Here is a 111210-nt window from a genome sequence, read left to right as displayed (position 1 = left end):
ATGTAGGGCTCGTTCCGGAAATTCGGCGCCAGCACCAGGATGCGGTCGTCCGGCCGTAGCGACGGCGCGGACAGCCGTTCGCCGCCCCCGGAGGTCCGCAAACGCAGCCGTTCGATCCTGGCGCCGAGTCGGCGCAGCGGTGTGCGGCTCTGCCCGTCGGCATTGTCAGGGAGCGCCATCTCGCGCAGGAAGTCGGTGCGGTGCGCCTCGAAGCGGTAGTCCGGTCCGAGGAAGGAGAGGTCGATCTCGACCACCCGATGCAGCTTCGGATGCCAGGCGATGCCGCGCACCGCCTGCGGCCCGTGCATCGCCACCAGATGGCCGACGACGCGCAGCACGACCCGTTGGATACCGGTCACCGTCGCGTGCTTGCGCGCATGCGCCAGGATCGTCGTCATGTCGCAGAAGATGCGGGACAAGGCCCCTCCCCCGGTCGGCTACTCAGCCCGATCCGCCGCGGACAGCGGCATCACCCCGCCACCGCCACGGCGGGTCGCGCTTCCGCCTCGGCCTGCTCGTCCTCCGCCGTCTGCATCGTCCACAGCCGGGCATAGAGGCCGCCGCGCTTCAGCAGCTCGGCATGGCTGCCGGTCTCGACGACCTGGCCGTGGTCCATGACGTAGATCAGGTCGGCGCCGCGCACGGTCGACAGGCGGTGCGCGATCATCAGCGTGGTGCGGCCGACCATCAGCCGGGTCAGCGCATCCTGCACCTGGCGCTCGCTCTCGGTGTCGAGCGCCGAGGTCGCTTCGTCGAGCAGCAGGATCGGCGCGTTCTTCAGCATGGCGCGGGCGATCGACAGGCGCTGCCGCTGGCCGCCGGAGAGACGCACCCCGTGCTCGCCGATCTGGGTGTCGTAGCCCTGCGGCAAAGCGGAGATGAAGTCGTGCGCCGCCGCCCCGCGGGCGGCCGCCTCGATCTCCTCCTGGCTCGCCCCCGGCCGGGCATAGGCGATGTTATCGCGCACCGTGGCGTCGAACAGCGTGGTCTCCTGGCTGACCAGGCCGATCTGCTCGCGCAGCGAATGCTGGGTGACCTCGCGGATGTCGTGGCCGTCGATCCGAACCGCGCCCTCGGTCGGGTCGTAGAAACGCGGGATCAGGTTCAGCAGCGTCGACTTGCCCGCGCCGGACGGGCCGACCAGCGCCACCGTCTTGCCGGCGGGGATGTCGATCGAGATGCCGCGCAGCGCCGGGATGGCCGGGCCGTAGGAGAAGTGCACGTCATCGAGCCGGATCGCGCCGGTCACCCGGTCCAGCACCGCGGCGCCGGGCCGGTCGGTGATGGTGGGCTGCTTGTCGATCATGGCGAAGATGCCCTCCGCCGCGGTCATTCCCTGTTGGACCGAGCCCCAGGTGTTCACGATCCGCTTCAGCGGATCGTAGGTCGAGATCAGCGCGAAGATGAAGGCGGTGAACTCGCCGGTGGTGCGGTTGCCGCTGATCACCTGCGACCCGCCATAGAAGATCACCCCGGAGATCGCGATGCCCGACAGCACCTCCATGAACGGGGTGTTGTAGGATTTGATCCGCGTCATCCGCTGCGACAGCCTGGAGATCGCCTGGACGAAGGTCTCGGTCGCCTTGATTGTGCGCTGCTCGGCGTTGTAGGCCTTGACGTGGCGGATGCCCTGGAACACCTGGGTCAGGTAGCTGGTCAGCTCGCCCATGCCGAATTGCGACTTGCGGGTCACCTTGCGCAGGTCGCGGCCGACCTTGATCACCGGCAGCGCCGAGAGCGGGAAGGTGATCGAGGCGACCGCCGCCAGCCGCCAGTCCATGTAGAACATCGCCACCAGCAGGCCGATCAGGGTGGTGGCGTCGCGCCCGATCGACGCGGCGCTGGTGGAGACCGCGCCCATCACCGCCTGGACGTTGTAGATGAACTGGCTGACCAGATGGCCGGAGGCGGTGGCGTGGAAGCTGGCGAGATCGTCCCAGATCTTCCGGCTGAACATGCGCATCTGCAGTTCGGCGACGATGCGCCGGCCGATGCTGTTCATCACCACGGTGAAGCCGTATGTCGACGCCCCGCGCACGAAGAAGATGAGGACGACGGCCACCGAGATCGGCACCAGGAGATCGGCGTTCTTCGCGGTGAAGATGCCGTCGAGCGTGTGCTGCAGGGTAAAGGGGATCGCCGAGGTCGCGACCGCGGTCGCGCCGAGGCACAGGAAGGCCATCACGAAACGCCCTAGATGGCCCCTCATGTGCTCGCGCAGCATCCGCTTCGCGATCTGCCAGTCCGTCAGTTGGCCTGCGGCCCGTGGCCGATCGGCCAGTAGTCTCTTGCTCATGGGGTGCTCATATAGCGCCGTCCGGCCGATCCGCCAAATGACAGTCGCGTCAGGCACGAATGCAAACAGGGCGCCCCGGCCTGCCGCAGGCCGGTTGGACCGGCTGCGACGGGCGGGCGCCCTGTTCCGAATTCGGCGGCGGCCGGTCCTGCGACGGGTGGCCGCGCCCAGATGAGAGACCGCTCAGCGGCGATAGGTGCCGCGGGCGATGGCGTCGAAATCGGCCGGGCCGATGCCCAGCTCGTCCATCTCGCGCCGGTCGAGCTTCAGCAACTCGTCGAAAACCCGGTTGTACTCGCGGCGCTCGGCGATGCGATGCGCGACGGCGGCACGGAGGCGGGCGAAGACGCCGGCACGGCGGGCGGGGGCGGGAGCGAAGTCCAAAACATCGATATGCATACTTACCTCATCTGCCGGCGAGACCGGCCCTCTGTGTTCTCTTGGCGCACTCCTAATGTAGGACGTTCGCGCCACACCAGGACCAGACTTTTTGCAGCGCAGCAATGGTAAGCATGCATGACATGAAGTTGCCATGATCGGCCCCCGAGCTGCCTTCCGACGGCCCGCTATATAATGCAGAAACACGATGTGAAACTCAGAGATCCACAAACCGCATGGCGCAGTTGGTTGACCCGCCTGGTGCGGCGCGATATCTAAAGGCGAACGGACCGGCCCACCGCAGACGGGCCCGCGGCGATTTGATGGGAAGCAGCTTGCGCCCGCGTCACCAACCGCTAAAGCGCCACGATGCAGGTCGTGGTTCCCTCGATTGACGAGGTGAGGACGCGACGATGACCAGGACGGCCCTTTACAGCCCTTTTGCGCACCGGCCCATGGCCGCGGCGCCGATGCGCTGTCGCCGCGCCTGATCCGGGCCCGCGGCCGCCCTGCCCCGCCGGCCGGCCCTGTTCCGCCCCGCACCGACCCACTGATCCGGCATCGCCCATGATCCGCCTCGACTCCATCTCCAAGACCTTCACCCGCGCCGGCCAGGCCCAGGTCGCGGCGCTGGCCGACGTCTCGCTGACCATCGAGCGCGGCGAGATCTTCGGCGTGATCGGGCCCAGCGGGGCCGGCAAGTCGACCCTGATCCGCCTGATCAACCTGCTGGAACGGCCGACCAGCGGCACCATCACGGTCGACGGCACCGAGCTGACGGCCCTGCCGGAGGCGGCACTGCGGGCCGAGCGGCGGAAGATCGGCATGATCTTCCAGCATTTCGCCCTGCTCTCCTCCCGCACCGTCTTCGCCAATGTGGCGCTGCCGCTGGAGTTGGCCGGGCTCGACCGCCGCAGCATCACCGCCCGCGTCGACCGGCTGCTGGAGTTGGTCGGGCTGAGCGACAAGCGCGACCGCTATCCGGCCGAGCTGTCGGGCGGGCAGAAGCAGCGCGTCGGCATCGCCCGCGCGCTGGCCAGCGAGCCGACCGTGCTGCTGTGCGACGAGGCGACCTCCGCCCTCGACCCCGAGACCACGGCCTCGATCCTGCAACTGCTGGCGAAGATCAACCGCGAGCTGGGCCTGACCATCGTGCTGATCACCCATGAGATGGCGGTGATCAAGGCGATCTGCCACCGCGTCGCGGTGCTGGAGCAGGGCCGCGTGATCGAGGAGGCCCGGGTGTTCGACCTGTTCACCCGGCCGCAGACCGCGACCGCCCGCGCCTTCGTCGCCAGCGTCACCGGCGCCGAGCTGCCGGAGGCCCTGGCGGCCAGGCTGTCCGAGGCGCCGCTGGCCGGCGGCGAGACCGTGCTGCGGCTGGTCTTTGCAGGCTCCCAGGCCGGCACCACTGCGCTGGGCCAGTTGGCCCGACGCCTGGGCATCGACGCGGCGCTGCTGCACGGCCGAGTCGACAGCGTGCAGGGCGCCCCCTTCGGCACCTTGATCGTGGCGATCCCTGGCGGGCCGGAGACGGCGCGGCCGGCGATCGATTTCCTCTCCTCCCTCAAGCTTTCCGTCGAGGTTCTGGGCCATGTCCCCGCAACTCTTCGCGCTGCTGGCTGACGCCGCCTGGGCGACGCTGTACATGGTCGCGGTCGCGGCCGCGATCGGCACGCTGCTGGGCGGCCCGATCGGGATCTGGCTGGCGACCAGCGGCAAGGGCGAGCTGTTTGCGGCGCCGGCCGTCAACCGCATCGTCGGGCTGGTGGTCAACGCCACCCGGTCGACCCCCTTCATCATCCTGGTGGTGGCGATCATCCCGTTCACCCGGCTGGTCGCCGGCACCTCGATCGGCACCACCGCGGCGATCGTGCCGCTGACCATCGCCTGCGTGCCCTTTATCGCCCGGATCATCGAGGCGGCGGTGCGCGAGGTCGACCAGAGCCTGGTCGAGGCCGCCAAGGCGATGGGCGCGACGCCGCTGCAGATCGTGCGCAAGGTGCTGGTGCCCGAGGCGATGCCGGCGATCGTGCTGGGCCTGACCCTGACCGTGGTCAGCCTGATCGGCTATTCCGCCATGGTCGGCGCGGTCGGCGGCGGCGGCCTGGGCGACCTCGGCATCCGCTACGGCTACCAGCGCTTCATGCCGGAGATGATGGCCGCGGTGGTGATCGTGCTGATCCTGTTCGTGCAGGCGGTGCAGATGGCCGGCGACCGGCTGGCCCGCCGCGTCAACAAGCGGCAGCGCGCCGGAACCTGACAGAGGCCGCCGGGCCGTGCCCGGCGGTTCGGCCTAAGGGCCGGCCCGCAGTCGCGGGCTGGGCTTTTTGACATGAGGGGAAGACAATGAGCCTGAAGACGATTCTGGCCGCGGCGGCGTTCGCCCTGGCCGCCGCCTCCAATGCCGGGGCGGCCTTGGCTGAGACCGTGAAGATCGGCGTCACGCCGGGGCCGCATGCCGAGATCCTGGAGCAGGTGAAGCCGATCGCGCATGCGAAGGGCCTGGACATCGAGATCGTCGAGTTCTCGGACTATGTCGTGCCCAACGCGGCGCTCGATTCCGGCGAGCTCGACGCCAATTCGTTCCAGCACGAGCCGTATCTCGTGAACGAGATCGATAAGCGCGGCTACAAGATCAGCAAGGTGGCCAGCACCGTCACCTTCCCGATCGGCATCTACTCGAAGAAGATCAAGGCGATCGGCGAGCTGCGCGACGGCGCCGTGGTCGGCATCCCGAACGACCCGACCAATGGCGGCCGCGTCCTGCTGCTGCTGCAATCCGCCGGGCTGATCACGCTGGCCGACTGCGTCGGGCTGAAGCCGAGCGTGGCCGACATCACCGGCAACCCGAAGCAGCTGGAGATCATCGAGCTGGACGCGGCGCAGCTGCCGCGGTCGCTGGACGACACCGACATCTCGGCGATCAACACCAACTACGCGGTCGAGGCCGGGCTGGACCCGGCCAAGGACGCGATCCTGCGCGAGGCGGCGGACGGCCCCTATGTCAACATCATCGCGGTGCAGACCGCGCGCAAGGACGAGCCCTGGGTCAAGACCCTGGTCGAGAGCTACCACACCGACGCGGTGAAGCAGTTCCTGGCCGACCGGTTCAAGGGTGCCGTGATCGCCGGCTGGTAAGCGCGCGGATCAGTCCTCGCCCGGGCCGCTGTCGAGGGAGTGGCGGCCGCCGCCGGTGCCGGCGATGAACAGCAGCCCGCCGAGCACGGCGAGGTTGCTCATGAAGATCGCGAAATCGAGCTCGAACCGGTTCGGGGCTGAGTCCCAGAACGGGTGGAAGATCACCGTGGCGACGATGGTGAAGCCGGCCAGGGCCAGGGCCGCCAGCCGGGTGTGCCAGCCGAGCAGCAGGAAGGCGCCGGCGACGATCTGCAGCGCCGCGGCGGCGCCGAGCAGCAGTTCGGGCTCCGGCAGGCCGCGGGCCTGCACCATCGCGACCATCGACGCCCAGTCCGGGATCTTGGAGATGCCGGCGGCGAAGAAGACGAGTGCCAGGCAGAGCCGACCCGCGAGCTGGATGAGGTCGAGCCCTGAATTCTGCTCGGTGTTGTGTACGACCATGGTGGAGGACATGAAACGGTTCGCTGTGCTGTCTCTATGGCAGCAGGTTAACCAAATCATTGTGGCCGCGCCGTGTCCGCCATCACAGCTGCCGCTGGCCGGACGACCGCCGCGCCAGCCGGCTTTCGCGGGCCAGATCGGTCAGCAGGCGGATCAAGGTGCCCTGCCGCCGCGTGCCGGTCTTGTCGAAGACCGAGCGGAGCTGGCTGCGCAGCGTCTCGCGGCTGAGCTGCAGCTGCCCCGCGATCTCGGACAGCGAGAAGCCGTCATGCAGGGCCACGGCCAGCCGCGCCTCCGCCCGGCTGAGGCCGAACAGCCCCGGCAGCACCCGGCCGAGATCGTCCCGGCTGGCCCCGATCGGGCTCAGGAACAGCGCCGCCACGGCCTGCGGCGTGGCGACGGCGGTCGGGCGCCGGTCCGGCAGGCGGCAGCCGCTGGCGATCAGCGGCGCCCCGGCGGTGCCGGACAAGAGTTTCACCGCATCGCCGCCGGGCCTCGGGTCCAGTGTGGCCGCGATCAGCCCGCGCAGCGCCGCCGCTTCGGCCGGATCGGCGGAATCGAGCCGGTTGCCGCGCAGCTGCAGCCGGCCGCTCTCGAACAGCCGGTCGGCCATGGCGTTGACATGCACCACCCGGCCGCTGGCGGCGAGCAGCACCACCGCCCGGTCGAACCGGTCGAGCACATCCTCGGCGAGCCGGGCCCGGCCGGCCAGCCCGTCCAGCCGCTGGGCCAGCGCCAGCGCACGGCGGATATGCGGCACCAGCAGGTCGAAGCGGTGCGCCTCCTCCAGCGTGAACGGTCCGGCCCGGCGCGGCCGGCGCACGCTCATCCCGGCGACGCCGTCGAAGTCCGGATCGATGGCGCCCATGGCCCAGCGGCAGCCGTTCTCGTCCAGGAAGGCGCCGAAATCCTGGCGGTCGAACCAGGCGGCGTCGACCACCTGATGGCAGCGATGGACGGTCGGCGGCAGGCGCCGCCAGGCCGGCAGGCGCGGATCCTCCAGCGCATAGTCGCGCAGGTAGCGGGCATGGGCGGCCGGGTCGTAGCCGACGGCGGCGGTGAAGAAGGGGGCCGCGGCCGTGGCTTCCAGCACCAGGACCTGCGCCACCTCGCCGCCGGTCCAGCGGCAGATGTCGGTGAGCACGGGCCGCCAGGCGTCGGGATCAGTCCCGGCGTCGTAGATCCGGCCGATCAGATCGCTCAGCCGATCGAGTTCCGCCATTCCGGGCTCCGGCAAGGACGAGTAGGGGGCAGCGAAGCGCAGATCGCGCGCGCCGGCAAGGTGGTATGATGACCCCTCCGCCCGTCAGCCGGCGGCGACGATCTCTTCGATCAGCCGGCTGACCCCGGCCGCCGCCTCGATCGGCAGCATGTGGCCCTGGCCGGGGAACAGGTGCACCGCCACCGCCGGCGGCAGCCCCTGGGCCTGACGCGCCGGCAGGACGGAGTCGTCCGTGCCCCACAGCACCTGGACCGGCACGGCCAGCTCCGCCAGCCGGTCGCGCAGCACCAGGCGCTGGCGGCCCGGGGCGAAACACTGGTCGGCCAGGCGGCGCAGCGTCGCGCGCACGCCCGGGCCGGACAGGGCCGTCAGCACCAGCTCGCCGAGCTCAGCCGTGATCAGCCCGGGATCGGCGTAGAGCGGCCGCAGCACCGTCGCCAGCGTCTCCGGATCACCGGCGCCGAGCAGCCGGTCGATGAAGCCGGTGTCGACCTCCTCGCCCAGGCCGCTGGACGCGACCAGGGTCAGCGAGGCGGCGTGGCTGGGGCGGGACAGGGCCGCCTGCATCACCACCGCCCCGCCCAGCGAATGGCCGACCAGATGGGCGCGGCCGATGCCGACGGCGTCGAGGAAGGCCAGCAGGGCATCGGCCAGGCCGGGCACGCCGCCCGAACCAAGATCCTGGGACGAGCCGCCATGGCCGGGCAGGTCCAGCGCATAGGTCGGATGCCGGGCCGAGAGCTGCACCTGGCAGGCGGCCCAGGTCAGCAGCTCGCCGGCGAAGCCGTGCACCATGACGATCGGGTCGATCGGAATGCCGCCGCCGGCGCCCATGCGGCGATAGCGGAGGATCCGGCCATCGGCCAGCGTCGCCAGCTGGGTGTAGGCGCCGCCGGCCGTGGCCGGGTGGGATGGGAGGTTCATTCCTCGATGCCGGCGAGGCGGAACTGGAGCTTGTGCACGGCATTGGCCTGCAGCTCGCCATAGCCGGCGACCAGGGCGGCGCGGTACAGCTCCGCGGTCAGGGCGGTGCCGGGCATCGGCACGCCGCTGGCGCGGCCGAGATCCAGCATCAGCCCGATGTCCTTGGCCATGTTCTTGAGGTGGAAGGCCGGCGTGAAGTCGTTGGCCAGGGTCTTGCGGGCGGTGCCGCGGATGACGCCGGAGGAGCCGCCGAACCGGTCCAGCACCTCGATCACGCCCTCGGCCGCCAGCCCGTTCTTGCAGGCCAGGGCCAGGCCCTCGCCGAGCGCCGCCATCTGCGCCGCCGACAGCAGGTTGCCGATCAGCTTCATCACCGCGCCGGCGCCGCTGGGGCCGAGATGGTGCACCCCGCCCGACACCGCCTCCAGGATCGGCCGCACCGCCTGCAGCACCGCGGCGTCGCCGCCGACGATGAAGCCGATGCTGCCGTCCCAGGCCTGGTCCTTGCTGCCATAGACCGGGGCGTCGAGATAGCCATGGCCGGCCTGCGCGGCCGCTTCCGCCAGGCTGCGCGACACCGCGGGGTCGGTGGTGGTGCTGTCGACGACCACCGCGCCCCTGGCGGCATGGGCGAAGGCGCCGTCGGGGCCGAGCAGCACACCGCGCTGGGCGTCCGGCCCGGTGACGCAGAGCATGATTCGGTCGCGGCCGGCGGCCGCCTCCGCCACCGAGGCGGCGCGGACATAGAAGGGATGGGCGGCGATCTCCTCCGGCAGTTCCACGGCGCTGCGGTTCCAGGCATGCACGCGGTGGCCCGCCTGCAGCAGGTTGCGCACCATGCCCCGGCCCATCAGGCCGAGGCCGAGATAGGCGATGTCGGCCATGTATCCTCCCGTCGCGACTCGGCGGGCCGCTCCGGCCGCGCCTGCCTGCATCCTACAAAGGGCCGCACCGGATGCCAGCCCGTGAGTGCGGGGGAGCGGAAGGTGCCGAGGGCGGGCTCGTGCAGCGAGGCCGGGTGAGGATGGATCCCGGCCTCGACAAAGGGCCCTCACCCGGAGGCGCAAGCGCCTCCGACCTCTCCCGCAGAGCGGGAGAGGCAAAGCAATCCGTATCTCGTGGGTTGGGTTCGCGGCAAGCGAACCCAACAGGATCGGGGGCCGCGATGGCGGCGGGATGTTGGGTTCGCCCAAGGCGAACCCAACCTACGGAGCTATCCCGTGTCCGGCGGCTTCGGCTTGCGGCGGTCGACACCGGCCGGGCGAGGCTCGGGCGCATCCTCAGGGTCGTCCTCACCGTCCTCCGACGGCAGGAAGCCCAGCTCCTCCATGGCCTCGTCGGCCATCTCGAGCCAGCGCTCCACATTCGGCGGATAGCCCCAGCGCCGGCACAAGGCCGCCACCGCGACCTCGGCCCGGCTGGCCTCGACCAGCTCCGCCACCTCCGGCCGCTCCACCCGCTCGCACACCTCGGTGGCGCGGCGCTCGACCTCCTCCTGATCCCCGGACGCTTCGTAGGCCGCCGCCAGCATCGCCAGCTTCACCCGCAGCGCGTGCGAGTCCTCCTGGGCCGCCTCACGCTTCGCCGTGGCCTTGCGCCGATCGTCGCGATGATTGGCGAACTTGTCCTCCAAGAGCAGGGTGAGCCGCAGCGACTTCGCGATCACGTCGATCCGCTTGCAATAGTCGACGCCGGGCTGCGGTGCCTCCACCGCCTCGGTGCGGGTCGCCTCCATGATCTCCATCTGGATCTCGGCCGCCCGGGCGAGCATGCGCAGATGCCGCGCCGTCCGCTCCTCAGCGGGAGCGGACGGGGCCTCCGAAATCGAATCGGTCTGCGCCTTGTCCATAGAACGTAGCATGAACGAGATCGCGAATTAACACAATTGAACAATGTGTTAACTAACTCCGCCCCCGATGCCGGCTCTTCGCGGGGGCGCGCGGTGATGCAGCCGGACGCGCGCTTTGGATGATGCGGCAACCGGTTCCGGACAGCGCACCGCCGCTCACTTGCCCATCAGGAACTTGTCGCGGAGCTTGTCGCGAATCTCGTTGCGGGTCGTGATCGAAATCGCGTCCATCTCATAGAGTCGGTTCGCGCGTTCGAGCGCGGCATCGAGATCATCCAGCTGACCGAGCGCTTCGACATAAGGGCCGGCAATGGCTTGGATCAGGTCGTTCCGAGTGGTGATTTCGATCAGCTTCTTGTCATAGAACTCGGCGTAGAAGATCAGGCATCCCTGCAGCGTCTCCAGATCGCCGCCGGCCGTGCAGAGACCGGAAAGGGCTCGGGTCGGCGGTTTGCGGAGATCGTTCCGATCCGAGATGTCGATCAGCTTCTCGTCGTAAAGGCCGTTGATGGAGGACAGCGTGTCTCGTGCGCAGTCGATGCTTCCGGGCGGGGTCGCCTCCGCGGCCGCGAGGATTCTCCTGACCGCCGCCTTCCGCACGTCGTTTCGATCCACAATCGAGAGCAGGTCGCGCTTGTAGCCCTCGTTGGCCTTCTCGAGATTCGACCGTTCCCCGGCGATCGCTGCCGGAACCGCGCAGTCTCTCCCTGCAATGTCCTGACGCTTCCCGAGCGCAGCTTCAGCCCCGCCCGGCGCGGTATAGCTTTTCGCCACGACAAGGCCCGCTGCCCGCAGGTCCACCCGGCGCGCACTGCCATCCGCCGGCAGGGAGGAGGTGTAGCGGATCGCGTATTGGCCGGACAGCTGACTGCCGATGCTGTCATAGACGTCAGCCAGCTGGCTGGCCTCAGGGGCCGGCAGATAGCGCCCGCCCGTGTCGCCGGCGATCTGTTTCAGAACCGCCTCGTCCATCTCGGTCCCCAGCCCGATGACGAAGACCGGGACATTGATCTCGGCGGCACGTTCGAGCGCCTGCCGCACCGTCGCCTTGCTGAGCGGCTTGCCCGTACCGTCGTCGTCCACCCCATCGGACAGCAGCACCACCGCCTTGCGGCCCTTGCGTTCCGCCACCAGGTCGAGCGAGGTCAACAAGCCATCGAAAAGCGCCGTGTCGCCGCGGGCGGCGAGCCCGCCGATCGCCTCGACGACATTTTCCTTATCGATCGTCATCGGAGTCAGCGTGGCGATCTCCCGCTGGAAGCTGACCAGCTGCACGGCGTCGTTCTTGCCAAGCCGGCCGACGAAATCGGCGGCGGCGGTCCTGGTTGCATCCATGCGCTTGGACATCGAGCCCGAGACATCCACCGTCACCACGACCGAGAGCGGCGGCAATTGCGCCTCGACCGTCAGCGGACTCTGCTCCACCTCGTCCTCGCTGACCTTGAAGTCCCCCGCGCCGAGCCCGGTGACCGGCTCGCCGTCTTTCAGAATGGTCGCGAAGATGGCGACGTCCGGATAGTTCTCGGTGTTGATCTCGTTCAGGGTCAATTCGACCCCTGAGGCGCCCTGCCGGGTCTCGACCCGGGGAGGCTCGGGGGCGTTCTGGGCGACGACCGGACCCACCATCGATGCGCAAATAGCAGCGGCGAAATAAATGATTGTCTTGAAGGGTCTAGTCATTCCGCGAAAGACTCCAGCTTCCTTTGTGGGATCTGGCAGGATGAGCTGACTGTGTGGGGTATCGTACAGTCAAGAACGGGGCAGACAGCAGGCGGCCTTCGTTTAAGAATGCTCGAGGTCGTCACGTGTTCCCTTGAAACCGAACCGTATGTTCGAGGCGTCACGGCATAAGATCCGCTTCGGATCTCGATCGAGCCGTTCATCGCGGCCGTCGCCAATGACCGACACGGGTCGAATCCGGCCCGATGCGGCCTCGGCCAAGAGGCGGGAAGCGGAGGCCGGCGCCCGGCCTGATCCGGGCAGAGCCCGGCTGCCATAACGGTGACGCCATCATCAAGAATCAAAGTATCCTCGATGACATGTCCGACGATCAGCGGAGGGGACGCCATGGCCGACAAGACGTCCGCCACGTCAACGAAGACCGCACAGCAGGCGGTCGCCAAACCATCAGCCCGCGAAGGCCTCGGCGAAGGCACCGTTAGGCGTGGAGAGTTTGGCCCATGCCGGCTATTTGATCGAAGTGGATGCGATCGCTGTGATCGAAGACGTGGTGGTGCCGTAGGTGCGTCCTGCAGGACGTGCCGCCGAGCGCGCTTTACGCAATTCTAGCAGTTCTTGCTACCAATAGTAGGAGACCTGATCAATGACGCTCGAATGCATCAATCCGGATGATCTGCCGGTTCCGGAAATGTACAGCCAGGTCGTCGTCGCGACGGGAAGCAAGTTGGTATTCGTCTCGGGCCAGCAGCCCGAAGACAGACACGGCAAGCTCGTCGGCCATGGTGATTTTGCGGCTCAAGCGCGCCTGGCGTTCGGCAATCTCAGCCGTGCGCTTGCTGCTGCCGGCGCCCGGCCCGAGCAAGTCTGCAAGATCACAATCTACGTCGTCGATTACAACCGCGACGAACACGTCCCGATCATCGAACAGGCCCAGATAGCGCTGTTCGGAGATCACAAACCAGCAAACGTAGTGGCCGGGATAGCGACGATGTCCCCAGGCTACCTGATAGAGGTCGATGCGATCGCGGTCATCGACCACACCACCGAGAGCGACACAAGGACGCGGTAGATAGAGCGCTTACGCCGCTTCGGCTATTGGGGTTCGTCGGCTCCTCGTCCTTCTACGACAGGATGTAGGAGCCTCTGGGCTCAACCGGAACTATCGGCTCTATCGCGCGATTGCTCTATGCCTTAGGCCACCTCGGCGTGCGAATGTGTGCAGAAGCTTGGTAAGCCGGGGAACTTGCGGGAATCTGCACGAAGCATCAAGACACTGAAAACAATAGCATTTATGGAAAGCGTGCAGACGGAGCCTTCCCTTGCAGGCAGCTGAGGTTTCGCGTGCGGTGGCCGCGGCCATGTCGATCGCCTCAGCGCTTGGCCTGACGGTCGACGACGCGGTCGTTCTGCAGAATTCGAACAAGCTCGCCGTGCGCCTGCTGCCTTGTGACGTCCTTGCCCGGGTGGCGCCTCTGGCGCAGCAGGTGGCGCAGTTCGAAATCGAGCTTGCCCAATGGCTCGCCGAGACCGAGAGCCCGGTGGCTGCGCTCGAGCCTCGCGCGGCGCCGCGCGCCTATGAGCGTGACGGCTTCGTGGTGACGCTGTGGACCTACTACGCGCCTGTGACGGCTCGTGGGGTCGCGCCGGCCGACTACGCGAAGGCGCTCGAGCGGCTGCATGCCGGCATGCGCAAGCTCGATGTCGCCACGCCGCACTTCACGGATCGGGTCGCGGAAGCTCAGCAACTCGTGGCGAGCCGCGACCAAACTCCGGCGCTCGCCGACGCGGACCGTGAGCTTCTCGGCAGCACGCTAAGGAGCCTAAGACGAACGATCGCCGACCGCAGCGCCGCGGAGCAGTTGCTGCACGGCGAGCCGCACCCGGGCAACGTGCTCAGCACGAAGAACGGGCCGCTGTTCATCGACCTCGAGACGTGTTGCCGCGGGCCAGTCGAATTCGACCTCGCCCATGTGCCCGAAGAGGTCGTCGAGCACTATTCGGACGCCGATCAAGAACTGCTCGGCGAGTGCCGGGCCCTCGTTCTTGCGATGGTCGCGGCGTGGCGGTGGGATGCAGGCGACCAGTTCCCGAACGGGCGACGAGTAGGCCGCGAACTCCTCAGGACCATATGCAAGGGTCCGCCGTGGCCAACGCTCGAAGTCGTGATGCGGCGACTAGCTGGTTCGTAGGCTAACAGGCATCACCAGTCCTGGGACTCTGGAGCGAAGTCAGCCGCGTTGCCCTTTTGAAGCGTGGCTCCTTCGTCCGCTCGCCGCCCTTTGGAGACGGTCGGGCGTGTGGAGGTCCACGGCCTCGCCCCGACGCTTACCCCACGGAAGCGCGCGACGATGGTCAAGCCACCCCGGGGCGACCTGCGGCCCTATTGGCGTGGCCTTCACGAAAATCTGAAGCGTGATGCGAAAGACCGGGAAAAGCCCAAACAAGGCACTAGCCAGTTTGCAGACTGCTGTCGCAGGCAGAAGCTATTGCATGGCCGCCGCATGTTTTTCGAGGCCCGGAGAGAAGATTTGACCAACAAGCCAACCAACAAATTGCTGTATGACGCCATCAAGGATCGGGGCACGGCCTATCTGATGGTCTTTCGCGAACTCAAGGCCCGCTATGGCGAAGATGAAGCCAAGGACGTGATGCGAAGCGCAAGTCGCGCCCACGGTCTTCATATCGGCAAATCGCTCGCGGGCTGCGCCCCGCGGGACTTCGAATGCATGGCAAGAGGCTTCGCGAAATCACCGGATGACGGGTCGGTGTTCTGCCCGGACATCCGGCGGCTCGACAGCACAGGCCTCGAAGTGAAGATGATGGCCTGCCCGATCAAGGACGCATGGGTCGAGGCCGGATGCAGCGATGAGGAAATCGTCACCTTGCTTCACTGCGCCTCCGCGCTTGACGAGGCGACCCTGGAAGCTGCGGGCTTCGACTTCGAGATCGATCTCTGGTCCCCCGGACAGGAGGGCTGCTGCCTGACCCGGATTACGGAGAAGACCGAACACGGAAAGCGGAGGCCGGCGGCACGGCCTGATCCGGCCGGAGCCCGGCTGCCATAACGGTGACGCCGTCATCAAGAATCAAAGTATCCTCGATGACGTGTCCGACGATCAGCGGAGGGGACGCCATGGCCGACAACACGTCCGCCAAATCAACCAAGACCGCGAAGCAGGCGGTCGCCAATCCATCAGCCCGCAAGCCCGCGAAGACCGCGGCGAAGGCACCGTCCAAGGCCGCCGCAGCCAAGAGCAAGGAGCCGGCCGCGCCCCTCCTGTCCGGCGGCAATCCCCAGATCGCGAAGGGCTATGGCGACGCCCCGGTGCAGGCCTATATCGCCGCCATGCCGGGCTGGAAAAGCGATCTCGGGCGCCGCCTGGATGCGCTGATCGAGCGCGCCGTCCCCGGCGTGCGCAAGGCGGTCAAGTGGAACTCGCCGCTGTACGGGATGGAGGACCAGACCTGGTTCCTCGGCATCCATTGCTTCACGAAATACATCAAGGTGGCGTTCTTCCGCGGCGCGTCGCTGCGCCCTCTCCCGCCCGGCGGGTCGAAGCAGAAGGACGTGCGCTACCTCGACATCCGCGAGGACGAGCCGCTCGACGAAGCCCAGTTCGCGGCCTGGGTGAAGCAGGCCAGCGAATTGCCCGGCGAGAAGATGTGAACCACGGGACGACACTGATGAAGGCGGCAGGCATGACGAAGGACGGCAATGGCGGCGACTCTCCCTCCCGGCTGATCGACGCGAGAATCGAGGAGCTGGGCGACTGGCGGGGCGCGACGCTGGCCCGGGTCCGGGCCCTGATCAAGCAGGCCGATCCCGAGGTGGTCGAGGAGTGGAAGTGGCGCGGGGTTCCGGTGTGGTCGCATGGCGGCATCATCTGCACCGGCGAGACCTACAAGGCCGTCGTCAAGCTGACCTTCGCCAAGGGCGCCGCGCTGGCGGACCCGGCCGGCCTGTTCAACTCCAGCCTCGACGGCAACACCCGGCGCGCCATCGATATCCGCGAGGGCGAGGAGATCGATGAAGCGGCGCTGCAGGCGCTGATCCGCGCCGCGGTGGCCTTGAATGTCGCCGCCCGCGCTGTCCGATCCCAGAAGAAGCCGAAGAGCGCCTGAGGACGAGACAGATCACCGCGCCCGGTATTTTAGAATTATTGAGTCATTTCGCGAAACCCGGGCAGCGGAGTCATGATCGACTCCAGCCTCGATCCGGGGGTGTGCCGTGAAGCCTGCCTGCCTGGTGGTCCTGTTCGCCTGCCTGCTGATGCCCGCGGCCGCGTCGCGGGCCGAGGGCCCCCCGAGCTTCGCGAGATGCGAAGCCGGCCAGGTGTTCGCGGACTGCACCGTCGCCAAATGCGACTCGAACTACAATTGCAGCTGCTTCGTGACGACGCGGCGACCGACGGGGGTGAGCATTCCACCGGGATGCATTCCGCCCCAGCCGCTGGTCGGTCCGCCGCAGATGGTGCAGTCGCGGTACTCGCCGGTCGCCGCCACCGGCCTGTGCGGCAACCCGGCCACGACATGGGCCCAGTGCCTGGGCGTCACCTGCATGATCCAGGCGGATGGCAGCGCCCTGTGCCCGTGCACCGAGGCCAAAGGCGCGCCCTATGTGATCGTCACCGACGACCCGGTCTACCGGGGCCAGTGCACCGACGGCAAAATCTATTCGTCGGCGACCTTCACTGGCGATGTCGAGCAGATCTCCAAGGCCCTCGACTTCCCGAAGCCCAAGGTGCTGTGGCGGCACTGACCGCCGCCCCCTCCTCCCCCTCGCCTGCGAGAGGGGAAGGAGGGACGCGCGCCGCTACTTCCGCGCCTCGATGGTCAGGGCGCCGAAGCCGCCGCGGGCGTTGTATTGCGGGCGGTACATGTCCTCGACATAGGGCGCCGGCAGGGCGAAGCGGCCCGGGGTCACGGCGCGGGCGAGATAGGCCACCGTGAAGTACCGGGTGTCGCCGGTCAGGTCGATCGCCGCGATATAGCGGTCGTCGCGCATCTCGACATGCTGCGTGTCCGACAGCGTGTCGGCGATGTCGCCGAGCTTCGCGCCGTTGCCGACTGACGGGTTCTCGATCTCCAGCCCCGCCGGCAGCAGGTCGACCACCAGCGCCTGGTGGTCGAGATCGTCAGTGGCGCGGCCGCGCAGCAGCACGGTGACGAGGTCGCCCTGCTTCACCGCCGTCTTGGCCGGGTCGATGAGCCTTCCGTCACGGTCGAGATAGGTGCGGGTGATCTCGAAGCCGTCGCCGCCCGCCGGCAGCGGCGCCGCCGGCACGCCGCGCACCGTCAGCACCTGGCGCATCGGCCCGCTGCCGGTGTTCTTCACCGCGATGCCGGCGGCCAAAGCCGCGGCTTCGGGGTCGAGCCGGTAGATCGTGCCCGGATCGGCCACCGCCTTGCCGGCGACGTCGAGCGACAGCGGCGTGGCGCCGTCCAGCGCCGCGTCGGCCGCGATCAGCAGCCAGGTCATGTCCTGGGTGCTCCAGTACCGGTCCCGGGCGAACAGGTCGGCGGCGACGTCGACCTGCTGCAGCACCTCGTCCTGCGGCTGCTTGGCCTCGTGCAGCAGCGCCGCGGTGGCGGCGTGATCGCGCAGCGGCGAGCCGTAATCGCCATAGAAGTTCGACGGACGCTCGGTCGAGGTCGCCGCGGCGAAGGCCTTGGCGGTGCGCGCCGTGTCGCCGAACTGGGCGGCGGCCGCGGCGATCTGCGCCTGGGACACCGGGGTCTGGTACTTCGGCAGGCAGTTGTCGACGTAGTAGCGCATGGTGCCGACATCGCCGCCGCCGGCCCGGGCCACGACATAGAGCGCATAGGCGCTGGCCGGGGTGCATTCGGTGCGTGCCTCGTACCAGTCGAGGTAGTTCGACAGGTACTTGACGCCGCGCTGATAGGCGCGCTCCGGGATGCGATAGCCGCCCTCGGCCCGCGCCCGGGTCAGGAAGTCGAGCGCATAGGCGGAGAGCCAGGGGTTGGCCTCGCCGAAGGGCGACCACATGCCGAAGCCGCCGGCCGGCTGCTGCGCCGTCATGATCCGGTCGATCGCGCCCTGCACCTTGCGGCGCACGTCGTCCGGCCGGAAGCCGCTGTCGACCTTCTCCGCCACCTTGGCGACGTAGAGCAGCGGCAGCGCCCGGCTGGTGGTCTGCTCGACGCAGCCATAGGGATAGTCGTCCAGCGCCTTCAACAGGCCCGGGATGTCGAAGGTCGGGCGGGTGGAGAAGCTGGCGAAGACCTGGACGGTGTCGGGCAGGAAGCCCTTCACCAGGTCGGCGTTCAGCACCACCGACTGGTTGGGCTGGACGAGGGTGGCGATGCGGTCGGTGGTCAGCGCCTGGGCCGGGCGGACCGACAGGTCCCAGTCGCGGTCGCGCTGGAAGCCGTCGGGGCCGGTGACGCTGATCCTGATCTTGCCGACGCCGGTGGCGGTGGCGGTCAGCGGGATCGCGCGACGTGCCTCGGCCCCCGCCGCGACGGTCTGGGTGAACTGGGCCGAGGCGGCCGCGATCGAGAGCGGGCCTTCGACCGCGACGCGCACGCCATAGTCGCCGGCCGGGCCGGACAGGTTGCGCAGCGAGAAGGCCAACTGGGCCTGGTCGCCCGGCGCCAGGAAGCGCGGCACGCCGATCTCGGCGATCACCGGGTCGCGCACCTTCATCGCGGTGGAGGCGGCGCCGAGCGCGGTCGGCGTCCAGGCCACCGCCATCAGCCGCAACTCGCCGTCGAAATCCGGCAGGTCGAGCGGAACCGTAACGCGGCCGTCGGCGCCGACCGGCAGGATGCCGCTGTACAGCGCGACGGTGCGGGTGGAGCGCTTCGGCAGGCCGGACATCTGCTGGGCCGCGGCGTCGCCGCCGGTGCGGACCTGGCCGCGGCGGCCGTCGCTGATGATCAGCCTGCCATAGGCGTCGCGCATCTCGACGCCGAGGGCGCGGCGGCCGAAATAATGGTCGGTCGGGTCCGGCGACTGGAAGTCGGTGAGCAGCAGGATGCCCTCGTCGACCGCGGCCAGCGTGACCCAGGCGCTCTGCCCCTGCGGCACGCCGGTGACGGTCAGCGGCAGGTCGAGCCGCTGGTTCGGCCGGATCTCGGCCGGGGCGTCGATCGAGACGCCCAGCACCCGCTCGGTGACGTCGATGCCGAACCAGGCGACGCCGACGGCGCGGCCGGGACCGTGGCGGCGTTCCCCGCCCTCGCCCGAGGGGCGGAAGGCGGTGGCCAGGACATAGGCGCCGGCGCCCCAGTCGGACGAGACCGGGATCTCGACCGTGGCGCCGTCGGCCGGGACCGCGACGTCGCGCGTCTCCAGCACCCGGTCATTGGCGATGAACAGCAGCACGTCGCCGGCGAAGGGCGGCTCGATCCGCACCCGGGCGGTGTCGCCGGCCTTGTAGCTGGCGCGGTCGAGGGCGACGGTCAACTTGTCCGGGGTCGGGTTCGGGTCGTCCGACACCCACCAGCCGGCGTAGAACCGGGCCGAGGTGGCGCCGCCGCCCTCGGGGTCGTAGACGTCGAGCCGGAAATTGCCCCAGCCGACCGCCTGGCGGATCGCCGCCGGCGCGTTCGGGGCGACGTCGGCCGTGCCGTCCGCCACCTTGCGGTCGCGGGTGACGACCTTGTAGTCCCAATGCCCGTCGGTCGAATACCACTGGTAGTCGTGGATCTCCTCCACCAGGTCCCAGCGCAGGCCGCGGAGCGCGGCCGGGCGGCCGCCGGCGTCGAGGCCGATGACCTCGAAGCGGGCGTCGGAGCCTTCCGCCAGGGAGCCCGAGAACAGCGGCTTGACGCCGATCCACGGGTGCTCCTGGCGCACCGGCAGGGTCATGGTCTCATTGGCGGTGCGGCCGCTGGAATCGAACACCGCGGTGCGGATCTCGGCCTCGAGCGGCACGGTGGTGTCGGGCAGGCCGTCGAGCAGGATGTCGACCCGGCTCTGGCCCGCGGCGTCGGTCGCGGGCGTGGTGATCGGGCGGGTGCGCGGCGAGAAGGCGTCCTGCAAAAGGCCGAACTTGTAGTCGGAGTAGTCCGGGAAGGGCGTCGCCGCCTGCTGCAGGGTCAGGCTGGCCTCGGTGGCGAGGTCGGCGGCCGGGGCGCCGTACAGGAACTGGGCGTCGATGGCGACGACGGCGGGCTTGGCGACGCGCAGGTCCTTGGCCTCGGTCTTCAGGTCGACGCGGATCCGCGCCGGCACGAAATCCTCGACCTGGAACGGGGTGCTGCCGATCGCCTGGCCCTTCGGGTCGACATAGGCCTCGGCGGTCCAGGTGCCGGTATAGGCGCTGTCGGCCAGCGGCACGTCGATGCTGTAGGAGCCGCCGCCCTGGTCCGACGCCTGCTCGACCCGGGCCTCGACCCCGTCCGGCCGGCTGATCTTGACCGTCAGCGGCACGCCGTCGATGGCGGCCGCGCGCTCGTTGCGCAGCAGCGTGGTCAGATGCACCGTCTCGCCCGGGCGGTAGACGCCGCGCTCCGGGTAGAGGAAGGCGTCGAGCGGCCCCGGCTCGGCCCGGCCGCTGACGCCGCGGTCGGACAGGTCGAAGGCCGGGCCGGTGAGCTCGAGGAAGGTGAAGTCGCCGGAGCCGTAGGCATAGACCGCGGCCGGCCGGTTGCCGCCCTGCCCGGCCATCACCCCGGCCGGGAAGGTGGCGAGGCCGCCGGCGTCGGTCTGCGCCTCGCCCAGCACCGCATTGTTGCGGGCCAGCAGCGCCAGCTTGACGCCAGCTTGAGCCTTGGCCGAGGACAGCGCGCGCGCCGCCACGGTCAGCCCCTGCTGGCCGGAGAAGGTGGCGAGGCCGAGATCGGTGACCACGATCCACTGCGTGCCCGGGGTCTGGTAGCTGTCCTCGTCGGCCCCGGCGTCCACCGCCGCGAGCAGGTAGACGCCCGGCTTCGGCTGCGGCAGCAGCGTGTCCATCGGCACGCCGGTGATCGCCGCCTTGTTGGTCTCGCCCTCGACCGGCATGGTGCCGGACCACACCTCCTCGCCGGCATCCTGGGCCAGGCTGTCGACGTCGTAGCTTTCCAGCATCTGGCCGATGCGGCCCTGCGCCACCTGGTCGACCAGGTTGCGGTCGTTGATGCGCAGCAGGCGCAGCTTGACCTCGGAGATGTTGACCGTGGTCAGCGGCACGGTGCCCTCGCCGCCCTTGGGCAGGACATAGGCGCTGCCGCGGAACACCACGCTGGCCGGGCGGTCGTCGACCGTCAGGTCGAAGCTGTCATCGGCGGTGAGCGCGTCGCCGTCGACCGACTTGATGCCGGCCAGCAGCGTGACGGTGTAGGTCTGGCCGAACGACACGCCTTCGAGGCAGATCTGCTTGTCCGACGGGATCACCTCGACCGGCACCGCCGGCTCGATCCTGACGTAGTCGGAATAGCGGACGGTGCGGCCGTCGACGATCGAATCGGAGAAGTCGGCGCAGAGCTGCGGCGCGTCGCGATCGTTCTGGGCGTAGGTCGAGGTGACGCGGAAGCCGTACTGGTCGCGCAGGGTGTTGGCGTATTCGGTGTTGTCGTCGCTTGGCGCCAGCTGCGCGCCCTCGGCCGCGACCTTGATCGCCTCGCGGCCCTTGTCCTGCTGCTCCAGCCCCCGGGCCAGCTGGATCAGGGCGGCGCCGCGCAGCTTGTCGGTGCCGGCGTTGCTGTAGGCGGCAAAGGCGGCGTTCAGGCCATCCTGCGAATAGGGCGAGGTCTGCTGCAGCGCCTGGGCCAGGCCGAACCAGGCACCGGCGTCGGCGGGGCGCTGGCCGAGGATCAGCTGGTAGGCCGTGACCGCGTCGCCCCAGCGCTCGCCCTTGGCCGCGTCGGCCGCGCGGGACTGCAGGGCCTTCAGGTCGGCCCGCTGGTCCGCGGGGACGGCGCTGGCCTGCTGCTCCAGCTTCCTGGCATAGGCGGCGGCGCCGGCAGCGAAGCCCGGCGCCTGGTAGGCGGCGGCGGTCGGGGGGAGGGCCAAGGTCGCGGTCAGGAGCGCCACCGCCGCGGCAAAGGTGGCGAAACGCAGCTTCAAGGCCATGAGATCCCCCCATCACGGCGCCCCGGATCGCCGGGGCCCCTGCGACAAACTATACGCCAGATCGCGTCGAAACCATGACGCAGCTTCGACGGCGGAACGGCCCTCCCCCTGCCGCGGCGACGCGACTATGATCGCGCGTCCTTCACGGAGCCTGCCCATGATTCGACCCCTGGCGATCGTCCTGCCGCTGCTGCTGTCCCCCGCCCTGGCCGCCGCCGCATTGGCCGCCGATGCGCTGACCGGCGCGCAGATCCAGGCCCAGATCGTCGGCAACACGGTCGAGGGGACGGCCGGCGACGTCGAATACACCGAGTTCTACGCCGCCGACGGCACCATCCACGGGCTGGGCGACGACGGCCCCTATGCCGGGCAGTGGTCGATCGAGAACGACCACATGTGCTTCGACCTGGGCGAGACCAAGGAATGCGACCGGGTCCAGCTGGACGGTAGCAAGGTCCAGCTGTTCGCCGATGACGGGGCGCTGGTCGCGGTGGGGGAGCTCAAGCCGGGGAATCCGGGGAACTTGTAAGCTCCTACTCCCCCTTCAACTGCCGCTCGCGGTAGTAGATGAACAGGCCGGAGGCGATGATCACCAGGTTGCCGATGATGATCTGCGATGTCGGCACGTCGCCCCAGATCGCCCAGCCGAGCGCCGCGGCGATGACGATGGTGGAGTACTGGTAGGGCGCCACCACCGCGGCCGGAGCCAGCGACAGCGCCTTGTTCATGCATAGATGCGCGCCCATCGCCACCACGCCGAGGCCGAGCAGCAGCGCCCAGTCGAAGCCGGTCGGCGGCACCCAGGCGAAGGGCACGGTGGCGGCGCCGGCCAGGCCGGTGCCGAGGATCTGGTAGGTGATCAGGCCGAGCCCGCCGGTGTGGCGGACGCGGCGGGTGACGATCAGGATCAGGCTGAACAGGGTGGCGCCGGCCAGCGCGATCAGGGCCGAGGAGGACAGCGCCGCCCCGGTCGGGCGCAGCACGATCAGCACGCCGACGAAGCCGATCAGCACCGCCGCCCAGCGCCGCGGCCCGACCTTTTCGCCGAGCAGCGGCACCGACAGCGCGGTCACGATCAGCGGCGCGGCCATGTAGAAGGTCATGACGTCGGCCAGCGGCAGGCCGCGCACGGCGAGGTAGAAGATCGCGACCTCGGCCGCCATCAGGCTGACCCGCAGCAGGTTCATCCAGGGCTGGTCGGGCGTCAGCAGGCCGCGGAAGCCGCGGATCACCCAGGGCAGCAGCAGGATGAAGGCGCCGATGCTGCGGATCAGCAGCACCTGGCCGACGGTGTAGTCGGCGACCAGCCACTTGCCCAGCGCGTCGTTGAAGGTGAACAGCGACATGCCGAGGAAGAATAGCAGGATGCCGGAGCCATGCCCGCCCTCCGCCCCGTCCAGCTTCTGGGCGCCGATCGCCGCCATTCCCGCGTTTCCCCCATTCCGTTCGTCCCTGTCTGCCCGAGGAATTTGTCGGACAGAAGCAGAAAGGCCACGGGCCGGGCATGCAAGGGCGTGGGGCTCTGGCTGAGAGGCCGGCGTCAGGCGACCTGCCCGAGTCCTTCCTTGGCCTCGTCGATCCAGCTCTTGTTGATGGCGCGGTAGCTGCGGGTCGACTTGCCGGCGCGGGTCAGGATCTCGCGCCACAGGGTCTCGGCCGCGGCATGGTCGCCGCGCTCGGCCTCGGCCCGGGCCAGCCAGGCGCGGACCTCCTCGCCGGCGAAGATCGGCAGCAGCTGGCGCAGCAGCACGATGCCGTCGTCGGTGCGGCCCATCATGCAGAGGGCGCGGGCATGCACCAGGCGGCGCTTGGAATCCGTGGCCTCGGGGTTGGTCTCGGCCACCTCGTCCAGCACGTCGACCGCGTCCTGCGGCCGGCCGAGCATCAGAAGGGCCTCGGCCCGCAGCCGGCCGAAGGTGGGATCGTCGGCATGCAGCCCGACCATCGCTTCCTCCAGCAGCGGCAGGGCTTCCGCCGGGCGGCCGAGATGCAGCAGCTCCTCCGCCAGCGGCACCTTGTTGGCCGTGCTCGGCTGGTCCTCATGCACCTGGCGCAGGGCGCGCAGCCGCCGCTCCGGATCGACCGACGCGACCAGCTGCTTGCGGACGTCGCGCACCGGCCGCAGGTTCAGCCATTCCGGCAGCAGCTCGACCAGGATATAGGCGGCGATGCCCAGCCCCGGCGCGAACAGCAGGATGTAGAACCAGTAATTGGCCCGCCCGCTGCGCACCGCATGCACCAGGCAGCCGAGCTGGCAGGCATAGATGAGAATGCCGAGATACGGCATGACCGTCCCCCCTCGAACCCCGGAGCAGTTATCCGAAATTCGGGGGAATCGTCAACGCAGCGGAGCGGGACCCGGTTCTGCCTCAGGCCTTGCGCTCGACCACGAAATGGGCGACGGCGCGCAGCGCCTCGGCCCGGTCGCCGAACACGTCGAGATGGCGGCAGGCCTGGTCGACCAGCATGCGCGCCTGCGACTCCGCCCGCTCGAGGCCGAGGATCGAGACGAAGGTCGCCTTGCCCGCCGCCTGGTCCTTGCCCGGGGTCTTGCCGATCTCCTCGGCCCGGCCGCGGACGTCGAGCAGGTCGTCGGCGATCTGGAAGGCCAGGCCCATATCATGGGCATAGGCCTGCAGCGCGCCGCGCCGCGAATCCTCGACCTTGCCGAGGATCGCCCCGGCCTCGCAGGAGAACTCGAACAAGGCGCCGGTCTTCAGCCGCTGCAGCCGGGTGATGGCGCCGATCTCGGTCAGCGGCGTCTGCTCGGCCTGCATGTCGAGCGCCTGGCCGCCGACCATGCCGGAGGCGCCGGCCGCCCGGGCGAGGGCGGCGACGAGGGCGATGCGGACCTTCGGGTCGGCATGGGTCTCGCTGTCGGCCAGCACCTCGAAGGCCTGGGTCAGCAGCGCGTCGCCGGCCAGGATCGCGGTGGCCTCGTCATAGGCCTTGTGCGTGGTCGGCTTGCCGCGGCGCAGGTCGTCATTGTCCATCGCCGGCAGGTCGTCATGGACCAGCGAGTAGCAATGGATCATCTCGACCGCCGCGCCGACGCGGAGCGCGCAGCTCTCGGCGACGCCGAACAGCCGCGCGGACGACACCACCAGGAACGGGCGCAGCCGCTTGCCGCCGCCCAGCGAGGCGTAGCGGATGGCCTCGGCCAGCGGCGGTTCGCCCGCCTGGGGCTTGGGCAGCAGGCGGTCCAGGACGCGCTCGAGCTGCACGCCCGCCTCGGCCATGGCTTTGCTCAGATCAATCGACAAGACACGGCCTCAATCGAAAGTCGCGGGTTTGGCGGTGACGGTGCCGTCGGCGGCGCGCGAGATCATCTCGACCCGCGCCTGCGCCTCGCGCAGCTTCGCCTCGCAATGGGCACGAAGCAAGGCGCCACGTTCATAGGCCGATATGTTGTCGTCGAGCTTGCCCTGCCCCGCCTCGAGCTGGCGCACGATGGTCTCCAGCTCGGCGAGGGCGTCCTCGAAGCTCAGGCCCGCGATGTCGGCAGGGATGGGTCGATCGGCCATGGGCTGTCCGTTCTCATTCGGGCGGCGACAATAGGCGCGGCGGCGGCAAGAGGCAACGCTCAGCCGTTGCCGGCGAGCACCCGGCCCGCGAGGTAGAGCGAGCCGCAGATCAGCACCCGGCCGGGCGGGTCGCCGGGCCGGGCCGCGGCGGCCACCGCGGCTTCGAAGCCGTCGGCCGCGGCCACGTCGGTCAGGCCGACGGCGCGGGCGTGGTCGGCCACGGCCTCGGCCGGCAGGCTGGCGTCCTCGCCCGGGATCCGCACGGTGCGGATGGGGCGGACGAAGGGGGCCAACGGCCGCAGGAACTCCTGCGGCTGCTTGCTCTCCAGCATGCCGCAGACCAGGTGCAGCGGCCGCGGGTCGAGCCCGCCGAGCCAATGCCCCAGCACCTCGCCGGCGCTGTCGTTGTGGCCGCCGTCGAGCCACAGCTCCCAGCCCGGCGGCAGCAGGGCCGGCAGCGGGCCGCGGCTCAGCCGCTGCAGCCGCGCCGGCCATTCGACCGAGGCCAGGCCGCTTCGCACCGCCTCCTCCGGGATGTCGAAGCCGGTGAGAAGGTCGCGCAGCCGGATCGCGGTGGCGGCGTTGGCAAACTGGTGGTCGCCAGGCAGCGCCGGGCGGGGATAATTCCGCTCGCCCTGAGGCGTGCGCAGGACGAAGCCGTCTGCGGCGGGGGTCACCGACCAGTCGCGGCCGGCGAGATGCAGCGGCGCCCCGGCCGATTCGATGTCGCGGGTCAGGACAGACACGGCCGCACGGCTCTGCTGCGGCGCCACCACCATCGGCACGCCGGGCTTGGCGATGGCCGCCTTCTCCGCCGCGATCGCCTCGATCGTGTCGCCGAGGAACTGCATGTGGTCCATGGAGATGCGGGTGACCGCGGTGGCGGCCGGGCGCGGCACCACATTGGTGCTGTCGTAGCGGCCGCCGAGGCCGACCTCGAGCAGCACGGCGTCGGCCGGGACCTCGGCGAAGGCCAGGAAGGCGGCAGCGGTCGTCGCCTCGAAGAAGGTCACCGGCTGGCCGGCATTGGCGGTCTCGACCCGCTCCAGCAGATCGACCAGGGCCGCGCTGTCGATCAGCGATCCGGCCAGGCGGATGCGCTCGTGGAACCGCACCAGATGCGGCGAGGTGTAGACATGGACGCGGTAGCCCGCCTGCTCCAGGAAGGCGCGCAGGAAGGCGGTGGTCGACCCCTTGCCGTTGGTGCCGCCGACATGCACCACCGGCGGCAGGCGCAGATGCGGATCGCCCAGCGCGGCCAGGAGGCGCTCGGTGCGGCCGAGCGACAGGTCGATCCGCTTCGGATGCAGATGGGTCAGCCGGTCGAGCGCGGCCTCGACTGCACCCACGCCGGCGTCAGGCACGATAGGCGGGCTCGCCCTCGATCACGGCCGCCGCGGCGATGTCGGCCGGGTCGACCACGATGTCGTCCGCCGGTGTCTGGGTGCCGCCGGCCAGATGGCCGAGGGTGCGGATCAGCGTCTCGCGCAGCTCCTTGCGCACCACCACCACATCGACCATGCCGTGGTCGAGCAGGTATTCGGCGCGCTGGAAGCCCTCCGGCAGGGTCTCGCGGATGGTCTCCTCGATCACCCGGGCGCCGGCGAAGCCGATCTGCGCGCCGCGCTCGGCGATGTGCACGTCGCCGAGCATGGCGAAGGAGGCGGTGACGCCGCCCGTGGTCGGGTCGGTCAGCACCACGATGTAGGGCAGGCCGGCGTCCTTGACCTGCTCGACCGCGATGACCGAGCGCGGCATCTGCATCAGCGACAGGATGCCTTCCTGCATGCGGGCGCCGCCCGAGGCCGGCACCACGACCAACGGCGCGTGCTGCATCACCGCCAGCTTGGCGGCGGCGACCAGCCCCTCGCCCACCGCGGTGCCCATTGTCCCAGCAAGGAAATCGAAGTCAAAAACGGCGACCACGGTGTCGCGGCCGCCCATCTTGCCATGGGCGACGACCAGAGCATCGTGACGGCCGGTTTTGGCCTGAAAGTCCTTCAGCCGGTCGGTGTAGCGTTTGGTGTCGCGGAACCTGAGCGGATCGACCACCGGCTTCGGCAGCTCGATGGTCTCGTACTTGCCGTCGTCGAACAGCATGGCGAGACGCTTGGCCGGGGCCAGCCGCATATGATGGCCGCAATGCTGGCAGACGTAGAGATTCGCCTCCAGATCGCGATGGAACAGCATCGCCTCGCAGTTCCCGCACTTCGTCCACAGGTTGTCCGGCGTCTCCGGCCGGGACGAGGAGACGAGGGCCCGGATCTTCGGGCGGATGTAGTTGGTCAGCCAGTTCATGCCGCGGTTTTCCGCCTTTCGGCCGGGCGCGTCAAGATGAGGGAGCGACGCAGACGCCGTCGGCATAGGCGCTTTCGTTACAACCGCGTTGCAACAGAACACGTCCTGATCTATCGTGGAGCAAGGCGGCCAGGGACGATCACAGCGATGCGCAGCACTGTCCGGAAAATGGGAAACTCTTCGGGGGTGATCATTCCCAAGCCCCTGCTGACGGAGATCGGGGCCAAGGCCGGCGATGATGTGGAACTGCTGGTCGAAGAAGGCCGCCTGATCATCGTGCCGAGCCGCGAGACCCCGCGGGCCGGCTGGGCGGAGGATGCCAAGCGAATCGCCGAGGCCGGCGACGACGCACTTGTCTGGCCCGAATTCGGCAATGCCGACGACGACCGGCTGGAATGGTGAAGCGCGGCGAGGTCTGGCTGATCGCGCTCGACCCCACCATCGGCAGCGAGATCCAGAAGACGCGGCCCTGCCTGATCATTTCACCGCCGGAGCTGCATGACCATCTGCGGACGGTGATCGCGGCGCCGATGACGACCGGAAGCCGGCCGGCCGGCTTCCGCGTGCCGGTCAGCTTCCAGGGCAAGACCGGCCTGGTGCTCCTCGATCAGATCAGGACGCTGGACAAGCAGCGGCTGGTGAAACGGCTCGGCGCTGTATCGGCTCCCACCCTCGCCCAGACCCTGACGACGCTGCGCAAGCTGTTCGAGCCATAGGCCCGCGCTCACCGCGCCCCGCGGACGCCTTCGGCCAGGCGGCGGACCAGGGCCAGGGGCGATTCGACCGTGGCGACGGTCGGGCGGCCGTCGGCGTGCAGCGAGTGGCGGATCTCCTCAACGATGGCGGAGCCGACCACCGCGGCGTCGGCGATACGGGCGATCGCGGCCGCCGCCTCCGGCGTGCGGATGCCGAAGCCCACGGCCACCGGCAGGTCGGTGTGGCGCCGCAGCCGGTCGACCGCCGGCTGCACCGCCGCCGCATTCGCCGCGGCCGCGCCGGTGATGCCGGTGACCGAGACGTAGTAGATGAAGCCCGAGGTGTTCCGCAGCACCACCGGCAGCCGGGCGTCGTCGGTGGTCGGCGTCGCCAGGCGAATGAAGTCGATCCCCGCCGCCAGCGCCGGCAGGCACAGCTCGGCATCCTCCTCCGGCGGCAGGTCGACCACGATCAGCCCGTCCACCCCGGCGGCCTTGGCGTCGGCCAGGAAGCGTTCGACGCCATAGGAGTAGATCGGGTTGTAGTAGCCCATCAGCACGACCGGCGTGGTCTGATCGCCGGCGCGGAAGCGGCGGACCAGGTCGAGCGTCTTCGGCAGCGTCATGCCGGCGGCGAGCGCCCGCAGGCCGGCCGCCTGGATCGCCGGCCCGTCGGCCATCGGGTCGGTGAAGGGCATGCCGATCTCGATCAGGTCGGCGCCGGCCTTGGGCAGGCCTTCGAGGATCTTGAAGCTGGTCTCGGCATCCGGGTCGCCGGCGGTGACGAAGGTGACCAGGGCCGCCCGGTTGTGTGCCTTCAGCTCGGCGAAGCGCGCGGTGATGCGGGTCATCAGATCGTCACTCCGAGCGCGTCGGCCACCGTGAAGATGTCCTTGTCGCCACGGCCGCTGAGGCACATGACGAGCAGGTTGTCCTGGGGCAGGTCCGGCGCGATGCGCATCACATGCGCCAGCGCATGCGCCGATTCGAGCGCCGGGATGATGCCTTCGAGCCTGGCGCAGAGCTGGAAGGCCTCGAGCGCCTCCTTGTCGGTGATCGAGGAATAGATCACCCGGCCGACATCGTGCAGCCAGGCATGCTCCGGCCCGATGCCGGGATAGTCGAGGCCGGCGGAGATCGAATGCGCCTCCTCGATCTGGCCGTCCGCGGTCTGCAGCAGGTAGGTGCGGTTGCCGTGCAGCACGCCCGGGCGGCCGCCGGTCAGCGACGCCGCGTGCTTGCCACTGTCGAGGCCGTGGCCCGCCGCCTCGACGCCGTGGATGGCGATCTCCGGCATGTCGAGGAAGGGGTGGAACAGGCCGATGGCGTTGGATCCGCCGCCGACCGCCGCCACCAGCGTGTCCGGCATGCGGCCCTCGGCCTGCATGATCTGGTCGCGCGTCTCGTTGCCGATCACCGACTGGAAGTCGCGCACCAGCAGCGGATAGGGGTGCGGGCCGGCGACCGTGCCGATGATGTAGAAGGTGTCCTCGACATTGGTGACCCAGTCGCGCAGGGCCTCGTTCATCGCGTCCTTCAGCGTCCGGCTGCCGGAGACGACGGGCACCACCTCGGCGCCCAGCAGCTTCATCCGGAACACGTTCGGCTTCTGCCGCTCGATGTCGACCTCGCCCATGTAGATGGTGCAGGGCAGGCCGAACAGGGCGCAGACCGTGGCGGTGGCGACGCCGTGCTGGCCGGCGCCGGTCTCGGCGATGATCCGGGTCTTGCCCATGCGCCGGGCCAGCAGGATCTGGCCCATGCAGTTGTTGATCTTGTGCGCGCCGGTGTGGTTCAGCTCCTCGCGCTTGAAGTACACGCGCGCGCCGCCGAGATGCTCGGTGATCCGCTCGGCGAAGTAGAGCGGGCTGGGCCGGCCGACATAGTGCGTCAGGTAGTAGCGCAGCTCGCTGTTGAACTGCGTGTCCTTGCGGGCCGCGGCGTAAGCCTTCTCGACCTCCAGGACCAGCGGCATCAGCGTCTCGGCGACGAAGCGGCCGCCATAGAGGCCGAAGCGGCCGTTTTCGTCCGGGCCCGTGCGGAAGCTGTTCGGACGGGGCTGGAAGGGTGCGGTCTCGGTCAAGCGGGGCGGCTCCCGGCGCGGATCGTGGCGAAATCTGGGCGAAGAGCCGTGACCTTACCGGCGACCGCGGCGCGCGCCAAACATTTGTGGCGAATGCCCGGCGCGCGCGCATTCCAGACCCGCACGGAGTGCAGGGCGGGCGGTCAGGCCTTGGTGTCGCCCAGGGCGCGGACGGCGGCAAGGAAGCGCTGCACCCGCTGGGGCGTCTTGTGGCCCGGGCGCTCCTCGATGCTGGAGGAGACGTCGACCGTGGTGGCGCCGGTGCGGGCGACGGCCTCGGCGACATTGGCCTCGGTCAGGCCGCCGGCCAGCATCCAGGGCTTCGACCAGGTCCGGCCGGACAGGATCGACCAGTCGAAGGCCAGGCCGTTGCCGCCCGGCAGCGAGGCGACGCCCTTCGGCGGCTTGGCGTCGAACAGCAGCCGGTCGGCCACCGCCTCATAGGCCGGGATCGCGGCGAGGTCCTCGGCGGTCGCGATCTTGATCGCCTTCATCACCGGCATGGCCCAGCGGCCGCGAATCTCGGCCACCCGCGCCGGCGTCTCGGACCCGTGCAGCTGGATCATGTCGAGCGGCACCCGGCCGAGCACGGCCTCGAGCTCATCCTCGGTCGGGTCGACGAACAGGCCGACGCTGCGCAGCCCGGTCGGCACCATGCGCGCCAGCTCGGCGCCCAGATCCGGCGCCACCGAGCGCGGGCTGGGCGGGTAGAAGTTCAAGCCGACCCAGCGGGCCCCGTGCTTCGCCGCGGCCTCGAGCACCTCGGGGGTGCGGATGCCGCAGATCTTGGCGTCGATGATGCTCATGGCACTGGAGTGTGGGGCGCCGCAGCCTCCGCATCAAGCGCCAGGCCGAGCTGGCCGGCGATGTCGCGGGCCGCGGCGGCGGGGTCGGGCGCGGCGGTGATCGGCCGGCCGATGACGAGATGGGTGGCGCCGGCCTCCATCGCCTCCTTCGGCGTCATCACCCGCTTCTGGTCGCCGGCCTCCGACCCGGCCGGACGGATGCCGGGCACCATCAGCACCGCGGCCGGCTTCAGCACCCGGCGCAGCCGCGCGATCTCCTGCGGGGCGCAGATCACGCCGTCGAGGCCGCTCGATTCGGCCAGACGAGCCAAGCGCTCGACCTGGGCCGAGACCTCCATCCCCTGCCCCACCGCTTCGAGATCGGCGACGTCGAGGCTGGTCAGCACGGTGACGCCGAGCAGCTTCGGCCGGGGGATGCCCAGCTTGTCCGCCTCCTTCTCCGCGGCCTCGGCCGCCGCCTGCATCATCGCCCGGCCGCCGGAGGCGTGGAGGGTGATGTAGGCCGGCGACAGCGGCACCACCGAGCGGATGGCGCCGGCCACGGTGTTGGGGATGTCGTGCAGCTTGATGTCGAGGAACAGCGGCACGCCGGCGGGCCGGGCCGCCCGCACCCCCTCCGGCCCAGCCGCCATGAAGAATTCGAGGCCGAGCTTGATGCCGCCGACCGCGCCCACGACCAGGCCGGTCAGCCGTTTCGCCTCGTCCAGCGTCGGCGCGTCGATGGCGACGTAGACAGGGTTCGTGGTCATGCTCGCACTCCCTCCGCCGGCAGGTGGCCGGCCGCCCAGGATGTCAGCTCGTCGGCGGCGCGCCGGCCGAGCACGCCGTCGGCCACCGCCCGGCCGATCAGCGCCCCGAACTTGAAGCCGTGGCCCGAGCAGGGGCTGACCAGCCAGGCCCGGCCGCGCCGCTCCAGCACGAAGCGGCTGTCCGCGGTGAAGATATAGCGGCAGGGGCGGGCTTCGAGAATGCGATACTCGTCAAGGCCGCGCAGCACTGGGCGGTAGCGTTCGAGGAAGGCCTCCGCCTCCCCCGCCGCGGCGGCGGGATCGGCCTCGGGGTCGGCCAGGCGCTTCCAGGCGCCGACGCCGATCTTCAGCCGGGTGCCTCCGACCGGCGGGATCGCCCAGTGGTCGTCCGGGAAGCCGCAATCGATGATGCCCGGCGCCGCGGCCCAGGCGGCGGCGTGCTCCGCCGGCGGGTCGAGATAGACCACCAGCTGGCGGTAGGGGGTGAGCCGCCCGGCCAGGTCCGGGAACAACCCGCCGACCCAGGCGCCGGCCGTGACCACCACCGAATCGGCGCTCAGAATCTCAGTCGAGGCCAGGGTGACGGTGCCGGCCTCCGGATCGACCGCCCGGACCGGCGCCTCGGGCCGCAGCGTCACGCCGGCGGCGCGGCACAGTTCGACCAGGGTGGCGACGATGCGGTCGGCAAACAGCACGCCGCCCTCGGGCATGAACAGGCCCCAGCGGATGCCGTCCGGGATCAGGAAGGGGAAGCGGCGCGCCAGCTCCTCCGGCGGCAGCAGCTCATAGGCGGCGCCGAGCGCGTCGAGCGGGGCGCGGCAGCCATCGGCCCAGTCGCCCGCGGCCCGGCTGAAGGCGATCGAGCCGCAATTCTCGTAGTGGCGCACGCCGGCGGCGGCCCAGACCTCGTCCCAGGCGGCATAGGCGTCCAGCGCCATGCGGGTGTAGCCGGGCGAGCCGGGATAGAGGGCGCGGATCAGCCGGTGGCTGTCCCAGGAGGCGGCCGAGGGGTTCGGGATCGGTCCCCGCTCCAGCAGCGTGACCACCTCTCCGGCCCGGGCCAGGTGCCAGGCGGCGGCGAGCCCCATCACCCCGGCGCCGACGACGATGCTGGTCATGTGCGAAGTCCTTCACGCCCCACGCTGTCATGCCCGGGCTCGACCCGGGCATCCAGGGACTGTCGACACCCTCTGGATTGCCGGGTCAAGCCCGGCAATGACAAGGGAGGAGGAGGGCCGACTACGCCCCCTGCCCTTCCAGGGTCGCGACCGCCAGGCGGGCGGCGGCGAGGTCCTCGAGCGCGGTGCCGACCGATTTGAACAGGGTGATCTCGTCCGGCGAGCCACGCCCCGGCGCGGTGCCGCGGGTCAGGTCGTGCAGGTCGGCCAGGATCGCATCCGCGCCGATCACACCAGCCTGGATCGGCTGCAGCAGGTCGCCGGCCTCGGCCAGGGCCCCGGCGCGGGTGTCGACGAAGATCCGGGCCCGGCGCACCGCCTCGTCGTCGCTCTCGCGCATCGCCGGCAGATAGGCGCCGGCAAGGTCGAGATGGGCGCCCGGCTGCAGCCAGGCGCCGCGCACGATCGGCTGGCGCGACTGGGTGGCACAGGAGACCAGGTCGGCGTCGCGCACCGCGGCCTCGAGGTCGGTGACGGCACGGACCGGCAGGCCCTCGGCCGCCAGCGTCGCCGCGAGTTCCGCCGCCTGCTCCGGCCGGCGGGCCCAGATCGCGATATCGGTCAGCGGCCGCACCGCGGCATGGGCGCGGATGAAATGCGGCGCCAGCGCGCCGGCGCCGACCATCACCATGCGCGACGCGTCCGGCCGGGCCAGGTAGTCGGCGGCCAGGGCCGAGGCCGCGGCGGTGCGGCGGTTGGTCAGGGTCGGCCCGTCCATGATCGCCCGCGGCACGCCGGTGGCGCCGTCGAGCAGCAGGTAGGAGCCGACGATGAAGGGCAGGTCCCTGGCCGGGTTGCCCGGCATCAGCGACACCAGCTTGATGCCGATCGCCTGCTCCCGCTCCCAGGCCGGCATGATCAGAAGGGTGGCGTCGCCGGCCGCGGTCGGCATGGTGTGGTGGTGGCGCAGCGGCGCCTCGACCTCGCGGCGGAAGGCCTGGCGCAGCGCCTCGATCAGGGCGCGCGTGTCGATCGCCCGGTCGAGGGCGGCGGCATCGATGGCGAGCATGGTGATGTCAGCGCTGACCAGCGGCAGGCAGGGCCGGGCGGGCCGGCTCGCCGTTGCGGTTGGCGGTGGCCGGGACGCCGGGGCGCTGCCGCGCCTTCAGCCCTTCCAGATCCTTCTGGGTCGCGGCCAGCCGGGTCTCCAGCCGGCGCATGCGCAGGCCGGTGGCGAAGCGGCCGAACCAGAGGACGAGGCCGCCGATCACGACGCCGAACAGCAGCGGCAGCAGCGCCACCAGAAAGACCGGCGCGTCGATCCGGAACGGCAGCGGCCAGAGGCCGAGCGTCACCGCCTCGCGGTTGCTGATCGCGAAGGACAGCAGCAGCAGGGCGAAGGGGATGGTGACGATCCAGGCGATGTACCGCACGGGCTATCCCTCGTGGTGGGCCGGACCCGGAGTCCCGGGCCCGTCAGTCATCGGTGTTCAGCCGCTCGCGCAGCTGCTTGCCGGTCTTGAAGAACGGCACCAGCTTCTCCGACACGTCGACCGCCACGCCGGTGCGCGGGTTGCGCCCGGTCCGCGCGTCGCGGCGCTTGACCGAGAAAGCGCCGAAGCCGCGGAGCTCGACCCTTTGGCCCTCCGCCAGAGCCGCCGTGATCCGGTCGAAGATGGTGGTGACGATGCGCTCGACGTCGCGTTGGTAGAGGTGCGGATTGCGCTCGGCAAGCCGCATGATCAGCTCGGACTTCGTCATGTCTCCCGAATCCCTGTCCGCCGCCTTTTTGTCGACACGGGTGCCCGCATCGCCTCGCTTGAGTTGACGGCAGCCAGGATGGTGCCAGCACGGCCGCGCGAAATCAAGGGAAGTGCTTCTGGACAAAGGGATTTCCGGCCCGGGCGGTCATTCCGCCGGGCGCATCTCCGGGGCCGTGCCGTGGCGGCCGCGGACCACCAGCAGAGTCGCGGCCAGGCCGCACAGCGCGGCGAAGGACACCCACAGCCCCGGCATCGCCGAATTGCCGGTGGCTTCGATCAGCCAGGTGCAGACCGCCGGGGTGAAGCCGCCGAAGGTCGCGGTGGCCAGGCTGTAGGCCAGCGAGAAGCCGCTGGTGCGCACATCCTCCGGCATCATCTCGGTCAGGAACGGGATCATGGCGCCGTTGTAGCTGCCGTAGAGGAAGGACAGCCACAGCTCGACCTCCAGCAGCCGGCCGAAGGACGGGGCGTCGACCAGCCACAGCATCGCCGGATAGGCGGTGACCAGCATCAGCACGGTGCAGGCGACCAGAATGGGCGTGCGGCCGATGCGGTCGGACAGGGCGCCCGAGAGCGGCAGCCAGATCAGGTTGGTGATGCCGACGCAGAGCGTCACCGTCAGGCTGTCGATGCCGGCCAGGTGCAGCGCCCGGCTGCCGAAGGTCGGGGTGTAGGCGGTGATCAGGTAGAAGCTGACCGTGGTCATCGTCACCAGCATCATGCCGAGCAGGACGATCGCCCAGTTGTCGGCCAGCGAGCGCAGGATCTGCGCCACGGTCGGGCGGCGGTGCGCCCGGGCCTGGAAGGCCTCGGTCTCCTGCAGCGAGCGGCGCAGCAGGAAGATCAGCGGCACGATCAGGCAGCCGACCAGGAGCGGCACCCGCCAGCCCCACAGGGCGACCGAGTCCGGCGGCAGCAGAGTGCTGAGCAGCACGCCGAGGAGGGCGGCGACGATCACCGCCACCTGCTGGCTGCCGGACTGCCAGGCGGTGTAGAAGCCCTTGTTCCCCGGCGTCGCGATCTCGGCCAGATAGACCGAGACGCCGCCGAGCTCGACCCCGGCCGAGAAGCCCTGCAGCAGCCGGCCGAGCAGGACCAGGATCGGCGCCAGAATTCCCAGGGTCTCGTAGCCCGGCAGCAGGCCGATGGTCAGGGTGCCGACCGCCATCATCCCGAGCGTCAGCAGCAGGCCGGCGCGCCGTCCGTGCCGGTCGATATAGGCGCCGAGCACCAGGGCGCCGAGCGGCCGCATCAGGAACCCCGCCCCGAAGGTGCCGAGCGACAGCATCAGCGAGGCGAACTCGCTGTCGGTCGGGAAGAACACCTTGGCGATGTAGGCGGCGTAATAGCCGTAGACCATGAAGTCGTACATCTCCAGGAAGTTGCCGCTGGAGACGCGGAGGACGGCCATCGCCTTCGATCGGGAGGTCGCGGCTGCGCTCATGAGGGGGGTCCTTTCAGAATCGGAACCGGCGCTTTCTCTCCCCCCGCCCCGTCCCTCGGCCACCGCGGCCGGCTTGTCAATGGCTAGATCGCGACACCGGGAATGCCAAAAGAAAAGGCCCGCCTCCTTGCGGAGGCGGGCCCGGCCGAGGCCGTGAAGCCTTGGCTTACTTCTCTTCGGTCGTGTTCTCGCGGGCCCGGCGCAGGGCGGCGCCGAGGATGTCGCCGAGCGAGGCGCCCGAGTCGGACGAGCCGTACTCCGCCATCGCCGCCTTCTCCTCCTCGGCCTCCTTGGCCTTGATGGAGAGCGAGACCTTGCGGGCGGCGCGGTCGACCTGCATCACCTTGGCGTCGACCTTGTCGCCGACGGAGAAGCGGTCCGGCCGCTGCTCCGACCGGTCGCGCGACAGGTCGGACTTGCGGATGAAGCCGATCAGGCCGTCACCGACCGAGACCTCGACACCGCCGTCGTTCACTTCCGTGACCGTGCCGGTGACGACCTCACCCTTGCGCAGGCCGCCGGTGCTGGCCGCCTTCTCGAAGGTGTCCTCGGTGAGCTGCTTCATGCCGAGGCTGATGCGCTCCTTCTCGACGTCGACGTCGAGGACCTTGACCTTGACCTGGTCGCTCTTCTTGAACTCCTGGATCGCCTCTTCGCCCGGACGGTCCCAGGCGATGTCGGAGAGATGAACCATGCCGTCGATCTCGCCCGGCAGGCCGACGAACAGACCGAATTCGGTGATGTTCTTGACCTCGCCCTCGAGCTCGGTGCCGGCCGGGTACTTCTCGGCGAACACCTCCCACGGGTTCGGCAGGCACTGCTTCAGCCCGAGGCTGATGCGGCGCTTCACCGGATCGACGTCGAGCACCATCACCTCGACCTCCTGGGAGGTGGAGACGATCTTGCCCGGATGGACGTTCTTCTTGGTCCAGCTCATCTCCGAGACATGGACCAGGCCTTCGATGCCCGGCTCCAGCTCGACGAAGGCGCCGTAGTCGGTGATGTTGGTCACGCGGCCGCGGAAGCGGGCACCCGCCGGGTACTTGGCGACCACGCCCTCCCACGGATCGGCCTCGAGCTGCTTCATGCCGAGGCTGATGCGCTGGGTCTCCGGGTTGAAGCGGACGACCTGGACCTTGACGGCCTGGCCGATCTGCAGCGCCTCGGACGGGTGGTTGATGCGGCGCCACGCGATGTCGGTGACGTGCAGCAAGCCGTCGACGCCGCCGAGATCGACGAAGGCGCCGTAGTCGGTGATGTTCTTGACCACGCCCTCGAGGACTTGGCCTTCCTTGAGGTTCGCGACCAGCTCGGAGCGGGCCTCGGCGCGGCTCTCCTCGAGCACGGCGCGACGCGACACCACGATGTTGCCGCGCGAGCGGTCCATCTTGAGGATCTGGAACGGCTGCGGCGTGCCCATCAGCGGGCTGATGTCGCGCACCGGCCGGATGTCGACCTGGCTGCCCGGCAGGAAGGCGACGGCGCCGTTCAGGTCGACGGTGAAGCCGCCCTTGACCTTGCCGAAGATGATGCCGGTGACGCGCAGCTGGTCGGTGAACGACTTCTCGAGCGCGGTCCAGGCCTCTTCACGCTTGGCCTTCTCGCGGGACAGCACGGCCTCGCCGTTCTTGTCCTCCATGCGCTCGATGAACACCTCGACGGTGTCCCCCGGGACGAGCTCGACCTGCTGGCCCGGAACGGCGAATTCCTTGAGCGCCACGCGCCCCTCGGACTTCAGCCCAACATCGATCAGCACCATGTCGTTGTCGACCGAGATCACCCGGCCCTTGACGACGGTACCCTCGAAGCTCTCGGACTGGCCGAGCGACTCCTCGAGAAGGGCAGCAAAGCTTTCCCTCTCGGTCGATTTGACGGCGGCGGAACTGGTAGCCATGAAAACTCCCGTTAGAGACAAACCGGTCGTCGCGCCGGCGGGTCGTCCCGCCTGGGAGAGCGCGATGGCCGGGCCGGGCCCGATGCCCGCATCTCCAGCATGTGATCGACGACGGCCCGAGGGTCAGACAGCGTCGCGCGGGGGGCCGATCCGCCGGGACACATACGCCAGCGCCTGATCGAACACCTGGTCCGCCGTCAGCTGGCTTGTATCCAACAGAAAAGCGTCGCTCGCCGGGACCAAGGGGGCCACGGCGCGGCGACGATCGCGCTCGTCTCTCTGTCTCAGGTCGTCGAGGACCTCGCCGTATATAGACTGGTGGCCGCGGTCCCGCAACTCCTTCCACCGGCGCGCGGCGCGGGTCTCCAGCGTGGCGGTGACGAAGATCTTGGCCGGGGCGTCCGGGCAGATCACGGTGCCGATGTCGCGGCCGTCCAGCACCGCCCCCGGCGGACGCGCGGCGAAGCGGCGCTGGAAGTCGAGCAGGGCGGTGCGCACGCCGGGGATGGCGGACACCCGGCTGGCCGCCTGGGCCGCGGCGTCGCCGCGCAGATCCGGGTCGCCGAGCCCCGCGGGATCGAGCGCCAGCACCGCGGCGAGGCCGGCGATCGGGTCGTCCGGATTGCCGCCGGCGCGCAGCACGGCGACGGCGACGGCGCGGTACAGGAGGCCGGTGTCGAGATGGTCGAAGCCGTAGGCCGCGGCCAGGCGGCGGGCCAGCGTGCCCTTGCCCGAAGCGGCGGTGCCGTCGATGGCGATGACGGTCATGCCGCCGGGCCCAGGGCGCCGGACGGGCGCGAGATCACGAGATGCAAGGCGACCATCCCCATCACCGGCCCCGGGTTGCGTCCCGGGGCGAGAACTGCCGAACCCGCGGGCTGATAGCATGGCAGCGACGGCGGTGGAACGGCGAGCGGCAGATCGATGACGTTTTGTTTTTGACAGCCGGCATTCTGCGTGGCAGATGGCGCCCTCTATCCCGACATGACCCGAGGAGGGCCAGCGTGGCGAAGCCTGAATGGGGCGCCAAGCGCATCTGCCACAATTGCGGGGCCCGCTACTACGATCTGCAGCGTGACCCGATCATCTGCCCGAAATGCGGCACCGAGTACGACCCGGAGGCCTTCCTGAAGTCGCGCCGGTCGCGCTCCATCATCGTCGATGAGCCGGTCGAGAAGGTGCGTGCCGTCAAGAAGGACGACAGCGACGCGCTGGACGAGGCCGAGACCGAGGAGGAGGCCGGCGAGGACGAGGAGGCGGCCGAGGAGGTCGAGGTGATCGACGAGGGCGACCTCGACGAGACCTTGGTCGAGGAGGACGAGGACGTCGCCGCCAAGGAGAAGGCGCCGGCCGACGAGTTTGAAACCGAGGAAGAACTCGTCGAGGACGCGGACGTTCTGATCGAGGATGCCGACGACCTCGGCGAGGAAGATGTCGACGTCGAAATCGAGGATGACGGCGAGGAGCGGAACCGCTGATCGCGGGGCCTGAAAGAATCCCGTAAAAAACCTCTTGCATAGGCGGGGCGGATGAATAAGATCCGCCCCCGCCGACGCCCCCCGGAAAACACGCCGGACGGTGCGTCGCCCAGAGTTTCGGGGCCATAGCTCAGCTGGGAGAGCGCTACAATGGCATTGTAGAGGTCAGCGGTTCGATCCCGCTTGGCTCCACCAAACAGATCAAGGGCTTAGCTGGAAACGGCTAGGCCCTTCTTCTTTTCCGGGTCACCAGACGGTCCCCGCCACGGCCGCGCCGGCCTCAGGGCATGACCAGGGCGCCGCCGATGGATCGCGCGCCAGGGCGGCCTCGGCCTCGCGCCACCTGAAGACGCCGCCATTGCCCGCGCCGGTGATGGCGACGCGGACCTCGGCCGGGGCGTGGCGGGCGACGAAGCTCGCCGCCATGGCATAGCGCGACGCCGGATTGCGGAACTTGGCATAGCCGGCGCCCGCCGGGATCGCGAAGACGATGCGGGTGACGATCTCGCCTTCCTCCAGCGCGGTGGTGTAGAGGCCGCGGAAGAAGTCGTCGGCCGGGACCATCCGCCGGTCGGTGTGGACAATGCCCTTGTCGCCCGCCCGCGGCCGGGCCGCGTTGTTGCTCTTCGTATTAATGTATGACAGTATGGCTGACAATGAAAAGCAAGCATCGAAGGCGGGCTTGCGGGGCGGCGCATTTCAGGGTCGATGGGGCCGTCCGCAACCGTGCCGAGGCCCCGGGCGGCATGAAGCCGGAGACGCCGGCGCGCGAGATCGAAGACAAGAACAGCTGACGGCGGATCCAAGTCGTCGGGACGATCGCCGCCGCTTTCGCCGATCCATCATGGCCGGAGGACCGATGCCCAAGATCGGACAGTCGCAGCTGCGATTCGAGGACGATGCGCTGATCCGGGGAAACGGTCGCTACACCGCCGATCTCCGCGTGCCGGGGGAAGTGGTGGCGGTGATTCTGCGGTCTGCCGTGGGCGCCGGCGAGATCCAGACCCTCGACCCGTCCCCGGCGGCGGGCCTTCCCGGCGTGCTCGCCGTGCTGACCGGGCAGGACATGGCGGCGGACGGCATCGGCAGCTTCGAGCCGCGCCTCCGCTTCCCCGGGCCGGACGGCACGCCGATGCGCATCCCGCGCTTCCCGCCGATGACGACGGGATCGCTGCGCTATCTCGGGGAACCGGTCGCGTTGATCCTTGCCGAGACCCGGGCCCAGGCCGAGGACGCCGCCGAGGCGATCGTCCTCGACATCGACGAACGGCCGACCGTGGTCGACTGTCTCGCCGCGATCGGCCCATCCGCACCCCTGGTCTGGGACGAATATCCCGACAATCGGTCCTTCGTGTTCGAACAGGGCGACGGCGCGGCGGTGCAGCATGCCCTGGCGACGGCGGCGCATGTGGTGCGGCAGCGGCTGCGCATCTCCCGCGTGACCGCGGCGGCGCTGGAACCGCGCAGCGCCCTGGCGTCGTTCGATCCGGCGACGGGGCAGTACCGGCTGGAGATCGGGACGCAATCACCGCACCGCATCGCGGCCGAGCTGGCCCCCGTCCTGGGCGTGCCGACGGCGTCGGTGCGGGTGGTCGCCCGCGATTGCGGCGGCTCCTTCGGCATGAAGAACGTCGCTTATCCGGAATATGCGATCGCCCTGTGGGCGGCGCGGCGGATCGGCCGGCCGGTGCGCTGGACGGCGACCCGGCTCGAATCCTTCCAGGCCGATGCGCATGCCCGCGACCAATGGGTGGATGCGGCGCTGGCGCTGGCCGAGGACGGCACCTTTCTCGCTCTCGAGGTGGATGCGGTCGCCAATCTCGGTGCCTATGTCGGCCCGACGGCGCCGCATTCGCCGACGGCAAATCTCGGCGGCCTGGCCGGCGTCTATCGCACCCCGCACATCCATGTGCGGGTCACGGGGGCGATGACCAACACGCAGCAGACCGCCGCCTATCGCGGCGCCGGCCGGCCCGAGGCGACCTATGTCATCGAACGGATGATCGATATCGCCGCTGCCGAGATCGGCATCGACCGGATCGAGCTGCGCCGGCGCAACCTGATCGATCCCGGCCAGATGCCGTTCAAGACCGGGCTGGTCTTCACCTATGATTCGGGCAACTTTCCCGCCATCCTCGATCGGGCGCTCGCCCTCTCCGACTGGGCCGGCTTCGCGGTCCGCCGGGAGGCGTCGCGGAGGCGCGGCCGGCTGCGCGGGATCGGCATCGCCAACCCGATCGAGATCGCCGGAGGGCCAACGGCGAAGCCGCATCCGGAGTTCGCGCGGCTGGTCGTCGATCCGGACGGGTCCGTCTGCCTCTATGCCGGCTCATCCGACACCGGCCAGGGGCATGGCACGGCGTTTCGCCAGATTCTCGGCGATGCGCTCGGGATCGTCCCGTCGAAGGTCTCCATCGTCACCGGGGACACCGGCCTGGTGCCGCAGGGGACCGGCAGCTTCGGCTCACGGACTCTCTCCGCAGCCGGCACCGCGATTTCGCGCTCGATCGATGCCGTCGTGGAGAAGCTGAAGGACCACGCCGCGGATCTGCTGGAGACCGCCGCCGCCGACGTCGTCTTTTCGCACGGCGCCTATGTCGTCGCGGGCACCGATCGGCGCCTGGCCTTCACCGATGCCTTGGCGGGCCTGTCCGCACCGGTCATGGCGGAGACGTTCAGCAGCGCGGATGGCGCGACCTTCCCCAACGGATGCCATATCTGCGAGGTCGAGGTGGATCCCGAGACCGGGGCGGTCGAGATGCTCGGCTATCTCGTCGTCGACGATGTCGGCCGGGTGATCAACCCGCTTCTGGTGAAGGGGCAGATCAGCGGCGGCATCGCCCAGGGCTTCGGCCAGGCCCTGATGGAACAGGCGGTCTACGACGAGGCCGGGCAACTGCTGTCCGCGACATTCATGGACTACGCGATGCCGCGCGCCTGCGACGCGCCGTCTTTCGTAATCGAGAGCTTCCCGGTGCCGACCGCCGCCAATCCGCTCGGCGTCAAAGGGGCCGGGGAAGCCGGTACGGTCGGAGCGCTCTCCGCCGTCATCAGCGCGGTCTGCGACGCCCTCGGCGCCTTCGGCATCAGCCATCTCGACATGCCGGCGACGCCGCACCGGGTCTGGCAGGCGATCCAGGACGCCACGAGCCGGCAAGGTTGAGGGCCGCGCCATGATGGCGACGGGCAGCTTGTGCCGTCCGTCGGATTATATCACGGTATGACGAACTGATCCGGAATGTCACCGGCAACGCGGGAGAGCCTGTGGGAACGACGATGGACAACGCGGCGGGCAAGAAGCTGGGCCCGGTGCAGCACGAGGCCGCGCCGCTGCGGAACAAGATCATCATGTCGCTGCGGCGGGCGGTCGAGACCGGCGTCCTGGAGCCTGGAACCCGGCTCGTCGAGAAGGATCTGTGCCAGCAGCTCAATGTCAGCCGCACGTCGCTGCGCGAGGCGCTCCGCCAGCTCCAGGCCGAAGGCCTGCTCACCGACTTTCCCAATCGAGGCCTCGCGGTGGTGCAGATCTCGGCCGAGGATGCGGAGAACATCTACCGCATCCGGGGCGTGCTCGAGGCGATGATCGTCGAGCAGTTCGTCGAGAATGCGCCGGACCGGGAGGTGGAGGAGCTGCGCCGGCACAGCGAGGTGCTGAAGGACGCCTATCGTTCGGGCGTCGCCGAGGAGATCGTCGCGACCAAGCGCGATTTCTACGACAGGATCTGTTCCGGGGCCCGCAACCCGATCGCCTTCGACCTGATCAACAAGCTCACTTTGCTGACGTCGCCGCTGCGACGACGGTCGGTGGTGCGCCCCGAACGACAGAGCCAGAGCATCGCCGAGATCGAGGCGATCGTCGACGCGATATCCCGGCGGGATGCGGCGGCGGCGCGTGCCGCAGCCCAGACCCATGTGGCCAATTCCGCCCAGTCGGCCCTGCACACCGCGGCGCCCGCGGCCGACGGCGACCGGCGACCGGCGGCGCGCAAGGTCCGGACCACAGGGGCGGCATAGGCGCGGATTTCCCGTCCTCGGCCACGAGGCTCGCCCGATCGGCAACGACGCCGACGGCGAAATCCCACAGCGATGGATCGGCGGGCAGGTCATGACGGCCTCCGGGATCTGGCAGCCGCGAAGGCCGGCCGGATCTCAGCCGGACGGTTGCACCGCCCTGATCTTTGTCATACGGTACTATCAACATTCGGTAACACGAACCGCGGACGACATCAACGAACCGCGCCGCCGCCCAACGGGGCGGACAGGGGATGCTTCATGGGAGGTCGACGAATGTCCAAGTCATTTCATTGGGTTCAGGCGGCCGCTGTCACAGCATTGCTGTTGACGGCGCAATCGGTGTCGAGCATCGCGCGGGCCGACGAAGTCGAGGATTTCTACAAGGGCAAGGTGGTCACGATTCTGATCGGCCATCCGCCCGGTGGATCCTTCGATCTCTACGCGCAGTTGGCGGCCCAGTATTTCAGCAAGCACATCCCCGGCCAGCCGACCGTGGTTGTCCAGGGCATGCCGGGCGGCGGCGGGTCGCTAGCGGCGGCCTATTTCGCCAACAAGGCCCCGCATGACGGAACGATGCTGGCCCTGCTGCCGGAATCGCTCGCCCATACCCAGCTACTGGAACCCAAAAGCAGCCGGTGGGACGTGTCTAAGATGCGCTACATCGGCTCGATCGCCGATGTCACCTCGGTCATGATGGTGCGGAACGGCGCCCCCGGGCAGACCGTGGAGCAGTTCCACGACGTTCAATCGAATGTCAGCTGCAGCGGCCGCACCACGTCGAGCTCCCAGGCCGCGGCCATGCTCAAATACTTCACCGGGGTGAAGTTCAACATGGTCTGCGGATACGACAGTGCGACGGCGAGCATCCTCGCGGTGTTCCGCGGCGAGGCCGATATCACCACCACGGTCTGGACCAACTGGACGGTCAACTACCGCCAGCAGATGGACGCCGGCGAAATCCGTCCCGTCGTCCAGTTCGGAACCAAGCGGCTGACCGACCTGCCGGACACGCCGACCGCGATCGAGCTGGTCCAGGATCCCAAGGCGAAGGAAGCGCTGGAGTTCTTCGCGGCGGGTGGCGACATCGGTCGCGCCCTCCTGGTACCGCCGAAGACGCCCGACGATCGGTTTCAGGCGCTGGCGAAATCCTTCGACGAACTGATGACCGATCCGGACTTCCTGAAGGACGCCAAGACGCGGTCGATCCCGATCGCCCCGACCAACGCGGCCGGTGTGCAGCAGAGCGTCGACCGGATCTTCTCAACGCCCCCCGAGGTGATCGCGCTCCTCAAGGAGGCGATGGAGAAGGGGTTCGAGAACTAGGCAGCCGGGGGCGCCGTCCGTCGGCCGCCGCCCACCCCTTTTTACCCCCTTTGTGCACTGAAAGGCGCAGGACCCCCGATGCAGGAACACAGTGCGCGGAAGCGGTTCGTCCCGATCGAGCCGAGCGAGCCGAAATACGGCAGCGACCTCGTGGCTGCCGCCCTCCGGGAACAGGGCTTCCCTTACATCTGCCTCAACCCGGGGGCGAGCTATCGGCATCTGCACGACAGCCTCGTCAACTTCCTGGGCAATGAGCGGCCGAAGATCATCCTCTGCATGCATGAGGAGCATGCGATCGGCATCGCCCAGGGCTGGGCGAAGGTGATGGACCGGCCGCTGGCCGCGGCGGTGCACAGCAATGTCGGCCTGATGCATGCATCCATGGGCATCTTCGACGCCTGGTGCGACCGGACGCCCGTGGTGGTGATCGGGGCGACGGGGCCGCTCGACGCGACCCGGCGGCGGCCCTGGATCGAATGGATCCACTGTACCATCGACCAGGGTGGGCTGGTCCGCAACTTCACCAAATGGGATGACGAGCCCGGATCGCCGGAGGCCGCGGTCGAATCGATCCGCCGCGCCACCATGCTGGCCTCCGCCCGCCCGTCCGGCCCGGTCTACGTCAATCTCGACGTCACGCTGCAGGAGATGGAACTCGAGGCCGTGCCCAAGCTGCACGACATCTCCCGCTTCCGGGCGCCGGCCGATCCGGAGCCGCCGCGCGCGGAGCTGGAGCGGGCGGTCGACATCCTGGCCAAGGCCAGGCGGCCCTTCATCCTGTCCGGCCGGACCTCGCGCAGCGAGGCCGGGTGGCGCGAGCGCATCCGCCTCGCCGAGCTCACCGGCGCCAGGGTGATCACCCATGTGAAGCTGCCCTGCAGCTTTCCGACGACCCATCCGCTCTTCATCGGCGAGACCGGGTGGAAACTGTCGGCCCCGGTCCTCGCCCAGCTCAAGGACAGCGACGCGGTGCTCAGCCTCGACTGGCTCGACCTGGCCGGGACGCTCAACCAGGCGTTCCCGCCGGGATCGGCGAGCCCGCCGGTGATCAGCGCCTCCAACGACTTCAACAACCATCGCGGCTGGAACATGGACTACCAGGCGCTGCCGGCGGTCGAGGTCAATCTGCCGACCGTGCCGGAGACCGCGACCGCGCGCCTGGTCGAGGCGCTGACGCCGCTGAAGGGCGGGACGGTCCCCGCCTATGTCCAGCGCCGGCTGACGGTCGACCCGCCGGCCGCGACCGGGCCGATCAGCCTGATGGACCTCGCTCGCGCCTTCAACGTGGCGACCCGTGATCAGAAGGTCGGCATCGCATCGCGTCCGCTCGGCTGGCCGAACAACGCCAACGAGCTGGAGCACCCGCATGACTATTTCGGCCACAATGGCGGGGGCGGCGTCGGCGCGGGGCCCGGCATCGGCATCGGCATCGCCCTGGCGCTGCGCGATCTGAAGTCGGACCGGGTCCCGGTCGCGATCCTGGGCGACGGCGATTTCACCATGGGCGTCAACGCCCTTTGGTCGGCGGCGCATGAGCGGATCCCGCTCCTGTTCCTGATCGCCAACAACCATTCCTATTTCAACGACGAACATCATCAAGGCCAGGTCGCCCGCTCCCGCGGCCGGCCGGTCGAGAATGCCTGGGTCGGTCAGCGCATGGAGGATCCGGTGCCCGATCTCCTGATGCTGGCGAAGGCGCAGGGGATCGACGGGGAGGGGCCGGTCGACGACCTCGCCGATCTGCCGGGCGCGCTCGCCCGCGGCCTCGCCGCCGTACGGGCCGGGCAACCCTGGGTCATCGATGTCCGGGTGCCGCCGGAATACTGCCGCGATCCGCTGATCGAACTGGCGTAGACCGGAGTATCGCGCCGCTGCCCGCGTGACCCGGTCAGGTCACGCGGGCAGCGGCGACTCAGCGCGCGAAGCCCGGGTCGAGCGATTCGGCGAGCCGGAGATACGACCGCCACTCGACGTCGCTGTACGACCGTTTCTGTTTCTTCTGCACGATCTGCCGGCGCGTAAGATCGAGGACCTCCTGCGGGATCGGCCGGATCTCGGCTCCCGTCGCCATCAGCCGCTCCTGCAGCTCGCAGGCCGCGATCAGGCGACGCATATACATGAAGGCCTCCTGGACGGAGCTTCCGACGCTGAGCAGGCCGTGATTCCGCATGATCAGGAGGTGCTTGTCGCCGAGGTCGCGCAGGATGCGCGGCACCTCGTCCTCCTCCTGCGCGAAGCCCTCGAACTCATGATAGCCGACCTCGCCGTGAATGTGGCAGCCGGTCTGGTCGACGATGACCAGGCCGCCCATGGTGCAGGCGATCACCACCCCGGCCGCCGCATGCACATGGATGGTGGAATTCAGGTCCGGCCGCGCCTTCAGGATGCCGCTGTGGAAGTTGAAGCCGGCGGGGGCGAGCTCGGCCTCCGCGTGGCTGAGGATCCTGCCGCCGAGATCGACGGTGACGATGGCGGACGCAGTGATCTCGTTCCAGCCGAGCCCGTAGGGATTCATCAGCATCCAGTCCGGCCTGCCGGGCACGCGGGCGCTGATGTGGTTGGAGATCACGCGGTTCCAGTCGAGGTGGTAGCCGAGCCGGAAGGCGGCCGCCAGAGTGACGCGGAGCGCCCATTCATCGTCATCCGGCCGATGCAGCAACAGGCCGCGATCCGTGGGCGGCTGCACGAGGGTCATGGCGGTCTCCCTTGGCTGGTCGGCAAGCCGTCATAGTGTCATACAATCATACCGATACTTCGCCCGCGCCGCGACTCGAAACGGCCCCGATCCAACGGGCGTCTGCTCGGTCCGGGGCGGTCGCGACCACCCTCAGAGGATGCCGGAGACGGCGTCCCGGAGCGCCGGGACCGCATCGCCGAGGACGGATTCCGGCCATGGCACGTTCAGGACCTGGTCGAACAGGATGAACATGCCGATCCACAGGATGCCCGTGACGGCGATTGCGGTCGGCCAGCGCACCCGTCCGTCCACAACCATGAACAGCAGCATGAACAGGAGCAGGCTTGGCAGGAGGCCGATCAGGATGATGCCGGCGAAGGTCGCGACGAGCCAGAGCGCCATGCAGCCGATGCGGCGATAGACATAGCCTTCGGGCAGGCCGTCCAGGGCGTCGGCCTCGCTCCGCCGCCGGATCGGACCGACTGGTTCTCCGGAGCGCTTCTTCATGTATGTCGCGAGCACCATGAAGGCGATCACGACGAGGCCGGCCGAAGCGACCGTCCGCGGCATCAGCTTCGCCGCGAATGTCCAGTCGGACGAGGTCAGGAAGGCGGCGGCGAAGACGAGGCCCCAGACCATCCAGATCGTCGGCGCCGCGATGCGATCGACCAGGCTCGCGGGGACGATCTGTCCGGCCCCTCTCTCCATCGCTGCCGGCACCGCCGCTGCCGGCGCGGTCGCTGCCGGTTCCGCCCTGCGGGTCCGGCGGCGGCGCAGGAATTGGACCGCGCGGAAGGCGAGGAGCACGACCGGGATCAGGAAGATGACGATGACGCCGGGGCGTTCGAGCCAGGAGAAGCCATAGCGGCTCGTCGAGATGAAGAGATATTGCTCGACCAGGCGGCCCAGCACGACGCCGAGCAGGATCGGCGCGCGGGCCCAGCCGAACCGCTTCATCGTCCAGCCGATGACGGCGAAGACCAGGAGGACGACGATGTCGCCGATGTCCCGGGTCGCCTGGTACGCGCCGATGAAGACGATCGAGAGGACGGTCGGCGTCAGGATGGCCGCCGGAATCAGCGCCATCTTGGCGAGCTGTGAGACGAAGGCGAAGCAGATCAGCACGCCGACGACGTTGCCGATCATCAGGCTCCAGACGATCGTATAGGTGACGTCGAGCTGTTCGGTGAGCAGCTTCGGGCCCGGCTGGATGCCGTGCATGATGAAGGCGCCGAGCAGGATCGCCATGGTCGCGCTGCCCGGAATGCCGAAGGCGATGGTCGGAATCAGGGCCCCGCCCTCGCGCGAGTTGTTCGCGGCCTCGGACGCGATGACGCCGCGGACGTCGCCGGTGCCGAAACTCTCGGTGCCGCCCTTCACCGCCCGGGCGGCGGAGCCGTAGGCAATCCAGTCGATCGCGGCACCGCCGAGGCCGGGCACCGAGCCGAGCACCACGCCGAGCCATGAGCTGTTGAGGACGATCCGCCAATTCCGGAGCGCGTCGCCGACGCCGCGGAACTGGTCGCGGACGAGGTTCGGGCTGCGATGTCGCGCGATCGTCTTCTTCGAGGCGGCGACGTCGATCAGTTCCGGAATGGCGAAGAGGCCGAGGACCAGCGCTTCGAGCGGAATGCCTTCCCACAGATAGAGGTTGTCGAAGGTCCATCGCATTTCGCCGGTCTGGCCCTCGTTGCCGACGGAGGCGAGCAGGACGCCGAAGCACGCGGCGACCAGCCCCTTCAGGATGGCGCCTTGACTCACTGCGGCGACGAGCAGGAGCCCGAGCACGCAGAGCGCGAGCAGCTCCGGCGTGCCGAAGGCCAGCATGAAGGGCCGGAGGATCGGGATGGCGACGCCGAGGAGCACGGCGCCGAACAGGCCGCCGAGGAGGGAGGCGGTGTAGGAGGCGCCGAGCGCCCTGCCCGCCTCGCCTCGCCGCGCCATCGGATAGCCGTCCATCACGGTCGCCGCCGAACCGGCCGCCCCGGGAACGCCGAGGAGGATGGACGGGATCGTGTCCGCGGTCGGCGTGACCGACCACATGCCGATCAGGAACGCCAGGGCCGTGTATGGGTCCATGGCATAGGTGAAGGGCAGCAGCAGCGCCATGCCCACCAGCCCGCCGATGCCGGGAATGACGCCGATGAACAGACCCAGCACCACGCCGACCATGATGATGAGAAAACGATGGAGGTCGAAGACGACACTCAGTGCCGCAATGGCCTGATCAAGAAGATGCATGCTCCCTCCAAGGGACCTGCCCCAGGCCGCCCAACACAAATGACATCAACATTTCGGGTTGTCTCAGAATGCGTCGCGCTCCGGCACGGCATAGTGGCGCCAGCCGGGGATGTCGGCGACCCCGCAAAAGGGTTCGCCGAAGGGGCGGTCGATGTCGATCAGTTCCCGATGGTCGCGCAACACCCGCAGGAGCTCGCGAAAATCCCGATATGGCATTCGTCCTCCCAGCCCGGGGAGCGGCGCGCACGACAACGGGACGGACCGGCTTGGCGGCCGGCGAAGCCGGCACGCCAAGCGCGCTGCCCACAATCGTTCATCGCTCGTCCCAAGAAGCGGTTCCACAGCCGCGCTTGGCGCCTGGGTCCGCGTATTATGATCATTCTGTACGACAATGTTGATCCAGGGGGATCGAGGTGGCAAATTCAAAACGCGAAAGGGATTATCATGTCGGTGAATTTGGCGAAGATCGAGCTGAAGCTCCTGGTGGTGTTCGACGCTCTCATCGCTGAGCGGAACGTGACCAGGGCGGCGCACCGTCTCGGCATGTCCCAACCGGCTTTCAGCAATGCCTTGAACCGGCTGCGCAGCCTTTTGAACAATCAGCTCTTCGTGCGCACCGGCAACGGCATGATCCCGACGCGCAAAGCCGAGGACCTCGCCGAGGCGGTACAGGGCGCCCTCCGGCAATTGGAAGTGGCGCTGGAGCCGACGACGTTCGAAGCGCCGGAGGTCGAGTGGACGTTCGATCTCGCCGTTTCCGATTATGCGTCCGTGGTGCTGTTGCCATCGCTGATCGCCCATGTCGCCGAGGCGGCCCCCGGCGTGAAGCTGCGCATCACGTCGAAGCCCAACGGCGAAGTGCTGGGATTGCTCGATGCCAATGAGGCCGATGTCGCGATCGGCATCATCCCGGACCTGCCGGGCCGCTTCGGCCGCGCCGATCTGTTCGGCGATCGCTACGTCTGCATGATGCGGCAGGATCATCCGCTGGCCGGACGGCCACTCGACCTTGCGGGATTCACGGCCGCCGAGCATCTCGCGATCAAGCCCGGAACGGATGAGGTCAGCCGCGCCGATCGGCTGCTGGAGCGGAACGGGGTGCGCCGGCGGACGATCACGACCGTGCATCAATTCCTCGCCGCCCCGGCGATCGTCGCCCGGTCGGACATGATCGTGCTGGTGTTCGAGCGGATGATCGGCGCGTTCGATGCGAAGAATTTCTACTTCTGTCGGGTCCCCGTTGCCGATATGGGGGTGCGGATCAGCGCGGTGTGGAACCAGGCGCAGTCCGGGCGAGCCGCGCACAAATGGTTGCGGCGGCAGATCGCAGCTGTCGGCCAGTCGTTGGCGAACAGCGACCGGTCGGGTGCCGTGACCGAGACGCCGTCGGCGCCGGGAGCCTCGGGGCGGATCGACGAGGCGGCGGCAATCGGAGTGTCAACGCGGCGCTCGTCCTCGTCGATCACCAGATCGGCCTGATGACGGGTGTGCGGGACTATTCGACGGGAGAGCTGAAGCACAACGTCGTCGCTCTGGCGAAGGCGGCCAAGGCGCTCCATCTTCCGATCGAGTCACGACCACGGCGCGCGACAGCTTATGGGGGCCGACCTTCCCCGAGCTAGCGGCGCAGCGCGGGGAGTGTCTTCGATGCCTCTGTATACGGTGACGACGCAGGCCGGCGCCCTCGGCGCCGAGGCCAAGGCCGGTCTCGCGGCCGAGCTGACGCGATTTCATTCGGACTATGCCGGCGTTCCGGAGGACTGGATCAAGATCGTCTTCCTGGAATACCCGCCCGGGAACGGCCTCAGCGCCGGAAAGCCGTCCGCGACGGTGGCGCTGACCCTCCTGATCCGGACCGGCCGGTCGCCGGAGTACAAGCGCGGGCTGATCGCGCAGCTCTGGCAGCTGCTGCAGTCCGCGACGGGAGCGCCCGATGACCGGATCGTCATCGGTGTCCAAGAGGTATCGCCGAGCCAGGCCATGGAGATGGGGCAGATCATGCCGGAGGTCACGGGTTAGCCGGATGGGCCCGCGCCACCGGGCACCCGCGAGGCCTTAATGACAACGCGCTGCGGCGCTGGCAGTCTTACGCGAGCGATGATCCTCCGGCTCCCCACCGCATCATGACACGCGCCGATGCCTTTGCGCGGTCGCCCATCGTGCCGGGCGCTCCGTCCCCCGGACCGGTCCGATGTTGAGCGTCGGCGACATCTTCGGCGTGGTCGCCGACCCGTTCGTCCAGACCGGCGTGCTGGCCGTCATCGGCGCCGTGGTGACCCGCTTCCTGCTGCGCCACCATCCGACCCGCCGGCTCGTCGGCCAGCTCGCCTTCTTCGCGGCGCTCACCGCGCTGCTCCTCTACCACGGCATCGTGCCGTACCAGCCCGGGCCGCCGACCGCATCCACCCTTCAGCGCGTCTTCGTCGGCCTGGCCAAGGTGGTCTGGTGGACCAATGCGGCCTGGTCCCTGATCAGCATCGTCCGCGTCTTCCTGATCTTCGAGCGGCAGCCGCGGGAGGGGCGGCTGCTGCAGGACCTGGTCGTCGGCATCATCTATGTCAGCGCGATCCTCTCGGTCATCGCCTATGTCTTCAACGCCCCGGTCGGAACGCTGATCGCCACCTCGGGCGTCTTCGCCATCATCCTCGGCCTGGCGATGCAGAGCACCCTGAGCGACGTGTTCTCCGGCATCGCGCTCAACCTCAGCCGGCCCTACGGCATCGGCGACTGGCTGGTGCTCGGCAACGGCATCGAGGGCCGGGTGGTGGAGACCAACTGGCGGGCGACCCACCTCCTCAGCGGCGCCAACGACCTCGTCATCCTTCCCAACAGCGACCTGGCGAAGGCGCGGCTGACCAATCTGAGCAGCCCCGAGCGGAGCCACGGCGTGACGCTGCAGGTCCGGTTTCGGCCGACCACGGTGCCGGCCGCGATGGTGGAGGTGATGCGCTCGGCGCTGCTGAGCAGCAACGCGATCCTGTTCATGCCCGAGCCGTCCGTGCTGGTGACGTCGCTGGACGCGAATGCGGTCACGCTCGAGCTGTCCTTCCGGGTGGCGGACATGGCGGCGACCGGCAAGGCGAAGAGCGAGCTCTTCGACCTGATCTACCGCCACGCCAAGGCGGTAGGCCTCGTCCTCTCCCCGTCACCGGACGCCGGCGGCACCGGGCCCGCCCCGGTGAAGGCGGAGGACGCGCCCATCCAACACCGCAGCACGCCGGTGCGCCTGCTCGACGCCATTGCGTTGTTCGACTCCCTGACCGAGGACGAGAAGGAAGCCCTCGCCGCGACCATGACCCGCCGCACCTTCCGCGGCGGCGAGACGGTGGTCGCACAGGACGCGGTGCTGACGTCGCTGATGATCGTCCGCACCGGTGTCGCCACGGTGACCCGGCAGGAGCAAGGCAGCAGGACGGAGCTGCGGCGGCTGGCGCCGGGCGACTTCTTCGGCGAAGGCGGCCTGCTGACGGGCGACGGCGAGCCTGGCACCATCCAGGCCCTGACGCTCGTCGTCGTCTACGAGATCACGCAGGAGGGCCTCGCGCCCCTGATGCGGGACCGCCCTGCGATCGCCGAGGAGCTGGGCGCCCTCCTGGCACGGCGGACCGCCACCGAGCGGTATCGCCTCGAGCAAGGTCTTGGACACGCCGCTCTTGCGTCGGCGCCCAGCCTGGTGGCGCGGATACGCCACCTGTTCGAGCTCTGAACGCCGGATCAGGTGACGGCGCGGCCGGGGTGCCGCCCCGGCTGGTTGCTCCCGTCGCCGGTCAGACTATCTCTGACATTGCGAGAGATCGGACGACCGAGGAGAGGAGGCGGGACATGCGCCCGGCGACCCGGCAACGACTTCGTCTGTCCGGCGGCACGGAGTTGTCCTTCATCACGGCAGGTGACGCGTCCAGGCCCGCCGTGCTGCTCCTGCACGGATTTCCGAACTCCGCGCGAGGCTTTCGGGAGGTCGTGCCCGAGCTGTCGCAGGCCGCCTATGTGATCGCGCCCGACCTGCCCGGCTTCGGCGAGTCCGACGTCCTGCCGGAGGTCTCGTTTCCGGCCTTCGGTCGGGCGATCACGGAGCTGCTGGACCGGCTCGCGGTCGGGCCGCGCCATGTCTACCTGCATGATTACGGCGCCCCGGTGGGCTTCCACATCGCCATGCAGGCGCCGGACCAAGTTCTGGGGCTGATCATCCAGAACGCCAACGCCCATCGATCGGGGTTCGGGCCGCAATGGGCCGGGACCTTGGCCTACTGGTCGCAGCCGAGCCCGGAAAACGAGGCGGCGGCGACCGCGCATCTGACATTCGAGGGCACACGCGACCAGTATGTCGCCGATGTCCCGCCGGACGTGGCCGCGCGGATTCCGGCCGAACGCTGGGAGGAGGACTGGCGGGTGATGTGCCTGCCGGGCCGGATGGACACACAGCGAGCGCTCGTCGCCGACTACCCCCACTATGCCGCCCGGTTCGACGCCATCGCCGAGTATCTCGCGCACTGGCAGCCGCCTTCCCTGATGCTCTGGGGACGGCACGATGCATTCTTCGATCTTGCCGAGACCCTGTCATGGATGCGGGCCCTGCCGAGGATGGAAGCCCACCTTTTCGACGCCGGCCACCTCCTGCTCGAGACGCATGCGGCCGCGGCCGCGCCGCTCATGCTCGACTTCATCAGGCGTCAACGGCGATAGCCGGCACGCGGCGGCCATTGCCGGCCTGATCGGCCCGAAGCTGTGATTCTGGCCAACGCGCAGAACAGACGTGGCACCTACCGTTCGGTGCGCCCGTTTCGCGATACTCCCGACCCGGTTTCGGAACGGACGATCTCACAGCCAGCCGCTTTCAGGTGCCCGACTTGGATGTCGAGATCCTGGTCTGTCGTGCTGACGCGGGCATATCCGATACGGGCCAAGGGTAAAATCCGTCACATTGGGGTGGCTTTGTCCCTACATCGTCACATTGCTGGCGAATCCACCCTTTTGTGACATGTCTCAAATGTCAATTCCGAGCATCACTCTGGGGTGTACCCAAACGTGACATGGCTGCAGAACTGTCGGAAAAGTCCCATTCAATGGCTAGACTTTGCGTCTGTCATTTGCGACGAGAATTACCGAGCAATTTCAGCTTGCCGCGTCCGGACCGGAAAGTCAGGAAATTTTCGACATCGGACACGCTAAGGGCGACCGGCACCACTATTCCAGAATGACGACGGCTTCCACCTCGAAGAGCATGGGGTCAATTGCAAGCTTTGGAACGGGAATCAGAGTCTGCGCCGGCAGTGCCTCGCCGAACATTTCCTTGACGTTCTTGGTCAACACCCCAAGCTTGGACATATCGTGATCGACCACGAAGACCGTGAGCTTGGCGACCTGATCCGGCCTGGCACCGAGCGCATCGAGGGCGGTGCGCAGATTCGCGTAGGCCTGCTTAACCTGGACAGCGAAGTCGGGCGACAAGGCTCCCGTGCCGTCTTGGCCGCCCTGTCCGGAGATGTAGGCAACCCGGGCTCCCGGGGGCACGATCACGGCCGTGCTGTAGCCATTCGGCGACGGGTCGTAGAGGTTTTTTGGATTGACGATGGTCAGCTTGAGATCAGTCTCATTCGCTGTCGTCGCAGTGGAAACTCCCATGGTCATGATGATTAATCCTCCGATAAGCAGGTGCTTGATTGCGCGTGGCATGATTTTCTCTTGGCTCTGAGGATTGATTTTCTTTTGGCTTCTGAGGACTGCGAGCAACGTACCCTCTCGGCCGGCAGGATTGAACTTTAACCCATCGCCTATATGATTGACTCGTACGGCGTACGATTTATCACATCGTACGCCGTACGAGTCAATCGTTCAGGATCGACATTCGTCGCATTGCCGGCCTAGATCGACGTTCTGATCTGCGAGGAAGATGGATGGCAGCCAAACGCAGCGGCGCCCGGAGCAAACGGTCTCAACGGATAACTGTGTCACTCCAGTCCGTGCAGGAGCCGTGCAGTGAACCGCCTCTCTCTCTGCAACGTATCGTGGCGACCGCGGTAGAGCTGCTGGACGCCCAGGGAGTCGACGGATTGACGATGCGTCGGCTGGCCGATCGCCTCGGCTCGGGCGCGATGAGCCTATATTGGCACGTCGACAACAAAGAGGAGGTCTTTGATCTGGCGCTCGACTCGGTGCTCGAATATCGCGGACCGCCGCAAATCGTTGAGTCTCAAGACTGGCGCGGGGAAGTGGTTCATATGCTCGAAGACTGGCGCGCCAGCATGCTGCGCCATCCGTGGTCGGCATCACTGCTGCCGCGCCGGGCGCTCGGCCCGAACATCCTCAGTCGCCTGGAACTGCTGAGCAAGACCTTGTCCAGAGCCGGTGTAGCGGACGCAGATCTGAACGTCGCGATATGGTCGCTCTGGAACTATGTGATGGGCGCCACCATCACCCGGGCGAGCTTCGACCTTTCGGACGACGACAGGGCCGCCGCGCAGCAGCGCCTTACACGTCTCAGCGAACGCTACCCGGCAATCGAACGCTCTCGTCTGCTGTTGGATAACGACTGGGACGGCGCTTTCAGGAAAGGCCTCGACTTCCTGCTCGATGGCCTCGCTCCAAGATATTGAACATTCCTTTCATCGCCCGCCGAAGGGAGAAGGCCATGAGCAGAATGCGTTGATCGGCTCACCAGAGCGCACTCCAAGTCAACCCATCAAAAAACCTCCCCGCAATGGCGGCGAGCTGTACGACTGGAGCAATCGTATCCGTCTAGCTCTTCGGCCCCGACACCAAGTTGCTCAGCCAGATACAAGATGCCATCGGCAGGAATTGGGCCAGGATCGGCGCTCACGCCGGTCCGGCCTGCTGTCGGCGTCCAGGAAAGAATTTGCGGCCGAGCGGAACGGAGGCGGCCGGCCGTCCATTCGCAGACTCAGCGATTCTGCTTCAGGAGGCCGATATGGGTCGCGGCATTCTTCTCTGGCTTCTCGGGGTCCCGATCCCGGTGATCATCCTCATCCTGCTGCTGTTCCGCTGACGGAGGACGACATGGTCGGCACCTATTCCGAGTATTCTGAAACGCGCGCCATCGTCCCGGCGGCGGAGACCGCGGCGTCCGGTGTGTCCTGGGGCGCCATCTTCGCCGGCGCGGCCGTCGCCGCCACGGTCACCCTGGCGCTGATGGTCCTGGGCACGGGCTTCGGCCTGTCCATCGTCTCGCCGTGGCCCGGCTCGGGCGCCGGCGCCACGACCTTCGCGGTCACCACCGCGATCGGACTGGTCGTCATCCAGTGGGTGGCCTCCGCCCTCGGCGGCTATGTCACCGGGCGGCTGCGGACGCGCTGGACCAGCCTGCACACCGACGAGGTCGCCTTCCGTGACACCGCCCACGGCTTTCTCGCCTGGTGCGTCTCCACCCTGCTCGTGGTCCTGATCCTGGGTGTCGTGACCTACGGCGCGGCGTCGACCGGCGTCCAGGCCACGGCGACGGTCGCGTCCGGGGCGGCGCAGGGCGCGACGGCGGCAGCCCCGGCAGCGGCGCCCGCCGACCCGACCGGCTACGCCATCGACCTGCTGTTCCGGCCCGCGCCGAACGCCCAGGCACCGGCGGCCGGCAACACCGATCCGCGGCAGGAGGTGGCGCGCATCCTGGCCAACGCTGCCGCGGCCGGCAGCCTGCCCGCGGCCGATAAGAGCTATCTGGCCCAGCTCGTGGCGCAGCGCACCGGCCTCGGCCAGGCCGACGCGGAGAAGCGGGTTGATGAGATGACGGCGCAGGTCGACGCCGCCATCGTCAAGGCGCGCGAGGCGGCGGACGCCGCCCGCAAGGCCGGGCTGTCGACCGCCTTCGCCGCCTTCCTGGCGCTGCTGATCGGCGCCTTCATCGCCGCGGTCAGCGCATCGCTCGGCGGCCATCTGCGCGACGATCGCATCTGAGGACACCAACCGCCTCGGCCCCGGCCGAGGCGGTTCCCGGACCCGGCATCGCGGACGACCATGCCTCAGGGCCTCTTCCGCTACATCTGGCGGGTCAGCGCGCGGGATCAGATCCTGCTGTCGCTGCTTGCCGTCATGGTCTTCCTGCTCGACCTCGCCCCGCTGGAGCTGCAGCGGCGGATCGTCAATGGCGCGCTGGAGAAGCATGCCCTCGAGCAGCTGGTCCTCCTGTCCCTGCTGTATGTCGGCGTCGTGCTGGCCCAGGGCGGGCTCAAGCTCCTCCTGAATGTCTACCGGGGATCGGTGACCGAGGCCGCCAACCGGCGGCTGCGGCTGCAGTTGAGCCCATCCGGCCCCGATGGCAGGACTGGCGAGCCGGACGCCCGCAAGGAAGGCATCGACATCTCGATCATCGTATCGGAGGTCGAAGCCGTGGGCGGCTTCATCGGCGCCAGCGTCTCGGAGGCGGTGCTGAACGGCGGGCTGCTGATCGCCGTGTTCGGGTACATGGTGGTGCTGCAGCCCTGGATGGCCGCCGTCGCCGCCGTGCTGTTCCTGCCGCAGTTCCTGTTCATCCCGTTCCTGCAACGGGCGATCAACCAGCGCACCGAGCAGCGGATCAAGGTTCTGCGGGGCCTCAGCGTCGAGATCGTCGACGAGGCCGCCGAGCGGCGAGGCCCGCGGCAGACCGGCCGCTATCGGCGGCAGGTCGGCGACATCTATCGCCTCAACATGCAGATCTACCGGCGGAAGTTCAGCATGAACTTCCTGATGAACCTGCTGCACCAGCTCGGGGTCATCGGCATCCTGTTCGTCGGGGGATGGTTCGTCGTCCGCGGCGAGACCGAGGTCGGGACGGTCGTCGCGTTCATTTCGGGACTGAACCGGGTCAACGACCCATGGGGCGACCTGGTCAACTACTTCCGCGACATGACCAACGCCCGGGTCAAGTATCGCCTGATCTCTGCCGCCCTCGGCGATCGCGCGATCGCCACCGACGCCACGGCATAGCCGATGCCCCGTCATCTCGATCTCCGCTCCGGCCAGCCGGTATGGGCGTCCCGCGGCATGCCGCGGATCCCCTCCTCGCCGCTCGACGGCGACCGCTCGGCGGATGTCGCCATCGTCGGCGGCGGCGTGTCCGGCGCCCTGGTCGCGGACGCGCTGCTGCAGGCGGGGCTGACGGTCATCGCCATCGACCGCCGCGAGTTCGGGCGCGGCTCCTCGGCGGCCAGCACCGCCCTCCTGGCCACCGAGATCGACCGGCCGCTGACCCGGCTTGCCGACGAGGTCGGATGGGCCCGGGCGGCGCGGGCGTATTGGCGGTCCGCCCTGGCCGTGGCCGAGCTCCGCAACCGGGTCCGCGACCTCGGCCTGCGTGCGAACCTCCAGGCGCGGCCCTCGATCTATCTTCCCGGCAACCTGCTCGGCCTCGAGGCGCTGCGGCGGGAATGCGAAGCGCGGCAGCGGATCGGCCTGCGCTGCCGCTTCATCGAGGGAGACGAGCTCGAGAGCCTGGCCGCGCTGCAGGGCCGGGGCGCCATTCTCACCGCCGGCAGTGCGGAGGCCGATCCCCTGCGGCTCGTGGGCGGCCTGTGGCGCTCCGCTCTTGCCCGTGGCGCGGCGCTGCATGCGCCGGCGGAGGCCAGGGAGGTCAGGCAGACCCGCCGGGGCGTCACCATCACCATGGCCGACGGGATCCGCATCAGGGCCGGCCACGCGGTGTTCGCCACCGGCTACGAGCTGCTGCCCTTCGTTCCCGATGACGGCAGCGAGATCCACTCCACCTGGGCGATCGCCACGGCGCCGCAGGCGGCCCCGCCTTGGCCGAGCAGAGCCCTGGTCTGGGAGGCCAGCGAGCCCTATTTCTACGCCCGGACCACGCCGGACGGCCGGGTGATCGCCGGCGGTGGGGACGGCCCTTTCGCCGATGACGACCAGCGCGATGCCGAGATTCCGAAGAAGAGCCGGGCCATCGCGCGGCGGATCGGCGCGATGTGGCCGGCGCTCGATCCGGCACCCGAGTATCGCTGGGCCGGCAGCTTCGGCCAGAGCCGCACGGGCCTGCCGACGATCGGCCGGATCCCGGGGCTGGATCGATGCCATGCCGTGCTCGGCTATGGCGGGAACGGCTTCACCTTCAGCGCCATCGCCGCACAGATCATCTCGCGCGCGATCATCGGCCTGCCGGATCCGGACGAGGCGCTGTTCGCGTTCCGCCGCTAGCCGGCGCTTCCTGTTCTGCGCCGCGGCGACGGGCTGCGACCGCCGGATGATCCAGGGTGCTGACATGCTTCGCATCGGCGCCGCCGGGGGCGCCCCAGCCGGTCACGGCGGGGCCGAAGAACTCGGCGTTGGCGGCGCGGAACCCCTCCTCCACCGCCGGCAGCTCGTCATCGGCGAAGATCGCCTGCACCGGGCAGACCGACAGGCAGATGCCGCAGTCGATGCATTCCTCGGGGTGGATGTACATCATCCGCCCGCCCTCATAGATGCTGTCGACCGGGCAGACCTTCTGGCAGGCGCCGTCCTTCACGTCGATGCAGGCCGAGGCGATGATGTGGGTCATGACGCGCCCCTCAGCGCCCGTGCCAGCGCGGCGGGCGCTTTTCCTGGAAGGCGCGCATGCCCTCCTCCTGGTCCGCCGATCGCAGCGCCTCGACCAGCGCCGGCAGGCGCAGTGCCTGGGCCTGGGCGGCGGTCAGGCCGGCACCGGCCCGCACCATCTGCTTGATCGCCCGCACCGACAGCGGCGCGCAGGCCAGGATCTCGGCGACCCAGCGGTCGACCGCCGCATCCAGCCCCACCGGCGCCGCCACCTCGTTGACCAGGCCCAGCCGCAGCGCCTCCTCGGCGCCGATGCGGCGGCCGGTCAGCAGCAGGCCCATGGCCTGGACATGGCTCAGCCGCCGCGGCAGCAGGGCGATGCCGCCGTCCAGCGCCAGCCGGCCGACGCGCGGCTCCGGCAGGCCGAAGCTGGCGCCGGACGAGGCCACGACGATGTCGCAGCCCAGCACCATCTCCATGCCGCCGCCGAGGGCATGGCCGTTGACCCGGGCGATCACCGGGATGTCCAGCGTCTCGCGCAGGGCGATGCCGCCGAAGCCGCCCGGCCGCGGCGCGGCCCAGTACTCCAGCCCACTGACGCCCGACCCGTCCTTCATGTCGGCGCCGGTGCAGAAGGCGCGGTCGCCGGCACCGGTCAGCACCACGGCGCGGATGGTGCGATCCTGCTCGATCGCCTCCCAGATGCGGATCAGCTCCTGCTCGGTCGCCCGGTCGACCGCGTTCATCCGGTCGGGCCGGTCGAGGGTGACGCGGGCGATCTCGCCCTCGACCGTGAAGCGCGCCGTCATGACAGCACCCCCGCCTCGCGCAGCGCCCGGATCCGCGACGCCGGGAAGCCGGCTTCGGCCAGCACGGCGTCGCCGTCGGCGCCCAGCGCCGGCGGGGCGTGGCGGATGCGGAAGGCCGACGGGTCCATGGTCAGCGGCGAGCCGATCAGCGCCAGCGGGTCGCCCGGCTCATGCGACACCACACTGCCATTGGCCTTGGTCTGCTCATGCACCAGCGCGTCGGACAGCGTCAGCACCGGGGCGCAGAGCAGATCCTGCTCGTCCAGCTTGGCCAGCCAGTGCTCCGTCGTATTGGTCGCGAAGCGCTCGCGGAACAGCGCCTGCAGCTCGGCCTTGTGCTGCACCTGGCCGGCGAAGTCGGCGGTGCGCGGATCGGCCGACAGGTCGGGCAGGCCCAGCGCGGCGCAGATGTCGCGCAGCGGGTTGGCCTTGAAGGCGCCGACCAGGACGACGGCGCCGTCGATGGTGGGAAACGCGCCGGTCAGCGGATAGGCGCCCCAGCTGAAGTCGCGGCCGCGCTGCAGCCACATCGCCGCTTCCTGCATCTGCATGGCGAGCATGGATTCGAACAGCGACACCGAGACCTGCTGGCCGCGGCCGGTCTTCTCCCGCTGCAGCAGGGCCAGCAGGATCGCCTGCACCAGATGCATGCCGGCGGAGTAGTCGCACAGCGACGTGGCGTAGATGGTCAGCGGCTCGTCGTCGTTGCATTTGCGCATCATCACGCCGGACAGGGCCTGGGCCAGGATGTCCTGGCCGCCCTTGTAGGCCAGCGGCCCGGCCTGGCCGAAGCCGGAGCCGAAGGCGCAGATGATGCGCGGGTTGATCTCCGCCAGCCGGGCATAGCCGAAGCCCATCCGCTCCATCACCCCGGCGCGGAAGTTGTTGACCACGATGTCGGCGCCGCGCACCAGCTCGTAGACCACCTGCTTGCCGGCATCGTTGCGCAGGTCCAGCGCGATCGACCGCTTGTTGCGGTTCAGGCTGCGGAACACCGGGTTGTTCGGCCCGTCCGGGTCGTCCGGGATCGAGCTGCGCGACAGGTCGCCGGCGCCCGGCCGCTCGATCTTGATCACGTCGGCGCCGTAATCGGCCAGCACCTGGGTGGCGCTGGGGCCGAGCATGACCTGGGAGAAGTCGATCACCCGGATGCCGGACAGCGGCTGGATCCCGTCGCTTTGCATGCTGCGTCCCTCTATTCCGCGGCTTCCGCCACCTGCGCATTGGCCGCCGGCCGGTCGCCCGGATCGGCCCCCTGGGCCCGCAGCGTAGCCTGCAGCCGGGCCACGTCCACCCGGTCGACGCCGACGCCGGCCTGCACCGCCAGCGCCGCCGCCACGCCCGCGGCCTCGCCCATCGCCATGCAGGGCGGGATCTCGCGCGAGATGCGCTGCGCGGCCGAGGTGGCGGAGTAGTGCCGGCCGGCCACCAGCAGCTGCGACACGTCGCGGGGCAGCAGCGACCGGTAGGGCGTGTAGTAGTCGCGGCCGCGGGCGATGCTGTCGGCGAAGTGACGGCGCTGGGTCACGTCCTCCTTCGACACGACATGGACACCGTCCAGGAGGCGGCTCTGGCGCACGCCGACCTGCGGCGCCACATCGACCACGAAGGCGTTCTCGAAGCCCGGCATCTTCTCCCGGGCATAGGCGACCAGCGCGGCGATCCGGTCGCGGCCCTGGAAGTCGGCGCGGGTCAGGTCGTCGACCTTCAGCCCGTCGAAGCCGGCCATGTGCGGGCAGTTGCACCAGACCACGCCGGCCAGCGGCGTCTTCAGCCACCACTTGTCCCAGGACCCGCCCATGATCCGCTTGGCCTCGCGGTCCAGCGCGGCGAAAGCCTCCGGCTCCTCATATTCGAAGCGCTCGGCCGCCACGGTGTCGACGCCGCCGAGGCGGAACACGGTGGTGACGATGAAGGCGCCATGGATGAAGGGCGCGCCGGCCGAGGCGGCGACGTCGAGGTCGCCGGTGGCGTCGATCACCACCGACCCCATGATCGCTTGGCGGCCTTCCTTGCTGTCGCAGATCACGCCGGTGATGCGGTCCTCCTCGACGATGGCGCGCGAGAACCAGCTGTGCAGGCGCAGCTTGACCCCGGCCTCGCGCACCAGGTCGTTGGCGACGCGCTTGTAGCCGTCCGGGTCGAAGGCGGCGGCATAGCAGATCGGCTGCGGCTTGATGTGGGAGTGGAAGTCGAACACGCCCCAGCGCGACCATTTCCGCCACATCGCCGGGTCCGAGCGGCGGTCGGCCTCCGGCGGGGCGACGCACAGGCCGATCCGCTCCATCCGGTCGATCATCTCGCCGCACAGGCCACGGACGCTGATCTCGGCGCCGTTGCTCATGTCGTCGAGCACCAGCACCATGCCGCCCGAGGCCAGGCCGCCGAGATAGGCGTAGCGTTCCAGCAGGATCACCGACAGGCCGTTGCGGGCGCCGGCCACGGCGGCGGAGATGCCGGCCGGCCCGCCGCCGACGACGACGAGATCGGCGCGCGCCGCGACCGGGATCCGGCCTTCGGGTTCGACAATGGTGTCAGAGAACGTGGCCATGCTCGCGGGCTCCGGAATGAGGTCGGGCGTTGGGGCGCGCGTCAGGCCGCGCGGACGTTCCATTTCAGGAAGCGGTGCTCGGCCCAGCTGATCACGCCGAAGAAGGTGGCCGAGAACACCGAGCCGACAACGATGGTGGCGTAGAGCAGCGGGGAGTCGAAATTGTAGGTCGCCTGGATGATCAGCGCGCCGATGCCCTTGGTGGAGCCGATCCATTCGCCGACGATGGCGCCGATCACCGCGGTCGAGGCCGCGATCTTCAGGGCCGAGAACAGATAGGGCAGCGCGTTCTTCAGGCGCAGCTTGACGAACACCTCGCGCGGCGAGGCCGACAGGATGCGCATCAGTTCCAGCTGCTGCGGGCTGACGTCGCGCAGGCCGCGGGTCATGTTGACCAGGGTCGGGAAGAAGCAGATCAGCGCGGCGATGGCGATCTTCGGCTCCATGCCGTTGCCCAGCAGCAGCACCAGGATCGGCGCCTTGGCCACCACCGGGATGGTGTTGACCATCACCGCCACCGGGAAGAACGCCTCCTCCAGCGTCCGCTTCCAGACGAAGGCGATGGCGATCAGGATCGCCGCGGCGTTGCCGAGCAGGAAGCCCAGCACCGCCTCGATCGCGGTCGGCAGCAGGTTCGACAGCAGCATGCCGGATTTGGCGACCAGCACCTTGGCCACCGCGCTGGGCGCCGGGGCGATGAAGGGCTTGATGCCGAGCAGCGGCACCGCGATCTCCCACAGCACCAGGATCACGGCCACGGCCAGGACCGGCAGCAGGCGCCGGCGCCAGGCCAGGAAGCGCTGTGTCCCGGCGAAGGCGGCCTGGGCCTCGGCGTCCTCGGCGAAGGCGCCGCTCATCGGCAGGGTGTCGGTGGCGGGCGCGACCATCAGCAGGCCTCCAGCACGCGCCGCAGCCGGGCGGCGAGGTCGACGAATTCGCGGGTCTCGCGCACCGGGATGCGGCGCGGCGACGGCAGGTCGACCGGCACCAGCTCGCGCACCCGGCCGGGCCGGGCGGCCAGCAGCAGCACCTCCTGTCCCAGGAAGGCGGCCTCGTAGATCGAATGGGTGACGAACAGGATGGTCGTGCCCGTCTCCTCCCACACCCGCAGCAGCTCCTCGTTCAGCCGGTCGCGGGTGATCTCGTCGAGCGCGCCGAAGGGCTCGTCCATCAGCAGCAGCTTCGGGTCGTTGGCCAGCGCCCGGGCGATCGAGACGCGCTGGCGCATGCCGCCCGACAGCTCGTGCGGGAAGGCGTTCTCCCAGCCGCCCAGCCCGACCAGCTCCAAGAGCTCGCGCGGGCTGCGCTTGCCCGGGCGGGCGCGGCCGACCTCGAGCGGCAGCTCGACATTCTGCAGCGCCGTGCGCCAGGGCAAGAGGGCCGGGTCCTGGAACACGAAGCCGATGTCGCGCCGCTCGCGCGCCGCCGAGGCGCTGCCGCCGAGCACGCGGACGGCGCCGCTGGTCGGCGGGATCAGGTCGGCCACCACCCGCAGCAGGGTGGACTTGCCGCAGCCGGACGGGCCCAGCAGGGTGACGAAGCCGCCGGGCCGGACCGCCAGGTCGATGCCCTCCAGCGCGGTCACGGTGCCGCGTTCGGTGGTGAAGCGGACCGTCACCCGGTCCAGGCGGATGGCGGGCTCCGCGGCCGGGGCGGCGGCGGGCGGCTCGACGCGGACCGCGCGGTCCAGGGCGATGGCGGGCATGGACGCGCCTCCCCTCAGCCGATCTTCGGGCGGTTGCCGCGGGTGGCGTCGAGCACCGCCGTGCTCATCACCGCGTCGATCGAAGGCGTGCCGGCGGAGAACTGGTCGAGCCCGGCATAGAGGTCGATCTGCTCCTGCCACACCGCGGGGTCGAAGCAGCCCCAGCCATCCTGCCGGGTCTTCTCGGTGAAGACGTAGTCGAGCAGGGTCTTGCAGGCCGCCAGCTCGTCCTCGCGCACCGCGTCGGGGTATTCCTGCAGGAACAGGTCGACCGCCTGCTCCGGATTCTCCCGCGCATATTGCCAGCCGCGGCCGGCGGCGCGCAGGAAGCCGGCCAGCAGGTCGCCCTGGCCCTCGATGGTCTCGGCGGTGGCGTAATAGGGCATGGCGTAGAGCCGCACGCCCTGGTCCCACAGCCGCATGGTGATCATGTCGGGCCCCAGCACCTTGAGCGCGGTGCGGTTGGTCTCCCACCCGGTGATGCAGTCGACCTGGCCGGTCAGCAGCGGCGACATGTCGGCGCCGATGACCACGACCTCGACGTCGCTTTCGGCGATGCCGTGCTTGCGCAGCAGGGCCGACAGCAGGATCCGGCCGGTGGCCTGCACCCCGACCTTTTTGCCGACCATGTCCTGCGGCGACCGGATCGGCGCCGCCGGCAGCGAGAAGTAGCTGTAGGGGTGCTGCTGCGCCCCGACGGCGAAGCATTTCACCGGGATGCCCTGCGACGCCGCCTGCAGCAGCGAGGGGCTGGAGGAGACCTGGCCGATCTCGAACCGGCCGGAGGCGACGATGGCGACGCCGTCGATGCTGGGCCCGCCCGGCTGGATCGCGAAGTCGATCTTCTCCTCGTCGAAATAGCCGAGGCGCTTGGCCACGATTTCGCCCAGCTGGTTGTCGTTGGCCAGCCAGCCGAGCTGCATGTTGATGGGTCGGGTGCCGGTCGCGGCCCGGGCCAGGCCGGGGATCACCGTCGGGCAGGCCAGCCCGCCGGCCAGCGCCATGCCGGTCTTGAGCACGTGCCGCCGGCTGGCGGAGAGCGTCAACGCCATGAAGCCATCTCCTGTTTCGGGGTCGCGTTGGACCCGGAGCTTCCCTGCCGAAGCGGCTCTTGCGGTGTCGCTCGTCGTGGCTTCCTGGGGCGACGCGTCCGCGCTCGGATCAACGACTTTAGGGGTGCCACGGCGGGCGCCGGAAGAATATAATTTCGCGCGAGGTGATGCCTTTTCGGCATCACCCGGGACAGATGTCCGGGGGTGGATCGCCATGCATGCGGTGGTGCTGCGCTATCTCGACCATGTCGCGCGGCTGGGCTCGATCCGGCGGGCGGCGGAGGCGCTGAACGTCGCCTCCTCCGCCGTCAACCGGCAGATCCTGAAGCTGGAGGCGGAGATCGGCACGGCGCTGTTCGAGCGGCGCGGCAACGGCGTGCGCCTGACCCCGGCCGGCGAGCACCTGCTGCGCCACGCCCGGCACACGCTGGCGGAGTGGCAGCGCACCTGCACCGACATCGCCGCCCTGTCCGGCGACCTGCATGGCGAGGTGCGGGTGGTGGCGATCCCGTCGCTGCTGGTGCGGGTGGTGCCGCGGGCGATCGAGGCGGTGGCGGTGCAGCACCCGCACATCTCCTTCCGCGTCATCGACGCCGACCCGGCCGAGCATGTCGAGGAGATGCGGGCCGGCCGGCCCGACCTGGCGCTGCTGTTCATCGACCGGCGCCAGCGCAGCTATGAGCTGACCGCCCGGCTGCGCACGGCGCTGGGCGCGATCATGCGGCCGGACCATCCGCTGGCCTCGGCCGAAGGCGTCACCCTGACGCAATGCGCCGACTATCCGGTGGTGATGCTGAACGACCCCTGGCTGCTCGACGCGGTGTCGGAGAGCGAGTTCATCCACAGCGGTGCCCAGTTCAGCGCCCGCATCCTGTCGAACTCGCTGACCGTGATGAAGGCGGCGATGCGCTCCGGCCTCGGCATCGGCTTCTTCACCCCGACCGGCTTCGTCGACGAGCTGCGGCGCGGCGAGCTGGTCTGCGTGCCGCTGACGGAGCCGGGGCTGGCCGGCAGCGAGATCGGGCTGTTCGTCCACCGCGACCGCGCCACTGCGCCGCACATCCAGGTGCTGGCGGCGGAATTGGACCGGCAGCTGCACAGCCTGGCGGAGGACATTGCCGGCATGGGCCGATCAGTGGATGAGAGTCATCCCGGACGACCTTGAACTCCACACTGGTCGGGTTCGGAGACCCTGCCTCGCCTGGGCGATGGGCCGGAGCGCGCCAAGACCAGCCGTCGCGCCGACGTCCCAAAAACCGGGCAATGGTCGATCAGAGGGTTGCGGCCGAAAAGCAAAGCGGCGTGGGGACCCCTGCAGACCGCCCATGACGGGCCGCTTGAAAATGCCGGATCGATCCCGACCAAAGCCCCTGCACCGGCGTGCTGCCGGAGCACAAGCCGGTGCGGCGCGGGCGCGAGAAGATCGAGCTGCTCGCGGGCGAGGAGCCGAAGCCTAAGCCGGCGAAGATACCGGCGGTGTCGTAACGAGGCAGCGATCGACCAGTTGTTCAAACGCATGCGGTCGTCTGGTTCGGCCCCAGCCCGACAAGCGGTCAGTAATCCCAGAAGGTCGGTACCCACCGAAAGGCGTCGCCGGTGACCGCCACCCGGCCGATGGACGGGAACGGCAGATGCGTGGCCACCAGCAACTCGCCGGTCGCCGCCAGCTCCCGCAACAGACGGACCCGGACGCGGGCCGCCTCCTCGGGGTCATGTTCGAAGCCGTTGTACCACCCGGGGTGCTCGAACCCGACCGTGAACACGAGGTCCCCGGCGAAGGTCAGCCCTTCGCCGCCGGACGCCACGCGGACCACGCTGTGCCCGGGGGTGTGGCCGCCGGTGCGCTGGACGACCACCCCCGGCGCCACCTCGTGCTCCTGATCGAACGGCCGCAGATGGCTGCGGTACTCTTGCATGAACCGCTTGGCGGCCGACCGAAGCGCGTCCGGGAACCCCGGCGGCATGGAGACGTGGGAGAAATCGGGCTTCGCCCAGAATTCGAGCTCGGCGGCCGCCACGTGGATCCGCAGGTCCGGACGCAGCCGGTCCTTCACCCCGTCGACGAGCAGCCCGCCAACGTGGTCCATGTGCATGTGGGTCAGCACCACATCGGTCACGGAGGCGAGATCGATGCCGGCGGCCTCCAGCCGCTTGATCAACTGCCCGGCCCGCGGCAAGTGCAGGTCCGGGTCGGACCCCAGCCCGGCGTCGACGAGGATGGTCTGGTCGCCGCTGCGCACCACGACCACGTTCAGCGCCCAATCGAGAGCGTCCGGCGGCAGGAACATGTCCTTCAGCCAGGCCGCCCGGACGGCCGGCTCGACGTTGTGGGCCAACATCGCGGTCGGCAGTGGCAGCACCCCATCGCTGACCACCAGCACGTCAATCTCGCCGATCCGCAGCGCGTAGCGCGACGGAACCAACTCGTCGGGCCCCGATCCACCGGGGTGTGAGATGCTGTCCGGGCTCATGTCTGTCTCCTGCTGATCGCCTTACACACGGCATCGACGACGCTACGTCGAGGCGTGTTTGCGGTCGATTGGGTCGAGGGAGAGGGCGAGCTATCCCGCGGGATAGGTTCTGCCATTCAGGTTGCGCGGCGTCGAATGGCCGACGAACTCGTCATGACCCGACTCGCCGACCGGCAGCCGCTTCGCGCCACGCCCGCAGCGGCCTCTTGAGGCGTTTGGTGGCTAAGCAGGCACCAGTGACCGCTTTCCGCCCTTCCCGGCATGCCGGGGCCGGCTGAAGGGCGCCAACAGCGGGAATGTCTGCAGCGTCCCGAAGGCGGATACGGATCGACGATTGACGCCTTGCGCGGCTTTCTGATACGTATCACTGATACGTATCAGAAAGCCTTCCATGGATGCTCCGAGATCCAGGCGCGTGACCCAGCGCGACGTCGCCCGACAGGCCGGCGTGTCCCAGGCCACCGTCTCGATGGTGCTGAGCGGGGCGTCGTCGCCGTCGATCCCGACCGAGACCTGGGAGCGGGTGCAGAAGGCGGTGCGCGAGCTCGGCTACGTGCCCAACCGCTGGGCCCAGGCGCTGAAGACCAATCGGACCATGACCATCGCCTGCGTCGTCCCGGACATCGCCAACCCGTTCTACCCGTCGCTGCTGCGCGGGCTGCAGGCGGTCGCCGACGACGCCGGCTACGATGTCATCACCATCAACACCGACGGCGCGGCCGATCGCGAGCAGCGCTTCATCCAATGGTGCCTCGAGGGGCGGGTCGACGGTGTGGTCGGCGTGTTCTTCACGCTGCGGGCGACCGAGTTCAAGCCGCTGACCGATGCCGAGATCGGCGTGGTCCGCATCGAATCCAGGCCGAAATCGGGCGGCTGGCTGCCGGTCGACAACCTCTATGTCGACAACGCCGCCGCGGCGGCCGAGGTCACCCGCTACCTGCTGGGGCGCGGCTATCGCCGCATCGCCATGGTCGCCGGCATCGGCGGCCCGCAGGACGGCCGCCGCCACGGCTATGAATCCGCGCTGGCCGCGGCCGGCGGCACCCCGATCATCGTGGCCGACCAGGAGTTCACCGAGGAGGGCGGCTACCGCGCCGCCCGCAGCCTGCTGGGGATGTCGGAGCGGCCGGACGCCATCTTCGCCGCCAACGACCTGATGGCGATCGGCACCATGACGGCCGCGCGGGAAGCAGGATTGTCCATCCCCGGCGATCTCGCCGTGGCCGGCTTCGACGACATCTTCGCCGCGCGCCATGTCACGCCGGCGCTGACCACCGTCTCGCAATTCCAGTACGAGCTCGGCACCGCCGCGGCCGAGGTGCTGCTCGACCGGCTGCGACAGGGCACCGGGACGCCGGGCATCAGCCGGTCGATGCCGTTCCGCCTGATCGAGCGCGCATCCACGTGAGGTAGAGCCAACCAGGCCAAGAATTCCAGGGAGGAGCACATGTCGAATCTGAAATGTCTCGCCATGGCGACCGGTTTTCTCGCCGCCGCGCTGACTGCCGCGCCGGCGCCGGCCCAGGACCGCAAGCCGATCTCCTGGTGGTACGAGACCGCCACCCCGCAGAACCGTGACCAACTGCAGGCGCTGCTGGTCGACCCGTTCAACGCCGCCCATCCGGACCAGGAGCTCTCGATCGACTTCCGGGGGGCGGAGCTGGACAAGCAGCTGCGCGTGGCGCTGCTGTCCGGCGCCGCGCCGGACATCGTCTTCACCGCCGGCCCCAGCTATGTCGCCGCGATGGCCCAGGCCGGGCAGCTGCTGCCGCTCGACGACTATGCCGCCAAGCTGGGCTGGAACGACCGCCTGCTGCCGGTCTTCCTCGATCTCGGCCGGTACAACGGCAAGCTGTACGCCCTGCCGAAGACCTATGAGACGCTGGGCCTGTTCTACAACAAGACCCTGTTCGACGAGAATGGCTGGCAGCCGCCGAAGACGATCGCCGAGCTGGAGACCCTGGCCGAGGCGATGAAGGCGAAGGGGATCGTGCCGTTCGCGGTCGGCAATGCCGACTGGCGCCCGGCGAATGAGTGGTACGTCTCGATCGCGTTCAACTCGATCGCCGGCCCGGACAATCTCTACAAGGCGCTGACCGGCCAGATCCCGTGGACCGCCGAGCCCTTCGTCCGGTCGATCGACACGCTCAACAAGTGGTGGCAGGCGGGGTATTTCGGGCCGAACTACTTCTCGCTGACCGGCGAGCAGGCCTTCGCCCAGGTCGCGACCGGCCAGGCCGGGATGGCGCCGACCGGCACCTGGAACTTCTCCTACGTGCCCACATACTTCCCTGCCAACAACCCCGAGCCCGCCTTCGCCGGCTTCCCGAGCGCCGACGGCGTGCCCTCCCCGATCTACGCGCTGGGCATCGGCTCGACCTTCTCGATCGCCGCCACCGCGCAGAACCCGGATGGCGCGGCCGCCGTCATCGACCGGGTGTTCAGCGATGACTTCTACAGCCAGATCAACGCAGTCTGGCAGGGCGAATGGAACACGCCGCTGAAGGACCTGTCCAAGGTCAAGATGGCCGACACCGTGTCGCCGCTCTACACCGACACGATGAAGACGCTGTCGGCCGCGGTCGCCGACGGCCGGTACGGTTACACCACCTGGACATTCCTGCCGCCGGCCACCGACACCTATGTGGTGAGCGGCGTCGAGGAGGTGTGGCTGGGCCGGATCACCACCGCCCAGTTCCTGGAGAAGCTGGACCAGACCTTCCAGCAGGAGAAGGCGCAGGGCAAGGTCCCGGCCGTCCCGGCCCGCTGAGACCCGGGGGCACGCCGCGATGTGGCTCTATCTCCTGCCGACCCTGGCGATCAACGTCGCCGTGATCCTGGTGCCGGCGCTGCTGACCATCGCCCTGGCGTTCTTCAGCTGGGACGGGATCTCGGCGCCGGTGTTCATCGGCCTGGGCAATTTCGAGGCCCTGGCCGCCGACGGCGTGTTCTGGTCGGCCCTGCTGAACAACCTGATCTGGACCGGGATCTTCCTGGTGGTGCCGATCGCCATGGGCCTCTTGGCCGCCGCCATGCTGCTGGTGGCGCGGCGCGGCAGCACCTTCTTCCAGGTGGTCTATTTCCTGCCGGTGATCATCGCCACGGCGATCACCGCCCGGATCTGGCAGGGCATGATCTACAGCCCCGTCACCGGCGTGTTCGGCCTGCTGCAGAAGACCGGCCTGCCGATCACCAACCCCCTGGCGCAACCGTCGCGGGCCCTGTTCGGCGTCGCCACCGTCGACCTGTGGCACTGGTGGGGCTTCCTCTGCGTCATCTTCTTCGCCGCGCTGCGCCAGGTGCCGCAGGAGCAGATCGAGGCGGCGCGGCTGGAGGGCGCGAAGTTCTTCCAGATGATGCGCTACGTGCTGCTGCCGGCGATCCGCCCGACCATCACCCTGATGATGATCATGACCGTGATCTGGTCGTTCCTGGTGTTCGACTTCGTCTACATCCTGACCCAGGGCGGGCCGGCCTTCTCCAGCGAGGTGCTGTCGACCCTGGCCTACCGCAAGGCGTTCTACGACCTGAATGTCGGCCAGGCCGCCGCCACCGCCCTCGTGATCAGCGCCTTCGGCCTGGTCGCCACCTACTTCTACATTCGCCTGCAGGCGAAGGACGGCACACCGTGAGGCTGGTCGAAAGCCGTACCACCCTGACCGTCAGCTATGTCGTGCTCGGCATCGGCGCGTTCACCGCCCTGTTCCCGATCGCGCTGCTGGTGCTGAACGCGCTGAAATCCGCGCCGGAGATCGTGCTAAACCCGCTGGCGCTGCCGCAGACGATCCGCTGGGACAACTTCGCCCGCGCCTGGAAGGACGCCCGCTTCAGCCAGACCTTCGTCAATTCGGCGCTGCTAACCGGGCTGACCATCCTGCTGGTCTGCACCACCGGATCGGCCGCGGCCTATGCGCTGGCGCGGCGCAAGATCCGGCACTGGAAGCTGGTCACCTTCTACCTGCTTGGGTCGGTCACGGCGCCGATCCAGCTGTTCCTGTTCCCGCTGTATTTCGGCTTCGCCAAGCTCGGGCTGATCAACAACGTCTTCGCCGTGGCGCTGGTCTACACCGCGATCTACAGCCCGTTCGCGATCATGCTGCTGCACACCTATTTCCAGGCCGTGCCGCGCGAGATCGAGGAGGCGGCGACGGTCGACGGCGCCTCGTCCTGGCAGGTCTTCACCCGGGTGATGCTGCCGATGGTCTCGCCCGGCATCGTCACCGTGGCGCTGATCATCGGCCTCTATTCCTGGAACGAGTTCCTGATCGCCACGACCTTCCTGCAGCGCCAGGACAAGCTGACCGCCGTGGTCTCGTTCTTCCTGCTGTCCGGCCAGTACAGCTCCGACTGGGGCGAGATCATGGCCGCGGCCCTGATCGTCGTGCTGCCGATCGTCGTCCTGTTCCTGGTGCTGCAGCGCCGCTTCATCGAAGGCATGGCCGGCGGCTCGGTCAAGGGCTGAGCGCCACCACCCCAACCGGGAGTTCCCCCATGAGCACAGTCGCCCTGCCCAACGACTATCTCGAGCGCGTCTATGCCGGCGTGCTGGGCAAGCTGATCGGCGTCTATGTCGGCCGGCCCTTCGAGGGCTGGACCTACCAGCGGATCATGCAGGAGCTCGGCCCGATCGAATACTATGTGCACGACCGGCTGGGCGTGCCGCTGGTGGTGACCGACGACGACGTCGCCGGCACCTTCACCTTCGTCCGCGCGCTCGAGGATTACGGGGTGTCGCCGGACCTGTCGGCCGAGGCGATCGGCAAGACCTGGCTGAACTACCTGGTCGAGCACCGCTCGGTGCTGTGGTGGGGCGGCAACGGCAATTCGACCGAGCACACCGCCTGGCTGAACCTGAAGCGCGGCGTGGCGGCCCCGGCCAGCGGGTCGATCGCGGAGAACGGCACGACCGTGGCGGAGCAGATCGGCGCCCAGATCTTCATTGACGGCTGGGCCATGGTGGCGCCCGGCCAGCCCGCTCTCGCCGCCCGTCTCGCCGAACAGGCCGGCAAGGTCAGCCATGACGGCGAATCCGTGCATGCGGCCGTGCTGTGGGCGGCGATGGAGGCCGAGGCCTTCGTCTCCGCCGACATCGACCATTTGATCGACACCGGCCTGGCGCAGATCCCGAAGGACAGCCGGATCGCGGCGCTGATCGCCGACATCCGCGCCTGGCATCGCGAGCACCCGGACTGGCACGACACCCGGCAGCGGATCGAGGAGCGCTACGGCTACGACAAATACCCGGGCAACTGCCATGTCGTGCCCAACCATGCGCTGATGATCATGGCGGTGCTGTACGCGCCGGACGACTTCCAGCGCGCCCAGATGATCGTCAACACCTCGGGCTGGGACACCGACTGCAACGCCGGCAATGTCGGCTGCCTGATCGGCATCATGCATGGGTTGGACGGGATCGAGGCGGGCCCGGATTGGCGCGGCCCGCTGGCCGACCGCATGCTGATCTCCTCGGCCGATGGCGGCAACGCCATCAACGACGCCGTCCGCGTCGCCTACCAGCTGGCCGGGCTGGGCAGCCGCCTGGCCGGCGGGCCGGATATCGCCGCGCCGAAGGATGGCGCCCAGTTCCACTTCTCGCTGCCCGGCAGCGTCCAGGGCTTCCGGCCGGAGCGCGGCCACGGCCTGGTCGAGCGGCTGGATCTGGAGAATGTCGTGGTGCCGGGCGGCCGCGCTTTGGCGCTGCGCTATCGCGGCCTCGGCCCCGGCCAGGCCGCGGCGGCGGCCACGCCGACCTTCAGCCCGCCCGAGGTCGCGGCCATGCGGACCTACGAGCTGATGGCGACGCCGCTGCTCTATCCCGGCCAGACGCTCTCGGCCCTGGTCGCGGCCGAGCCGGGCAATGCAGGCGAGGTCACGGTGGCGCTGCGCCTCAAGGTCTATACCGACCAGGACACGCTGCGGACCGTCGACGGCGCGCCGGTCCGGCTGGCGCCGGGACGCGACGCCGACCTGTCCTGGGTGCTGCCCGATATGGGCGGCCAGCCGATCGCCGAGGCCGGCTTCGTCATCGCCGCGGCCGGCCCCCGCGCCGACGGCGCGGTGGTCGTGGACCATCTGCGCTTCGACGGCGCGCCGGACCTGCATCTGCGCCGGCCGGCCGAGACCGGCGACTTCTGGCGCCAGGCCTGGGTCAACGGCGTCAGCTTCTTCTCCAAGCGCTTCCCGCCGTCGTTCCGGATCTCGCAGGATCGCGGCGAGGGCATCATCATCCACGGCACCCGGCAATGGACCGACTACCGGGTCGCCGCCGATGTGATGATCCATCTCGGCCGCGAGGCCGGCGTCGCCGTCCGGGTGCAGGGGCTGCGGCGCTACTATGCGGCGCTGCTGTCGCGCGACGGCATGCTGCGCCTCGTCCGCCAGCGCGACGAGGAGCGGACGGTGCTGGCCGAGACCGCTTTCGCCTGGTCGCTGGAGCGAAGCTACGACATCGAGGTCGCGGCGGAGGGCGACCGGATCACCTGCCGGATCGGCGGCGTGACCCTCGAGGCCCGGGACGGGTCGGGGGAGGCGTTCCGCGACGGCGGCATCGGCCTGCTGGTGCATGAGGGGGCGCTGTCCAGCAACGACGTCCGCGTCACGGCTGTTCAAACCAAGTCATAGGATGTAACCGGTCACCGATCCGATCTCTCCGAAGCGAACAAGTCCTGGTGAATCGGGAACTGCGGCTGACAATGGTCCGACCCGGAGCATGGTGAGGAAAGCTCCGGGTCGAGCCGGATGACACTTAAGAGCATGGCATCCACGCGCATTCAGTGCCGGCTTCAGAGGGGCAGTCGATCCCCCCATTGATTATGACGCCAAGGGGCGAGTTGCCGAAGCGCGTGGCGGCACCTTCCAATTGATTTTTTGAGCGCGAAAGGCATATTTGGCGCCTTGCAGCCGCCGATTGATCAAGGTCCCGGTAGAGAAAAAAATAGCATGGCCAAAAGACGTATTCTTGTTGTCCAGGCCCGCAATCTGGGAGATGCGGTCGTCCAGACCGGCTTGATAGAAGCGCTTGGGCGCTCGGAGCCGAGCGCGGAGATTTCCGTCCTCACTCGTCCGCAGTTCCGTGAGCTCTATTCCAGCAACCCCTTGATTTCGGAGATCTTCTACGCGTCGTTTCCGATGGGCACGGCTAAGAATTTTGGGTTCAAAGCCGCGATGAAACTCGCTTGGACCGTGGCAGCGCTCCGGCTGAAGCGCTTCGACCGGGTGGTCAATGTCGTGGGCGACTTTCGGGAAAATCTGCTTGGATGGGCGATCTCGCCCTCCGGAAATACCAGCATCACCTGGGCGCACGGCCATCCTCAGGCAAAGATCGTCCGGACCGGCGGCGAGAAATTCGTCCCGCACCTGATTATGGCGCCTGCCAATGATCCTAGTAGCTATTCGTCGATCCAACGCGTCGCGACGGCTCTGGGCGCCATGGTGCCGGCGCATTCCCGATTGTACGATGCTTCCGGCAAGCCGTATGCCCATCGCTCCGGTAGCGACAGGATCGGCATTCAGCCGACAGCAAGCCAGGAATGCAAGCTATGGCCCCAGGAGCACTGGCGCGCGTTGATCGCTATGATCCGCGCCAGCGGCCTGAGAGTGGTGGTATTCGGTGCGCCGTCGGATCGGAGCTATCTGGAGGGCTGTTTACCGGACGCCGACGATCCGGGCACCGAGATCGTCGCGGGGCCGCTGGCCGAATTTTTTCGTAGCCTGGAAGATGTCAGGGTTCTGATCGGTCTCGATAGTTTCGGGGTACATACCGCCCACGCGATCGGGACGCCGGCGATCATGATCTATGGTGCAAATATTACGACTGTTTGGACTCCTCCCGGGACGATAGTCGTAAGCAATGCCAAGCCACCGTCCTGCTATCCATGCTTTAACAAGCCGACATGTACTGAACAGAACAATCCCTATTCCTGTATCCGGGAAATACCGCTTGCTGCAGTTACGAGAAATTTGAAAGATTTTGGTGTTGTTGGTTGATGGCTCGTGAGCCTGATCAACTCATATTCGGGAAGCGTCCAAAGGCGTCTGGTCGAACCACGGCCGATCTGGCGCATGGGGACAAAGGCTATGACACCAATGCCGTGCGCCGGAAGATCGAAGCCACCGGAGCCGCCCGAATATCCCGCCGAAATCCAACCGGTCTGGAAGAATCATCGGATCTCGGCATCCCGGCCTGCCCCGCGGCTCGGCCGGGAAAAACTCGCGCTTGCCATGTTTAGTGAAACATGCGTTACTAAACAAATAATGAAACAAGCCGGCTGAAGATGCCGTCGGGTGTCCAGCCGGACCAGGCCTCCACAAGAGGCCGATCCTGGGGAGGACATCGATGAAGAGACGCTCCGTTGTGACGATGACGGTGTCTGCCGTGGCCTTGCTGGCCGGCCTCGCGATGCAGCAGGCCCACGCTCAATCCAATCCGCTGACGCTGTGCTGGGCCGCCTGGGACCCGGCCAATGCTCTGGTCGAGCTGTCGAAGGACTTCACCACCAAGACCGGCACGCCGATGAAGTTCGAATTCGTGCCCTGGCCGAACTTCGCCGACCGGATGCTGAACGAACTGAACTCGCACGGCACCCTGTGCGACGTCATCATCGGCGATTCCCAGTGGATCGGCGGTTCGGCCGAGAACGGCCACTACGTCAAGCTGAACGACTTCTTCGACAAGAACGGCATCAGCATGGACGACTTCATGCCGGCGACGGTGGTCGGCTATTCCGAATGGCCGAAGAACACGCCGAACTACTGGGCCCTGCCGGCGATGGGTGATGCCCTGGGCTGGACCTATCGCAAGGACTGGTTCGCGCGGCCGGAGCTGAAGGCCGAGTTCAAGCAGAAATTCGGCCGCGAGCTCGACGTGCCGAAATCGCTGTCCGAGCTGCACGACATCGCCCAGTTCTTCCAGGGCCGCGAGATCGACGGCAAGAAGGTGTACGGCGCCGCGATCTTCACCGAGCGCGGCTCGGAAGGCATCACCATGGGGGTGGCGAACTTCCTCTACCCCTACGGCTTCCAGTACCAGGCCGCCGACAAGCCCTATGACATGGAAGGCCATGTCAACTCGGCCGACGCGGTGAAGGGGCTGGAGGCCTACAAGGCGCTGTACGACTGCTGCACCCCGCCGGGCTATTCGAACTCCTACATGCAGGAGAATCTCGACGCCTTCAAATCCGGCCAGGCGGCGCTGCAGATGAACTGGTTCGCCTTCTTCCCGGGCCTGTACAAGGACCCGAATGTGGGCGGCGACAAGATCGGCTTCTTCGTCAACCCGGGCGAGAAGGTGCATGGCTCGCAGCTCGGCGGGCAGGGCATCTCGGTCGTCTCCTATTCGAAGAACCAGGACCAGGCGCTGGCCTATATCAAGTGGTTCGCCACCGCCGAGGTGCAGAAGAAGTGGTGGGCGCTGGGCGGCTATTCCTGCGCCAAATCGGTGCTGAACGACCCCGGCTTCACCGCCACCGCCCCCTTCGCCGCCGACTTCCTGAAGGCGATGGGCGAGGTCAAGGATTTCTGGGCCGAGCCGTCCTACGCCCAGCTGATGCAGGCCGAGCAGAAGCGCATCCACGACTATGTCGTCGCCAATCAGGGCACCGCCCAGCAGGCGCTCGACGCCTTGGTCAAGGACTGGGCCGACGTCTTCAAGGAGGACGGCAAGATCTGAGCCCGACCGCGGGGCGGGGCTCCGGCCCCGCCCATCCGAGCCCCCGCCCCACCCACCGGTCCGGATCCATGAATGATCTGAGCACGCCGACCCAGCTTGCGCTCCGCGCCGCCGCGGCGACCCCGACCGGGGTGGCGCGCCGGGTCCGGGGCCTGTCGGACAAGGCGATCGCCTGGCTGTTCATCACACCGACCATCGTGCTGCTGCTGGCGATCAACATCTTCCCGCTGGTCTGGACGGTCTATCTGTCGTTCACGAACTACCGGGCCAACCGGCCGAACGCGGCGGTCAACTGGGTCGGGCTCGACTGGTACCAGCGCATCCTGACCGACCCCGACATCTGGGCGGCGATGCAGGTGACGGCGCATTTCGTGATCTGGACGATCGTGATCGAGACGCTGCTGGGCTTCGCCCTGGCCATGCTGATCGACAGGAAGTTCCGCGGCCACGGGATGTGGACCACCATCATCCTGCTGCCGATGATGCTGTCGCCGGCGGTGGTCGGGAACTTCTGGACCTTCCTGTACCAGCCGCAGATCGGGCTGTTCAACTATGTGGTCACCTTCTTCACCGGCGGCGACCCGTCATCCTTCCAGATGCTGGGCGACGTCACCCTGAGCCCCTGGGCGATCATCATCGTCGATGCCTGGATGTGGACGCCCTATGTGATGCTGATCTGCCTGGCCGGGCTGCGCTCGATCCCCGACTACATCTACGAGGCGGCGGAGGTCGACCGCGCCTCGGTGTGGCGGAAGTTCTGGTCGATCACCGTGCCGATGGCGCTGCCCTTCATCATGCTGGCGGTGCTGTTCCGCGGCATCGAGAACTTCAAGATGTTCGACATGGTCAACCTGCTCACGGGCGGGGGGCCGGGATCGACCACCGAGGTGGCGTCGATCACGCTGAAGCGCGCCGCCTTCGAGAGCTGGCGCACCGGCTATTCCTCAGCCTTCGCCGTGATCCTGTTCGTCAGCGTGTTCGGCCTGGCCAATATCTACGTCAAGGCCCTCAACCGGGTGAAGCAGCGATGAGCGCCGCCAACACCGCCCATTCCGTGGTCGAGCCGACGCCGGCCGGGCGCCGCTTCGCCGGCGCGGTCGTGATCCTCTACGCGGTGATCACCATGATCCCGCTGCTGTGGATCGGGCTGACCTCGCTGAAGTCGCCGCAGGATTCGATCTCCTACCCGCCCAAGGTGGTGTTCAGCCCCACGGTCGAGGGCTATTGCAACCTGTTCACCACCCGCACCCGCCAGACGCCGGAATTCATCCAGAGCCTGGGCCCGCCGCAGGGGATGTGCGAGGAGGAAGCCCGGTCGCGCAACATGGTGATCGCCGGGCCGTCGAACTACATCCCGCGCTTCATCAACTCGCTGATCATCGCCTTCGGCTCGACCGTGCTGGCGGTGACGCTGGGCACGCTCGCGGCCTATGGCTTTTCGCGCTTCCGGGTGCCGCTGAAGGACGACCTGCTGTTCTTCATCCTGTCGACCCGGATGATGCCGCCGATCGCGGTCGCCATCCCGATCTACCTGATGTACCGCGAGATCGGCCTCTCCGACACGCGGCTGGGCATGATCCTGCTCTACACCTCGGTCAACGTCTCGCTCGCGGTCTGGCTGCTGAAGGGCTTCATCGACGAGATCCCGCGCGAATACGAGGAGGCGGCGCTGATCGATGGCTACACCCGCTTCCAGGCCTTCGTGAAGGTGGTGCTGCCGCAGGCCGCGACCGGCATCGCCGCGACCGCGATCTTCTGCCTGATCTTCGCCTGGAACGAATACGCCTTCGCCGTGCTGCTGACCTCCGGCACCGCCCAGACCGCGCCGCCCTTCATCCCGATCATCATCGGCGAGGGCGGGCAGGACTGGCCGGCCGTGGCCGCCGGGACGACGATCTTCCTGGTGCCGATCCTGGTCTTCACCATCCTGCTGCGGCGCCACCTGCTGCGCGGCATCACCTTCGGCGCGGTGCGGAAATGAGCGCGGCCCCTCCCCTCCCCGTTCCCAAGCGCCGCCGGCTGTTCCGCCGCGGCCCGTGGGAGGCGGCGGCGACCGCGGCCATCGCCATCGGCATCGTCATGCTGATGCAGCCGCTGTCGCTGACGCTGTACTCCTGGTCCTTCGTGACGATCCTGGCCGGCACGGTCGGCTTCATCATCGTCAGCCACTTCCCGGATTGAGGACGCCATGGCCGAGATCCGGGTCGAGCATCTGCACAAGGCCTTCGCCGACTTCACCGCGGTGCGGGATTCCAGCTTCACCGTCGCCGACGGCGAGTTCTTCGTCATGCTGGGCCCGTCCGGCTGCGGCAAGACCACGACGCTGCGCATGATCGCCGGGCTGGAGCTGCCGACCGCCGGCCGCATCCTGCTCGGCGGCCGCGACGTCACCTTCGACCGTGCCCGGGCGCGCGACATCGCCTTCGTGTTCCAGCTCTTCGCCCTGTACCCGCACATGAATGTGCGCCGGAACGTCGGCTTCCCGCTGAAATGCCAGGGCATGCCGGCGCGGGAGATCGCGCGGCGGGTCGAGGAGGCGGCGCGGCTCCTGCGCATCGACCATCTGCTCGACCGCCCGGTCTCCGGCCTGTCCGGCGGCGACCGCCAGCGTGTGGCGCTGGGCCGCGCCCTGGTGCGCGAGCCGCAGGCCTTCCTGATGGACGAGCCGCTCGGCGCGCTCGACACCGAGTTCCGGGCGCTGATGTGCGGCGAGCTGCGGGGGCTGCACAACCGGCTGGGCGCGACCACGGTCTATGTCACCCATGACCAGCTCGAGGCCATGGCGATGGCCGACAAGATCGCGGTGATGAACCGCGGCGTGATCGAGCAGTTCGGCACGCCGCGCGAGATCTATGAGCGCCCGGCCAGCATGTTCGTGGCCGACTTCATCGGCAGCCCGCCGATGGGGTTCCTGCCGTTCCAGGGCCGGGTCGTCCGCGGCGACCGCACCGTCACCATCGACGGCATGGCGATCCCGGTGCCGGAGATCCGCGAGGATTTGGCCGAGGGCGAGCTGGTGCTGGGCCTGCGGCCCGAGCATGTGCGGATCGACGAGGCCGGGCCGCTCAAGGGCACCGTGTTCGGCACCGAATATCTCGGCACCACCCAGATCGTCGCCATCGACACGCCGCGCGGCCCGATCAAGGCGCGGCTGCCGGCCGCAACGCCGGTCCGCGCCGGCGAGGCGGTGCGGATGAGCCTGGCGGCGGAACGGCTGTCGCTGTTCGACGGCGCCACCGGCCGCGCGATCCTCACCGCTCATGACGGGGAGGGCCGGGCCCATGGCTGAGCTGGCGCTGCAGGGCGTGACCAAGCGCTTCGGCGAGCTGGTGGCGGTCGACGGCCTGGACCTGACCGTCGGCGACGGCGAGTTCGTGGTGCTGCTGGGCCCGACCGGCGCCGGCAAGACCACGACGCTGCGCCTGATCGCCGGGCTGGAGCAGGCGGATGCCGGCCGGATCCTGATCGGCGGCACCGATGTCGGCGCCCGGCCCCCGGCGGCGCGCGACATCACTTTCGTGTTCCAGCAGTACTCGCTGTACCCGCATCTGACGGTCTACGACAACCTCGCCTTCCCGCTGCGCTCGCCGACCCGGCGGGTGCCGGAGCGCGAGATCCGCAAGCGGGTCGAGGCGGTGGCGGAGCTGCTGCGGATCGCGCCCAAGCTCGGCAACAAGGCGACAAAGCTGTCCGGCGGCGAGATGCAGCGCGTCGCCATCGGCCGGGCCCTGGTGCGCGACCCGCAAGCCTTCCTGATGGACGAGCCGCTGTCCTCGCTCGACGCCAAGCTGCGCGCCGATCTGCGGCTGGAGCTGAAGCACATCCAGCGCGACCTGGGCGCCACCATCCTCTATGTCACCCACGACCAGATCGAGGCCATGACCATGGCCAGCCGGATCGGCGTGATCGACCGCGGGCGCCTGGTGCAGATCGGCACCCCGCGCGAGATCTATGGCGATCCGGTCAGCGCCCATGTCGCCACCCGGCTCGGCCAGCCCGGGATCAACCTGATCCCGCACGACCTCATGCCCTGCCCCGGCCTGCCCGCTTCGGCCCGGCTGATCGGGGCCCGCACCGAGCATCTGCAGGTGCATCGCGGGCCGCCCAACGGCCATGCCCGGGCCCGGGTCGACTGGATCGAGCATCTCGGCGACCAGACCTATCTGCACCTCTTGATCGGCGAGCGGCGGCTGGTGTCGCTGGTCGAGGCCGACACCGCGCTGCGCCCGGGCGACGAGGTCGGGTTGGAGCTGGCCGCCCCCCTGTTCTTCGATGCGGACGGCAACCGCATCCGCACGGCATGAGAGGCAGCATGGACGTCCCGGCCGATCTCCTGAAGGCGACGATCCGCGCGGTGGCCGAGCGGATCGTGGCGCATGCCGAGGAGCTGACCACCCTCGACCAGGCCATCGGCGACGGCGACCACGGCATCAACCTGCGCCGCGGCTTCGGCGCGGTGCTGGCCGAGCTCGACGCCACCGCGGCCAAGCCGCTGCCCGAGGCGCTGCGCGCGGTCGGCACCACGCTGGTGATGAAGGTCGGCGGCGCCTCCGGCCCGCTCTACGGCACGCTGTTCCTGGCCCTCGGCAAGGAGCTGCCGGCGGCCCCGACCCGCGCCGACGCGGCCCGGGCGCTGGCGGCCGCGATCGCCGCGGTGCAGGTCCGCGGCAAGTCGGAACCCGGGCAGAAGACCATGCTGGACGTGCTGGCTCCGGTGCAGCGGGCGCTGGCCGAGGCCGACGGGCCGCTCGGCGCCGCCCTGCGCCAAGCCGCGGACCAGGCGGCGGAAGCGACGGTGCCGATGCAGGCGACCCGCGGCCGCGCCTCCTTCCTCGGGCCGCGCAGCATCGGCCACATGGATCCCGGCGCGCGCTCCAGCGCGCTGATCGTCGCCGCCGTCACCGAGGCCTTGGAGGGCGCAGCATGAGCAATGTCGGCATCGTCATCGTGTCGCACTCGCCGGACGTGGCGAAGGGCACCGCCGACATGGTACGGCAGATGGTCGGCCCCGAGGTCCCGCTGGCCTGGTGCGGCGGCAATCCCGATGGCGGGCTCGGCACCGACGTCGGGGCCATCCTGGCGGCGATCGACCAGGCTTGGTCCGATGCCGGCGTGGCCGTCCTGGTCGATCTCGGCGGCGCCGAGACCAACAGCGAGATGGCGGTCGAGATGCTGCCGGAGGCGCGTAGGGGTCGCGTCGCGATCTGCAACGCGCCGATCGTCGAGGGCGCGGTGATCGCGGCGACCGAGGCGTCCGGCGGGTCGCTGCTGGACGACGTCCGGCGCATGGCGGAGGAGCTGTCGCCGCAATGAGACGCGGAGCGTGGGCGGGCAGGCGATGACGGAACCGAACGCATCCGGGACGGTGCTGCTGACCCATGAGGTCGGGCTGCACGCGCGCCCTTCGGTGAAGCTGACCAAGCTGGCCAAGGCCTACAGGGCGCGGGTCGAGCTGGCGGCGTCGGCGGCCGGCCCGTGGATCGACGCCAAGAGCATCGTCAAGGTGATGGCGACCAAGGCGCCGAAGGACACCGTGCTGCATTTCCGCGCCGCCGGCCCCGACGCGGCCGCGGCAGTCGAGGCGCTGATCGGCCTGGTCGCGCGGGATTTCGACGAGGCGGTGCCGAATGCCGCCTCCGTCTGACCTCGCCGGCCGTCCTGCCGCCCCGGGCCTTGCGATCGGACCCGTGGTCCGGCTGGCCGCACTCGCGGCGGCGCGGCGGTTCAGCGGCGATCCGGTGCGGGAGGTGGATGATCTCCTCACGGCGATCGAGGCCGCGATCGCCGATCTCGCGACGCTGGCCGAAACCACCGGCGAGGACGGCGCGGGGATCCTGGAGTTCCAGGTGGCGATGCTGGAGGACGAGGCGCTGAGAGAGCCCGCCCTGGCCTTGATCGCCGCAGGCGTCGCCGCCGACACGGCCTGGCGGCAGGCGGTCGAGGTCGAGATCGCCGGATATGAGGACGGCGAGGAGTATGTCCGGGCCCGGATCGCCGACCTGTCGGACCTTCGAGACCGGGTGCTGGGCCATCTCTCCGGCACGGTCGACGAGGCGCCGCCGATGTCCGGCGCGGTGCTGGTGGCGGCGGATCTGACTCCGTCGCGGTTCCTCGCCACTGATTGGAGCGCGGGCGGTGCGATCGCGCTCGCCGCCGGCAGTCCGACCAGTCATGTGGCGATGCTGGCGCGGTCCCGCGGCGTGCCGATGGTGGTCGGCCTCGGCACGGCGGTGCTCGACGGCGGGACCGAGGCGATGGTGGACGGCTCGGCCGGCACCGTGTGGCTCGACCCTTCGCCGGAGGCGCGAACCGAATTCCGTCGGCGCATGGCCACGGCCGAGGCCGCTGAGCGCGCGGCCGAGGCGACGATCGGGCAGCCCGCCGTCACCCGCGACGGCGTCCCGGTCGCGGTGCTGATCAACCTCGCCGACCCGGCCGAGCTCGACCGGATCGACCCCGCGATCTGCGACGGCGTCGGCCTGGTCCGCACCGAGTTCCTGTTCCACGGCGGCGGGCTGCCGGACGAGGCGCGGCAGGTCGCTGCCTACGGCCGGATCGTCGCCTGGGCGCAAGGGCGGCCGGTGACGATCCGCACCCTCGACGCCGGCGGCGACAAGCCGATCCCCGGCCTGACGGTCGACGGCGAGAGCAACCCCTTCCTCGGCACCCGCGGCATCCGGCTGTCGCTGGCCCGGCCCGGGCCGTTCCGGGTCCAGCTCCGCGCCCTGGCGCGGGCCGCGGTGCACGGGCCGCTCAAGATCATGGTCCCGATGGTGACCGTGCCGGCCGAGCTGGACGCCGCGCGCCGGATGCTCGACGAGGCCGTGGCGGAGCTCGTGGCAGCCGGGATCTCGGCCCGGCGCCCGCCGCTCGGCATGATGGTCGAGGTGCCGGCCGCGGCGCTGGCGGTCGACCGTTTCGCCGCCGATTTCCTGTCGATCGGCAGCAACGACCTGACCCAGTACGTCACCGCGGCCGCCCGCGACACCGGCGCGGTGGCGGATCTCGCCGACCCCGGCAACCCCGCGGTGCTGCGGCTGATCGCGGAGGTCGCGGCGGCCGGGGCGCGGCGGGGGATCGAGGTCAGCCTGTGCGGCGACATGGCCGGCGACCCCGCCTTCGTGCCCGCCCTGCTGCGCGCCGGGCTGCGCAGCCTGTCGGTGGCGCCGGCCGCAATCGCCCGCACCAAGGCGGCGATCGCGGCCGCCGCTGCCCGGGCGTGACCGGCATGGACGCGCTGCCCCAGGACCCGGTCGCGGCCTACAAGACCATCCTCAAGGAGGTGCTGGACAACCGGCCGTCCGGCACCCGTTCGCGCCTGGCCGCGGCGCTGGGCAAGAACCGCAGCTTCGTCACCCAGATCACCGGCCCGGCCTATCCGGTGCCGATCCCGGCCAGCCACATCGACGTCATCCTCGACATCTGCCATTTCCCGCCGGAGGCCCGGCGGCGCTTCCTCGAGGCCTATGAGCGGGCGCATCCGCACCGGCTGAAATCCGGCCGCGAGCACCGGCGCGTGCGTGCCCACACCCTCTACCTGCCGGATCTCGGCAGCGACCGGAAGAACCGCGAGCTCGAAGCCCTGGTCGACGACCTGGTCCATGGCGTGGCCCGCCTGATCGAGGACGGCTGAATCGCGGTAAGCTCAAGGAAGGGGAGGACGCACCGATGAAGAAGCTGATCAATTCGGTCGAGACGGTGCTGACGGAAAGCCTGCAGGGCTTCGCCGCGGCCCACGCCGACATCGTCGCCCTGGACGGGGAGTGCCGGTTCATCCGCCGGGCCAGGCCGGCGCCGGGCAAGGTGGCGCTGATCTCGGGCGGCGGCAGCGGGCATGAGCCGCTGCATGCTGGCTTCGTCGGCCGCGGCATGCTGGACGCGGCCTGCCCCGGCCAGATCTTCACCTCGCCGACGCCCGACCAGATGGCAGCCGCCGAGGCCGCGGTCGACGGCGGCGCCGGGCTGCTGCTGATCGTCAAGAACTACGAAGGCGACGTCATGAACTTCGAGATGGCCGCCGAGATGATCGGCGGGCCGGTCATGACGGTGCTCACCGACGACGACGTCGCGGTCGAGGCCTCGTCCTACTCGACCGGGCGGCGCGGCGTCGCCGGCACCCTGCTGGTAGAGAAGATCGTCGGCGCCGCGGCCGAGGAGGGGCGCGACCTCGCCGCCCTGAAGGCGCTGGGCGACCGGGTCAACCGGCGCACCCGCTCGATGGGCGTGGCGCTGACCAGTTGCACCGTCCCGGCCGCCGGCCGGCCGACCTTCGCCATCGGCGCGGACGAGATCGAGATGGGCGTCGGCATCCATGGCGAGCCGGGCCGCCGGCGCGTCGCCCTGGCCCCGGCCGATGCCATCGTGGCTGAGCTGGTCGACGCCATCCTGCGCGACCTTGGCGACGTGGCAGGGCAAGACGTGCTGCTGTTCGTCAACGGCTTCGGCGGCACCCCGGCGGCGGAGCTCTATCTCGTCTACCACGCCGCCGCCCGGCTCCTGGCGCAGCACGGCATCCGCATCGCCCGTTCGCTGGTCGGCAGCTATGTCACCTCGCTCGACATGGCCGGCTGCTCGATCACCGTGTCACGGCTCGACGACGAGCTGGTCCGGCTCTGGGACGCTCCGGTGCACACGGCGGCGCTGCGTTGGGGCGCCTGACGATCGAGCGAAACCCGGACGAGCCCTCGGGCCTGGCCCCATATGTGCCCACTGAATGCGGTCGCGACCAAATGATTGACCAATCGTTCGGTCAATCATAAGCTGAGGCAGCTATCCTGCCGATCAGGGCGGGCGGCCCATCAGGAAGCGGCTTCAACCGCCGGCCAAGAGCCAGGTTATTGGGAGGGGACATCGCATGGGATCATTTCTCGTTCCGGGTCCGCTGCTGCGCGCAGCCGCCCTTATCGCCGCTGCCGCGGCCATCCTTCCAGGCGCCGGTGCAGGCGCGGCCGAGCCCGTGAAGATCGGCGCGGTCCTGTCCGCCACCGGCCCTGCCGCCTTCCTGGGCGATCCGGAGGCGCGGACGCTCAAGCTCTATGTCGAGACGCTCAACAAGGAGGGCGGCCTGCTGGGCCGGCCGGTCGAGCTGGTGCTGTACGATGACGGCGGCGACGCCAACAAGGCGCGCACCTTCGCCACCCGCCTGGTCGAGGACGACGAGGTCGTGGCCATGGTCGGCGGCACCGCCACCGGCACCACCATGGCGATGATCCCGGTGTTCGAGGATGCCGGCATCCCCTTCATCTCGCTGGCCGGCGGCATCGAGATCATCGACCCGGTGCGGGCCTTCGTGTTCAAGACGCCGCACACCGACAAGACCGCCTGCCAGAAGATCTTCCAGGACATGAAGGCGCGCGGCATCGCCAAGATCGCCCTGATCTCGGGCACCGACGGCTTCGGCAAGTCGATGCGCGGCCAGTGCCTGGCTGTGATGGGCGAATTCGGCATCAGCGCCCTGGTCGACGAAAGCTATGGGCCGACCGACGCCGACATGACGCCGCAGCTCAACAAGATCAAGAACACCGAGGGCGTCCAGGCCGTGCTCAACCCCGGCTTCGGCCAGGGGCCGGCGATCGTGACGCGCAACTATGCCCAGCTCGGCATCCAGCTGCCGCTCTACCAGTCGCACGGGGTCGCCTCGAAGAGCTTCATCGAGCTCGCCGGCCCCGCGGCCGAGGGCGTGCGCCTGCCCGCCCCGGCGCTGCTGGTCGCCGGCAAGCTGGCCGACGCCGACCCGCAGAAGGCCATCGTGACCAAGTACAAGATGGCCTATGAGGCGGCCACCGGCCAGCCGGTCTCCACCTTCGGCGGCTATGCCTTCGACGGCATCGAGCTGCTGGCGGACGCGATCCGGCGGGCGGATTCGACGGAGCCGGCGAAGATCCGCGACGCGATCGAGCAGACCAGCGGCCATGTCGGCGTCACCGGCATCTACACCATGTCCGCCGGCGACCATCTCGGCCTCGGCACCGAATCCTTCCACATGCTCGAGATCCGGGGCGGCGACTGGGTTCCGGCCCCGGGCGCTCCCTGAGCACCGGCGCCGCTGACCAAGAAGGCGGATCGATGGCCGAATTCCTGCAGCTCGTGTTCTCCGGCCTGACGGTCGGCGCGGTCTATGCGCTGGTCGCCCTGGGCTTCACCCTGGTCTACAACGCCTCCGAGGTGATCAACTTTGCCCAGGGCGACTTCGTGATGATCGGCGGCCTGGGCACCGCCGTCCTGGCCGCCGGCGGCCTGTCGCTGCCGCTGGCCGCCGTGATCGCCGTGACGGGGGCCGCCGTCACGGGGCTGCTGCTGCACCGCCTCGCCATCGCGCCGGCCCGGGACGCGTCGCCGGTGTCGCTGATCATGATCACCATCGGCGCCTCGGTCTTCCTGCGGGGCGTGGCCCAGATCGTGTTCGGCAAGGAGTTCCACTCCCTGCCCGCCTTCTCGGGCTCGGACCCGATCGCGGTCGGCGGCGCGACCATCCTGCCGCAGAGCCTGTGGGTGATCGGCGGGGCCGTCGTCCTGGTCGCCGGCCTGGACCTGTTCCTGCGCCGCACCCTGCTGGGCAAGGCGGTCCTCGCCACCGCCGCGAACCGGCTGGCGGCGCGGCTGGTGGGGGTGAATGTCGGGGTCATCCTGGCCTTCGCCTTCGGCGTCTCCGCCGCCATCGGGGCGATCGCCGGCGTGCTGGTCGCGCCGATCACCCTGACCCGGTACGACATCGGCACGCTGTTCGCCCTGAAAGGCTTCGCCGCGGCCATGCTCGGCGGCATGGGCCATCCGCTCGGCGCCGTGCTCGGCGGGGTCCTGATCGGACTGCTCGAAGCCTTCGGCGCCGGCTACATCTCGTCGACCTACAAGGACGCCGTCGCCTTCGCCGCCATCCTGCTGGTGCTGTTCCTGATGCCGCGCGGGCTGCTGGCCGGCCGCGGCGTGGACCGGGTGTGATGCTGGCCGCCGCCCTCCGCCACCGCTACGGCGCGCTGGCCGTGCTGATCGTGATCATCGCGCTGGTGCCGCTGATCGCGCCGTCCGCCTTCCACCTGCGCGTCGCCGCGCTGGTCTGGGTCTTCGCCCTCGCCGCCCTGGGCCTCACCATCCTGACCGGCTTTGCCGGGCAGATCAGCCTCGGCCATGCCGGCTTCCTCGGCCTCGGCGCCTATGGCGCCGCGATCGGGCCGGCCCATCTCGGCCTGCATCCGCTGCTGGCGCTGCTGCTGTCCGCGGCCTTCGCCGGGCTGGTCGCCTGGCTGGTCGGCCGCCCGATCCTGCGGCTGAAGGGCTATGCCCTGGCCATCGCCACTTTGGGCTTCGGCCTGATCCTGTCGCTGCTGTTCAACAATGAGGGCGACCTGACCGGCGGCCCCGACGGCATGGCGGTCAAGGCGCCGACCCTGTTCGGCTGGCGGATCGCGGGCGCGGCGACCTGGTACTGGCTGACCGCCGGCGCCCTGCTGCTGGGCGCCTGGATCGCGCTGAACCTGCGGTCCAGCCCCGCCGGCCGGGCGCTGCGGGCGCTGCATGACAGCGAGACCGCGGCGGCGGGCACCGGCATCGACGTCGCCGGCCGGAAGCTGGCCGCCTTCGTCATCAGCGCGGTCTACGCCGCTGTCGCCGGCGGGCTGCTGGCCGGCATGAACGGGCTGGTGACGCCCGACGCCGCCGGCTTCCTGCAGTCGATCGAGCTGGTGGCGATGGTCATCATCGGCGGGCTCGGATCGGTGCTCGGCGCGGTGGTCGGTGCCGCCCTGCTGGTGGTGCTGCCCCAGGCCCTGACCGCGTTCCAGGAATATGAGCAGGCGGTGCTGGGGCTGCTGATCATGGGGTTCATGATCGCCCTGCCCGCCGGCATCGTGCCGGCGCTGCACCGTTTGCTGCTGGAGCGCCTGCGATGAGCGTCCTGGCCGTCGACGGGATCGGCATCGCCTTCGGCGGCCTGGTGGCGGTCGACGGCGTCGGCTTCACCGTCGCCGCGGGCGAGGTGCTGTCGATCATCGGCCCGAACGGCGCCGGCACGACCACGCTGTTCAACCTGGTCACCGGCCTGTACCGCCCGCAGCGCGGCACGGTGGCGCTGGACGGCAAGCCGGTCACCGGCCTGCCGCCGCATCTGCTGGCCCGGCGCGGCTTGGCCCGGACCTTCCAGAACCTGCAGATCTTCTTCCGCATGACCGCGCTGGAGAACGTCATGGTCGGCTGCCATCTGAGCGAACGCAGCCCGCTGCTGGCCGACCTGCTGGGCCTGCCGGTCACGCGGCGCCAGGACCGGACGACGCGCGACCGGGCGATGGCGATCCTCGAGCGGGTCGGCCTCGCCGCCGAGGCGGCGACGCCGGCGGGGTCGCTGCCCTATGGCGTGCTGAAGCGGCTGGAGATCGCGCGGGCGCTGGCCGCCGAGCCCCGGGCGCTGCTGCTGGACGAGCCGGCCGCCGGCTGCAATGCGGTGGAGACGGAGGCCGTCGACACCCTGATCTGCGAGGTCGCCCGCACCGGCGTCGCGGTGGTGCTGATCGAGCACGACATGAAGCTGGTGATGCGGATCTCGGACCGCATCCTGGTGCTGGCCCAGGGCCGCCGCCTGGCGGAGGGACGGCCGCGGGAGGTGCGCGACGATCCGGCGGTGATCGCCGCCTATCTCGGCGACCACGGGCGTGCGGAGGCCGATCGTGCTCACGGTTGACGGACTCCACTCCGCCTATGGCCGCATCGCCGTGCTGCACGGCATCCGGCTGACCGTCGCACCGCGCGAGATCGTCGCCCTGATCGGCGCCAACGGCGCCGGCAAGACCACGCTGCTGCGCTGCCTGTCCGGGGTACAGCCGATCACCGCCGGCCGCGTGGAGTTCGACGGCACCGCGATCGCCGGCCTCGGGCCGCACAAGCGGGTCTCGCTCGGCATCGCCCAGTCGCCGGAGGGGCGACAGGTGTTCGGCCCCTTGAGCGTCGAAGACAACCTCCGCCTCGGCGCCTTCCGCCGCCGCGACGGGGCCGTGGCCCGGCTGGACCGGATCTACGCCATGTTTCCGGCGCTGGCGGAAAAGCGGGGCGTCGCGGCGGCCAGCCTGTCGGGCGGGCAGCAGCAGATGCTGGCGATCGGCCGGGCCCTGATGTCCGAGCCCCGGCTGCTGCTGCTCGACGAGCCGTCGCTCGGCCTGGCGCCGCTGCTGGTCGACCAGATCCTGGCGGCGGTCACCGCCCTCCGCCGCGACGGGGTGGCGGTGCTGCTGGTCGAGCAGAACGCGGCCGCGGCCCTGGCCGTCGCCGACCGCGGCTATGTGCTGGAGACCGGCCGGGTGGTCCAGGAAGGCACTGGCCGCGCCCTGCTGGACGACCCGAGGCTGCGGGACGCCTATCTGGGCCACTGAGGCCTTTGAGAGGGGGCTTCTGAACCTCCGCACCGCCATCCGGCGCGATCATGCCTGGCCGAGGTCGCGCAGGGCCGCCCAATGCGGCGCCAGGCTTTTGCCCACCGCCTGCCACAGGGCGAAGCGGCGCTGGTAGAAGCCGGCCAGGCAGGGATCGGGCACCACTTCGCGCGACGGCGCGACCATCGCGGCGGCGGCCTCGTCCAGGCTGGCGAAGCGGCCGGCCCCTACCGCTGCGGCCATGGCGGCGCCGAGCGCCCCGGTCTCCGCCTGGGCCGCGACCTTGACCGGCAGGCGCAGCACGTCGGCGATCATCTGCGGCCAGACCGGGCTGCGCGGCATCACCATCTCCGGCGGCGAGCAGCTTCTCGACATGGGCGAGATGGGCGAAGGCGACGCCTTCGAACACCGCCCGCACCAGGTCGCCGCCGTCATGCCAGCCGGCCAGGCCGAAGAAGCCGGCCCGCGCCGACGGATCGCCCGCCGCGCCGTAGAGATAGGGGTGGTACATCGGCCCGTCGGCCTTGGCCGGCGCCGCGGCGGCCAGGGCGTCGGCCAGGGCGAAGGCGCTGCCGCCCGCCCGCCGGGAATCCTGCGCCAGCAGGTGATGGGCGAGCCATTCGAGATTGGTCGCCGAGGTCGCCGAGTTCTCCATCGACAGGAAGCGGCCGGGGGCGATGCCGGTCGCCATGAACACCCCATCCAGCGGCGCGTCGACCACCACCTGGTTGATGCTCCAGGTGCCGAGGATGATCGAGGCCTGGCCCGGGCGGGTGACGCCGGCGCCGACCGCGCTGGCCACCACGTCGAAGAAGCCGGCGACCACCGGCGTGCCCTCGGCCAGGCCGGTGCGGGAGGCGGCCGCGGCAGACACCGTGCCGACCCGGTCGGTGGGCCAGTGCAGCGGCGGCAGCTTTGCCGCGACGCCGCCGAGGCCGTAGATCTCCAGCAGCCCGTCATCGTAGCGGTTCTCGGGCAGGCGCAGCAGCCCGGCCCCGCCCATGTCGGTGATGTCGGTCGCCACCCGCCCGGTCAGGGCGTGGACCACCAGATCCTTGCACATCAGCACATGGGCGGCGCGCGCCAGGGTCTGCGGCCGATGGCGCGCCATCCAGGCCAGCAGCGCCGGGGTCTGCGACGGCCAGGGCCGCTGCAGGCAGATCGCCGCCGCGGCCTCCCCCACCCCGGCGGCCGCCCACTCCTCGACCAGCCCGGCGGTGCGGGAATCGAGCGACTGGATCGCCGCCAGCGGCCCGCCCTCGGCGTCGAGCAGATAGAGGCCGTTGCCGTGGCCCGAGGTGCCGATGCCGGCGATGTCGCGGCCGTGCAGGCCGCTCTTGTCCAGCAGCTCGCGGACGAGGTCGGCGAGATCAGCGCGCAGGCGGCCGATGTCGCGCTCGACCATGCCGGGCTCCGGGCTGTGGCCGCCGGTGTCGCGATGGGCGCAGGCCAGCTCCCGCCCCGCATCGTCGAACAGCAGCGCCTTGACCCCGGTGTTGCCGGCGTCGATGCCCAGCCAGGCGCTCATCGCCCGCCACCGTTGCGGTAGATCGACCAGGCGGCGTCGGCATCGGCGCCGTCATGGATCATCGCCATCAGCGCCGCCACCACGGCGCCGGGATTGTCGTGCTGGTAGATGTTGCGGCCATAGACCATGCCGTGCGCGCCCTGGGCCATCAGCGCGGCCGAGGTCTCGAACACCCGCCGCAGGTCGGCCTTGCCGCCGCCGCGCACCAGCACCGGGCAGCGCGCCGCCTGGACCACATGGCGGAAATCGGCCGGGTTGTCGGTCGGGTCGGCCTTGACGATGTCGGCGCCGAGCTCGCGCGCCAGCCGGACCAGGGTGACGATCTTCTCGGTGTCGCCGTCGACCAGGTAGCCGCCGCGCTCGTTCGGCTGCATCACCAGCGGCTCGATCATCAGCGGCATGCCGTATGTCTCGCAATCATTGCCGAGCCGGCTGATGTTCTGCACGCATTGCCGGAACAGCCCCGGCTCGTCCGGCAGCATGAACAGGTTCACCACCACGCAGGCGGCGTCAAGGCGCAGCGCCGGCAGAATCGGGTCGGCCTCGTTCTGCAGCAGCGCCCACATCTCGCGATGGCGCTGGCGGTTGTAGGGGTTGCCCATGTCGACCCGCATCACCAGCGCCGGACGGTTCTGCCCCGGCATCGACTGCAGCAGGTCGGCCTGGCCGTAATTCATCTGGATCGCGTCCGGCCCGGCCGCGGCCAGCATGCGGACCACGCCCGCCATGTCCTCCAGCCCGGCCATGAAGGACGGCTCGTTGCAGACGCCGTGATCGATCGCGACATCCAGGCAGCGGCCGTTCCGCATCAGCCGGTTCAGGCGGACCTTCTTGGTCAGATACATTTCAATCCCCATCAATGCGCGGCCTGCACGCGGTGGCGGCGGGCCATGATGTCCTCGAAGCGCGCGGCGGCGGCCATGCTCTCGGTATCGGTCCAGCCGAGGGCGGCGGCGACCAGGCCCCCGGCCTCGGCGACCAGGGCCGGCGAGATCCGGCCTTCCATCCCCAGCAGGGTGCGGCGCAGCAGCAGATCGCCGATGTCGCGCACCCGTTCGGTCTCGATCAGGTATTGCAGCTCGCGCCGCGAATAGTCCGGCGCGGCGGCGACCGGCGCGTCCGGCCCCTCGCCGAGGAAGCGGGCGACGGCGACGGCGCGGCTGCCGTAGCGCTCGCTCAGCGCCTGGAACCGCGCCAGCGGCAGGCCCGCGGCCACCGCCTGGTCCCGCTGCCAGCGCGACCGGGCGTCGGGATCGCGCGGAAAACCCCGGCCGCCGCCGATCGCCAGGTCGCGGGTGCCGACCCGGCGCGGCCGGCCGAGTTCGGCCAGGGCCAGGTCGGCGACCTCCTCGCCGAAGGCGCGGAAGGTGGTCCATTTGCCGCCGATCAGGGTCAGGACGGCGAAGGGCAGCGCGCCCGCCGGGTCGACCTCGACGGCATGGTCGCGGCTGATCCGCCCAGTCGCCTCGTCCTCGCTGACCGGCAGCGGCCGCACCCCCGTGAAGACATGGACGATCTCGTCCTCGCGCACCTCCAGCTCCGGGAAGATGCCGCTGAGCGCTTCGAGCATGTAGCGCTTCTCGTCGTCCAGGCAGACCGCGTCGTCGGGGTCGTCGATCCGGATGTCGGTGGACCCGACCATGGCGCCGCCGGCGTGGTTGAAGGCGATGCAGATGCGGCCGTCGGCGTTCTCGAAATAGATCATCCGGTCGCCCAGCGCCTCCTGCAGCCGCGGGTTGCGGATCATCAGATGCGAGCCCTTGGTGCCCTGGACGCGTCTGCGGTTGGTGGCCGGGCCGATGGCGCCGCCGACGAGGTCGACCCAGGCGCCGGTGGCGTTGACCACCACGCGCGGCGCGATCCGCCCGCTGGCGCCGGTCAACCGGTCGCGCCAGGCCAGGCCGTCGCCGTCGCGGCCGGTGATCTCGGTGTAGGAGAAGGCGCGGGCGCCGGTCTCGGCCTCGGTGTCCAGCAGCAGCTCGATGCCCAGCCGCTCCGGCTGGGTGACGCGGGCGTCGTAGTACAGCACCCCCGCCACCGCCCGCCGGGTGATCCCCTTGGCCAGCCGCTGCAGCTTGGCCCGGCCGATGCCGCGGTGCCGCGGCATGGTCCGGCTGCGCCAGGACAGCAGGTCGTAGAGCGCGAGCCCGGCCCGGATCATCAGGCCCGGCCGCGCCTTCGGCCGTTCGGCGATGCCGAGGAAGGCCCCGATCGTCGCCAGCGTGCCGCGCAGCCGGGCCGTCACCGGCACCAGCGTCGGCAGCGGAAAGACGTAGTGCGGCGCGTTGCGCAGCAGCCGGTCGCGCTCCTGCAGCGACTGGCGGACCAGCCGGAACTCGCCGTTCTCCAGATAGCGCAGGCCGCCATGCACCATGCGGGACAAAGCGGCGCTGGCGCCGGAGCAGAAATCGTCGCGCTCGACCAGCACCACGTCGATGCCCTGCAGCGCCAGCTCGCGGAAGGTGCTGATGCCGTTGATCCCGCCGCCGATCACCAGGACGTCGGCCCGCTCGGGGATGGACGAGCCATTGCCGGTCATTGTCTCGTGTCCTGACTCGCGATGGGCTGATACGGAAATCGGGCGCCCCTTCCAGATTGCCTCTCCCGCTTGCGGGAGAGGTCGGAGCCGCGCCAGCGGCTCGCGGTGAGGGCCAGCGGCGGCGGCGGCCCCGCGGCCGCGATCCCGGAAGCCGAGGCCTCAGTATCCAGAGCGGATCATCCGCGCGCTTACCGCAGGGCCGTTCTCTCGGCGAGACCGCAAGGGCCCTCACCCGGTCTCGCTTCGCGAGCCCGACCTCTCCCGCAAGCGGGAGAGGCAATCTGCTTTTGCGCCCCAGGATCTGTGAGTCGGACATTTCGTGGGACCGGTCCTACGCGGCCGCCGCGACCGGGCCGAGATGGGTGGCGATGGCGCGGTCGATCGCCGCCAGCTCGTCCGCCGCCAGGCGTAATTCTCCCGCCCGCGCATTCGCCCGGGCCTGGTCGGCGTTGCGCGCGCCGCACAGGGCGAAGGTGATGCCGGGCTGCGCCAGGGTCCAGGCGATCACCACATCGGCGACCTCCACCCCATGGTCGCGGGCGATGCCGCCGAGGTCGGCGGCGAAGGCGGCGACCAGGCGCCGATTCTCGACCGAGAAGCGCGGGTTGGTGCGGCGCAGGTCGTCGCCGTCGAAGCTCCGCTCCGGCCCGATCCGGCCGGTCAGCAGGCCCAGCGCCAGGCTGGAATAGCTGATCACGGCGATGCCGGCCTGGCGGCAGGGCGGGATCAGCGTCTGCTCGAGCCCGCGGTCGAGCATGTTGTAGGCCTCCTGCACGCAGTCGACCTGCCCTGCGGCGCGATAGGCGGCGAGATCCTCGACGCTGGCGTTGCTGATGCCGATGGCCTTGGTCTTGCCCTCGGCCTTCAGCGCCAGCAGCGCCGCCATGGTCTCGGCGATCGGGGTCGTCGGGTCCTGCCAATGGGTGATCAGCACGTCGACATGGTCGGTGCGCAGGCGGCGCAGACTGGTCTCCAGCTCCTGCCGCACCGACTCCGCGCCGAGATAGCGGTGGATGGTCTTGTCGTCCTGGCCGACGAAGGGGCGGCCCTTGTCGGTGTCCCAGACCAGGCCGCATTTGGTCACCAGCACGACCTCGTCGCGGCGGCCCTCGACCGCGCGGCCGACCAACGCCTCGGCCCGGCCGAGGCCGTAGGCCGGGGCGGTGTCGATCAGGGTGACGCCGGCATCCAGCGCGGCGCGGATCGCCGCGACCGAGGCATCGTCGTCGCCGCCGCCCCACAGCCAGCCGCCCATGGCCCAGGTGCCGAGCCCCACCGCGCTGGCGGGGATCCCGCTGGCCCCGATCTCACGCTGCATCTGCATCCTTGCCCTCCAGCTTTTCGACGACCGCACGCGCCGTCCGGTCGTCCGTGATCAAATGGCCCAGCGCGCCGCCGCGCAGCACCGCGGCGATGGCCGCGACCTTGCGCTCGCCCGAGGCGACCGCGATCCGCCGCGGGATCCCCGCCAGCTCGTCCAGCGTCAGCGCCACCAGCCGGCGGTTCGACGGGTGGTCGCAGGGGCGGCCGTCGCGGTCGACCAGATGGGCCAGCAGCTCCGCCTCGGCGCCGACGCGCTCGATCGCGCCGCGGTCGGCCGTGTCCGACAGGGTCAGGTAGGTGGCGTGCTCGTCGCGCACCGAGCCGATGCCGAACAAGGCGACATCGGCGGCGCGCGCCATGTCGAGCACGCTGCGGATGGTCGACACCGACAGCAGCGCCGCCCGCTCCGCCTCGTTCGCCGCGAAGATCGGGGCGTGCAGCTGGTAGGCCTTGCCGCCCAGCTTCTCGGCCAGGGCGACGGCGACGTGGTTCACATCGGTGCGGAACTTGCCCTGGACGCCGCCGGTGGCCGGCACGACGCGGACGTCATAGGCCCGCGGCGGGGCCAGCGCCTCGATCGTGGCGCAGAGGGCGACGCCGCCGGAGACGGCGATGGTCATGCCGTCGGCCAGGCCTTCCAGCAGCGTGGTCGCCGCGGCCTCGGCCGCCGCCTTCAGCACGATCGCCGGATCGGTCGAGACCGCGGCCACCGCCACGGCCGAGTCCAGGCCGCCGAGGCGCTTCAGCGTCACCGACAGCCCCTCCTCCGCGTCGAAGGGCGAGCGGATGCGGATGTCGACCAGGCCGCGCTCATGCCCCTCGCGGATCATGCGGTTGACGCTGGCCGGCGAGATGCCGATCGCCGCCGCGATATCCGCCTGGGAGCGGTGCTCCTGGTAGAACATGACCAGGACGCGATGGATGTTTCGCAGTCGTTCGGATTCGCTGTAGAGCGGGCGCGGCATCGGTCTCAGCCCCGGGCTTTGTTCATGTTGAGGAGGTGATCGATCGTCACCGCCACCAGCAGGATGGCGCCGCGGATGATGTCCTGCCAGTACACCGGCACGTTCAGCAGGATCAGCGAGGAGGTGACCAGCGACAGCAGCGCCGCCCCCAGCACCGCGCCGGCGATGGTGCCGGACCCGCCGTTCAGGCTGGCCCCGCCGATCACCGCGGCGGCGATGACGCTGAGCTCCATGCCGACGCCGAATTGCGGGGTGGCGGCGCCGAACCGGGCCATGTAGACCACGCCCGCAATGCCGGCCAGGGTGCTGCACAGCGTGGCGCAGATGATCTTGGTCCGCCTGGTGTCGATGCCGGAGAAGCGGGCCGCCTTCTCGTTGCTGCCGGTGTAGTAGACCCGCCGGAACAGCACCGATTTGCGCAGCAGCACGTCGAACACGGCGATCAGCACCAGGAAGATCAGGATCACGAAGGGCAGGCCGCCGATGCTGCCCTGGCCGACGAATTTGAACGACTTCGGCAGCGAGAACAGCGACTGCGGCGTGCCCTGGGTCAGCAGCAGGCTGAGGCCGCGGGTGATCACCATGAAGGCCAGCGACACGATGAAGAAGTGCAGCCCGATCCGGGTGACGCACAGCCCCATCAGGAAGCCGATGGCGCCACAGGACGCGACCGCGATCAGGCTGGCCGACCAGGGGTCCAGTCCGGCTAGGAACAGCGTGCCGCCGATCACCATCGACAGGCAGACCACCGACCCGACCGACAGGTCGATGCCGCCGACGATCAGGAGGATGGTCATGCCGATGACCACGATCCCCTCGATCGAGAAGGACAAGAGGATCGCCCGCATGTTCGACAGGGTCAGGAAATAGGGCGACGCGAAGCTCATCGCCACGAACAGCAGGGCGATGATGGCCAGGAGGCCGAATTCGCGGACCCGGACGACGCGCATCATCGGCGTCACGGCGGCCATGCTCATCTGATGTCTCCCACAACGGCGCGACGCATCGCGCCGGGCCTGCGTTCCTGGTTCCCGAGGCCCGAGGCCAGTTGCATAATCGCCTCCTCGGTCATCTCGCCGGCCTTGAGCTCGCCGGCCAGGCGGCCTTCGTGCAGGACCAGGATGCGGTCGCTGATGCCGATCAGCTCCGGCAGCTCGGACGAGATGGCAACGATGCCGGCGCCCTGGTCGGCGAGCTCGCGGAGGATGGCGTAGATCTGCGCCTTGGCGCCAATGTCGACGCCGCGCGTCGGCTCGTCGACGAACAGGATGCGCGGGTTGACCGCCAGCAGCCGGGCCAGCGCCACCTTCTGCTGGTTGCCGCCGCTCAGCGTCGCCACCGGCTGGTGCACGCCGGTGCAGCGGATGCCCAGGCGCTGGCGCATCGCCTCGGCCAGCGCCGCCTCGCGCCGGCGGCTGACCATGACCGGGCCCGACACCAGCCGCAGGTCCAGCGACGAGACGTTCTGGGCGATCGACAGGTCGAGGAAGACGCCGTTGCCCTTGCGGTCCTCGCTCAGATAGACCAGCCCCTGGCGGATCGCGGCGGGATAGTCCCCCGGCGGCACCTCGGCGCTGTCGCAGGTGACGCGGCCGGAAGCGCGCCGGGCCAGGCCGCAGATCGCCTGCACCGTCTCGGTGCGGCCGGAGCCGATCAGCCCGCCGAGGCCGACGATCTCGCCCGGCCGGACCTCGAAGCCGACATCGCGGACGATGCCGCCGTCGGACAGGCCCTCGACCTTGAGCAGCGGGGATCCTGTGGCCGGGCCGCGGCGCGGCGGGTACAGGTCCAGCAGCGGCCGGCCGACCATCTTCGCCGCCACCTGCTCCGGCGTGGTCGCCGCGGTCTGCAGCGTCTCGACATAGGCGCCGTCGCGGAACACGGTGATGCGGTCGGCGATGGCGAAGATCTCGGCCATGCGATGGCTGATATAGATGATGCCGATCCCCCGCGCCTGCAGGCCGCGGATGATGGCGAACAGCGCCTCGGCCTCCGCCTCGGTCAGCGCCGCCGTCGGCTCGTCGAGGATCAGCACCCGGCAGTTCAGGGTCAGGGCCTTGGCGATCTCGACGATCTGCTGGCTGGCGATCGGCAACTCGCCGGCCCGCACGTCGACCGGCACCGGATGCAGGCTGGCCAGCACAGCCTCGGCCCGCCGCTTCAGGTCGCGCGTGTCCAGCCACAGGCTGCGCCGGCCATTGGTCTCGGCCATGAAGATGTTCTCGGCCACGGTGGCGTCGGGGCAGAGCGCGATCTCCTGGTGCACCAGCCCGATGCCCAGCGCCTGGGCCGCAGCCGGGCTGGGGATCCGCACCGGCTTGCCGTCCAGGCTGACCGTGCCGCGGTCGGGCTGGTGCACGCCGCCCAGCACGTTCATCAGCGTCGACTTGCCGGCGCCGTTCTCGCCCATCAGGGCGTGCACCTCGCCGGCGTTCAGCTCGAACCGCACGCCGGACAGCGCGCGGACCGGGCCGAAGCTCTTGGCGATGTCGTGGACGGAGAGCAGGGACATGGGACGTCGAAGGCTTTCCTGGTCGCGGAGGCCGGCCGGGGCGGTCCCGGCCGGCGGTCGGATCGGCGATTACTCGTCGATGCCCTTGGTGCCGCGGCGCTGCAGATACTTGTCCCAGTAGAAGTCGTCGGCATTGGCCGCCGTGACCACGGCGTAGCCGTTGTCGATGAACGGGATCACCATCGGGTTCCGGCCGGCGCCCTTGGCGTCGTTCATCGGGTCGATCAGGTCGGGATGGGCGGCGAGATACAGCGCCATGAAGCCCATATAGCCCTGCATGCCCTGGTTCGGGTTGACCGAGCCGAAGACCTGGCCGGCCTTGATCATGTCGAGGATCTTGGCGTTCACATCGGCGGTCATGACCTTGATCTTACCGCCGAGCTCGACGCTGGCCTGGGCGGCGCCGAGGGCCGAGTTCGCCTCCGGCATGAACAGCGCGCCGAGGTTCGGGTTGGCCTGGGCCATCGACAGCACGGCCTGGTACGCCTTGTTCGGGTCCTGGTTCGAGGCGGCGCGGGCCACCAGCTTCATGTCCGGCCACTTCTCCTCCATCCGCTTGATGAAGGCGGCGACGCGGCGGTCGTGGTTGTCCTGGCCCGGATTCTCCAGCACGCCGTATTCGCCCTTGCCGCCCATCGCCTCGGCCACGGCGTCGGCGGCGCCCTTGCCCTCGAGGTCGTTGTTCGAGGTGATGAAGGCGGTGCGGTTCGAGTTCGGCGAATCCGCCGCGAAGGTGACGATCGCCGTGCCCTGCTCGATCGCGCGGTTGATCGGCTCGATGAACGGGTCCGAGTTCATCGGATGCACCAGGATGCCCTTGGGCTGGCGCGCCAGGATCTGGTCGAAGCTGGCGATCTGCTTGGTGACGTCGTAGTCGGGCGTGCCGGTGTAGATGGTCTCGCAGCCCATCTGTTTGCCGGCCTGCTTGAACATCTCGTAGACCGGGAACCAGTACTCGACGCCCGAGACCATCACATTCATGGCGTAGAGCTCGCCCGGCGCGCAGCGGAACGGCTCGGCGGCTCCGGCCGGGGCGGCGGACAGCATGGCCGCCAGGGCGGCGCCCGCCAGGATCCGGGTACGCAAGGTCTTCATCTCTCGTCCTCCCTAGCTCCGGCAGCGGCATCCGCGGCCGATTGTTGATGTATATTTCTATATCTGAAATTTCTTCCGTCCAAGAAAGCGGGCTTTGCCGGCGGCGTCAAGCGCTTTGTCGGCAGGCAAAGAAAAAGGGGCGCGCCGGATCCCGCTTGTGCGGAACCGACGCGCCCCTTGGGGTCGATCGAGGATGGATGGATCAGAGCATGATCGTTTCAGGCCAGATCACGCCGGCGCACCCGAGCCGAAGACCACCAGCATGCCAGTCGTCTTCCTATTGCCTCTCCCGCCTGGCGGGACCTTTTCAGAATTTCGATCACTTGAACCGACGCATGCTTTCCACTCTCCCCCTCCCCTCGCGGGAGGGGGTAGGGGGAGGGGGTGTCGATGACGGGAGCCAGCGTGGAATTGGCCAGACTTCTGCGGGGCCGGTGATGACGCTCGACATCAATTCCATCGGCAGCAGACCCCTCCCCCTGCCCCCTCCCGCAAGGGGAGGGGGAGGATGAAAGGATAGGCTGGCCCAAACGGCGGTGTTCCGAAAACCTCCCGCAGGAGCGGCAACGCCCGCTACGACCCCACCAGCGCGATCCGACCCGAAATCACCTGGCTCAGCCAGCCTGGGGAATGCGCGCGATGACCTTGATCTCGAAATCGAAGCCCGCCAGCCAGTTCACGCCGACCGCGGTCCAGTTCGGATAGGGCGGCTCGCCGATCGCCTTCAGCCGGATCGGGTTGATCGTCTCCCACTGCGCCGCCGGGTCGGTGTGGAAGGTGGTGACGTCGACGACGTCCTCGAAGGTGCAGCCGGCGGCCTTCAGCACGGCCGCGAGATTGTCGAAGGCGAGCTGGACCTGCTTGGCGAAGTCCGGCTCGGGCGACCCGTCCTCGCGGCTGCCGACCTGGCCCGAGACGAACAGCAGATCGCCCGAGCGGATCGCCGCCGAATAGCGGTTGATCTCGTAAAGCGCCTGCCGCCCGGCAGGGAAGATCGCATCGCGCTTGGCCATCGTTTGACTCCTGTGCAGACAAGGCGGACAGCCCGGCCGTCGCGACGATCGCCCGGCTTCAAGGTTCTGGCCCGCTGACCGGGACGAGCACTCACATACGCCCCGTATGTCGCCATATCGGAACATGCGGGGCGCATGTCAATACGCATACGCGACGTATGTCTCTTTGGAACGGAGTGAATCGCTTGGCATACTCGGGCCTGAGCGCCGCCTCGGCAGCTCCCGTCATTGAGTTGAGAAATTGGCCAGCACCGCCTCGAAGGTATGGCGGTCGCCATGGTCCTGGGTCAGCCGGACCCGCCCCTCGATGTCCGCCAGGTGCTCGGCCATCAGGTGCTGCGCACGTTTAAGGTCCTTGTCTCGCACGGCGGAAAGAATGGCTCTGTGATGGTCGGTGCCGCAGTCGTCATGGTGCTCGTCCTCGTAGAGCGCCATCACCAGCGACAACCGCGCCACGACCTTTTCCAGGAGCTCCGCCAAGACCCCGTTTCCGCTGATGCGCGCCAGCTCGACATGGAATTGCCCGGACAGGCCGGCCTTCGCCTTCTCGTCCGTGCCCTGATGAACGGCGTGCTCCTGCTCGATGAGGGCGTCGAGCCGATCGCAGTCGGCGGCCGAAGCGCGCCCGATCGCCAGTTCGAGGATCACGCGTTCGATCGATCTACGGGCCTCGAACAGCTCCTGGGCCTGGCCGATGGAGGGCTCGGCGACAAAGGAGCCACGGTTTCGCTTACGCTCCAGCAGATGGTCATGCTCGAGAATGCCCAGCGCACCGCGCACGACCGTCCGGCTCACCCCGAAGTGCTCGGCGATCGCGTCCTCCAGAATCTTGGATCCCGGCCTCAGCGCACCTTCGCGGATGGCCGCGGCCAAGGTCGCGCAGATCCGGTCGCTGACGTCTTCCGTCGCGTCCACGGATTCGAGCCGCGCCTCCTGAGGTTGGGTCTGCGGTTTGGCGCGGCGTTTTACGCTGGTTCGCACTGCGATCTCCGTATGGCGGCTGCCCACATTTACACCAATTGGCGCGTTTGGATGCGCTATTTTTTTCGCATATCCGTTTGAAAATTTTGTCGAACAAAGTTTCGTAACTTTGTTCATCGAACAAATTTTCCATATAATTCAGCTTGTTAACTGAGTATTGTTGTTGCTCACACGGGTTGGCACGACGCTTGCTTCCTTAGAATACATGAATACGAACCCCGCTCCCGCGCAGTCCACACCAGACCCTGGGCCCGGCACCGCCACAGCGGCACGAATCCCGTCGGCCGCGCCGATGAGCGCTCGCGCCCTGTCGGTGCGCGATCTCACGCATTCTTATGGAGGAACCGCGCCGGCGGTCGACGATGTCAGCTTCGATGTGCCCGCCGGCGAGATCGCGGCCCTGCTGGGACCGAGCGGCTGCGGCAAGTCCACCGTGCTTCGTGCGATCGCCGGCCTGATCCGGCCCAACCGCGGCACCATCTCGCTGGGAACGACGAACCTCACGGTTCTGTCCGCCCGGGCGCGCGGCATCGGCATGGTCTTCCAGAACTATGCGCTGTTTCCTCATCTGACGGTCGCCGAGAACATTGCCTATCCGCTGGCCTGCCAGCGTGTGCCGCGACCCGAGCGGCGCGCCAGGGTCGCCGAACTGCTTGCGCTGATCCGCCTCGACGGTTTTGGCAGCCGCCTGCCGCGCGAGCTGTCGGGCGGCCAGCAGCAGCGCGTGGCTGTCGCGCGCGCTCTCGCGTCCCGGCCGTCGCTGCTGCTGCTCGACGAACCCTTCGGGGCGCTGGACCGGGCGCTGCGTTTCGATCTCCAGGTCGAGATGCTGCGCCTGCAGAAATCGCTCGGCGTCACCACGCTGATCGTCACCCACGACCAGGAGGAGGCGCAGAGCCTGGCGACCCGGCTGGTCCTGATGAATCGGGGCCGCGTCGAGCAGATCGACAGCCCGACCACCGTCTACGACCGTCCGAAGAGCCTCTTCGTCAACAGCTTCATCGGCCATGCAAGCCGGCTTTCGGGCGTTGTCGAAGCCTCTCGCGGCCGAGAGGCCATGGTGAGGCTTTCGACGGGCGATACCCTCGTGCTGACGCGCGATCTCCACTTCATCGCCGGCGCGCCCGTGGTCGTCACCTGCCGGCCCGAGGACGTGCGCCTCCTTGCTGTCCCTGGGCCGGCAACGATCGAGGCGCGCCTGACCATCTCCGTTCCACTCGGGCCGACCCTGGTCCACGACCTCCAGCTGGTCGACGGAACCGAGATCCGCGCCACCGAGATGCGCGGTGCTGCAGGCAGTGCGGCCGTCCCGGGCGACCGGGTCTACATCCAGGTCGACACCGACCGGTGTCACGTCTTCCCGCGCGACGCCGCCGACTGATCCAACAGGAGAGGTGCCATTCCATGACCGGATTCGGATTGAACAGACGCGGTTTCGGGCTCCTTGCGGCAGGAGTCGCAGCAACCGCACTGCTGCCCGCCAGGGCGCGCGCCGCCGGCTCGCTCGTCGCCGCGACGTTTCCCGGCAGTTGGGAGGATGCCTACCGGCGGGTGCTGACGCCGCTCGTTTCGGCGGCCGGCTACGACCTCACCATTGCGCCTGCCCTGGCCCAGGATCAGCTGGCGAAGGTCCAGGCAAGCCCGGACAATCCGGCTTACGACACGCTTCTGATGTCGCCCGGCCAGGGCGCGGTCGCGATCGAGAACGGGCTGATCCAGAAGATCGATCCGGGCAAGCTTTCCAACTGGAGCATGCTCGATCCCGCCTTCCAGGGAGAGTACGGCCCGACGGTCACGGTCGAGGTCAACGGCATCGCCTACAATCCCGAGATGGTGCCGAAGCCTGCCGGCTATCGCGATCTGTTCGAGAATCCGGCCTATGCCGGCAAGGTGTCCTGGACGGGGTTCGGGTCGAACACCGCGGTCATGGCCTACACCCAGCTGGCGAGGATCTTCGGCACGGGTCCGGACGACATGGATTCGGTCTTCAAGCTGTTCAAGGACCATCCCGAGAACCTCAAATCCGTCATCGACAGCACCAACCACCAGATGACGCTGTATCAGCAGGGCGAGATCGCGGTGTTCATGTGCTCGACCAACAATGTGGCGCGCCTGAAAGCGCTGGGCCTCGCGGCGGAGTTCGCCCACCCCGAGACGGGGTCCCCGGCGGCGCCCGTCAACATCCACCTGGCCAGGGGGTCGAGCAATGTCGACGCGGCCTATGCCTACATGGATGCCGCCATCTCGAAGGCTGCCCAGGACGTCCTGAAGATGCCGCCTTCGGAGATGTTTCCGACCAACCGGGACGTCGAGCTGACACCCGGCATCGAGGCCTATGTCACGCGCGACCAGGTCGCATCGCTGGTCTATCCGGACTGGTCGCTGATCAACAAGAACCGGGCCGTCTGGATCAGGGCGTTCGACACCCTCGTGGCAGGGGGATGACGACGATGAGGTCGAGCGGCGCTCCGTATCTCCTTCCGATGCTCCTGCTCTCGGTGGTGTTCTTCGTGACGCCGCTCGCCCTGCTCATTGCCTACAGCTTCTCCGGAAAGACCGGCATCTCGCTCGACAACTATGCCGCGTTCCTCGGCGATCCGTTCAATTTCCGGGTGCTGATGAACACCGTCCGGCTCGGCGTCCTGACCGTCATCGGAACGACGTTGCTCGGCATTCCGATCGCGCTGCTCTACTGGCACAGCGGGTCCCGGACACGGCAAGTCATCGTCTTCCTGTCACTGATTCCGATGCTGACGAGCAACGTCGTCCGCACCTTTGCGTGGATCGTCATTCTCGGTCGCCAGGGGCCGATCAGCCAGACCTTGCTCGGCCTCGGCTTCACCGGGCAACCCATCAGCCTGATGTTCACCGAGCTGGGGCTGGTGCTGGCCATGTGCCAGATCGACCTGCCGCTGATCATCCTGCCTCTGATCGCCGTGCTGTCGCGCGTCAACACGCAGTTGACCGATGCCGCCGAAGTGGCTGGAGCCGGACCGTGGCGGGTATTCCTGACCGTGCTGCTTCCGCTCATGCTGCCCGGCCTGCTCGCCGGCTGGATCCTGGTCTTCGCCAGCACCAGCGCATCCTTCGTGACCCAGGCGGTGATCGGCGGCGCCCGCAACGTCTATATGCCGCAGCTCATCTATCGCGAGGTCGGCGTGCTGTTCGACTGGCCCCTGGCGTCCGCGATTGCGGTGGTCCTGCTGCTGTCCACCGGAAGCCTTCTTCTGGCCCTGTCCGCCATCGCCCGTCATCGGAGGCTCGTCGGCCATGCGTGAAGCAGCATCGACCTCTCTCTATCGGGCCTTTGTCTACGGTATCGGCGGGCTGGCCATCCTCTACCTCATCGCGCCGATCGTCATCGCCCTGGTGATGTCGTTCACGGCCGGCCAGACGCTCCAGTTCCCGCCGCAAGGTCTCTCCCTGCGCTGGTACGCGGCCCTTCTCGATCCGGTCGTATCGGCGACGGAACATATCGCCGCGTTCAATTCGCTGAAGATCGCCGGCCTCGCGGTGGTCGGCTCGTTGCTGTTCGCGGTGCCCGCCAGCATCGGCATGGCCCGCATCCGGGGCCGGGCGGCCAACCTCACCGAGCCGCTGCTCCTGGCGCCGCTGGTGCTGCCCAGCCTGGTCTATGGGCTCGCGGCGTTGGTCGTATCCAGCCTCGTCGGCCTCCGGCCATCGCTTTGGCTCACGGTTGCCGGGCATATCGTGGTGTTCGGGCCGTTGATGTACCGCGCGGCGGCCGTCATCGCGCAGGGCATGGACCCGTCGCTGGAGGAAGCATCGACCACCCTGGGCGCGACGCCCGTGACCACGCTGCGGCGGGTGACCCTGCCGCTGCTGGTTCCGGGCATCCTGGCCGGCGCTTTCCTGGTGTTCATCCAATCGCTCGACAACGTCTCGGTCTCACTCTTCCTCGCCGATGCGCGCACCACGGTTCTTCCGCTTCGCATGTTCGCGATGATCGAGGAATCCCTCGATGTCCGGGTCGCCGCGATGTCCGGCATCCTGATCGCCGTGACGCTCGTCGTCGTGGTCGCCGGCCGCAAACTCTTCGGTCCCTCCCGTTAACGCCGATCCCGCCCTCCGCGGGCGCAAAAAGGAACATTGCGTCGTGACCATGCACCGTATTCCGGCGTCCGGACGCCGGATCGAATCCCTGCTGGCCGATTTCGAACCCGATTTCGAATTCAGCCCGCCCTTGGCCCTGCCGGACGACGAGTTCGCGGAGCGGGTGCGCCGCATCCGCCGCGAGGCGGTGCTGGCGGAGCACGATGCGCTGGTCATCCACACCGACATGGTCGGCTGGTTCCACACCTCCAACGCCTATCTGCGCTACGTCTGCGACTGGATGCGCGAGGGCGTGCTGATCATTCCGACCGACAGCGACAAGGAGATGGTGCTGCTGTCGTTTTTCACCCAGTCGGTCATCCTGCCGCCGGGCGGTGAACCGGTCGGCGTGGACCAGATCTGGCAGATCGGCGCGATCGGCCGCGAATATGCCGACCGGCCGGGCTCGTCGACGGCAAGGACCGCAGAAGCCGCCGCGAAGATCCTGTGCGACCTCGGACTTTCCGCCGGGCAGATCGGCCGGCTCGGCGACCGGACCAGCTCATCCCTGTTCGGCCATCTCGACGAACTGATGCCGAAGGCGAAGTTCGTCTCCGACAACCCGATCATCGACCGCATGCAGAAGATCCGCTCGCCGCGCGAGATCGAGATGGTCCGGGCGGCCGCGCAGCTGATCTCCATCGGCACCCAGGCCGCCTATCATGTCACCCGTGCCGGCGTGACCGACGCCGAGATCTATGCGGCCTTCACCTTCGCCCAGCTGGCCCGCGGCGGCGAGACCGGCGACGGCTACCAGATCGGCGTCAACCAATACGGCACGCATTGCGGCAAGCCCTACGGCCGCGTGGTGCGGACCGGCGATCTGATCAATCTCTATATCTCCAACGTCACCTATCAGGGCTATACGGCGCAGACCGCACGCATGGTCGCGGTGGGCGAGATCACGGCGCGGCAGGAGAAGGTGCTCGCCGCCTGCACCGACGGCGTCAGGCGCGCGGAACGGCTGATCCGACCCGGCGCGCTCGTCAGCGATATCAACAATGCGGCGTTCAGCTCCTACATCGAGCATGGTCTGCTCACCTCGCCGCATGCGCGCACCATGCCGTACAACTGGCAGGCGGCCGACGATGGCGGGCCGCGGCTCGTGCCGATGCAGTATGTGGCGGACGCCGACTGGGAGGCACGCGGACGCAGGCTGATGCATGTCTATCCCGCCACCCACGGGCCCCATAATCCGAATCTCGGTCATTCGGTCGGCATGGCCGGCGCGCAGAACAGCTTCAATGTCTCCTCGCACAACCATGACAGGCTCGAGGAAGGAATGGTGTTCGTGCTGCACGCCCAGTGGCTCGAAGCCCAGTCGGCCGGCTGCAATATCGGGGATTGCTACCTCGTCACCTCCGACGGCTTCGAGAACCTCAGCCGCCACACGCCGCTCGAAACCTTCCGTGTGCCGGGGGACCGATGAACGGCGTGGACAAGCCCGAGCACACCCATTTCGATTTCTCGGCGCTGACGGAGCGCCAGCGCTACAAGCTCCTGATCGGAACCGTCATTCCCCGGCCGATCGCGCTGGTGACGACCCTGAGCCGCGACGGCCGCCCCAATGCCGGGCCGTTCAGCTTCTTCAATGTGCTGACCCACGATCCGGCGATCGTCGCCATCGGCGTGGAGAATCACGCCGATATGAGCTTCAAGGACACCGCACGCAGCATCCGCGAGACCGGCGAGTTCACCGTGCACATCTGTGACACCGCCCTGGTCGATCGGATGGAGATCTGTGCCATCAAGTTCGGTCCCGAGGTCGATGAGCTGAAGCAAGCCGGCCTCGAGACGGTGCCGGGCGAAATGGTGCGCAGCCCGAGGATCGTGGCAGCGCCGGCGGCGCTGGAATGCCGCCGATACATGACCCTTCAGATCAGCCCGGCGCGCGAGATCATTCTCGGCGAGGTTCTGGGGGTGTTCGTGCGCGCCGACGCCGTCGACCCGCGGAGCCTGCACATTGACCAGCACAAGATGGACGCGATCGGCCGGCTCGGCGGACACAGCTACGCGCGAACACAAGACCAGTTCGAAATCAAGACGATGACCCCCGACCAGTTCTGCCAGCGCCGAGCATAGCTTAGTATCAAGCCCGCCCGGACCCACGATCCGATTGTCACCTTTCCGGGCCATCGCCGGCGATTGAGGCGCTGTCCGGAACCGGGCGCCTCATCATCCAAAAAGTGCGCGCCCATACTATACAAGCGGCAAGCCGCTTGCGCACCGCCGGTCCCGCCGAATCACTAAACACAATGTGCATTGCGCTCGCCTGCGCGACTCGTTCATGATAGGTTCCATGAAGGAGATCCCTGCCGATTTCGACCCCCAGGCCTATGGCCGCGGCTGCGCCCTGCAGCAATGCGAGATGCTGACGCGCTTGGCCGAGATCGGCATGCAGCTGGCCGAGGCGGCCGGCGCTCGCGCCCTCGCCGCCCAGGTCCCGGAGGCTTCGGCTCAGACCGAGGCCCCGGCTGCGAATGGGACGGCCGAGGCGTCGGACGGGCAACCCCCGGCGGCTCAGCCTCCGGCTGCGGCCCCGGACCCCGGGCTCGCCTTCGCCCGCTACGCCCATCTGGTGCGCCAGACCCTGGCCCAGCGCGCCCGCGCCGTGAGGGACTTGTGCGCCCGCGACGGCGGCCGCGAGGCCCGCCGCGCCCGCCATCGGGAGGAGGTGGAGGACGTCATCATCCGCCTGATCGGGGACGACCGTGGCACCGACCGCGCCCGCTTCTCCGATCTCAGGATGCAGCTCGACGAGGCGTTGGTCCAACTCTATGGCGACCGGGACGACCCGGTCGAGGACCGCACGGTCCCGTCGGTCGTGGCCGGCCTGGTCTGCGGCCTCGGCCTGGTCCGGCAGTGGCGCCGCCGGCAGCCGCGCTACGAGAACGGCCGCCCGGGCCTGCCGGCCGGCACCCCGGCCGAGATCCGGGCCGAGCGCGCCCGCCGCCGGACCGCGGTCGTCGCCATGACCGACCAGTGCATCGTCGAGGTCGGCGACCCCGCCCGGATCGCCGACC

General features: G+C 69.1%; 107 protein-coding genes, 1 tRNA gene and 2 pseudogenes (1 of these 110 only partly in view). 58 read left to right on the top strand and 52 right to left on the bottom strand.

The window, feature by feature from the left end; translation table 11 throughout:
- The 3 genes from ACTOWL_RS03055 to ACTOWL_RS03045 all read right to left on the bottom strand — a co-directional run.
- A protein-coding gene (locus tag ACTOWL_RS03055) for a glycosyltransferase family 4 protein (protein ID WP_441319713.1) crosses the window boundary here: on the bottom strand, positions 1 to 419 show its beginning. The gene continues 853 nt to the left of window position 1, outside the view; the window shows 419 of its 1272 coding nt (coding positions 1–419); it begins with the start codon at positions 417 to 419; the stop codon falls past the left edge of the window.
- Between the two features lie 50 nt (positions 420 to 469).
- Positions 470 to 2296: an ABC transporter ATP-binding protein gene (locus tag ACTOWL_RS03050; protein ID WP_441319712.1), complete on the bottom strand. Its 1827-nt coding sequence runs from the start codon at positions 2294 to 2296 to the stop codon at positions 470 to 472.
- 183 nt (positions 2297 to 2479) lie between these two features.
- Positions 2480 to 2695, bottom strand: coding sequence for a hypothetical protein (locus tag ACTOWL_RS03045; protein WP_441319711.1), 216 nt, complete (start codon positions 2693 to 2695; stop codon positions 2480 to 2482).
- A 546-nt stretch (positions 2696 to 3241) separates the two neighbouring features.
- On the opposite strand from ACTOWL_RS03045, the gene ACTOWL_RS03040 reads away from it, so the two are divergent.
- The 3 genes from ACTOWL_RS03040 to ACTOWL_RS03030 all read left to right on the top strand — a co-directional run bounded on the left by ACTOWL_RS03040 (position 3242) and on the right by ACTOWL_RS03030 (position 5815).
- Positions 3242 to 4300, top strand: coding sequence for a methionine ABC transporter ATP-binding protein (locus ACTOWL_RS03040; RefSeq protein ID WP_441319710.1), 1059 nt, complete (start codon positions 3242 to 3244; stop codon positions 4298 to 4300).
- Positions 4269 to 4937 (top strand): methionine ABC transporter permease, encoded by a 669-nt coding sequence (locus tag ACTOWL_RS03035; protein WP_441319709.1) that lies wholly within the window; start codon positions 4269 to 4271, stop codon positions 4935 to 4937. The genes ACTOWL_RS03040 and ACTOWL_RS03035 overlap by 32 nt, the downstream gene beginning before the upstream one ends.
- 86 nt (positions 4938 to 5023) lie before the next feature.
- Positions 5024 to 5815: a MetQ/NlpA family ABC transporter substrate-binding protein gene (locus tag ACTOWL_RS03030; protein WP_441319708.1), complete on the top strand. Its 792-nt coding sequence runs from the start codon at positions 5024 to 5026 to the stop codon at positions 5813 to 5815.
- Between the two features lie 9 nt (positions 5816 to 5824).
- Here ACTOWL_RS03030 and ACTOWL_RS03025 read toward each other — a convergent pair whose 3' ends face one another.
- From ACTOWL_RS03025 to ACTOWL_RS03000, 6 genes are all read right to left on the bottom strand, one after another.
- Complete coding sequence (locus ACTOWL_RS03025) at positions 5825 to 6316, bottom strand: DoxX family protein (RefSeq protein ID WP_441319707.1); 492 nt, start codon at positions 6314 to 6316, stop codon at positions 5825 to 5827.
- A 22-nt stretch (positions 6317 to 6338) separates the two neighbouring features.
- Positions 6339 to 7478, bottom strand: coding sequence for a helix-turn-helix transcriptional regulator (locus ACTOWL_RS03020; protein ID WP_441319706.1), 1140 nt, complete (start codon positions 7476 to 7478; stop codon positions 6339 to 6341).
- 84 nt (positions 7479 to 7562) lie between these two features.
- Positions 7563 to 8402, bottom strand: coding sequence for an alpha/beta fold hydrolase (locus ACTOWL_RS03015; RefSeq protein ID WP_441319705.1), 840 nt, complete (start codon positions 8400 to 8402; stop codon positions 7563 to 7565).
- Positions 8399 to 9286: an NAD(P)-dependent oxidoreductase gene (locus ACTOWL_RS03010; protein ID WP_441319704.1), complete on the bottom strand. Its 888-nt coding sequence runs from the start codon at positions 9284 to 9286 to the stop codon at positions 8399 to 8401. Before ACTOWL_RS03010 ends, ACTOWL_RS03015 begins: the two co-directional genes overlap by 4 nt.
- Before the next feature lie 329 nt (positions 9287 to 9615).
- Positions 9616 to 10263, bottom strand: a complete 648-nt coding sequence (locus ACTOWL_RS03005) for a hypothetical protein (RefSeq protein ID WP_441319703.1) — start codon at positions 10261 to 10263, stop codon at positions 9616 to 9618.
- Positions 10264 to 10407: 144 nt separating this feature from the next.
- Entirely contained in the window at positions 10408 to 11931 is a 1524-nt protein-coding gene (locus ACTOWL_RS03000; RefSeq protein ID WP_441319702.1) for a vWA domain-containing protein, read from the bottom strand.
- Positions 11932 to 12574: 643 nt separating this feature from the next.
- Here ACTOWL_RS03000 and ACTOWL_RS02995 point away from each other — a divergent pair.
- The 6 genes from ACTOWL_RS02995 (at position 12575) to ACTOWL_RS02970 (ending at position 16690) form a co-directional block, all read left to right on the top strand.
- The gene (locus tag ACTOWL_RS02995) at positions 12575 to 13000 is read left to right on the top strand and encodes a RidA family protein (RefSeq protein WP_441319701.1); all 426 of its coding nucleotides are present in this window, start codon (positions 12575 to 12577) and stop codon (positions 12998 to 13000) included.
- Positions 13001 to 13250: 250 nt separating this feature from the next.
- Positions 13251 to 14120, top strand: coding sequence for a phosphotransferase (locus ACTOWL_RS02990; RefSeq protein ID WP_441319700.1), 870 nt, complete (start codon positions 13251 to 13253; stop codon positions 14118 to 14120).
- 159 nt (positions 14121 to 14279) lie between these two features.
- Positions 14280 to 14996: an L-2-amino-thiazoline-4-carboxylic acid hydrolase gene (locus ACTOWL_RS02985; RefSeq protein ID WP_441319699.1), complete on the top strand. Its 717-nt coding sequence runs from the start codon at positions 14280 to 14282 to the stop codon at positions 14994 to 14996.
- A 68-nt stretch (positions 14997 to 15064) separates the two neighbouring features.
- On the top strand, positions 15065 to 15598 hold the full coding sequence (locus ACTOWL_RS02980) for a DUF1801 domain-containing protein (RefSeq protein ID WP_441319698.1): 534 nt from the start codon (positions 15065 to 15067) through the stop codon (positions 15596 to 15598).
- A 17-nt stretch (positions 15599 to 15615) separates the two neighbouring features.
- Complete coding sequence (locus tag ACTOWL_RS02975) at positions 15616 to 16053, top strand: DUF1801 domain-containing protein (protein WP_441319697.1); 438 nt, start codon at positions 15616 to 15618, stop codon at positions 16051 to 16053.
- A gap of 106 nt (positions 16054 to 16159) precedes the next feature.
- Complete coding sequence (locus ACTOWL_RS02970) at positions 16160 to 16690, top strand: hypothetical protein (RefSeq protein ID WP_441319696.1); 531 nt, start codon at positions 16160 to 16162, stop codon at positions 16688 to 16690.
- 54 nt (positions 16691 to 16744) lie between these two features.
- Here the strand turns inward: ACTOWL_RS02970 and ACTOWL_RS02965 are convergent, their stop codons facing one another.
- A complete protein-coding gene (locus ACTOWL_RS02965) occupies positions 16745 to 21952 on the bottom strand; it encodes an MG2 domain-containing protein (protein ID WP_441319695.1) in 5208 nt (1735 codons plus the stop codon).
- Positions 21953 to 22109: 157 nt separating this feature from the next.
- On the opposite strand from ACTOWL_RS02965, the gene ACTOWL_RS02960 reads away from it, so the two are divergent.
- Positions 22110 to 22481: a hypothetical protein gene (locus tag ACTOWL_RS02960; RefSeq protein ID WP_441319694.1), complete on the top strand. Its 372-nt coding sequence runs from the start codon at positions 22110 to 22112 to the stop codon at positions 22479 to 22481.
- 4 nt (positions 22482 to 22485) lie between these two features.
- Here the strand turns inward: ACTOWL_RS02960 and ACTOWL_RS02955 are convergent, their stop codons facing one another.
- The 6 genes from ACTOWL_RS02955 to accD all read right to left on the bottom strand — a co-directional run bounded on the left by ACTOWL_RS02955 (position 22486) and on the right by accD (position 27774).
- Positions 22486 to 23376, bottom strand: coding sequence for a DMT family transporter (locus tag ACTOWL_RS02955; protein WP_441319693.1), 891 nt, complete (start codon positions 23374 to 23376; stop codon positions 22486 to 22488).
- 116 nt (positions 23377 to 23492) lie between these two features.
- On the bottom strand, positions 23493 to 24239 hold the full coding sequence (locus ACTOWL_RS02950) for a tetratricopeptide repeat protein (protein ID WP_441319692.1): 747 nt from the start codon (positions 24237 to 24239) through the stop codon (positions 23493 to 23495).
- Positions 24240 to 24321: 82 nt separating this feature from the next.
- Complete coding sequence (locus ACTOWL_RS02945) at positions 24322 to 25191, bottom strand: polyprenyl synthetase family protein (RefSeq protein ID WP_441319691.1); 870 nt, start codon at positions 25189 to 25191, stop codon at positions 24322 to 24324.
- Between the two features lie 33 nt (positions 25192 to 25224).
- The gene (locus tag ACTOWL_RS02940) at positions 25225 to 25476 is read right to left on the bottom strand and encodes an exodeoxyribonuclease VII small subunit (RefSeq protein WP_342235338.1); all 252 of its coding nucleotides are present in this window, start codon (positions 25474 to 25476) and stop codon (positions 25225 to 25227) included.
- Positions 25477 to 25535: 59 nt separating this feature from the next.
- A complete protein-coding gene (locus ACTOWL_RS02935) occupies positions 25536 to 26840 on the bottom strand; it encodes a bifunctional folylpolyglutamate synthase/dihydrofolate synthase (protein ID WP_441319690.1) in 1305 nt (434 codons plus the stop codon).
- Positions 26833 to 27774, bottom strand: coding sequence for an acetyl-CoA carboxylase, carboxyltransferase subunit beta (gene accD / locus ACTOWL_RS02930; protein ID WP_441319689.1), 942 nt, complete (start codon positions 27772 to 27774; stop codon positions 26833 to 26835). Before accD ends, ACTOWL_RS02935 begins: the two co-directional genes overlap by 8 nt.
- A gap of 147 nt (positions 27775 to 27921) precedes the next feature.
- Between accD and ACTOWL_RS02925 the strand changes: the two genes are divergently transcribed.
- Both ACTOWL_RS02925 and ACTOWL_RS02920 read left to right on the top strand, forming a co-directional pair.
- A complete protein-coding gene (locus ACTOWL_RS02925) occupies positions 27922 to 28176 on the top strand; it encodes an AbrB/MazE/SpoVT family DNA-binding domain-containing protein (RefSeq protein WP_441319688.1) in 255 nt (84 codons plus the stop codon).
- Positions 28170 to 28490 carry a type II toxin-antitoxin system PemK/MazF family toxin gene (locus tag ACTOWL_RS02920; RefSeq protein WP_441319687.1) on the top strand — a complete coding sequence of 107 codons (321 nt, stop codon included), beginning with the start codon at positions 28170 to 28172 and terminating at the stop codon, positions 28488 to 28490. The genes ACTOWL_RS02925 and ACTOWL_RS02920 overlap by 7 nt, the downstream gene beginning before the upstream one ends.
- 8 nt (positions 28491 to 28498) lie before the next feature.
- On the opposite strand, the gene trpA is transcribed toward ACTOWL_RS02920, so the two are convergent.
- From trpA to ACTOWL_RS02865, 11 genes are all read right to left on the bottom strand, one after another.
- Complete coding sequence (trpA, locus tag ACTOWL_RS02915; protein ID WP_441319686.1) at positions 28499 to 29320, bottom strand: tryptophan synthase subunit alpha; 822 nt, start codon at positions 29318 to 29320, stop codon at positions 28499 to 28501.
- Positions 29320 to 30552 carry a tryptophan synthase subunit beta gene (gene trpB, locus ACTOWL_RS02910; protein WP_441319685.1) on the bottom strand — a complete coding sequence of 411 codons (1233 nt, stop codon included), beginning with the start codon at positions 30550 to 30552 and terminating at the stop codon, positions 29320 to 29322. The genes trpA and trpB overlap by 1 nt, the downstream gene beginning before the upstream one ends.
- Before the next feature lie 143 nt (positions 30553 to 30695).
- Positions 30696 to 31358: a phosphoribosylanthranilate isomerase gene (locus tag ACTOWL_RS02905; protein ID WP_441319684.1), complete on the bottom strand. Its 663-nt coding sequence runs from the start codon at positions 31356 to 31358 to the stop codon at positions 30696 to 30698.
- On the bottom strand, positions 31355 to 32107 hold the full coding sequence (pyrF, locus tag ACTOWL_RS02900) for an orotidine-5'-phosphate decarboxylase (protein ID WP_441319683.1): 753 nt from the start codon (positions 32105 to 32107) through the stop codon (positions 31355 to 31357). Before pyrF ends, ACTOWL_RS02905 begins: the two co-directional genes overlap by 4 nt.
- Positions 32104 to 33225 (bottom strand): NAD(P)/FAD-dependent oxidoreductase, encoded by a 1122-nt coding sequence (locus ACTOWL_RS02895; RefSeq protein WP_441319682.1) that lies wholly within the window; start codon positions 33223 to 33225, stop codon positions 32104 to 32106. The genes pyrF and ACTOWL_RS02895 overlap by 4 nt, the downstream gene beginning before the upstream one ends.
- 121 nt (positions 33226 to 33346) lie before the next feature.
- Positions 33347 to 34294 carry an ornithine cyclodeaminase family protein gene (locus tag ACTOWL_RS02890; RefSeq protein WP_441319681.1) on the bottom strand — a complete coding sequence of 316 codons (948 nt, stop codon included), beginning with the start codon at positions 34292 to 34294 and terminating at the stop codon, positions 33347 to 33349.
- Between the two features lie 7 nt (positions 34295 to 34301).
- Positions 34302 to 34658: a lipopolysaccharide assembly protein LapA domain-containing protein gene (locus ACTOWL_RS02885; protein ID WP_441319680.1), complete on the bottom strand. Its 357-nt coding sequence runs from the start codon at positions 34656 to 34658 to the stop codon at positions 34302 to 34304.
- 43 nt (positions 34659 to 34701) lie between these two features.
- Positions 34702 to 34986 (bottom strand): integration host factor subunit beta, encoded by a 285-nt coding sequence (locus ACTOWL_RS02880; protein ID WP_342235324.1) that lies wholly within the window; start codon positions 34984 to 34986, stop codon positions 34702 to 34704.
- A 147-nt stretch (positions 34987 to 35133) separates the two neighbouring features.
- Positions 35134 to 36432: an MFS transporter gene (locus ACTOWL_RS02875; protein WP_441319679.1), complete on the bottom strand. Its 1299-nt coding sequence runs from the start codon at positions 36430 to 36432 to the stop codon at positions 35134 to 35136.
- A 166-nt stretch (positions 36433 to 36598) separates the two neighbouring features.
- Complete coding sequence (gene rpsA, locus ACTOWL_RS02870; protein ID WP_441319678.1) at positions 36599 to 38326, bottom strand: 30S ribosomal protein S1; 1728 nt, start codon at positions 38324 to 38326, stop codon at positions 36599 to 36601.
- Positions 38327 to 38449: 123 nt separating this feature from the next.
- The gene (locus ACTOWL_RS02865; protein WP_441319677.1) at positions 38450 to 39094 is read right to left on the bottom strand and encodes a (d)CMP kinase; all 645 of its coding nucleotides are present in this window, start codon (positions 39092 to 39094) and stop codon (positions 38450 to 38452) included.
- 236 nt (positions 39095 to 39330) lie between these two features.
- Between ACTOWL_RS02865 and ACTOWL_RS02860 the strand changes: the two genes are divergently transcribed.
- Together ACTOWL_RS02860 and ACTOWL_RS02855 are read left to right on the top strand one after the other, a co-directional pair.
- On the top strand, positions 39331 to 39804 hold the full coding sequence (locus ACTOWL_RS02860; protein WP_441319676.1) for a TIGR02300 family protein: 474 nt from the start codon (positions 39331 to 39333) through the stop codon (positions 39802 to 39804).
- Positions 39805 to 39923: 119 nt separating this feature from the next.
- Positions 39924 to 39999, top strand: a tRNA-Ala gene (locus ACTOWL_RS02855).
- Between the two features lie 51 nt (positions 40000 to 40050).
- Here the strand turns inward: ACTOWL_RS02855 and ACTOWL_RS02850 are convergent.
- On the bottom strand, positions 40051 to 40368 hold the full coding sequence (locus ACTOWL_RS02850; protein WP_441319675.1) for a hypothetical protein: 318 nt from the start codon (positions 40366 to 40368) through the stop codon (positions 40051 to 40053).
- 25 nt (positions 40369 to 40393) lie between these two features.
- On the opposite strand from ACTOWL_RS02850, the gene ACTOWL_RS02845 reads away from it, so the two are divergent.
- From ACTOWL_RS02845 to ACTOWL_RS02830, 4 genes are all read left to right on the top strand, one after another.
- On the top strand, positions 40394 to 42967 hold the full coding sequence (locus tag ACTOWL_RS02845) for a xanthine dehydrogenase family protein molybdopterin-binding subunit (protein WP_441319674.1): 2574 nt from the start codon (positions 40394 to 40396) through the stop codon (positions 42965 to 42967).
- A 113-nt stretch (positions 42968 to 43080) separates the two neighbouring features.
- Positions 43081 to 43818 carry a GntR family transcriptional regulator gene (locus ACTOWL_RS02840; RefSeq protein WP_441319673.1) on the top strand — a complete coding sequence of 246 codons (738 nt, stop codon included), beginning with the start codon at positions 43081 to 43083 and terminating at the stop codon, positions 43816 to 43818.
- Between the two features lie 72 nt (positions 43819 to 43890).
- Positions 43891 to 45141: a Bug family tripartite tricarboxylate transporter substrate binding protein gene (locus ACTOWL_RS02835; protein WP_441319672.1), complete on the top strand. Its 1251-nt coding sequence runs from the start codon at positions 43891 to 43893 to the stop codon at positions 45139 to 45141.
- A 78-nt stretch (positions 45142 to 45219) separates the two neighbouring features.
- Complete coding sequence (locus ACTOWL_RS02830) at positions 45220 to 46995, top strand: thiamine pyrophosphate-binding protein (protein WP_441319671.1); 1776 nt, start codon at positions 45220 to 45222, stop codon at positions 46993 to 46995.
- 58 nt (positions 46996 to 47053) lie between these two features.
- Here ACTOWL_RS02830 and ACTOWL_RS02825 read toward each other — a convergent pair whose 3' ends face one another.
- The 3 genes from ACTOWL_RS02825 to ACTOWL_RS02815 form a co-directional block, all read right to left on the bottom strand.
- On the bottom strand, positions 47054 to 47836 hold the full coding sequence (locus ACTOWL_RS02825; protein ID WP_441319670.1) for a class II aldolase/adducin family protein: 783 nt from the start codon (positions 47834 to 47836) through the stop codon (positions 47054 to 47056).
- A 132-nt stretch (positions 47837 to 47968) separates the two neighbouring features.
- Positions 47969 to 50059 carry a tripartite tricarboxylate transporter permease gene (locus ACTOWL_RS02820; RefSeq protein ID WP_441319669.1) on the bottom strand — a complete coding sequence of 697 codons (2091 nt, stop codon included), beginning with the start codon at positions 50057 to 50059 and terminating at the stop codon, positions 47969 to 47971.
- A gap of 63 nt (positions 50060 to 50122) precedes the next feature.
- The gene (locus ACTOWL_RS02815; protein ID WP_441319668.1) at positions 50123 to 50275 is read right to left on the bottom strand and encodes a hypothetical protein; all 153 of its coding nucleotides are present in this window, start codon (positions 50273 to 50275) and stop codon (positions 50123 to 50125) included.
- 156 nt (positions 50276 to 50431) lie between these two features.
- Here ACTOWL_RS02815 and ACTOWL_RS02810 point away from each other — a divergent pair, with 156 nt between their 5' ends.
- The 4 genes from ACTOWL_RS02810 to ACTOWL_RS02795 all read left to right on the top strand — a co-directional run bounded on the left by ACTOWL_RS02810 (position 50432) and on the right by ACTOWL_RS02795 (position 54742).
- Complete coding sequence (locus tag ACTOWL_RS02810) at positions 50432 to 51538, top strand: LysR family transcriptional regulator (RefSeq protein ID WP_441319667.1); 1107 nt, start codon at positions 50432 to 50434, stop codon at positions 51536 to 51538.
- A 168-nt stretch (positions 51539 to 51706) separates the two neighbouring features.
- On the top strand, positions 51707 to 52078 hold the full coding sequence (locus ACTOWL_RS02805; RefSeq protein WP_441319666.1) for a tautomerase family protein: 372 nt from the start codon (positions 51707 to 51709) through the stop codon (positions 52076 to 52078).
- 172 nt (positions 52079 to 52250) lie between these two features.
- Complete coding sequence (locus ACTOWL_RS02800; protein WP_441319665.1) at positions 52251 to 53765, top strand: cyclic nucleotide-binding domain-containing protein; 1515 nt, start codon at positions 52251 to 52253, stop codon at positions 53763 to 53765.
- A gap of 116 nt (positions 53766 to 53881) precedes the next feature.
- Positions 53882 to 54742, top strand: coding sequence for an alpha/beta fold hydrolase (locus ACTOWL_RS02795; protein WP_441319664.1), 861 nt, complete (start codon positions 53882 to 53884; stop codon positions 54740 to 54742).
- Positions 54743 to 54819: 77 nt separating this feature from the next.
- On the opposite strand, the gene ACTOWL_RS02790 is transcribed toward ACTOWL_RS02795, so the two are convergent.
- Positions 54820 to 54963, bottom strand: coding sequence for a recombinase family protein (locus ACTOWL_RS02790; RefSeq protein WP_441319663.1), 144 nt, complete (start codon positions 54961 to 54963; stop codon positions 54820 to 54822).
- A gap of 280 nt (positions 54964 to 55243) precedes the next feature.
- Positions 55244 to 55789 (bottom strand): RidA family protein, encoded by a 546-nt coding sequence (locus ACTOWL_RS02785; protein ID WP_441319662.1) that lies wholly within the window; start codon positions 55787 to 55789, stop codon positions 55244 to 55246.
- Positions 55790 to 56064: 275 nt separating this feature from the next.
- Between ACTOWL_RS02785 and ACTOWL_RS02780 the strand changes: the two genes are divergently transcribed.
- The 4 genes from ACTOWL_RS02780 (at position 56065) to ACTOWL_RS02765 (ending at position 60187) form a co-directional block, all read left to right on the top strand.
- Entirely contained in the window at positions 56065 to 56652 is a 588-nt protein-coding gene (locus tag ACTOWL_RS02780) for a TetR/AcrR family transcriptional regulator (protein ID WP_441319661.1), read from the top strand.
- 421 nt (positions 56653 to 57073) lie between these two features.
- Positions 57074 to 57961: a hypothetical protein gene (locus ACTOWL_RS02775; RefSeq protein WP_441319660.1), complete on the top strand. Its 888-nt coding sequence runs from the start codon at positions 57074 to 57076 to the stop codon at positions 57959 to 57961.
- Positions 57962 to 58021: 60 nt separating this feature from the next.
- Positions 58022 to 58972 carry an ABC transporter transmembrane domain-containing protein gene (locus tag ACTOWL_RS02770; protein WP_441319659.1) on the top strand — a complete coding sequence of 317 codons (951 nt, stop codon included), beginning with the start codon at positions 58022 to 58024 and terminating at the stop codon, positions 58970 to 58972.
- A gap of 3 nt (positions 58973 to 58975) precedes the next feature.
- The gene (locus ACTOWL_RS02765) at positions 58976 to 60187 is read left to right on the top strand and encodes an NAD(P)/FAD-dependent oxidoreductase (RefSeq protein WP_441319658.1); all 1212 of its coding nucleotides are present in this window, start codon (positions 58976 to 58978) and stop codon (positions 60185 to 60187) included.
- On the opposite strand, the gene fdxA is transcribed toward ACTOWL_RS02765, so the two are convergent.
- The 7 genes from fdxA to ACTOWL_RS02730 are packed head-to-tail and all read right to left on the bottom strand — an operon-like array spanning position 60138 to position 66625.
- Positions 60138 to 60530, bottom strand: coding sequence for a ferredoxin (fdxA, locus tag ACTOWL_RS02760; protein ID WP_441319657.1), 393 nt, complete (start codon positions 60528 to 60530; stop codon positions 60138 to 60140). The two genes, ACTOWL_RS02765 and fdxA, sit on opposite strands and share 50 nt — an antisense overlap.
- Positions 60531 to 60540: 10 nt before the next feature.
- A complete protein-coding gene (locus ACTOWL_RS02755) occupies positions 60541 to 61317 on the bottom strand; it encodes an enoyl-CoA hydratase-related protein (protein WP_441319656.1) in 777 nt (258 codons plus the stop codon).
- Positions 61314 to 62501, bottom strand: coding sequence for a CaiB/BaiF CoA transferase family protein (locus tag ACTOWL_RS02750; protein ID WP_441319655.1), 1188 nt, complete (start codon positions 62499 to 62501; stop codon positions 61314 to 61316). The genes ACTOWL_RS02755 and ACTOWL_RS02750 overlap by 4 nt, the downstream gene beginning before the upstream one ends.
- Before the next feature lie 11 nt (positions 62502 to 62512).
- Positions 62513 to 63868, bottom strand: a complete 1356-nt coding sequence (locus ACTOWL_RS02745; RefSeq protein ID WP_441319654.1) for an FAD-dependent oxidoreductase — start codon at positions 63866 to 63868, stop codon at positions 62513 to 62515.
- 41 nt (positions 63869 to 63909) lie between these two features.
- Positions 63910 to 64755 carry an ABC transporter permease gene (locus ACTOWL_RS02740; RefSeq protein WP_441319653.1) on the bottom strand — a complete coding sequence of 282 codons (846 nt, stop codon included), beginning with the start codon at positions 64753 to 64755 and terminating at the stop codon, positions 63910 to 63912.
- On the bottom strand, positions 64755 to 65573 hold the full coding sequence (locus ACTOWL_RS02735) for an ABC transporter ATP-binding protein (RefSeq protein ID WP_441319652.1): 819 nt from the start codon (positions 65571 to 65573) through the stop codon (positions 64755 to 64757). The genes ACTOWL_RS02740 and ACTOWL_RS02735 overlap by 1 nt, the downstream gene beginning before the upstream one ends.
- 14 nt (positions 65574 to 65587) lie before the next feature.
- Positions 65588 to 66625 carry an ABC transporter substrate-binding protein gene (locus tag ACTOWL_RS02730; protein ID WP_441319651.1) on the bottom strand — a complete coding sequence of 346 codons (1038 nt, stop codon included), beginning with the start codon at positions 66623 to 66625 and terminating at the stop codon, positions 65588 to 65590.
- 214 nt (positions 66626 to 66839) lie between these two features.
- Here ACTOWL_RS02730 and ACTOWL_RS02725 point away from each other — a divergent pair, with 214 nt between their 5' ends.
- A complete protein-coding gene (locus ACTOWL_RS02725; protein ID WP_441319650.1) occupies positions 66840 to 67790 on the top strand; it encodes a LysR family transcriptional regulator in 951 nt (316 codons plus the stop codon).
- A 388-nt stretch (positions 67791 to 68178) separates the two neighbouring features.
- Here the strand turns inward: ACTOWL_RS02725 and ACTOWL_RS02720 are convergent, their stop codons facing one another.
- Entirely contained in the window at positions 68179 to 69096 is a 918-nt protein-coding gene (locus ACTOWL_RS02720; RefSeq protein WP_441319649.1) for an MBL fold metallo-hydrolase, read from the bottom strand.
- Between the two features lie 415 nt (positions 69097 to 69511).
- On the opposite strand from ACTOWL_RS02720, the gene ACTOWL_RS02715 reads away from it, so the two are divergent.
- The 24 genes and pseudogenes from ACTOWL_RS02715 to ACTOWL_RS02600 all read left to right on the top strand — a co-directional run bounded on the left by ACTOWL_RS02715 (position 69512) and on the right by ACTOWL_RS02600 (position 92118).
- On the top strand, positions 69512 to 70504 hold the full coding sequence (locus tag ACTOWL_RS02715) for a LacI family DNA-binding transcriptional regulator (RefSeq protein ID WP_441319648.1): 993 nt from the start codon (positions 69512 to 69514) through the stop codon (positions 70502 to 70504).
- A 39-nt stretch (positions 70505 to 70543) separates the two neighbouring features.
- Positions 70544 to 71866 (top strand): ABC transporter substrate-binding protein, encoded by a 1323-nt coding sequence (locus tag ACTOWL_RS02710; RefSeq protein ID WP_441319647.1) that lies wholly within the window; start codon positions 70544 to 70546, stop codon positions 71864 to 71866.
- A 19-nt stretch (positions 71867 to 71885) separates the two neighbouring features.
- Entirely contained in the window at positions 71886 to 72728 is an 843-nt protein-coding gene (locus tag ACTOWL_RS02705) for a carbohydrate ABC transporter permease (RefSeq protein ID WP_441319646.1), read from the top strand.
- Positions 72725 to 73558 carry a carbohydrate ABC transporter permease gene (locus tag ACTOWL_RS02700; RefSeq protein WP_441319645.1) on the top strand — a complete coding sequence of 278 codons (834 nt, stop codon included), beginning with the start codon at positions 72725 to 72727 and terminating at the stop codon, positions 73556 to 73558. Before ACTOWL_RS02705 ends, ACTOWL_RS02700 begins: the two co-directional genes overlap by 4 nt.
- A 29-nt stretch (positions 73559 to 73587) precedes the next feature.
- Positions 73588 to 75717 (top strand): ADP-ribosylglycohydrolase family protein, encoded by a 2130-nt coding sequence (locus tag ACTOWL_RS02695; protein WP_441319644.1) that lies wholly within the window; start codon positions 73588 to 73590, stop codon positions 75715 to 75717.
- 318 nt (positions 75718 to 76035) lie between these two features.
- On the top strand, positions 76036 to 77082 hold the full coding sequence (locus ACTOWL_RS02690) for a glycosyltransferase family 9 protein (RefSeq protein WP_441319643.1): 1047 nt from the start codon (positions 76036 to 76038) through the stop codon (positions 77080 to 77082).
- Between the two features lie 65 nt (positions 77083 to 77147).
- Positions 77148 to 77245, top strand: a pseudogene (locus ACTOWL_RS02685) (IS5/IS1182 family transposase); the annotation flags it as partial.
- 186 nt (positions 77246 to 77431) lie between these two features.
- Positions 77432 to 78763, top strand: a complete 1332-nt coding sequence (locus ACTOWL_RS02680; RefSeq protein ID WP_441319642.1) for an ABC transporter substrate-binding protein — start codon at positions 77432 to 77434, stop codon at positions 78761 to 78763.
- A 68-nt stretch (positions 78764 to 78831) separates the two neighbouring features.
- The gene (locus ACTOWL_RS02675; RefSeq protein WP_441319641.1) at positions 78832 to 79794 is read left to right on the top strand and encodes a carbohydrate ABC transporter permease; all 963 of its coding nucleotides are present in this window, start codon (positions 78832 to 78834) and stop codon (positions 79792 to 79794) included.
- The gene (locus ACTOWL_RS02670) at positions 79791 to 80744 is read left to right on the top strand and encodes a carbohydrate ABC transporter permease (protein WP_441319640.1); all 954 of its coding nucleotides are present in this window, start codon (positions 79791 to 79793) and stop codon (positions 80742 to 80744) included. The genes ACTOWL_RS02675 and ACTOWL_RS02670 overlap by 4 nt, the downstream gene beginning before the upstream one ends.
- Positions 80741 to 80944, top strand: a complete 204-nt coding sequence (locus ACTOWL_RS02665) for a hypothetical protein (RefSeq protein ID WP_441319639.1) — start codon at positions 80741 to 80743, stop codon at positions 80942 to 80944. The genes ACTOWL_RS02670 and ACTOWL_RS02665 overlap by 4 nt, the downstream gene beginning before the upstream one ends.
- A 7-nt stretch (positions 80945 to 80951) precedes the next feature.
- On the top strand, positions 80952 to 82052 hold the full coding sequence (locus ACTOWL_RS02660) for an ABC transporter ATP-binding protein (RefSeq protein WP_441319638.1): 1101 nt from the start codon (positions 80952 to 80954) through the stop codon (positions 82050 to 82052).
- Positions 82045 to 83067, top strand: a complete 1023-nt coding sequence (locus tag ACTOWL_RS02655) for an ABC transporter ATP-binding protein (protein ID WP_441319637.1) — start codon at positions 82045 to 82047, stop codon at positions 83065 to 83067. The genes ACTOWL_RS02660 and ACTOWL_RS02655 overlap by 8 nt, the downstream gene beginning before the upstream one ends.
- An 8-nt stretch (positions 83068 to 83075) precedes the next feature.
- Positions 83076 to 83690 carry a dihydroxyacetone kinase subunit DhaL gene (gene dhaL, locus ACTOWL_RS02650; protein ID WP_441319636.1) on the top strand — a complete coding sequence of 205 codons (615 nt, stop codon included), beginning with the start codon at positions 83076 to 83078 and terminating at the stop codon, positions 83688 to 83690.
- Positions 83687 to 84076 carry a dihydroxyacetone kinase phosphoryl donor subunit DhaM gene (dhaM, locus tag ACTOWL_RS02645; protein ID WP_441319635.1) on the top strand — a complete coding sequence of 130 codons (390 nt, stop codon included), beginning with the start codon at positions 83687 to 83689 and terminating at the stop codon, positions 84074 to 84076. The genes dhaL and dhaM overlap by 4 nt, the downstream gene beginning before the upstream one ends.
- A 25-nt stretch (positions 84077 to 84101) precedes the next feature.
- A complete protein-coding gene (locus ACTOWL_RS02640; RefSeq protein WP_441319634.1) occupies positions 84102 to 84407 on the top strand; it encodes an HPr family phosphocarrier protein in 306 nt (101 codons plus the stop codon).
- Complete coding sequence (ptsP, locus tag ACTOWL_RS02635) at positions 84391 to 85986, top strand: phosphoenolpyruvate--protein phosphotransferase (RefSeq protein WP_441319633.1); 1596 nt, start codon at positions 84391 to 84393, stop codon at positions 85984 to 85986. The genes ACTOWL_RS02640 and ptsP overlap by 17 nt, the downstream gene beginning before the upstream one ends.
- A gap of 5 nt (positions 85987 to 85991) precedes the next feature.
- Positions 85992 to 86396: a hypothetical protein gene (locus ACTOWL_RS02630; RefSeq protein ID WP_441319632.1), complete on the top strand. Its 405-nt coding sequence runs from the start codon at positions 85992 to 85994 to the stop codon at positions 86394 to 86396.
- Between the two features lie 35 nt (positions 86397 to 86431).
- On the top strand, positions 86432 to 87421 hold the full coding sequence (gene dhaK, locus ACTOWL_RS02625; protein WP_441319631.1) for a dihydroxyacetone kinase subunit DhaK: 990 nt from the start codon (positions 86432 to 86434) through the stop codon (positions 87419 to 87421).
- A gap of 298 nt (positions 87422 to 87719) precedes the next feature.
- Entirely contained in the window at positions 87720 to 88796 is a 1077-nt protein-coding gene (locus ACTOWL_RS02620; protein ID WP_441319630.1) for an ABC transporter substrate-binding protein, read from the top strand.
- A gap of 32 nt (positions 88797 to 88828) precedes the next feature.
- Complete coding sequence (locus ACTOWL_RS02615) at positions 88829 to 89701, top strand: branched-chain amino acid ABC transporter permease (RefSeq protein ID WP_441319629.1); 873 nt, start codon at positions 88829 to 88831, stop codon at positions 89699 to 89701.
- Positions 89701 to 90648: a branched-chain amino acid ABC transporter permease gene (locus tag ACTOWL_RS02610; RefSeq protein ID WP_441319628.1), complete on the top strand. Its 948-nt coding sequence runs from the start codon at positions 89701 to 89703 to the stop codon at positions 90646 to 90648. The genes ACTOWL_RS02615 and ACTOWL_RS02610 overlap by 1 nt, the downstream gene beginning before the upstream one ends.
- Complete coding sequence (locus tag ACTOWL_RS02605) at positions 90645 to 91433, top strand: ABC transporter ATP-binding protein (protein WP_441319627.1); 789 nt, start codon at positions 90645 to 90647, stop codon at positions 91431 to 91433. Before ACTOWL_RS02610 ends, ACTOWL_RS02605 begins: the two co-directional genes overlap by 4 nt.
- Entirely contained in the window at positions 91417 to 92118 is a 702-nt protein-coding gene (locus ACTOWL_RS02600; RefSeq protein WP_441319756.1) for an ABC transporter ATP-binding protein, read from the top strand. The genes ACTOWL_RS02605 and ACTOWL_RS02600 overlap by 17 nt, the downstream gene beginning before the upstream one ends.
- A 48-nt stretch (positions 92119 to 92166) precedes the next feature.
- Here ACTOWL_RS02600 and ACTOWL_RS02595 read toward each other — a convergent pair whose 3' ends face one another.
- The 11 genes and pseudogenes from ACTOWL_RS02595 to ACTOWL_RS02545 form a co-directional block, all read right to left on the bottom strand.
- Positions 92167 to 92433 carry a hypothetical protein gene (locus tag ACTOWL_RS02595; RefSeq protein ID WP_441319755.1) on the bottom strand — a complete coding sequence of 89 codons (267 nt, stop codon included), beginning with the start codon at positions 92431 to 92433 and terminating at the stop codon, positions 92167 to 92169.
- Between the two features lie 49 nt (positions 92434 to 92482).
- Positions 92483 to 93646, bottom strand: a pseudogene (locus ACTOWL_RS02590) (FGGY-family carbohydrate kinase); the annotation flags it as partial.
- Positions 93643 to 94491 carry a class I fructose-bisphosphate aldolase gene (locus ACTOWL_RS02585; protein WP_441319626.1) on the bottom strand — a complete coding sequence of 283 codons (849 nt, stop codon included), beginning with the start codon at positions 94489 to 94491 and terminating at the stop codon, positions 93643 to 93645. The pseudogene ACTOWL_RS02590 and the gene ACTOWL_RS02585, both read right to left, overlap by 4 nt.
- Before the next feature lie 11 nt (positions 94492 to 94502).
- Positions 94503 to 96185 carry an FAD-dependent oxidoreductase gene (locus ACTOWL_RS02580; RefSeq protein ID WP_441319625.1) on the bottom strand — a complete coding sequence of 561 codons (1683 nt, stop codon included), beginning with the start codon at positions 96183 to 96185 and terminating at the stop codon, positions 94503 to 94505.
- Positions 96186 to 96516: 331 nt separating this feature from the next.
- On the bottom strand, positions 96517 to 97509 hold the full coding sequence (locus ACTOWL_RS02575; protein WP_441319624.1) for an aldo/keto reductase: 993 nt from the start codon (positions 97507 to 97509) through the stop codon (positions 96517 to 96519).
- On the bottom strand, positions 97493 to 98473 hold the full coding sequence (locus tag ACTOWL_RS02570; RefSeq protein WP_441319623.1) for a sugar-binding transcriptional regulator: 981 nt from the start codon (positions 98471 to 98473) through the stop codon (positions 97493 to 97495). The genes ACTOWL_RS02575 and ACTOWL_RS02570 overlap by 17 nt, the downstream gene beginning before the upstream one ends.
- Before the next feature lie 5 nt (positions 98474 to 98478).
- Positions 98479 to 99450 (bottom strand): ABC transporter permease, encoded by a 972-nt coding sequence (locus ACTOWL_RS02565; protein WP_441319622.1) that lies wholly within the window; start codon positions 99448 to 99450, stop codon positions 98479 to 98481.
- Entirely contained in the window at positions 99447 to 100985 is a 1539-nt protein-coding gene (locus ACTOWL_RS02560; protein ID WP_441319621.1) for a sugar ABC transporter ATP-binding protein, read from the bottom strand. The genes ACTOWL_RS02565 and ACTOWL_RS02560 overlap by 4 nt, the downstream gene beginning before the upstream one ends.
- Positions 100986 to 101054: 69 nt before the next feature.
- Entirely contained in the window at positions 101055 to 102080 is a 1026-nt protein-coding gene (locus tag ACTOWL_RS02555) for a substrate-binding domain-containing protein (protein WP_441319620.1), read from the bottom strand.
- Between the two features lie 614 nt (positions 102081 to 102694).
- Entirely contained in the window at positions 102695 to 103093 is a 399-nt protein-coding gene (locus tag ACTOWL_RS02550; RefSeq protein ID WP_441319619.1) for a RidA family protein, read from the bottom strand.
- 225 nt (positions 103094 to 103318) lie between these two features.
- Positions 103319 to 104191, bottom strand: a complete 873-nt coding sequence (locus ACTOWL_RS02545) for a GntR family transcriptional regulator (protein ID WP_441319618.1) — start codon at positions 104189 to 104191, stop codon at positions 103319 to 103321.
- A 175-nt stretch (positions 104192 to 104366) separates the two neighbouring features.
- Here ACTOWL_RS02545 and ACTOWL_RS02540 point away from each other — a divergent pair, with 175 nt between their 5' ends.
- From ACTOWL_RS02540 to ACTOWL_RS02510, 7 genes are all read left to right on the top strand, one after another.
- The gene (locus tag ACTOWL_RS02540) at positions 104367 to 105455 is read left to right on the top strand and encodes an ABC transporter ATP-binding protein (protein WP_441319617.1); all 1089 of its coding nucleotides are present in this window, start codon (positions 104367 to 104369) and stop codon (positions 105453 to 105455) included.
- Positions 105456 to 105478: 23 nt separating this feature from the next.
- Complete coding sequence (locus ACTOWL_RS02535; protein WP_441319616.1) at positions 105479 to 106519, top strand: extracellular solute-binding protein; 1041 nt, start codon at positions 105479 to 105481, stop codon at positions 106517 to 106519.
- A 5-nt stretch (positions 106520 to 106524) separates the two neighbouring features.
- Positions 106525 to 107352, top strand: a complete 828-nt coding sequence (locus tag ACTOWL_RS02530) for an ABC transporter permease (protein ID WP_441319615.1) — start codon at positions 106525 to 106527, stop codon at positions 107350 to 107352.
- A complete protein-coding gene (locus ACTOWL_RS02525; RefSeq protein WP_441319614.1) occupies positions 107345 to 108148 on the top strand; it encodes an ABC transporter permease in 804 nt (267 codons plus the stop codon). Before ACTOWL_RS02530 ends, ACTOWL_RS02525 begins: the two co-directional genes overlap by 8 nt.
- 130 nt (positions 108149 to 108278) lie before the next feature.
- Positions 108279 to 109616 carry a M24 family metallopeptidase gene (locus ACTOWL_RS02520; protein ID WP_441319613.1) on the top strand — a complete coding sequence of 446 codons (1338 nt, stop codon included), beginning with the start codon at positions 108279 to 108281 and terminating at the stop codon, positions 109614 to 109616.
- Positions 109617 to 109621: 5 nt separating this feature from the next.
- Positions 109622 to 110269 carry a flavin reductase family protein gene (locus ACTOWL_RS02515; protein ID WP_441319612.1) on the top strand — a complete coding sequence of 216 codons (648 nt, stop codon included), beginning with the start codon at positions 109622 to 109624 and terminating at the stop codon, positions 110267 to 110269.
- A gap of 217 nt (positions 110270 to 110486) precedes the next feature.
- Positions 110487 to 111210, top strand: a 724-nt coding sequence (locus ACTOWL_RS02510; RefSeq protein ID WP_441319611.1) for a hypothetical protein, incomplete at its 3' end; no start/stop codon positions are given.

Source organism: Inquilinus sp. CA228 (genome assembly GCF_052078665.1).
Taxonomy (GTDB): Bacteria; Pseudomonadota; Alphaproteobacteria; order DSM-16000; family Inquilinaceae; genus Inquilinus.
Note: the sequence above shows the minus strand (reverse complement) of the source record. Positions and strands in the feature narration are given on the sequence as shown.

Bases quoted from the DNA above. Each gene is read 5' to 3' on its own strand.
- ACTOWL_RS02525 (WP_441319614.1), top strand. From the start codon at position 107,345: ATGCGTGAAGCAGCATCGACCTCTCTCTATCGGGCCTTTGTCTACGGT.
- dhaM (WP_441319635.1), top strand. From the start codon at position 83,687: ATGAGCAATGTCGGCATCGTCATCGTGTCGCACTCGCCGGACGTGGCG.
- ACTOWL_RS02995 (WP_441319701.1), top strand. From the start codon at position 12,575: ATGACGCTCGAATGCATCAATCCGGATGATCTGCCGGTTCCGGAAATG.
- ACTOWL_RS02755 (WP_441319656.1), bottom strand. From the start codon at position 61,317: ATGACGGCGCGCTTCACGGTCGAGGGCGAGATCGCCCGCGTCACCCTC.
- ACTOWL_RS03045 (WP_441319711.1), bottom strand. From the start codon at position 2,695: ATGCATATCGATGTTTTGGACTTCGCTCCCGCCCCCGCCCGCCGTGCC.
- ACTOWL_RS02730 (WP_441319651.1), bottom strand. From the start codon at position 66,625: ATGGCGTTGACGCTCTCCGCCAGCCGGCGGCACGTGCTCAAGACCGGC.
- ACTOWL_RS03050 (WP_441319712.1), bottom strand. From the start codon at position 2,296: ATGAGCAAGAGACTACTGGCCGATCGGCCACGGGCCGCAGGCCAACTG.
- ACTOWL_RS02745 (WP_441319654.1), bottom strand. From the start codon at position 63,868: ATGGCCACGTTCTCTGACACCATTGTCGAACCCGAAGGCCGGATCCCG.
- ACTOWL_RS02545 (WP_441319618.1), bottom strand. From the start codon at position 104,191: ATGAACAAAGTTACGAAACTTTGTTCGACAAAATTTTCAAACGGATAT.
- ACTOWL_RS02815 (WP_441319668.1), bottom strand. From the start codon at position 50,275: ATGCCATATCGGGATTTTCGCGAGCTCCTGCGGGTGTTGCGCGACCAT.
- ACTOWL_RS02665 (WP_441319639.1), top strand. From the start codon at position 80,741: ATGAGCGCGGCCCCTCCCCTCCCCGTTCCCAAGCGCCGCCGGCTGTTC.
- ACTOWL_RS02695 (WP_441319644.1), top strand. From the start codon at position 73,588: ATGAGCACAGTCGCCCTGCCCAACGACTATCTCGAGCGCGTCTATGCC.
- ACTOWL_RS03030 (WP_441319708.1), top strand. From the start codon at position 5,024: ATGAGCCTGAAGACGATTCTGGCCGCGGCGGCGTTCGCCCTGGCCGCC.
- ACTOWL_RS02570 (WP_441319623.1), bottom strand. From the start codon at position 98,473: ATGCCGCGCCCGCTCTACAGCGAATCCGAACGACTGCGAAACATCCAT.
- ACTOWL_RS03020 (WP_441319706.1), bottom strand. From the start codon at position 7,478: ATGGCGGAACTCGATCGGCTGAGCGATCTGATCGGCCGGATCTACGAC.
- ACTOWL_RS02960 (WP_441319694.1), top strand. From the start codon at position 22,110: ATGATTCGACCCCTGGCGATCGTCCTGCCGCTGCTGCTGTCCCCCGCC.
- ACTOWL_RS03040 (WP_441319710.1), top strand. From the start codon at position 3,242: ATGATCCGCCTCGACTCCATCTCCAAGACCTTCACCCGCGCCGGCCAG.
- ACTOWL_RS02890 (WP_441319681.1), bottom strand. From the start codon at position 34,294: ATGCTCGCCATCGATGCCGCCGCCCTCGACCGGGCGATCGACACGCGC.
- ACTOWL_RS03010 (WP_441319704.1), bottom strand. From the start codon at position 9,286: ATGGCCGACATCGCCTATCTCGGCCTCGGCCTGATGGGCCGGGGCATG.
- ACTOWL_RS02850 (WP_441319675.1), bottom strand. From the start codon at position 40,368: ATGGTCCCGGCCGACGACTTCTTCCGCGGCCTCTACACCACCGCGCTG.
- ACTOWL_RS02690 (WP_441319643.1), top strand. From the start codon at position 76,036: ATGGCCAAAAGACGTATTCTTGTTGTCCAGGCCCGCAATCTGGGAGAT.
- accD (WP_441319689.1), bottom strand. From the start codon at position 27,774: ATGAACTGGCTGACCAACTACATCCGCCCGAAGATCCGGGCCCTCGTC.
- ACTOWL_RS02615 (WP_441319629.1), top strand. From the start codon at position 88,829: ATGGCCGAATTCCTGCAGCTCGTGTTCTCCGGCCTGACGGTCGGCGCG.
- ACTOWL_RS03000 (WP_441319702.1), bottom strand. From the start codon at position 11,931: ATGACTAGACCCTTCAAGACAATCATTTATTTCGCCGCTGCTATTTGC.
- ACTOWL_RS03025 (WP_441319707.1), bottom strand. From the start codon at position 6,316: ATGATTTGGTTAACCTGCTGCCATAGAGACAGCACAGCGAACCGTTTC.
- ACTOWL_RS02725 (WP_441319650.1), top strand. From the start codon at position 66,840: ATGCATGCGGTGGTGCTGCGCTATCTCGACCATGTCGCGCGGCTGGGC.
- ACTOWL_RS02710 (WP_441319647.1), top strand. From the start codon at position 70,544: ATGTCGAATCTGAAATGTCTCGCCATGGCGACCGGTTTTCTCGCCGCC.
- ACTOWL_RS02740 (WP_441319653.1), bottom strand. From the start codon at position 64,755: ATGGTCGCGCCCGCCACCGACACCCTGCCGATGAGCGGCGCCTTCGCC.
- ACTOWL_RS02630 (WP_441319632.1), top strand. From the start codon at position 85,992: ATGGACGCGCTGCCCCAGGACCCGGTCGCGGCCTACAAGACCATCCTC.
- ACTOWL_RS03005 (WP_441319703.1), bottom strand. From the start codon at position 10,263: ATGCTACGTTCTATGGACAAGGCGCAGACCGATTCGATTTCGGAGGCC.
- ACTOWL_RS02985 (WP_441319699.1), top strand. From the start codon at position 14,280: ATGGTCAAGCCACCCCGGGGCGACCTGCGGCCCTATTGGCGTGGCCTT.
- ACTOWL_RS02660 (WP_441319638.1), top strand. From the start codon at position 80,952: ATGGCCGAGATCCGGGTCGAGCATCTGCACAAGGCCTTCGCCGACTTC.
- ACTOWL_RS02655 (WP_441319637.1), top strand. From the start codon at position 82,045: ATGGCTGAGCTGGCGCTGCAGGGCGTGACCAAGCGCTTCGGCGAGCTG.
- ACTOWL_RS02530 (WP_441319615.1), top strand. From the start codon at position 106,525: ATGAGGTCGAGCGGCGCTCCGTATCTCCTTCCGATGCTCCTGCTCTCG.
- dhaK (WP_441319631.1), top strand. From the start codon at position 86,432: ATGAAGAAGCTGATCAATTCGGTCGAGACGGTGCTGACGGAAAGCCTG.
- ACTOWL_RS02675 (WP_441319641.1), top strand. From the start codon at position 78,832: ATGAATGATCTGAGCACGCCGACCCAGCTTGCGCTCCGCGCCGCCGCG.
- ACTOWL_RS02585 (WP_441319626.1), bottom strand. From the start codon at position 94,491: ATGTATCTGACCAAGAAGGTCCGCCTGAACCGGCTGATGCGGAACGGC.
- ACTOWL_RS02580 (WP_441319625.1), bottom strand. From the start codon at position 96,185: ATGACCGGCAATGGCTCGTCCATCCCCGAGCGGGCCGACGTCCTGGTG.
- ACTOWL_RS03015 (WP_441319705.1), bottom strand. From the start codon at position 8,402: ATGAACCTCCCATCCCACCCGGCCACGGCCGGCGGCGCCTACACCCAG.
- ACTOWL_RS02825 (WP_441319670.1), bottom strand. From the start codon at position 47,836: ATGACCCTCGTGCAGCCGCCCACGGATCGCGGCCTGTTGCTGCATCGG.
- ACTOWL_RS02610 (WP_441319628.1), top strand. From the start codon at position 89,701: ATGCTGGCCGCCGCCCTCCGCCACCGCTACGGCGCGCTGGCCGTGCTG.
- ACTOWL_RS02550 (WP_441319619.1), bottom strand. From the start codon at position 103,093: ATGGCCAAGCGCGATGCGATCTTCCCTGCCGGGCGGCAGGCGCTTTAC.
- ACTOWL_RS02765 (WP_441319658.1), top strand. From the start codon at position 58,976: ATGCCCCGTCATCTCGATCTCCGCTCCGGCCAGCCGGTATGGGCGTCC.
- ACTOWL_RS02605 (WP_441319627.1), top strand. From the start codon at position 90,645: ATGAGCGTCCTGGCCGTCGACGGGATCGGCATCGCCTTCGGCGGCCTG.
- ACTOWL_RS02950 (WP_441319692.1), bottom strand. From the start codon at position 24,239: ATGCCGTATCTCGGCATTCTCATCTATGCCTGCCAGCTCGGCTGCCTG.
- ACTOWL_RS02865 (WP_441319677.1), bottom strand. From the start codon at position 39,094: ATGACCGTCATCGCCATCGACGGCACCGCCGCTTCGGGCAAGGGCACG.
- ACTOWL_RS02640 (WP_441319634.1), top strand. From the start codon at position 84,102: ATGACGGAACCGAACGCATCCGGGACGGTGCTGCTGACCCATGAGGTC.
- pyrF (WP_441319683.1), bottom strand. From the start codon at position 32,107: ATGACCACGAACCCTGTCTACGTCGCCATCGACGCGCCGACGCTGGAC.
- ACTOWL_RS02920 (WP_441319687.1), top strand. From the start codon at position 28,170: ATGGTGAAGCGCGGCGAGGTCTGGCTGATCGCGCTCGACCCCACCATC.
- ACTOWL_RS02955 (WP_441319693.1), bottom strand. From the start codon at position 23,376: ATGGCGGCGATCGGCGCCCAGAAGCTGGACGGGGCGGAGGGCGGGCAT.
- ACTOWL_RS02535 (WP_441319616.1), top strand. From the start codon at position 105,479: ATGACCGGATTCGGATTGAACAGACGCGGTTTCGGGCTCCTTGCGGCA.
- ACTOWL_RS02840 (WP_441319673.1), top strand. From the start codon at position 43,081: ATGGACAACGCGGCGGGCAAGAAGCTGGGCCCGGTGCAGCACGAGGCC.
- ACTOWL_RS02565 (WP_441319622.1), bottom strand. From the start codon at position 99,450: ATGAGCATGGCCGCCGTGACGCCGATGATGCGCGTCGTCCGGGTCCGC.
- ACTOWL_RS02770 (WP_441319659.1), top strand. From the start codon at position 58,022: ATGCCTCAGGGCCTCTTCCGCTACATCTGGCGGGTCAGCGCGCGGGAT.
- ACTOWL_RS02940 (WP_342235338.1), bottom strand. From the start codon at position 25,476: ATGGCCGATCGACCCATCCCTGCCGACATCGCGGGCCTGAGCTTCGAG.
- ACTOWL_RS02540 (WP_441319617.1), top strand. From the start codon at position 104,367: ATGAGCGCTCGCGCCCTGTCGGTGCGCGATCTCACGCATTCTTATGGA.
- ACTOWL_RS02720 (WP_441319649.1), bottom strand. From the start codon at position 69,096: ATGAGCCCGGACAGCATCTCACACCCCGGTGGATCGGGGCCCGACGAG.
- ACTOWL_RS02555 (WP_441319620.1), bottom strand. From the start codon at position 102,080: ATGAAGACCTTGCGTACCCGGATCCTGGCGGGCGCCGCCCTGGCGGCC.
- ACTOWL_RS02805 (WP_441319666.1), top strand. From the start codon at position 51,707: ATGCCTCTGTATACGGTGACGACGCAGGCCGGCGCCCTCGGCGCCGAG.
- ACTOWL_RS02925 (WP_441319688.1), top strand. From the start codon at position 27,922: ATGCGCAGCACTGTCCGGAAAATGGGAAACTCTTCGGGGGTGATCATT.
- ptsP (WP_441319633.1), top strand. From the start codon at position 84,391: ATGCCGCCTCCGTCTGACCTCGCCGGCCGTCCTGCCGCCCCGGGCCTT.
- fdxA (WP_441319657.1), bottom strand. From the start codon at position 60,530: ATGACCCACATCATCGCCTCGGCCTGCATCGACGTGAAGGACGGCGCC.
- ACTOWL_RS02875 (WP_441319679.1), bottom strand. From the start codon at position 36,432: ATGAGCGCAGCCGCGACCTCCCGATCGAAGGCGATGGCCGTCCTCCGC.
- ACTOWL_RS02830 (WP_441319671.1), top strand. From the start codon at position 45,220: ATGCAGGAACACAGTGCGCGGAAGCGGTTCGTCCCGATCGAGCCGAGC.
- ACTOWL_RS02670 (WP_441319640.1), top strand. From the start codon at position 79,791: ATGAGCGCCGCCAACACCGCCCATTCCGTGGTCGAGCCGACGCCGGCC.
- ACTOWL_RS02800 (WP_441319665.1), top strand. From the start codon at position 52,251: ATGTTGAGCGTCGGCGACATCTTCGGCGTGGTCGCCGACCCGTTCGTC.
- ACTOWL_RS02905 (WP_441319684.1), bottom strand. From the start codon at position 31,358: ATGAGCATCATCGACGCCAAGATCTGCGGCATCCGCACCCCCGAGGTG.
- ACTOWL_RS02750 (WP_441319655.1), bottom strand. From the start codon at position 62,501: ATGCAAAGCGACGGGATCCAGCCGCTGTCCGGCATCCGGGTGATCGAC.
- ACTOWL_RS02965 (WP_441319695.1), bottom strand. From the start codon at position 21,952: ATGGCCTTGAAGCTGCGTTTCGCCACCTTTGCCGCGGCGGTGGCGCTC.
- ACTOWL_RS02775 (WP_441319660.1), top strand. From the start codon at position 57,074: ATGGTCGGCACCTATTCCGAGTATTCTGAAACGCGCGCCATCGTCCCG.
- ACTOWL_RS02795 (WP_441319664.1), top strand. From the start codon at position 53,882: ATGCGCCCGGCGACCCGGCAACGACTTCGTCTGTCCGGCGGCACGGAG.
- ACTOWL_RS02975 (WP_441319697.1), top strand. From the start codon at position 15,616: ATGAAGGCGGCAGGCATGACGAAGGACGGCAATGGCGGCGACTCTCCC.
- ACTOWL_RS02575 (WP_441319624.1), bottom strand. From the start codon at position 97,509: ATGCAGATGCAGCGTGAGATCGGGGCCAGCGGGATCCCCGCCAGCGCG.
- ACTOWL_RS02895 (WP_441319682.1), bottom strand. From the start codon at position 33,225: ATGACCAGCATCGTCGTCGGCGCCGGGGTGATGGGGCTCGCCGCCGCC.
- ACTOWL_RS02560 (WP_441319621.1), bottom strand. From the start codon at position 100,985: ATGTCCCTGCTCTCCGTCCACGACATCGCCAAGAGCTTCGGCCCGGTC.
- ACTOWL_RS02835 (WP_441319672.1), top strand. From the start codon at position 43,891: ATGGATCGGCGGGCAGGTCATGACGGCCTCCGGGATCTGGCAGCCGCG.
- ACTOWL_RS02810 (WP_441319667.1), top strand. From the start codon at position 50,432: ATGATCATTCTGTACGACAATGTTGATCCAGGGGGATCGAGGTGGCAA.
- ACTOWL_RS03035 (WP_441319709.1), top strand. From the start codon at position 4,269: ATGTCCCCGCAACTCTTCGCGCTGCTGGCTGACGCCGCCTGGGCGACG.
- dhaL (WP_441319636.1), top strand. From the start codon at position 83,076: ATGGACGTCCCGGCCGATCTCCTGAAGGCGACGATCCGCGCGGTGGCC.
- trpA (WP_441319686.1), bottom strand. From the start codon at position 29,320: ATGACCCGCATCACCGCGCGCTTCGCCGAGCTGAAGGCACACAACCGG.
- rpsA (WP_441319678.1), bottom strand. From the start codon at position 38,326: ATGGCTACCAGTTCCGCCGCCGTCAAATCGACCGAGAGGGAAAGCTTT.
- ACTOWL_RS02880 (WP_342235324.1), bottom strand. From the start codon at position 34,986: ATGACGAAGTCCGAGCTGATCATGCGGCTTGCCGAGCGCAATCCGCAC.
- ACTOWL_RS02680 (WP_441319642.1), top strand. From the start codon at position 77,432: ATGAAGAGACGCTCCGTTGTGACGATGACGGTGTCTGCCGTGGCCTTG.
- ACTOWL_RS02980 (WP_441319698.1), top strand. From the start codon at position 15,065: ATGGCCGACAACACGTCCGCCAAATCAACCAAGACCGCGAAGCAGGCG.
- ACTOWL_RS02595 (WP_441319755.1), bottom strand. From the start codon at position 92,433: ATGATCGCCGACGTGCTGCGCCTGCCGGTCAAGGTCGCGGCCCAGGCG.
- ACTOWL_RS02705 (WP_441319646.1), top strand. From the start codon at position 71,886: ATGTGGCTCTATCTCCTGCCGACCCTGGCGATCAACGTCGCCGTGATC.
- ACTOWL_RS02735 (WP_441319652.1), bottom strand. From the start codon at position 65,573: ATGCCCGCCATCGCCCTGGACCGCGCGGTCCGCGTCGAGCCGCCCGCC.
- ACTOWL_RS02820 (WP_441319669.1), bottom strand. From the start codon at position 50,059: ATGCATCTTCTTGATCAGGCCATTGCGGCACTGAGTGTCGTCTTCGAC.
- ACTOWL_RS02945 (WP_441319691.1), bottom strand. From the start codon at position 25,191: ATGGCCGAGGCGGGCGTGCAGCTCGAGCGCGTCCTGGACCGCCTGCTG.